This window comes from Lysinibacillus fusiformis (genome assembly GCF_002845985.1).
In the GTDB taxonomy this organism is placed as follows: Bacteria; Bacillota; Bacilli; order Bacillales_A; family Planococcaceae; genus Lysinibacillus; species Lysinibacillus fusiformis_D.
Genome location: NZ_PDFK01000007.1, coordinates 57672 through 170036, shown reverse-complemented (window position 1 = coordinate 170036; position 112365 = coordinate 57672). Strand labels below are relative to the sequence as shown.

General features: G+C 37.6%; 106 protein-coding genes, 16 tRNA genes, 3 rRNA genes, 1 pseudogene and 1 riboswitch (1 of these 127 cut by a window edge). Of the genes and pseudogenes, 28 read left to right on the top strand and 98 right to left on the bottom strand.

Annotated features, from left to right (window positions below; all coding sequences use genetic code 11):
* Positions 1–37 precede the first annotated feature (37 nt).
* Positions 38–868, bottom strand: a complete 831-nt coding sequence (locus tag CRI88_RS18970) for an aldo/keto reductase (protein ID WP_036119032.1) — start codon at positions 866–868, stop codon at positions 38–40.
* Between the two features lie 79 nt (positions 869–947).
* Positions 948–1121 (bottom strand): hypothetical protein, encoded by a 174-nt coding sequence (locus tag CRI88_RS22575; RefSeq protein WP_170829926.1) that lies wholly within the window; start codon positions 1119–1121, stop codon positions 948–950.
* Positions 1122–1512: 391 nt separating this feature from the next.
* On the opposite strand from CRI88_RS22575, the gene CRI88_RS18965 reads away from it, so the two are divergent.
* Positions 1513–2358: a VOC family protein gene (locus tag CRI88_RS18965; RefSeq protein ID WP_089934987.1), complete on the top strand. Its 846-nt coding sequence runs from the start codon at positions 1513–1515 to the stop codon at positions 2356–2358.
* Positions 2359–2397: 39 nt separating this feature from the next.
* Here CRI88_RS18965 and trmL read toward each other — a convergent pair whose 3' ends face one another.
* Together trmL and queG are read right to left on the bottom strand one after the other, a co-directional pair.
* Positions 2398–2871: a tRNA (uridine(34)/cytosine(34)/5-carboxymethylaminomethyluridine(34)-2'-O)-methyltransferase TrmL gene (trmL, locus tag CRI88_RS18960; RefSeq protein ID WP_058844476.1), complete on the bottom strand. Its 474-nt coding sequence runs from the start codon at positions 2869–2871 to the stop codon at positions 2398–2400.
* Positions 2872–3201: 330 nt separating this feature from the next.
* Positions 3202–4332 (bottom strand): tRNA epoxyqueuosine(34) reductase QueG, encoded by a 1131-nt coding sequence (gene queG, locus CRI88_RS18955; protein WP_058844477.1) that lies wholly within the window; start codon positions 4330–4332, stop codon positions 3202–3204.
* 59 nt (positions 4333–4391) lie between these two features.
* Between queG and CRI88_RS18950 the strand changes: the two genes are divergently transcribed.
* The 3 genes from CRI88_RS18950 to CRI88_RS18940 all read left to right on the top strand — a co-directional run bounded on the left by CRI88_RS18950 (position 4392) and on the right by CRI88_RS18940 (position 7546).
* Positions 4392–5081, top strand: coding sequence for a B3/B4 domain-containing protein (locus tag CRI88_RS18950; RefSeq protein WP_101966939.1), 690 nt, complete (start codon positions 4392–4394; stop codon positions 5079–5081).
* Positions 5082–5096: 15 nt separating this feature from the next.
* Positions 5097–5606: a hypothetical protein gene (locus CRI88_RS18945; protein WP_036119262.1), complete on the top strand. Its 510-nt coding sequence runs from the start codon at positions 5097–5099 to the stop codon at positions 5604–5606.
* Positions 5607–5959: 353 nt separating this feature from the next.
* The gene (locus CRI88_RS18940; protein ID WP_089934983.1) at positions 5960–7546 is read left to right on the top strand and encodes a catalase; all 1587 of its coding nucleotides are present in this window, start codon (positions 5960–5962) and stop codon (positions 7544–7546) included.
* Between the two features lie 157 nt (positions 7547–7703).
* Here the strand turns inward: CRI88_RS18940 and CRI88_RS18935 are convergent.
* From CRI88_RS18935 to nagB, 3 genes and pseudogenes are all read right to left on the bottom strand, one after another.
* Positions 7704–8097, bottom strand: a pseudogene (locus CRI88_RS18935) (cytidine deaminase).
* 6 nt (positions 8098–8103) lie between these two features.
* On the bottom strand, positions 8104–9009 hold the full coding sequence (locus tag CRI88_RS18930) for a S66 peptidase family protein (RefSeq protein ID WP_036119268.1): 906 nt from the start codon (positions 9007–9009) through the stop codon (positions 8104–8106).
* Positions 9010–9358: 349 nt separating this feature from the next.
* Positions 9359–10072 carry a glucosamine-6-phosphate deaminase gene (gene nagB / locus CRI88_RS18925; RefSeq protein WP_089934981.1) on the bottom strand — a complete coding sequence of 238 codons (714 nt, stop codon included), beginning with the start codon at positions 10070–10072 and terminating at the stop codon, positions 9359–9361.
* 186 nt (positions 10073–10258) lie between these two features.
* On the opposite strand from nagB, the gene CRI88_RS18920 reads away from it, so the two are divergent.
* Positions 10259–11005 (top strand): arylamine N-acetyltransferase family protein, encoded by a 747-nt coding sequence (locus CRI88_RS18920; RefSeq protein ID WP_089934979.1) that lies wholly within the window; start codon positions 10259–10261, stop codon positions 11003–11005.
* Between the two features lie 41 nt (positions 11006–11046).
* Here CRI88_RS18920 and CRI88_RS18915 read toward each other — a convergent pair whose 3' ends face one another.
* The 5 genes from CRI88_RS18915 to CRI88_RS18895 all read right to left on the bottom strand — a co-directional run bounded on the left by CRI88_RS18915 (position 11047) and on the right by CRI88_RS18895 (position 15465).
* Positions 11047–12132 (bottom strand): S-layer homology domain-containing protein, encoded by a 1086-nt coding sequence (locus CRI88_RS18915; RefSeq protein ID WP_036119278.1) that lies wholly within the window; start codon positions 12130–12132, stop codon positions 11047–11049.
* A 99-nt stretch (positions 12133–12231) separates the two neighbouring features.
* Entirely contained in the window at positions 12232–12921 is a 690-nt protein-coding gene (locus CRI88_RS18910; RefSeq protein ID WP_089934977.1) for an ABC transporter ATP-binding protein, read from the bottom strand.
* A gap of 2 nt (positions 12922–12923) precedes the next feature.
* Complete coding sequence (locus tag CRI88_RS18905) at positions 12924–13955, bottom strand: ABC transporter permease (RefSeq protein WP_089934975.1); 1032 nt, start codon at positions 13953–13955, stop codon at positions 12924–12926.
* Positions 13956–14104: 149 nt separating this feature from the next.
* Positions 14105–14905 (bottom strand): phosphotransferase family protein, encoded by an 801-nt coding sequence (locus CRI88_RS18900; RefSeq protein ID WP_244508210.1) that lies wholly within the window; start codon positions 14903–14905, stop codon positions 14105–14107.
* 17 nt (positions 14906–14922) lie between these two features.
* Positions 14923–15465 (bottom strand): GNAT family N-acetyltransferase, encoded by a 543-nt coding sequence (locus CRI88_RS18895; RefSeq protein WP_101966938.1) that lies wholly within the window; start codon positions 15463–15465, stop codon positions 14923–14925.
* Positions 15466–16572: 1107 nt separating this feature from the next.
* Between CRI88_RS18895 and CRI88_RS18890 the strand changes: the two genes are divergently transcribed.
* Positions 16573–17424, top strand: coding sequence for a hypothetical protein (locus CRI88_RS18890; RefSeq protein ID WP_180957823.1), 852 nt, complete (start codon positions 16573–16575; stop codon positions 17422–17424).
* Between the two features lie 1448 nt (positions 17425–18872).
* Here CRI88_RS18890 and CRI88_RS18885 read toward each other — a convergent pair.
* From CRI88_RS18885 to CRI88_RS22570, 9 genes are all read right to left on the bottom strand, one after another.
* A complete protein-coding gene (locus CRI88_RS18885) occupies positions 18873–19664 on the bottom strand; it encodes a toll/interleukin-1 receptor domain-containing protein (RefSeq protein WP_101966936.1) in 792 nt (263 codons plus the stop codon).
* Complete coding sequence (locus CRI88_RS18880) at positions 19636–20331, bottom strand: hypothetical protein (RefSeq protein WP_101966935.1); 696 nt, start codon at positions 20329–20331, stop codon at positions 19636–19638. The genes CRI88_RS18885 and CRI88_RS18880 overlap by 29 nt, the downstream gene beginning before the upstream one ends.
* 1 nt (position 20332) lies before the next feature.
* Positions 20333–21538: a hypothetical protein gene (locus CRI88_RS18875; RefSeq protein WP_101966934.1), complete on the bottom strand. Its 1206-nt coding sequence runs from the start codon at positions 21536–21538 to the stop codon at positions 20333–20335.
* A 410-nt stretch (positions 21539–21948) separates the two neighbouring features.
* Positions 21949–22653: a hypothetical protein gene (locus CRI88_RS18870; protein WP_101966933.1), complete on the bottom strand. Its 705-nt coding sequence runs from the start codon at positions 22651–22653 to the stop codon at positions 21949–21951.
* Positions 22654–22806: 153 nt separating this feature from the next.
* Positions 22807–23631 (bottom strand): toll/interleukin-1 receptor domain-containing protein, encoded by an 825-nt coding sequence (locus CRI88_RS18865; RefSeq protein WP_101966932.1) that lies wholly within the window; start codon positions 23629–23631, stop codon positions 22807–22809.
* An 84-nt stretch (positions 23632–23715) separates the two neighbouring features.
* Positions 23716–25764 (bottom strand): TIR domain-containing protein, encoded by a 2049-nt coding sequence (locus CRI88_RS18860; RefSeq protein WP_101966931.1) that lies wholly within the window; start codon positions 25762–25764, stop codon positions 23716–23718.
* Positions 25765–25837: 73 nt separating this feature from the next.
* A complete protein-coding gene (locus CRI88_RS18855; RefSeq protein ID WP_211663875.1) occupies positions 25838–26194 on the bottom strand; it encodes a TIR domain-containing protein in 357 nt (118 codons plus the stop codon).
* A complete protein-coding gene (locus CRI88_RS22630; RefSeq protein WP_211663874.1) occupies positions 26163–26321 on the bottom strand; it encodes a hypothetical protein in 159 nt (52 codons plus the stop codon). The genes CRI88_RS18855 and CRI88_RS22630 overlap by 32 nt, the downstream gene beginning before the upstream one ends.
* Positions 26322–26621: 300 nt before the next feature.
* Positions 26622–26798, bottom strand: a complete 177-nt coding sequence (locus CRI88_RS22570) for a hypothetical protein (protein ID WP_170829924.1) — start codon at positions 26796–26798, stop codon at positions 26622–26624.
* A gap of 642 nt (positions 26799–27440) precedes the next feature.
* Here CRI88_RS22570 and CRI88_RS22565 point away from each other — a divergent pair.
* Entirely contained in the window at positions 27441–27587 is a 147-nt protein-coding gene (locus tag CRI88_RS22565) for a hypothetical protein (RefSeq protein ID WP_170829923.1), read from the top strand.
* A gap of 26 nt (positions 27588–27613) precedes the next feature.
* Here the strand turns inward: CRI88_RS22565 and CRI88_RS18850 are convergent, their stop codons facing one another.
* The 3 genes from CRI88_RS18850 to CRI88_RS18845 all read right to left on the bottom strand — a co-directional run bounded on the left by CRI88_RS18850 (position 27614) and on the right by CRI88_RS18845 (position 28828).
* Positions 27614–28228 (bottom strand): IS3 family transposase, encoded by a 615-nt coding sequence (locus CRI88_RS18850; RefSeq protein ID WP_139149546.1) that lies wholly within the window; start codon positions 28226–28228, stop codon positions 27614–27616.
* On the bottom strand, positions 28228–28392 hold the full coding sequence (locus CRI88_RS22370; protein WP_139149545.1) for an IS3 family transposase: 165 nt from the start codon (positions 28390–28392) through the stop codon (positions 28228–28230). Before CRI88_RS22370 ends, CRI88_RS18850 begins: the two co-directional genes overlap by 1 nt.
* Before the next feature lie 115 nt (positions 28393–28507).
* A complete protein-coding gene (locus CRI88_RS18845) occupies positions 28508–28828 on the bottom strand; it encodes a helix-turn-helix domain-containing protein (protein ID WP_089934969.1) in 321 nt (106 codons plus the stop codon).
* 246 nt (positions 28829–29074) lie between these two features.
* On the opposite strand from CRI88_RS18845, the gene CRI88_RS18840 reads away from it, so the two are divergent.
* Positions 29075–30298 carry an IS110 family RNA-guided transposase gene (locus CRI88_RS18840; RefSeq protein WP_180957822.1) on the top strand — a complete coding sequence of 408 codons (1224 nt, stop codon included), beginning with the start codon at positions 29075–29077 and terminating at the stop codon, positions 30296–30298.
* A gap of 360 nt (positions 30299–30658) precedes the next feature.
* Here the strand turns inward: CRI88_RS18840 and CRI88_RS18835 are convergent, their stop codons facing one another.
* The 23 genes from CRI88_RS18835 to CRI88_RS18725 form a co-directional block, all read right to left on the bottom strand.
* On the bottom strand, positions 30659–31135 hold the full coding sequence (locus CRI88_RS18835; RefSeq protein ID WP_139149548.1) for a hypothetical protein: 477 nt from the start codon (positions 31133–31135) through the stop codon (positions 30659–30661).
* Positions 31136–31258: 123 nt separating this feature from the next.
* Entirely contained in the window at positions 31259–32797 is a 1539-nt protein-coding gene (locus CRI88_RS18830) for a M56 family metallopeptidase (RefSeq protein WP_089935054.1), read from the bottom strand.
* Position 32798: 1 nt separating this feature from the next.
* Positions 32799–33167: a BlaI/MecI/CopY family transcriptional regulator gene (locus CRI88_RS18825; protein ID WP_058845277.1), complete on the bottom strand. Its 369-nt coding sequence runs from the start codon at positions 33165–33167 to the stop codon at positions 32799–32801.
* A 525-nt stretch (positions 33168–33692) separates the two neighbouring features.
* A tRNA-Leu gene (locus CRI88_RS18820) sits at positions 33693–33773 on the bottom strand.
* 46 nt (positions 33774–33819) lie between these two features.
* A tRNA-Cys gene (locus CRI88_RS18815) sits at positions 33820–33893 on the bottom strand.
* An 8-nt stretch (positions 33894–33901) separates the two neighbouring features.
* Positions 33902–33976: transfer RNA gene (locus CRI88_RS18810), tRNA-Gly, on the bottom strand.
* A 4-nt stretch (positions 33977–33980) separates the two neighbouring features.
* Positions 33981–34055 (bottom strand) — tRNA-Gln (locus CRI88_RS18805).
* A gap of 17 nt (positions 34056–34072) precedes the next feature.
* Positions 34073–34148, bottom strand: a tRNA-His gene (locus CRI88_RS18800).
* A gap of 40 nt (positions 34149–34188) precedes the next feature.
* A tRNA-His gene (locus CRI88_RS18795) sits at positions 34189–34264 on the bottom strand.
* Between the two features lie 12 nt (positions 34265–34276).
* Positions 34277–34350: transfer RNA gene (locus CRI88_RS18790), tRNA-Trp, on the bottom strand.
* A 13-nt stretch (positions 34351–34363) separates the two neighbouring features.
* A tRNA-Tyr gene (locus tag CRI88_RS18785) sits at positions 34364–34447 on the bottom strand.
* A 9-nt stretch (positions 34448–34456) separates the two neighbouring features.
* Positions 34457–34532, bottom strand: a tRNA-Thr gene (locus CRI88_RS18780).
* 12 nt (positions 34533–34544) lie between these two features.
* A tRNA-Phe gene (locus CRI88_RS18775) sits at positions 34545–34617 on the bottom strand.
* Positions 34618–34633: 16 nt separating this feature from the next.
* Positions 34634–34709: transfer RNA gene (locus CRI88_RS18770), tRNA-Asp, on the bottom strand.
* A 3-nt stretch (positions 34710–34712) separates the two neighbouring features.
* Positions 34713–34787 (bottom strand) — tRNA-Met (locus tag CRI88_RS18765).
* Between the two features lie 26 nt (positions 34788–34813).
* Positions 34814–34889 (bottom strand) — tRNA-Val (locus tag CRI88_RS18760).
* Between the two features lie 15 nt (positions 34890–34904).
* Positions 34905–34979 (bottom strand) — tRNA-Glu (locus CRI88_RS18755).
* Between the two features lie 24 nt (positions 34980–35003).
* Positions 35004–35095 (bottom strand) — tRNA-Ser (locus CRI88_RS18750).
* A gap of 5 nt (positions 35096–35100) precedes the next feature.
* Positions 35101–35177 (bottom strand) — tRNA-Asn (locus CRI88_RS18745).
* A gap of 16 nt (positions 35178–35193) precedes the next feature.
* A 5S ribosomal RNA gene (rrf, locus tag CRI88_RS18740) occupies positions 35194–35309 on the bottom strand.
* A 112-nt stretch (positions 35310–35421) separates the two neighbouring features.
* Positions 35422–38349, bottom strand: a 23S ribosomal RNA gene (locus tag CRI88_RS18735).
* A gap of 368 nt (positions 38350–38717) precedes the next feature.
* Positions 38718–40269: ribosomal RNA gene (locus CRI88_RS18730) — 16S ribosomal RNA — on the bottom strand.
* Together the 16S, 23S and 5S rRNA genes with 16 tRNA genes alongside form the textbook arrangement of a ribosomal RNA operon.
* A gap of 347 nt (positions 40270–40616) precedes the next feature.
* Positions 40617–41504: a nucleotidyltransferase-like protein gene (locus CRI88_RS18725; protein WP_036122165.1), complete on the bottom strand. Its 888-nt coding sequence runs from the start codon at positions 41502–41504 to the stop codon at positions 40617–40619.
* 149 nt (positions 41505–41653) lie between these two features.
* Between CRI88_RS18725 and CRI88_RS18720 the strand changes: the two genes are divergently transcribed.
* On the top strand, positions 41654–42007 hold the full coding sequence (locus CRI88_RS18720; RefSeq protein ID WP_004230509.1) for a YgzB family protein: 354 nt from the start codon (positions 41654–41656) through the stop codon (positions 42005–42007).
* Between the two features lie 21 nt (positions 42008–42028).
* Here the strand turns inward: CRI88_RS18720 and perR are convergent, their stop codons facing one another.
* The 3 genes from perR to bcp all read right to left on the bottom strand — a co-directional run bounded on the left by perR (position 42029) and on the right by bcp (position 44010).
* A complete protein-coding gene (gene perR, locus CRI88_RS18715) occupies positions 42029–42472 on the bottom strand; it encodes a peroxide-responsive transcriptional repressor PerR (RefSeq protein WP_004230508.1) in 444 nt (147 codons plus the stop codon).
* A gap of 120 nt (positions 42473–42592) precedes the next feature.
* Positions 42593–43537 (bottom strand): D-2-hydroxyacid dehydrogenase, encoded by a 945-nt coding sequence (locus CRI88_RS18710; RefSeq protein WP_036122172.1) that lies wholly within the window; start codon positions 43535–43537, stop codon positions 42593–42595.
* Positions 43534–44010 carry a thioredoxin-dependent thiol peroxidase gene (gene bcp / locus CRI88_RS18705; protein WP_058844615.1) on the bottom strand — a complete coding sequence of 159 codons (477 nt, stop codon included), beginning with the start codon at positions 44008–44010 and terminating at the stop codon, positions 43534–43536. The genes CRI88_RS18710 and bcp overlap by 4 nt, the downstream gene beginning before the upstream one ends.
* A gap of 130 nt (positions 44011–44140) precedes the next feature.
* Here bcp and CRI88_RS18700 point away from each other — a divergent pair, with 130 nt between their 5' ends.
* Both CRI88_RS18700 and CRI88_RS18695 read left to right on the top strand, forming a co-directional pair.
* Complete coding sequence (locus tag CRI88_RS18700; RefSeq protein ID WP_036122177.1) at positions 44141–45427, top strand: glutamate-1-semialdehyde 2,1-aminomutase; 1287 nt, start codon at positions 44141–44143, stop codon at positions 45425–45427.
* A 137-nt stretch (positions 45428–45564) separates the two neighbouring features.
* Entirely contained in the window at positions 45565–46653 is a 1089-nt protein-coding gene (locus CRI88_RS18695; RefSeq protein ID WP_036122179.1) for an FUSC family protein, read from the top strand.
* Positions 46654–46780: 127 nt separating this feature from the next.
* On the opposite strand, the gene CRI88_RS18690 is transcribed toward CRI88_RS18695, so the two are convergent.
* The 19 genes from CRI88_RS18690 to mutY all read right to left on the bottom strand — a co-directional run bounded on the left by CRI88_RS18690 (position 46781) and on the right by mutY (position 67129).
* Positions 46781–47815 carry a toxic anion resistance protein gene (locus tag CRI88_RS18690; RefSeq protein ID WP_058844616.1) on the bottom strand — a complete coding sequence of 345 codons (1035 nt, stop codon included), beginning with the start codon at positions 47813–47815 and terminating at the stop codon, positions 46781–46783.
* Between the two features lie 22 nt (positions 47816–47837).
* Positions 47838–49469: a YceG family protein gene (locus CRI88_RS18685; protein ID WP_058844617.1), complete on the bottom strand. Its 1632-nt coding sequence runs from the start codon at positions 49467–49469 to the stop codon at positions 47838–47840.
* A gap of 92 nt (positions 49470–49561) precedes the next feature.
* Positions 49562–50377, bottom strand: coding sequence for a hypothetical protein (locus tag CRI88_RS18680; RefSeq protein ID WP_249649173.1), 816 nt, complete (start codon positions 50375–50377; stop codon positions 49562–49564).
* Positions 50378–50385: 8 nt separating this feature from the next.
* On the bottom strand, positions 50386–51486 hold the full coding sequence (locus CRI88_RS18675) for a cysteine protease StiP family protein (RefSeq protein ID WP_058844619.1): 1101 nt from the start codon (positions 51484–51486) through the stop codon (positions 50386–50388).
* Positions 51483–52844 (bottom strand): phosphoribosyltransferase family protein, encoded by a 1362-nt coding sequence (locus CRI88_RS18670; RefSeq protein WP_058844620.1) that lies wholly within the window; start codon positions 52842–52844, stop codon positions 51483–51485. The genes CRI88_RS18675 and CRI88_RS18670 overlap by 4 nt, the downstream gene beginning before the upstream one ends.
* Entirely contained in the window at positions 52825–54018 is a 1194-nt protein-coding gene (locus CRI88_RS18665; protein ID WP_058844621.1) for an HpcH/HpaI aldolase/citrate lyase family protein, read from the bottom strand. The genes CRI88_RS18670 and CRI88_RS18665 overlap by 20 nt, the downstream gene beginning before the upstream one ends.
* 83 nt (positions 54019–54101) lie before the next feature.
* Positions 54102–54848 (bottom strand): TerC family protein, encoded by a 747-nt coding sequence (locus CRI88_RS18660; RefSeq protein WP_058844622.1) that lies wholly within the window; start codon positions 54846–54848, stop codon positions 54102–54104.
* A 35-nt stretch (positions 54849–54883) separates the two neighbouring features.
* Positions 54884–55459, bottom strand: a complete 576-nt coding sequence (locus tag CRI88_RS18655; RefSeq protein WP_058844623.1) for a TerD family protein — start codon at positions 55457–55459, stop codon at positions 54884–54886.
* 33 nt (positions 55460–55492) lie between these two features.
* Positions 55493–56074 (bottom strand): TerD family protein, encoded by a 582-nt coding sequence (locus CRI88_RS18650; RefSeq protein WP_036122212.1) that lies wholly within the window; start codon positions 56072–56074, stop codon positions 55493–55495.
* A 30-nt stretch (positions 56075–56104) separates the two neighbouring features.
* A complete protein-coding gene (locus CRI88_RS18645) occupies positions 56105–56722 on the bottom strand; it encodes a TerD family protein (RefSeq protein ID WP_036122214.1) in 618 nt (205 codons plus the stop codon).
* Positions 56723–57006: 284 nt separating this feature from the next.
* A complete protein-coding gene (gene nikC / locus CRI88_RS18640; protein ID WP_036122217.1) occupies positions 57007–57903 on the bottom strand; it encodes a nickel transporter permease in 897 nt (298 codons plus the stop codon).
* A gap of 12 nt (positions 57904–57915) precedes the next feature.
* A complete protein-coding gene (locus CRI88_RS18635) occupies positions 57916–58920 on the bottom strand; it encodes an ABC transporter permease (RefSeq protein ID WP_036122220.1) in 1005 nt (334 codons plus the stop codon).
* Between the two features lie 227 nt (positions 58921–59147).
* Positions 59148–60764 (bottom strand): ABC transporter substrate-binding protein, encoded by a 1617-nt coding sequence (locus tag CRI88_RS18630; protein WP_036122223.1) that lies wholly within the window; start codon positions 60762–60764, stop codon positions 59148–59150.
* A 21-nt stretch (positions 60765–60785) separates the two neighbouring features.
* Positions 60786–61775, bottom strand: a complete 990-nt coding sequence (locus CRI88_RS18625; protein WP_058844624.1) for an ABC transporter ATP-binding protein — start codon at positions 61773–61775, stop codon at positions 60786–60788.
* Positions 61750–62763: an ABC transporter ATP-binding protein gene (locus CRI88_RS18620; protein ID WP_058844625.1), complete on the bottom strand. Its 1014-nt coding sequence runs from the start codon at positions 62761–62763 to the stop codon at positions 61750–61752. Before CRI88_RS18620 ends, CRI88_RS18625 begins: the two co-directional genes overlap by 26 nt.
* Before the next feature lie 278 nt (positions 62764–63041).
* Positions 63042–64766 (bottom strand): ABC transporter ATP-binding protein, encoded by a 1725-nt coding sequence (locus CRI88_RS18615; RefSeq protein WP_170829920.1) that lies wholly within the window; start codon positions 64764–64766, stop codon positions 63042–63044.
* Between the two features lie 200 nt (positions 64767–64966).
* On the bottom strand, positions 64967–65515 hold the full coding sequence (ntdP, locus tag CRI88_RS18610) for a nucleoside tri-diphosphate phosphatase (RefSeq protein WP_036122234.1): 549 nt from the start codon (positions 65513–65515) through the stop codon (positions 64967–64969).
* 307 nt (positions 65516–65822) lie between these two features.
* Entirely contained in the window at positions 65823–65999 is a 177-nt protein-coding gene (locus tag CRI88_RS18605; RefSeq protein ID WP_008173504.1) for a gamma-type small acid-soluble spore protein, read from the bottom strand.
* A 95-nt stretch (positions 66000–66094) separates the two neighbouring features.
* The gene (gene mutY, locus CRI88_RS18600; protein WP_058844627.1) at positions 66095–67129 is read right to left on the bottom strand and encodes an A/G-specific adenine glycosylase; all 1035 of its coding nucleotides are present in this window, start codon (positions 67127–67129) and stop codon (positions 66095–66097) included.
* A 196-nt stretch (positions 67130–67325) separates the two neighbouring features.
* Between mutY and CRI88_RS18595 the strand changes: the two genes are divergently transcribed.
* Entirely contained in the window at positions 67326–68312 is a 987-nt protein-coding gene (locus tag CRI88_RS18595; RefSeq protein ID WP_036122239.1) for a metal-dependent hydrolase, read from the top strand.
* A 35-nt stretch (positions 68313–68347) separates the two neighbouring features.
* Here the strand turns inward: CRI88_RS18595 and CRI88_RS18590 are convergent, their stop codons facing one another.
* Genes CRI88_RS18590 through recX form a run of 3 tightly spaced genes read right to left on the bottom strand, consistent with a single transcriptional unit; the run spans position 68348 to position 69747 of the window.
* Complete coding sequence (locus CRI88_RS18590; protein ID WP_036122243.1) at positions 68348–68617, bottom strand: YfhJ family protein; 270 nt, start codon at positions 68615–68617, stop codon at positions 68348–68350.
* Positions 68618–68947, bottom strand: coding sequence for a YfhH family protein (locus tag CRI88_RS18585; protein ID WP_036122247.1), 330 nt, complete (start codon positions 68945–68947; stop codon positions 68618–68620). It abuts the gene before it with no gap.
* Positions 68944–69747 carry a recombination regulator RecX gene (gene recX / locus CRI88_RS18580; protein ID WP_036122249.1) on the bottom strand — a complete coding sequence of 268 codons (804 nt, stop codon included), beginning with the start codon at positions 69745–69747 and terminating at the stop codon, positions 68944–68946. Before recX ends, CRI88_RS18585 begins: the two co-directional genes overlap by 4 nt.
* A gap of 482 nt (positions 69748–70229) precedes the next feature.
* Here recX and CRI88_RS18570 point away from each other — a divergent pair, with 482 nt between their 5' ends.
* The 3 genes from CRI88_RS18570 (at position 70230) to rlmD (ending at position 73457) form a co-directional block, all read left to right on the top strand.
* On the top strand, positions 70230–71138 hold the full coding sequence (locus CRI88_RS18570; RefSeq protein WP_058843696.1) for a TIGR01777 family oxidoreductase: 909 nt from the start codon (positions 70230–70232) through the stop codon (positions 71136–71138).
* A gap of 68 nt (positions 71139–71206) precedes the next feature.
* Positions 71207–72031 carry a polysaccharide deacetylase family protein gene (locus CRI88_RS18565; RefSeq protein ID WP_058843697.1) on the top strand — a complete coding sequence of 275 codons (825 nt, stop codon included), beginning with the start codon at positions 71207–71209 and terminating at the stop codon, positions 72029–72031.
* Positions 72032–72068: 37 nt separating this feature from the next.
* The gene (gene rlmD, locus CRI88_RS18560) at positions 72069–73457 is read left to right on the top strand and encodes a 23S rRNA (uracil(1939)-C(5))-methyltransferase RlmD (protein WP_036122258.1); all 1389 of its coding nucleotides are present in this window, start codon (positions 72069–72071) and stop codon (positions 73455–73457) included.
* Positions 73458–73923: 466 nt separating this feature from the next.
* Here the strand turns inward: rlmD and CRI88_RS18555 are convergent, their stop codons facing one another.
* Both CRI88_RS18555 and CRI88_RS18550 read right to left on the bottom strand, forming a co-directional pair.
* Positions 73924–74559, bottom strand: coding sequence for a hypothetical protein (locus CRI88_RS18555; protein ID WP_058843698.1), 636 nt, complete (start codon positions 74557–74559; stop codon positions 73924–73926).
* A gap of 237 nt (positions 74560–74796) precedes the next feature.
* Positions 74797–75981 carry an MFS transporter gene (locus CRI88_RS18550; RefSeq protein ID WP_036123066.1) on the bottom strand — a complete coding sequence of 395 codons (1185 nt, stop codon included), beginning with the start codon at positions 75979–75981 and terminating at the stop codon, positions 74797–74799.
* Between the two features lie 370 nt (positions 75982–76351).
* On the opposite strand from CRI88_RS18550, the gene CRI88_RS18545 reads away from it, so the two are divergent.
* Entirely contained in the window at positions 76352–76537 is a 186-nt protein-coding gene (locus CRI88_RS18545; RefSeq protein WP_036123069.1) for an SE1561 family protein, read from the top strand.
* Between the two features lie 43 nt (positions 76538–76580).
* On the opposite strand, the gene CRI88_RS18540 is transcribed toward CRI88_RS18545, so the two are convergent.
* Positions 76581–77381, bottom strand: a complete 801-nt coding sequence (locus CRI88_RS18540; RefSeq protein ID WP_058843699.1) for a YwqG family protein — start codon at positions 77379–77381, stop codon at positions 76581–76583.
* A 189-nt stretch (positions 77382–77570) separates the two neighbouring features.
* Here CRI88_RS18540 and CRI88_RS18535 point away from each other — a divergent pair, with 189 nt between their 5' ends.
* The gene (locus CRI88_RS18535) at positions 77571–79109 is read left to right on the top strand and encodes a fumarate hydratase (protein ID WP_036123075.1); all 1539 of its coding nucleotides are present in this window, start codon (positions 77571–77573) and stop codon (positions 79107–79109) included.
* Positions 79110–79394: 285 nt separating this feature from the next.
* A complete protein-coding gene (locus CRI88_RS18530) occupies positions 79395–81299 on the top strand; it encodes a heavy metal translocating P-type ATPase (RefSeq protein WP_058843700.1) in 1905 nt (634 codons plus the stop codon).
* A gap of 62 nt (positions 81300–81361) precedes the next feature.
* On the opposite strand, the gene CRI88_RS18525 is transcribed toward CRI88_RS18530, so the two are convergent.
* Together CRI88_RS18525 and CRI88_RS18520 are read right to left on the bottom strand one after the other, a co-directional pair.
* Positions 81362–82279: a YihY/virulence factor BrkB family protein gene (locus tag CRI88_RS18525; protein WP_036123312.1), complete on the bottom strand. Its 918-nt coding sequence runs from the start codon at positions 82277–82279 to the stop codon at positions 81362–81364.
* A 22-nt stretch (positions 82280–82301) separates the two neighbouring features.
* Positions 82302–82628 (bottom strand): hypothetical protein, encoded by a 327-nt coding sequence (locus tag CRI88_RS18520; protein ID WP_058843701.1) that lies wholly within the window; start codon positions 82626–82628, stop codon positions 82302–82304.
* Positions 82629–82806: 178 nt separating this feature from the next.
* On the opposite strand from CRI88_RS18520, the gene CRI88_RS18515 reads away from it, so the two are divergent.
* Entirely contained in the window at positions 82807–83028 is a 222-nt protein-coding gene (locus CRI88_RS18515; protein ID WP_036123318.1) for a DUF1128 domain-containing protein, read from the top strand.
* A gap of 54 nt (positions 83029–83082) precedes the next feature.
* Here the strand turns inward: CRI88_RS18515 and motB are convergent, their stop codons facing one another.
* The gene (motB, locus tag CRI88_RS18510) at positions 83083–83847 is read right to left on the bottom strand and encodes a flagellar motor protein MotB (protein WP_036123321.1); all 765 of its coding nucleotides are present in this window, start codon (positions 83845–83847) and stop codon (positions 83083–83085) included.
* Positions 83831–84634: a flagellar motor stator protein MotA gene (gene motA, locus CRI88_RS18505; RefSeq protein ID WP_101966928.1), complete on the bottom strand. Its 804-nt coding sequence runs from the start codon at positions 84632–84634 to the stop codon at positions 83831–83833. Before motA ends, motB begins: the two co-directional genes overlap by 17 nt.
* Before the next feature lie 191 nt (positions 84635–84825).
* Between motA and CRI88_RS18500 the strand changes: the two genes are divergently transcribed.
* The 3 genes from CRI88_RS18500 to CRI88_RS18495 all read left to right on the top strand — a co-directional run bounded on the left by CRI88_RS18500 (position 84826) and on the right by CRI88_RS18495 (position 87082).
* On the top strand, positions 84826–86067 hold the full coding sequence (locus tag CRI88_RS18500) for an aminopeptidase (RefSeq protein WP_058843702.1): 1242 nt from the start codon (positions 84826–84828) through the stop codon (positions 86065–86067).
* A gap of 140 nt (positions 86068–86207) precedes the next feature.
* Positions 86208–86342: a hypothetical protein gene (locus CRI88_RS23045; protein ID WP_255358791.1), complete on the top strand. Its 135-nt coding sequence runs from the start codon at positions 86208–86210 to the stop codon at positions 86340–86342.
* Positions 86343–86521: 179 nt separating this feature from the next.
* Positions 86522–87082, top strand: coding sequence for a beta-class carbonic anhydrase (locus CRI88_RS18495; RefSeq protein ID WP_036123327.1), 561 nt, complete (start codon positions 86522–86524; stop codon positions 87080–87082).
* A gap of 53 nt (positions 87083–87135) precedes the next feature.
* Here CRI88_RS18495 and CRI88_RS18490 read toward each other — a convergent pair whose 3' ends face one another.
* On the bottom strand, positions 87136–87723 hold the full coding sequence (locus CRI88_RS18490; protein ID WP_051891670.1) for a GNAT family N-acetyltransferase: 588 nt from the start codon (positions 87721–87723) through the stop codon (positions 87136–87138).
* Positions 87724–87889: 166 nt separating this feature from the next.
* Entirely contained in the window at positions 87890–88714 is an 825-nt protein-coding gene (locus CRI88_RS18485) for a polyphosphate kinase 2 family protein (RefSeq protein WP_058843703.1), read from the bottom strand.
* Positions 88715–88912: 198 nt separating this feature from the next.
* Between CRI88_RS18485 and CRI88_RS18480 the strand changes: the two genes are divergently transcribed.
* The gene (locus CRI88_RS18480) at positions 88913–89626 is read left to right on the top strand and encodes a hypothetical protein (RefSeq protein WP_036123333.1); all 714 of its coding nucleotides are present in this window, start codon (positions 88913–88915) and stop codon (positions 89624–89626) included.
* Between the two features lie 33 nt (positions 89627–89659).
* Here CRI88_RS18480 and map read toward each other — a convergent pair whose 3' ends face one another.
* Both map and thiT read right to left on the bottom strand, forming a co-directional pair.
* On the bottom strand, positions 89660–90415 hold the full coding sequence (gene map / locus CRI88_RS18475; RefSeq protein WP_036123336.1) for a type I methionyl aminopeptidase: 756 nt from the start codon (positions 90413–90415) through the stop codon (positions 89660–89662).
* Positions 90416–90576: 161 nt separating this feature from the next.
* Positions 90577–91137, bottom strand: a complete 561-nt coding sequence (gene thiT / locus CRI88_RS18470) for an energy-coupled thiamine transporter ThiT (RefSeq protein ID WP_058843704.1) — start codon at positions 91135–91137, stop codon at positions 90577–90579.
* Between the two features lie 136 nt (positions 91138–91273).
* A riboswitch (TPP riboswitch) is annotated at positions 91274–91381 on the bottom strand.
* 127 nt (positions 91382–91508) lie between these two features.
* Between thiT and CRI88_RS18465 the strand changes: the two genes are divergently transcribed.
* Together CRI88_RS18465 and CRI88_RS23040 are read left to right on the top strand one after the other, a co-directional pair.
* Positions 91509–91832 (top strand): magnetosome magnetite crystal formation protein family, encoded by a 324-nt coding sequence (locus CRI88_RS18465; RefSeq protein ID WP_036123342.1) that lies wholly within the window; start codon positions 91509–91511, stop codon positions 91830–91832.
* 55 nt (positions 91833–91887) lie between these two features.
* Positions 91888–92010, top strand: a complete 123-nt coding sequence (locus tag CRI88_RS23040) for a hypothetical protein (protein ID WP_255358792.1) — start codon at positions 91888–91890, stop codon at positions 92008–92010.
* Positions 92011–92051: 41 nt separating this feature from the next.
* Here CRI88_RS23040 and CRI88_RS18460 read toward each other — a convergent pair whose 3' ends face one another.
* The 9 genes from CRI88_RS18460 to CRI88_RS18420 all read right to left on the bottom strand — a co-directional run bounded on the left by CRI88_RS18460 (position 92052) and on the right by CRI88_RS18420 (position 104667).
* Positions 92052–95132, bottom strand: a complete 3081-nt coding sequence (locus CRI88_RS18460) for an AAA family ATPase (RefSeq protein ID WP_058843705.1) — start codon at positions 95130–95132, stop codon at positions 92052–92054.
* Positions 95129–96286, bottom strand: a complete 1158-nt coding sequence (locus CRI88_RS18455) for an exonuclease SbcCD subunit D (RefSeq protein ID WP_036123348.1) — start codon at positions 96284–96286, stop codon at positions 95129–95131. The genes CRI88_RS18460 and CRI88_RS18455 overlap by 4 nt, the downstream gene beginning before the upstream one ends.
* Before the next feature lie 142 nt (positions 96287–96428).
* Positions 96429–97331 (bottom strand): SGNH/GDSL hydrolase family protein, encoded by a 903-nt coding sequence (locus CRI88_RS18450; RefSeq protein WP_101966926.1) that lies wholly within the window; start codon positions 97329–97331, stop codon positions 96429–96431.
* Between the two features lie 31 nt (positions 97332–97362).
* Complete coding sequence (locus CRI88_RS18445) at positions 97363–98592, bottom strand: aminopeptidase (protein WP_036123355.1); 1230 nt, start codon at positions 98590–98592, stop codon at positions 97363–97365.
* Between the two features lies 1 nt (position 98593).
* The gene (locus CRI88_RS18440) at positions 98594–99742 is read right to left on the bottom strand and encodes a DEAD/DEAH box helicase (RefSeq protein WP_036123358.1); all 1149 of its coding nucleotides are present in this window, start codon (positions 99740–99742) and stop codon (positions 98594–98596) included.
* 224 nt (positions 99743–99966) lie between these two features.
* A complete protein-coding gene (locus CRI88_RS18435; RefSeq protein ID WP_036123362.1) occupies positions 99967–100668 on the bottom strand; it encodes a cysteate racemase in 702 nt (233 codons plus the stop codon).
* Entirely contained in the window at positions 100665–101897 is a 1233-nt protein-coding gene (locus CRI88_RS18430) for a carboxylate--amine ligase (protein WP_058843706.1), read from the bottom strand. Before CRI88_RS18430 ends, CRI88_RS18435 begins: the two co-directional genes overlap by 4 nt.
* Positions 101898–101956: 59 nt before the next feature.
* Positions 101957–102898 (bottom strand): C39 family peptidase, encoded by a 942-nt coding sequence (locus tag CRI88_RS18425; RefSeq protein WP_170829903.1) that lies wholly within the window; start codon positions 102896–102898, stop codon positions 101957–101959.
* Positions 102899–103170: 272 nt separating this feature from the next.
* Entirely contained in the window at positions 103171–104667 is a 1497-nt protein-coding gene (locus CRI88_RS18420) for a class I adenylate-forming enzyme family protein (protein WP_089934608.1), read from the bottom strand.
* Between the two features lie 238 nt (positions 104668–104905).
* Here CRI88_RS18420 and CRI88_RS18415 point away from each other — a divergent pair, with 238 nt between their 5' ends.
* The gene (locus tag CRI88_RS18415; RefSeq protein ID WP_058843707.1) at positions 104906–105511 is read left to right on the top strand and encodes a metallophosphoesterase family protein; all 606 of its coding nucleotides are present in this window, start codon (positions 104906–104908) and stop codon (positions 105509–105511) included.
* A gap of 43 nt (positions 105512–105554) precedes the next feature.
* Here CRI88_RS18415 and CRI88_RS18410 read toward each other — a convergent pair whose 3' ends face one another.
* From CRI88_RS18410 to CRI88_RS22560, 6 genes are all read right to left on the bottom strand, one after another.
* A complete protein-coding gene (locus CRI88_RS18410) occupies positions 105555–107306 on the bottom strand; it encodes a methyl-accepting chemotaxis protein (RefSeq protein WP_089934610.1) in 1752 nt (583 codons plus the stop codon).
* A gap of 265 nt (positions 107307–107571) precedes the next feature.
* Complete coding sequence (locus tag CRI88_RS18405; protein WP_036123376.1) at positions 107572–108156, bottom strand: DUF305 domain-containing protein; 585 nt, start codon at positions 108154–108156, stop codon at positions 107572–107574.
* A gap of 99 nt (positions 108157–108255) precedes the next feature.
* Positions 108256–108444: a cysteine-rich CWC family protein gene (locus CRI88_RS18400; RefSeq protein ID WP_101966925.1), complete on the bottom strand. Its 189-nt coding sequence runs from the start codon at positions 108442–108444 to the stop codon at positions 108256–108258.
* A gap of 76 nt (positions 108445–108520) precedes the next feature.
* Complete coding sequence (locus tag CRI88_RS18395; protein WP_058843710.1) at positions 108521–108718, bottom strand: hypothetical protein; 198 nt, start codon at positions 108716–108718, stop codon at positions 108521–108523.
* A gap of 14 nt (positions 108719–108732) precedes the next feature.
* Positions 108733–108942: a hypothetical protein gene (locus CRI88_RS18390; RefSeq protein ID WP_058843711.1), complete on the bottom strand. Its 210-nt coding sequence runs from the start codon at positions 108940–108942 to the stop codon at positions 108733–108735.
* A gap of 45 nt (positions 108943–108987) precedes the next feature.
* Entirely contained in the window at positions 108988–109128 is a 141-nt protein-coding gene (locus CRI88_RS22560) for a hypothetical protein (protein ID WP_180957821.1), read from the bottom strand.
* Positions 109129–110101: 973 nt separating this feature from the next.
* On the opposite strand from CRI88_RS22560, the gene CRI88_RS18385 reads away from it, so the two are divergent.
* A complete protein-coding gene (locus CRI88_RS18385; protein ID WP_101966924.1) occupies positions 110102–110596 on the top strand; it encodes a L,D-transpeptidase family protein in 495 nt (164 codons plus the stop codon).
* A 287-nt stretch (positions 110597–110883) separates the two neighbouring features.
* On the top strand, positions 110884–112365 hold the 5' portion of the coding sequence (locus tag CRI88_RS18380) for a ribonuclease J (protein WP_101966923.1). Its footprint extends 192 nt past the window's final position; the window shows 1482 of its 1674 coding nt (coding positions 1–1482); its start codon is at positions 110884–110886; its stop codon lies off the right edge, out of view.

Here is a 112365-nt window from a genome sequence, read left to right as displayed (position 1 = left end):
TCCCGCCCTCTATTTGAGAGCGGGATTTACTTATTTCCTAAAAATCAAATTTGAAATGATCAGGATCTTGCCCAAATCGTTGATTTCGATTTAATGTAGCCATTTTCTCCATCTGGGCTTGTGTTAATTCAAAGTCAAAAATCTGTGCGTTTTCCTCGATTCGACTTGGTGTCACTGATTTAGGAATAACCAATGTATTGTTTTGTAAATGCCAACGTAACACTACTTGAGCAGCCGTCTTTCCGATTTCTTGCCCTATTTCCACTATTGTAGGGTCAGTAAGTACGCCTCCGCGCCCTAGCGGTGACCATGCAGTAACAGCAATTTGGTGTTCACTGCAAAATGCGCGTAATGGGAGCTGCTGTAAATAAGGATGTAACTCCACTTGATTGACCATCGGAGCCGTATTTGCCTTTGCCAGTATTTTTTCTAAATGATGCTCATGGTGATTCGATACACCTGTCGCACGAATTAATTTTTCATCGTATAGACGTTCAATTGCTCGATAGGTTTCTTCAAAAGTTTCTGGGACAGCCCAATGGGTTAAATATAAATCTAGGTAATCTATATTTAATTTCTTTAATGAAACCTCAAAAGCGCGTAATGTGGCATCATATCCTTGGTCATTATTCCACACTTTTGTCGTAACAAATATATCTTCACGTTGAATGCCTGAATGACGAATCGCTTCTCCTACCTCTACCTCATTGCCATATAACGATGCTGTATCAATAGCTCGATAACCAAATTTAAGTGCTTTATCAATAGCCTGTAATGTTTCTTCACGTTCGGTCATTTTATAAACACCTAAACCAAAGCAAGGCATTTCTACACCATTTGATAATGTTTTCGTTGATTGTAAATGCAAGAAGCACAACTCCTTTCTTTTCCTAGTACCATTATACAAAAAATTGGATTTAAGAAAAATAAAGCAGCTGTTTTAAACCTTACTTTTTCTCGATTTCCGTATCCTCCTCCAATTGTATGGGGTCAGCAATACGTTCATCCTCTGCCAGTTCAAGACCATCTCGTAAATGCTCCATCTGTTTCCCCAAATCTTTTAATTCTTTCATATCTCTAGCCATTGAACCATTTTCAATGTTTGGCACTTTTTTTTCCATAATGATCACCTCATTTATAGTTTTCCCGATATCGAGATGTTTGAACCATTTCTGACATATTTTATTCCGCTATGTCGTTTCATTTTTATAATAGATAGGCTATACTAAAAAGAGATGTCTTTAGAACATGAGGAGGGTACTTCCATGAAATTATTATTAATCATTGGTGTAACAGTTGCTTTCTTAACAGCTATTTTTACCGCTGGATACGAAGGCGACTACAAAGCAGACAAATAATAGCTCAAGAAAATCACTAAGCATTTTGCAAGGCTTAGTGATTTTCTTTTTTTTGTAGAACAACAGAAATACTTGACTTTCCTTTGTTTTTAAAATAAACTAACTTACATAAAGTAACTTAATAAAAAAAGATAACTATTTGGAGGTATCCTATATGCATTTCCATGAAAAACCTAACACCTATGTAACGAATGTTGAAATAAAAGTAAGCGATCTCCAACGCTCTTTAACCTTTTATCAAGAAATAATAGGCTTTAAAATTTTACAGCAAGAATCACATAAAGCTACGTTGACTACCGATGGAGAAACTGCTCTTTTAACCATTGTTCAGCCTGAAGCAGTGGAAGAAAAGCGAAGCATGACGACAGGGCTTTATCACTTCGCCTTATTATTGCCAACTCGCCGTGACCTAGCCAATGTCATTACTCATTTTCACGACAAAGGTGTACACCTTGGGGCTTCTGATCACGCTGTCAGTGAAGCACTCTATTTAAATGATCCTGACCATAACGGTATTGAGGTGTATGTGGATCGTGATGAAAGCGAATGGACATGGCATAATGATTACGTGCATATGGTGACAGAACCACTCAATATCCGTTCTATTTTAGAAGAAGGAGATGGAAACTGGAATGGACTTCCTGCTGGTACAGTGATGGGTCATATTCATTTATCTGTCTCCAACTTAGCAGAAGCTGAGCATTTTTATACTAAAGGCTTAGGTTTTGAGATTGTCACACGCTATGGTTCCCAAGCACTATTCATTTCAACAGGTCGTTATCATCATCATATCGGTTTAAACACGTGGCACTCAGAAAATGCTCCAAAGCTTGGCCAAAATCAAGTGGGTTTGAAAACATTCTCCTTGCGACTAGATAACGAAGAACAAGCAGCCACTATGAAAGGAAACCTTCGTGTAATGGGTGCACCAGTCATAGAAATTGCTGGTGGATTCCAAACAGAAGACCCTGCTGGTAATGTTGTGTTATTGAAGTTTTAGTATTAAAAAGGCAGTTCTCACATGCGGAGAACTGCCTTTTTAATGTAAACCTGGATAGCCTTGTTGTCGTAATGCCTCATAAATGACAATGGCAGCCGTATTAGACAAATTGAGTGAACGTATATGATCACTTTGCGGAATACGCAAGCACATATCTCGTCGATCATATGCAAAGTCCTTTGGCAACCCTGTCGTTTCTTTTCCAAACATAAAATAAATATCTCGATCTTGATCACTAAAATCATGCGTCGTAAACGGCTCATCACTATACGTTTCGATTAAATAAACATCTCCATTTTTAGAATGCTCTATAAAATCATCCAGTGAATCATGATAGACAATATTCACACTATGCCAATAATCTAAGCCTGCTCGTTTCAACATTTTATCGTCCGTCGAAAAACCTAGTGGACGAATTAAATGTAACGATGTATTCGTACCAGCACAAGTACGAGCAATATTCCCTGTATTAGCTGGAATTTCTGGTTGATATAAAACGATATGCAATGGCATAACGACACACTTCCTTATTCAAAATTTCTTTCAGCAGGCTCTTGAACAGAGCCAGATTTTTTTAGAATGAGTAGCCCCTCGGATAAAATGAGACTCAGTTCTTTTGAGTCGGTTTTCCCTCTCGGTAAGCGGGCCATAGTTCTTTGGGAGCGACTTTTCCACATATTATGAGCAGGCACGGCTCTTTTAGAGCGAACCGACTTCCTTTATGAACGAAACCCCAACCTTTTGGAGCACCCTCCGCTCAAACTAGAGCCGCTTCTCCGACAATTCCAGTGACTGATTTCACCCTCTAATAGAAAGCAAGTAAACCAATTGCCCTGACTCAACTTATTGGAAAAACTGCAACCCTTTATGAATTTCACTGAGTACTTCTTCATCCTGTTCTGTAACTTCCGCTTCATGTAAAGCAGATTGGGCTATTTCTCCACCTATCTTGCCTAAAGCCCATGCAGCTGTGCCACGAATGACAGGACGTTCATCTTTTTGAAGAACATCAATTAAATCTGGTATGGCGGCTTCTTCTTTAAAATGAGCGAGTGCTAAAATGGCATTACGCTGGATAGGCTTTTTCCCACGCCAAGAGCCTGAGACATGACCAAACTTGGCCTTAAATTCTCGATTAGAAATCGTTAAAAGAGGAGTCAATAATGGCTTGGCAAGCTCTGGATCTGGCATAAATTCTTCATGCATCCAATTAATTTTCCCTTTATTTTTAGGACATACTGTCTGGCATGTATCACAGCCATAAAGACGATTGCCGATATGATTTCGGAACTCATCAGGCAGTAATCCCTTTGTTTGGGTCAGAAAGGCAATACAGCGCTGTGCATTCAGTTGTCCCCCTTGGATTAAGGCGCCAGTCGGACAAACATCCAAGCACAATCGACAATCTCCACATTCATCCTCCATTGGCTTATCTGGCGCAAAAGGGATATTTGTGATGAGCTCTCCCAAATACACATAAGAGCCAAATTCAGGCGTTATAATGGAACAATTTTTCCCACTCCAGCCAATGCCTGCACGTTCTGCTACGGCTCGATCTACAAGTGCTCCCGTATCTACCATCGATTCAATTCGCACACCCTCGACGTGTTCCTCAAGCCAAGCAGATAATAACTTCAAACGTTCACGTATTGCTGTATGATAATCGACACCCCATGAAGCTCGACAAAAAATTCCACGCCTTGCACCTTTTTTACCAACTGGTGCATTTTGCATACGCGAAGGATAGGCAACAGCTATCGCTACAATGCTCTCTGCTTCATTTAATAATTGAAGGGGTTCGGTACGTTTTTCAATATTACTTTCTTCAAAACCAGACTGGTAGCCTAGCTCCTGCTGGCGACGCAATCTGTTCTTTAGTTCTGTAAAGGGAGCTGCTGTTGTAAAACCTATTTTATCAACGCCAATGGACATCGCATATGCCACAAAGTCACGTTGTAGGTCATGTATGTTCATTTTATTTCCAACTCCTTACATGGTACAATAATAGAAATAGATAAAGTAGGTGATGTTCATTGGAAATTTCCATTAACCAATCTCTATTAGCACGACATCCCGAGCTAAAAATCGGCATTATTCATTATACCAAAATTGTCGTAGCAGAATCCCCTCAAATGATTAAAGGACGTATGCAATTGTATCAGGAAAATCTCTTTCTAGAAATGCAAGAACAACCCGTGACACAGCGTGAGGGTATCGCAGAATGGAGACAGCTATGGAAAAAGCTTGGTGCTGATCCAAACCGTTACCGTCATTCAGCAGAAAGCCTAATGCGTCGAATTAGTAAGCAAAACTATTTAACACCACTTCATTCAGGTGTTGATTTAAATAATTTCTTTTCTCTCCAATACGAAATGCCAATTGGGCTGTATGATGTCGCTCCAATCAAAGGGTCTGTGGAAATTGCTCTTGGTCATGATGAAATTAGTTACGAAGGTTTAAATGGGCGATTGAATACATTAACAAATATTCTATATAGTCGTGATGAAGTAGGAGCATTTGGCTCACCTTTTGTCGATTCTAAACGCACAGCTGTTACAGAGGAAACGACTGAGGCATTACATATATTTTATCTCCGACCATCGTTAACAACTGAAGCAGCAAACGAACTTCTTGCGTCAGCAGGAAAAATGTTTAATCAAATCCATGGCGGTCATTATCAAACCGCACTTTTGTCAAATAATGCGCCATCTACTACACTATAAAAAGGACGTGTTTTCATGATTAATCTTGCAGAAGCAGTTAAACTAAAAAGTATTTTAGGGAAGAAAACTCAAGAGCTTGTTAGTGAACTACATCGTAGTGCTGTTGTGACAGTAGAAAAAGGACAAGCTCCTAAAACAAGTAATCGCGCTCTCCCCCTTATTGAGGCTGACCTAGCACAAATTCGTCTCGATGCACGTACGCTAGACCGTTTAGTATATGAAGCGAACATTCAAAACACAGTCGATTTTAAAGGTGAAAAGTTAGCACTAGTAGAAGCCATCGAATTGGCGACACAGCTCCGTGCCGAGGCTGAATTGTGTAAAGAATTTAGTATGCGTGAAAAAGAAAGTGTCCGATTCGGCTATGGTGAAAATGCAATGTTATACGAAATCACTTTGTATGAGCCTGATGCATATCGAGAACGAGCAATTCAACTCGAAAAAGATGCGCATAAACTATCCAATCTTATTAATTCAAAAAATTATAGTATACAAATTAACTTTGACGATTCTCGTTATTTCTAATCTCGGGGCGGTGAGACTCCAAACCGAGTTGGATGTGCTGTTTTCAAATTCAGCTTTTGAGCTAACTTGCCTCAAACCAATAACAAGTTACCTGTTACTGTATGACCGATGACTAATGACCAACTATAGGCAAAAGCCATACTCAACCAACTTGATTCCGTTTGAAAACGCCATCCATGGCTCTCCTACATTTATGTATGGAGAGCCTTTTTATGTAGATTCAGCATTTTTTTAAGGACATAAACGGTAAATCATGGCATATTGATACCAAGTTTAAATGTCGATGAATTCGAATGTCTAGTTTGCCCCATTCAAGGACAAAATGGAAGTATCTATAGGAAAGGGGTCATACTATGACACAGCAAAATGATTCAACACATGAGCAAGATACAACCTTAACAAATCGACAGGGCCATCCGATTACCAACAATCAAAATTTACGAACAATCAGTAAGCGTGGTCCTGCAACACTTGAAAATTATGATTTTCTAGAAAAGATGAGTCACTTTGACCGAGAGAGAGTTCCTGAACGAGTGGTCCATGCTCGTGGTGCTGGTGCACATGGTTATTTTGAAACTTATGGTGTTGTGGGTAATGATCCAATTTCAAAGTATACACGTGCAAAAGTCTTTCAGGATAAAGGGAAGAAAACGCCTGTCTTGGTGCGTTTTTCAACTGTGATACACGGCGGTCACTCCCCTGAAACTTTACGTGATCCACGAGGCTTTGCAGTCAAATTTTATACAGAGGATGGCAACTGGGATTTAGTGGGCAATAATTTAAAAATCTTCTTTATTCGTGATGCCATGAAATTCCCAGACATGATCCATGCTTTTAAGCCAGATCCTATTACTAATATTCAGAGCGTCGAACGTTTCTTTGACTTTTGTGCTAGCTCTCCAGAAACCTTCCATATGGTCACTTTTGTCTACTCACCTTGGGGGATTCCAGCTAATTATCGTATGATGCAAGGCTCTGGGGTCAATACGTATAAATGGGTTAATGATGAAGGGAATGCGGTTCTTGTCAAATATCACTGGGAACCACTACAAGGCATTAAAAATTTAACACAAAAAGAAGCAGAAGAAATCCAACAGAAAAATTTCAATCATGCCACTCAAGATTTATATGATGCCATCGATCGTGGTGAATATCCTGAATGGGAGCTACATGTTCAAATAATGGAGGATGGTCCACATCCTGAGCTTGATTTTGATCCATTGGATGATACAAAGCTTTGGCCAAACGATCAATTCCCATGGTATGCAGTTGGCAAAATGGTCTTAAACAAAAATCCTGAGGATTATTTTGCTGAGGTGGAACAGGCCGCATTCGGCACAGGGGTACTGGTTGATGGCTTAGACTTTTCTGATGATAAAATGCTGCAAGGTCGTACTTTCTCTTACTCTGATACACAGCGTCATCGTGTAGGAGCTAACTATCTACAGCTACCGATTAATGCGCCTAAAAAGCGTGTTGCTACCAATCAACATGGTGGGCAAATGATGTATAAACGTGATTTAGCACCCGGTCAAAATCCACATATAAATTATGAGCCATCTATGCTCAATGGTTTAAAGGAAGCGACACAAGCTGGGAAAGAACATACACCCTATGTAGAGGGAAATCTTGTTCGTGAATCAATCGATCGTCAAAGCAATACTAAGCAAGCTGGCGAAACTTACCGTAGCTTTGAGCAGTGGGAGCGAAATGAACTTCTTGAAAACTTAATACGCGATTTATCAGTCTGTCACGAGGATATTCAAAATGCAATGATTGCGCTAGCAGAGGAAGCGGATGAAGAATATGGTCGTTTACTCAAAGAAGGTTTGCATAAGGCACGAAAAAACGCCTCCGCTTCTAAACCACTTGGCAATATCGATGGCGATCAAGCACCTCAAGATGCTATCAATAAAGGTCATGATGCCGAGCCATATTAACTAAGTTAAAAATAGGCTGGGACAAACCAATGAAAAACCCGATCTATTTTACGAAACACTCCTTTAGTGTTTTGTAGTAGCTCGGGTTTGCTTTTTGTCTTAAAATTATCTGGCTTTCATAATAGCTAAATTAATTATGTATAAGCCTCTTTTTGCATTATTGCTCATAAGCCTTATACCAATGATAGGGTTGAATTTCTTTTAATAACTTAAATACTAATTCACCATTTGCATTCGTAATCGCAGCTTTCACATTCTCTCCTCAATAGAAAAGTCTTTCCTGACAGACCCCGCATGGTGTAAGTTCTGATTTTTCACTTTCTCGAGCAACACAAATTGAATGTGTAACCTTTGTATTGAATTGATGGGCCTCTAGAATGGCTCCCGTTCCCATACATAATTCAGTAGCTGGCATTCATGACCTCTGGTGCGATACTTGTTAAAATCCGCCCATCTTCAGTATACAAAGTTGCAGTTCTTCCCCAGCCAGAGGGATATCTTTTTTCTGCTAATGCTACTGCCGATTCATATAGTGTTTTTTCAATATCCATCCTACATCATTTATGCACGCCAGGTAATATTTTCAATACCTTTTCCTCGGCGTCTAAAATAGCATCCACTCCTAGTGGAATGGCAATATTCGTCGTTTCATGCCCAATTTTAAAGCCAGCCACAACCGGAATGCCCAATTCAGCAAAATACTCCTTCATCAACAGATGCAATGCCGCTTCATCAGCTCCTGTCTGTGTAAATGAGCCAATGATTACACCTGCTAACTGTTCTAACTTCCTAGCCTGTTTTAATTGCTGAAGCATCGAATCAATTCCTGGAATCGTTTCACCTAGTTCTTCTATCAATAAAATTCGACCTTCAGTACGCACTTCAAATTTGGTTCCTAATGTGCTGACAAGACGATAGAGATTGCCTCCGATAATTTCACCTCTTGCAACACCCCCAGCAATTGTTGTTAAAGGAGAAATCGCCTCTGTATACTGAATTTCCATCGGGGAAAATAATTGTAAAAACATTTTCTTTGATAAGTCATCCATCTTACTAGCTGCCATAAGCAGAGGGCCATGAAATGTCACTAGGTTGGCATATTCATTGATGGCACAATGTAAATATGTCAGATCTGAAAAGCCCCAAAAAATTTTAGGGTTTTCCTCTAATAAAGTATAATCAACTTTTTCAGCAATTCGTGCAGAGCCATAGCCTCCCTTGGCACAAAAGATCGCTTTCACTTCAGGGTTTTTCACCATTTCATGCAGATCACCTAACCTGGTCTCGTCATCTCCAGCTAAATAATCATGTTTAGCATGAATCGTATCACCTACAATATAGCGAAGCCCTAATTCGTCCAAAAAGGCTAATGCATCTCCTAGCTTTTCAGGCTCTACAAGACTTGAAAGGGCAATAACACCAACTAAATCACCTTTTTGTAGATATGGTACTGTACTTTTCAACGCAATCACTCCTCTTTTCCTTATTTTAGCATAGCCATACTATGGGAGCATTGATTATTGGATGCTTCATGCCTAAAATAAACCATAATATTAGAAGTTATCGCTTCATGATAATTTCGCCATAGAGTTACCTTCCAGACACACTATCTAGCACAAACTTTATTCATTGGAAATAGGCAGCAACGATTGCTGGTATTTTTGCTTCTATCGTTGCTTTTTTGCTGGAATAACAGTGTCATACTGTTTGGTGCGAACAAGGTGAATATTTATTTTTTTTCGATGAAAATTATCCTACCGGAAAAACAAATAAGCAAAGACTTCCACTATAAGAAGTCCTTGCTTATTCTTGTTAGTTTGTTCCACCATAAATAATCGTAACATTAGGATGGTTTAATAATTGACTTGCTGGGAAATCTTCCGTCACATAACCACTCTTCAATTTTTCCATTGCATCCAACTTCTTCTCTCCAAAGGCAATAAGGACGATTTCCTTTGCCTTCATAATGGATTGAATGCCCATCGTAATCGCATGTGTGGGCACTTCAGAAGGGTCATCAAAGTAAATAGCGTTTTCTGTTCTTGTGGACTCTGTTAACTCAACTATATTAGTCATAGAATCAAACGAAGTGCCGGGTTCGTTAAAGCCTATGTGACCATTCACACCGATTCCAAGCAGCTGTAAATCAATGCCTCCTGCTTCCTCAATACGTCTATCATATGCAAGACATTCGGTAGCTAAGTCAGTTGCCTTGCCATTTGGCAAATGTATATTTTCTTCTTGTATATCTACAAAATTAAATAAATTCTTATGCATGAAAGTCCAATAGCTTGCTGGGCTTGTTTGCTCAAGACCTACATACTCATCCAAGTTAAAAGTTTGAACATCCTTAAAAGATAGATGACCTGCCTGATGTCTCGCCACTAATTTCTTATACATACCAACAGGTGATCCACCCGTTGCTAACCCTAAAATACTATTAGGTTTCTCTTGTATTTGCTTGGAGAAAATATGAGCTGCAACTTCGCTCATTTCCTCATATGTATTTACCTCTATCCACTTCATAGTAATTACGATACCTACCTTACCCTCAATATTATTAACTAATATGTAAAATATTTCACTTTATAGTAGCTAATATATTAATCTTACTAGTTATTTAGCTATTTTTCTATCATTTCCTCCTTCAGTTTATGCGTGTAATCTTAGACTATTTCGGTTATGTTATTAATAAGGAAGTGAGGCGATTTTATGAATTCTCAGATTCATCACTATTTACAGCATATTCAATTTCAAGGATCTTTAGAGCCAACTATACAACTACTTGGACAACTACAAACGAAACATCTATTGACCATTCCCTATGAAAATTTAGATGTTGCCTTGAACCGTGGTATCTCCTTCGCTATCCCTGATTTATATCAAAAAATAATGGTTGAACGACGTGGTGGCAATTGCTTTGAACTCAATATCTTATTTAGCTGGCTCTTGCGGGAACTTGGATTCTCTGTTACGAATCGATATGCGCAGTTTTGGCGTAACGTGGCAGAAGATACACCTACAGAGGAGATTCCTATGCACCAGCTTTTATTAATAAATGAGGGTGGACAGACCTATATCTCAGATGTAGGAGTAGGTGCTTTAGCACCCTGTAAGCCAGTACCATTGATTGCAGGACATCAACATCGTGAAGGCCAAGAGTTATATAAAATAGAACGAGATGAAGCAAATGGTTGGATGCTGTTTGAACAAACAAAACAAAATTGGCGTTTGCTTTATAGTTTTCATGATGATGCAAATGAGGCAAAATTTGCACCTCGACTCTCGCAGCAAAAAAATAAAATTGCTATGATTCGCACTACTCGTGGACGTCATACCATGATGAACAACGAATTTAGAATCTATGAAGGTTCATCCTTAACAATTTATACTACACACAATGACAAAGAATGGCTGCAAGCTCTTCAGCGTTTTTTTCATATTACATTACAAAACTAACAACAAAGCAAGCCCACTTCAAAAAGAGGCTTGCTTTCAATTTATTTCATTGTACGATTTAATAACTCTAACACAACAATGTCATTGTGTAGCTCTTTCACTAAACCAATTCCATCTACAAAATAATAAGTTTTCACCACATCACTATAGATGGATCTTTCTTCAAGTATCACGACACCTGTATATTGAACCTCACCAGCTCGCACAGTACCGTTAGTCGTTTTAACTGTCACTCGTACACCAGACGTCACTCCCTCGTCATCCTCATGTAAAATGACACCTATTCTAAGTGGTAGTTCCAAATACAAATCATAATGTGTGGTAGCATCACTAGCAATAGCTTGACCATATATACGGTCATGTCCATATAACAGTTCATTAGGAAATGTTTGTGCTGTACTTACATTTTGGACTGTCCATACATCATTTTTACCGTCATGATGGTCATATTGATAGTTTAACGTATAGCGTTGATTATCACTTAAAGAATAATGAGCATACGTATAAACAAAAGCAGGATCTTTTAGCAAATCAGGCTTAGTCAGAGTCATCGCTCGTGCCAAAAATGCTGAAAAGTGAGCACGTGTAACAGGCTCATTTGGTTTAAATGCTCCATCCTCATAACCTCTTATTAAATGATTATGAGCCAATGTTAAAATCTCTTTATAGCCTGGTGTCTGCTCCGTTACATCCGAAAAATAATAAGGATCTGAGCCCTTTAATTGAAAGGCTCTGTGCAGTACAATAGCCATTTGTCCTCTTGTAATCATTGCATCTGGATGGAATTTATCGACTGCATTAAAAATGCCCGCATTTTGTACCGCAGCAATTTCTTTATAATACTTATGCGCAGTCGTTACATCCTGAAAATTAGGATTTTTTATATTGATTGTATTTAATCCTAGAGCACGAGTTAACATCACAGCAACCTGTGCTTTCGTAACTTTTTCGTTCGGCTTGAACAGAGTATTTGAATACCCCCTCACAATATCCTGCTCTACTAAATAATCAATTTCTGTTGATAATGTCTCATCAGTTAAATCTTTAAAGCTTGCTGCCCGTACTTCCTTAGGTAATAGACAAACAGTTATCAGGATTGAACATATAATTTTCAATAGGTTCTTCACATTATCCCTCCTCCTTCAATTCTTTACCCATCTAAGTCAATTTTTACTCTTCATATGAAAATACCACAACCATAAAAGATATGATTGTGGTATTTCCAATTAGTACATAGCATTTGGTAACACAAGCCCATCGCTCATTTTAATAATACGATCAGCATAGGCGAGCATTTCTTCATCATGTGTCACCATTAATGTTGTAATCTTTAATGTTTTCGTTAATTCTCTTAGCAACAGCATAATTTCTTTAGAACGCGGGGAGTCTAAACTAGCTGTTGGTTCATCAGCAAACAATACTTTTGGTTGATGAATGATGGCACGTGCGATTGCTACACGCTGCTTTTCTCCACCTGATAAGGAGGAAGGATAAGCCGTTTTACGATGAGCCATTCCAATTAATTGTAGTAGATGATTCACTTCATGCTGCTGTTCGTACTTCTTTAACCGAGACTCAGCAACATCTAGCATTAACAGCAGCTGCTCCTCCACTGTCAGAAATGGTACGAGATGCGCAAACTGAAAGACAAAGCCAAATTTACTTGCACGTAATTTCCGTACCTGCTCAGTGCTCATCGTTGTAAGATTTTGTTCTTCGAAAAACACTTGCCCATCTGTTGCTGGCTGTAGTCCCGCAGCTATCGTTAACAGTGTACTTTTCCCTGAACCAGACGCACCTACCAATGCAGTAATCTCCCCCTCTTTTAACGAAAGATTGATACCTTTTAAAATTTCCTCCTCCACTTCACCATTTTTAAACGTTTTTCGCACTTCATCAATTGTAAACAATGTCATGATTATGCCTCCCCTTGTTGTATGGCTTGTAACGGTTCAATTTTTTTAATTTGTAGACCCGACAATGTAGCTCCGATAAAGCCAATGATAAGAAACACAATAGATAACTGTGTTGTAGTGCCAATTGCTAAGGTGAAGGGCATTCCCTTAGGTGCAACAACATTAAATAACTGGCTAAGGCTAATGGATATGACAAGTGAGATCATTGTAATAATAGCCATCTGTGTCCAGATCATTTTAAACAACTTACTTGTTTTTAAACCAATTGCTTTTAAGATGCCATACAAACCAATTTTTTGCACATTCATCATATAGAAGAAAATGGCGAATAACATGCCACTAATGACAACTAAGAACCATATAATCATATTTAAAGATAGCTGTTCCGCACTATAGCTGGGAATTGTATTGAGAAATTCTTTATTGTTGTATGCTTGTAGCCCTTTAAACTCTTTTGGCTCGCTATTTGGTACATAAATTAACTGTTTGTCCTTTACACGATACATCTCGTGATAGGCCTCTTCACTAATGTAAGCGACAGGTGCGTGGCTATATTTCTTTTGCTCCACAAAGCCTTTAACGATGAACTCACCATTGTATTGATTATTCTTTAATGTATCTCCGACTTTGATTCCTTTATCCTGTAACGAGCTATCTAACAGTACCTCCCCTTGATGCACATTTTGAAACAATCTGGACTCGGTAGATGTAACAAAGGCAACACTCTGCTGTTTATCGTCTTGATCATTTAAAAAGCCCATTTGAATCGAAAAAGCTACTGCTTCTTTCTCTTTCCCCATGACTTCCTGTTGAAGGTCGCTTTCAATTCTCGAAAGATTAAACGCCCCCTCTGCATCTTCAGCCATGTAAATTTGTCCTTTCGGTAAATCTTTAATTAAAGCTGCATTATCCTGCGATAGACCATTTGCCAAACCCGAAATAATAAACGTTAAAAAACTAACTAGGAAGATAATGGAGCCTAAGATTAAAAACCGTACTTTATTCTTCTTTATCTCTTTCCACGCAAGATTCATTACTAACCCCTCCATTTCTTTGATTACTCATAGCTTAAAATGTTTACATGAACAGAGCATGAACTAATCATTAAAAATGAACGGGAAAATAAAAAACCGATCTATAAAGGAAGTTTTTATCCTATAGAACGGTTTAAAATATTTTTAATTTAAAAAAATTCATATAATCCACTTTTAAAGTAATTGTATTCATTTTGGTCTATTAACTTAACGCCGTACCCTTCATAGAATATCTGTTCGTCTTGTTCTGTTTCAAATACATGTGGTTTAGGGCGTACCGCCAGAGCAACATCATATCGTGGATCACCTAATGCTCCAGCACTCCAATCGATAACTCCTGAAATTTTTCTATTCTGTACAAGAACATTGTCAATTGTGAAATCACCGTGTATAAATGTTTGCTGAATGATTTTTGGTTTTTTCCTTTTCAATTTATCTAATAATTTTGGAGTGCCATCTACTTTAAAATTTTTCAAATTACACTCAGCTTGTCCCAACATATCGTCTATCCATGGTGTGTTTTTTACTAACTCTTGTGGACATCGGGTTGAATGAATGGCAGAAAGGATCTTTCCAAAATTAAATATTATTTCATGTCTGTTTTCCTCTTTAATCTCATTTTCTAGTGCACTTCTAACGGTGTCGCCTTCTAAATATGCCATTAAAGCCCATGACTGATTTTCTAATGGTTGTTCAATAAAATAATGCAACGTTGGAACTGGTAATGTAGATTTTGATAAATGTTTAAGGACAGTTGCTTCTTTCGTTAACCAGGAACAAAATTGTGTTCCTTTTGTTCTTTTTAAAACGAATATTCCTCTTTTAGAATTAAGAATTCCTACATCCGATGTATGTCCTTGTCTTGGAAAATAAATATGGATAACTCCTCCAACATACTCAACTATGTCTTTAGGTATTTCATTTCGTTGTATGGGATGCAAAATTTTCACCACCAATGCTACTTATTTTAATCAGCCTTTCCTATTCCTTTAGTTTGATAAAGAACAGGATCTATATTACTCCACACATAAATTAATAAGTCTAAGTCTTTATTTCCTATATTAATCTTTTCCGTTTTTTCTAATCTAGCACCCAATCTCTCATAAAAACGCTTCGACTGATTATCCTCTAAAACCTCAACAAATATTTTTTCATAGCCTAATGCTTTCAACTTAGTAAACAATTTATTGACTAGTTTACTGCCTATTCCTTGACCCTGAAATTGATCTAAAATGTAGATGGATGTTAAATCCCCAGACCCTTCAATTTCATTTTCAGCTCTCTTACCACCATCAGTAAATCCAATAATTTCCCCATTATTGTTTTCTGCAACAAAGACATAATGATCAACTTTAGAGATGTTCCTTACCCATAATTCTGTTCTTTGCTCATAAGACAATTTTTCTAAATACTCGGTAGGAAGAATATTTTTATAAGTATTCTTCCAACTATCTACATGAACTTTTGCTATGCCTTTAGCATCCGACAATTTTGCTTCCCTTATAATCATGTTCCACACCTACCTTCGTATTTACTGTTTATTCAATATGTATGTATTTATATCCTCTTTTGGCATAAGAAATTTTAATCATTCACGCGAGGTTTAGAATGAAATAACGCAACTTCCCCATTTTCTCCTTCATATTCATCTTCAATCTCATTAAATCTTCCCTTCCTATAAACATACTTTCCAGTATATTTTTCATTGGACAAAATGCTTTTATTGTTCCTGCTTCAAATTTAAGATTAGGACCAACTACATTTATAGTTGATATTTCCTCTGTGATTTTTGTAATAATTTTCCCATCAAGCTATTAAATATGAAATGAATAATTTGTGATTAATCCTTATTAATCACATACTTTCGTTAGTAATCTAATTTATATATCCCAAATGCACTTTCCTACCAAAATGAACCCCCGATATAGATTTGGATAGCATAGATTGTTATACAGTCTGATGAACTTGATCTCTTCAGTATCCATCTATAGTTTCAAATAGGTTTATACCAAAAAAATTTGGTTGAAGAATGATATCTAAAATGCTTTGATAGTATTAAGATTTATTTTTCAGATCTTTCATAATAGATTAATTTGGAAGGGGTTAAACAATAGTGAGTATAAGAAAGTTCATTTTATACTTTTGTATTTTTGGTGATTCACTTATTAAGAATGTACTCCCAGATAGGAGTAACCCTAAAGATCAAATATTTTGTATTCTAATACAAGCATTTTTCGTTCCCTTATTTTGTGTTCCACTGACGATAATTATATTGCCACTTTTTTTACTACTATCTTCACATTCCGATATACTATTGTTTGAGGTCTCCAAATACATATATTTATTATTAGTGCTAACTTTTATGGTCCATATACTTTTAAACCAATCTAACAAGGAATATAGTTTTCCTAAAATAATAATTGAAGTCTATTTCACTTTTAAATATCTTCTAGAAGGAATAAAAATAAAATCCATTAACACAATAATAACTTTTACATTATTATTCACTATGATCTACTTTATAATAATAATTGGAAGTAAATTACTGACTTATTACCCACAATTGGAAGATATTCACATAGTATTTTTAGGTGTTGTATTTAGTCTAATTTTAATAATGCTTTTTCTAGAAGGAACTAAGGATGAGTTAAAGCGTGCTTTAAGACAATTTAGTTTTTGGCTAATTATTTTCTTGTTACTTTTAAGTTTTTCATTAACCCAAATTAATATATATATTTTACCTAAAATAAGCATTGAAAGTCTTATAAGTGCTACTTTAATATTAATTGGAATTCTATTTAACTTTGCTCAAGTATTAAGCACTGGGAGAACTGCATATAGTTTAGCGTTAAAAGAAGTTAATAAAGAGGGAATAATTGAACGTGCTTACAACGAAGCCTTTACATATTCAAAATTTTTAAGAATTGTAGGCGAATATAAAAATACACAAAAACAAATAATTAATGAAATAAAGAATGAAATAGCCAGAACAGGACTTAAAAAATTTCTTATTAATATGCTTCCTGTGTTGGGTTTAATTATATTTTTCTTATTTACTTTTACTATACTTAATTTATATTCTAGTAACATCTCTAGTCTATTTGAAAGTATGTTAGATTTTATAATTGATATTTGGATATTGTTATGGGGGGGAGATAAAGATTTTGCTATGTCTCTTTTCTTCTTAATATTATTATTCTATTTCTTCTTTAAACAGCTTAGTGTCCTTTTGTTATTATTCAAAGAAAAACATTTAATCCCAATTCTTAAAAAAATAGAAGTGATGCTTATAATATCTATATTCATTGTCATTTTCATAGATAACATCTTTATAAATATAACACTTATTGACGTTGCAGTTGTTCCATTAAGCATAATTACAATTTTATTGGGTGCATCACTTACTTTAATTGGAAAACTAAAAAGCAACAGTCTAAATTCAAATGACAAACATAAAAATAACGAATAAAAGATTTGTCAATCGTTTCTACTGTAGTCAATCCTTATTCAAAGCTAGTAATATTTACATTGTGAAATATACGACATTATATTGAATAAATAAACCTCATAAACAGTGAGTTCTTTAAAACTGCAATTTCTGTAGTTTTAGAGCAGTGTAGCTCAAATTAAATGTTGCTACTTTTTGCAATTCCTATTTATTTATACTTTATAGGTATGATTTTTCTGAAAAATGGACGATTATGAACCATATTAATTATTTTTTGAAATTTATGGATTTTAATATTATAATGAATATTAACGATTTAATATAATTTAATATCCTCGTTTAATAAAAATGCAGTCAATTTAGTAGCTGACTGCATTTTTTAAATTAGTATTTCAAAAGTTCCATTGATTCTTTTTGTGAAAATGATTGTACCCTTACTCAACGACAGATAAATTACTAAGAATAAGTACTTTAGCTGGAAACCTATTTACCTTTACTCTCCCAATAGTCTGCAGCAATTGACTTTCAACTGGGTATAATTAGAACTTCCTATAACTAACAAGTCATTACTATATGTAGTAAAATAAATACACGCTTATCCATAGTATTGAATAGCGCATGTAGCGTTTAACTATAAATGTTTCAACATTTTTTAGTATTAATGGAAACATTGTCATCTCGTTTACAGTGAAGTATTTATTTTGAGTAGCTAATAAAAAAACACTCTAACTGTACTTAGTTTCTATTGATTGTTGTAGTCCATATGTCATTATTGGTAGATACGTAATGAAAGTCTCTAAGTGATCGCACTTTACATTGTAAATACACAACGAGTGTTCGTGTTGCTCTAAGTAACGACGAAAATCGTTTAATTCTTTATGAGAAGTAAACTAACAAATATCCGCGTTATCCTCTACATTCAACTTCTTTCAAAAACGTCTTTAATGCCTCTTCATATGTTGTTACTTGCTTTGATACCATACCGAACAGCTTACCGCATCACGTTCCCTTCTATCAATTAATTCATTTGCACGCCTAGACATAGAAAAAGACCGTTTTTCTAACGGTTATTAGAAAAACGGTCCATGGCTCTAGTGCAAACGACTAGTATTACACATATTGAACATAAAAATAGCGCTCTACATATAGAACACTATTTTTCAACTGCTTATTGATACCAGTGGTCGGGACAGAGAGTGTAGTAAAAATCCTTATATATCAAGGTTTTCTACCTGGAGTGTGTAAAATTTGTGTAAAATCATTTAATTGGTAATGAAGATGAAAATTTTTAACCTGCATTTTTTTTCAGCACTCAACATGTGTCAAGTACATTTCACACACACAATCAAAGTCAACTATAAATACCACTTAAAACAAATACGCGGAAATACCACTTATTAATGATATTATTTTCAGTCATTCCCTAACTAAAAAGTGTGAAATAGTCTTTAGAGATCAAAACCCTACCCTTAATTTTTCCACACTTTTTTTCCTGTTTCTAAAGGAAGAGCCCTAATAATCTCTCTAAATGCTTCAAGTTGTGAACTAGGTTCTTTATATACATATTTTCTTAATAAGCCAGGAATTTCTCCGGTTTTGCCATCTGGATTTTTTAATGCCAATGTGATAATAGCGAACTTGTCACCTTTTTCTTTTTGTTCATCTATAGCATAATCTACTTCGTCCTCTAGATAATCTTCATCTTTAAAGAATGGAGTAACAAAAAATATAGCTGCACATGACTCTTTAAAGCCTTGATATATTCCTCTATTCAACTTTGTTCCAGCAGCCATTGCGTCTTCATCTAGCCATGGATCAAACCCTAATTCTTTTAGTAGTTGGAAATATTCTCTAACTAGTGATTTATCCGCACCTTTATGACTTAAAAAGATTTTCTTTGGTGCATTAACTTCAATTTCTTTCTTTGTTGCTGAGAAACTCACTATGAATTTTGAGCCATCCAAAGCCGGTTCATAGTTAGGCTTAAGTGTAATATAGCTCTTCATCCATTTACATTCTGAAAACACATTAAAGTTTCTCTTAATTTTCTCAAGATCAAATACAAAAGCATCGTTTTCTGTGTTTATCCATTCGAATTCCTTGGATAGACTAGTAACTTTTAATAAATATTCCTTCTCCGGTATATGCTTGAAGTCTAATATGAAATCTATAGACAATCCATCATATTCATGCCAAGGTTGGTGACCCATTTCTTCAAGTTTATACCCATCACTAGTAGTTGCTATTGTTATTTTCCTCATATCTTTCTCCTTTATTAAAATATAATAATTTTCTATTTGTTTTATAAATACAAGTTGAAAAGCTTTTAATTAAGTTCTGATACATCTTGAAATCAATATAATTACTGAACTGAATTACATTAGGAAACCTAAGTGTGAGAACAGCATTCAATTTAAGAGGTTGGAATTTAAGGTATCTAATGTGAATATCGCTAAAATTAATGATGTTTCTATATTCAAAAGTTTTATTTATAAAACTTCCCGTAAAGGTTTCTGCCTCAAATTCAGAAATGTCCTCACCTTCAATATTTATTTCTAGGAGGTTATTACTAAAATTACTATTAAAGATTGAGTCAACAAAATATTTATTTGTTACATGTATCTTAGACATATACTTACTTAGCTTTGACTCGAATTTTTTAAGTAAAGGTGTATATTCAAATACATCTTCAACAAACATCCACATCAGATTATTTATGATGTAAATCTGAATATGATTATTATTTTGATCAACCCGAAAAGAATACATATTATTATGTATTTTTTTATCTAAGATATTTACAGTAAAATAAATCCCTTCACTTATCTCAATTTCATCTATAAGTCGTCTAAGCATTATCCAAAAGTTTTCCTGATCCTTAAATCCATATAACATAGCATCATAAAAAACATTATCATTTGTTTCCATTTTAACTAAGTCCCAACAGCTTTTTTATGTTATCCTCATTTCTTAATTGTGACTGACCATAGTTAGATATGAATACGCTAGTAAGCTCACTATATGCATTCTTAATAACACTCCGAATATTGTAATCGCTATTGTTAATAAAAATTCTTAGGGAACTTTTTCTATCATTAATCATTCCTACCGTAACAAGTTGTTTACTAATATTCCCCTCATTATCCACATGATTATACTCAATAATAAATTCTATATCATAGATAATTCTATTACTAAGTATTAAGTCCTTTACAACTTTATTTTTGAGTAAATCTCCTCCACCATAATTTTGAGAAACAATTTTGGATTTTGCGTCTTTTCGGTTGATAGTATCTTCGTGATCAAGAGTAATATTTACACATTCAAAACCACTAAAAGAAGAACTTGGTGCGTCTAATTCTAATAAAATATCGAGTAGTTTAATGGTATTTGGATGAACAGAGTTCTCTTTTGTAGCTACCGTAAAGTCATCATTAAAAGTAAGACTTAGATTTTTGCTCATCTTTGGAGGTGTTATATAGAGCTTTTCAATATCCAATAGCTCTTGCAAAAATACTTTAATAATTGTTTTTATTGCACTATAAATTACAGTATTTGTTGTTTGAACATAAACAATACTTTTGTCAAAGTGCACCTCAACTTTAGCTCTTTTTTCATCGTTATATTTTATACTAAACATACTTTCTTGATCAAAAATAAACTTATCAGTATGTTTTGTTACTAAAAATTTAGCACTCTGATTATTCAATTCTAGAAACTCAATCGTTTTATCATCCTTAACCTCATTCCAGTCTTTCAAAAATGTCTCTAGACCTTCTTTGGTAATAGTTGGAACGTCAGCTTCAAAAGAGAAAAAGAAGCCATCAGTACTATCAATATCGGGATTAAAAGCCTGACTTCTTAACTCATTAAATAGCCTTTCATTAAACATTCCTTTTTTAAAACCGTAAATGAGATATTGTATTAACTCCATTTTCTTTTTTATAGTGTCACGATCAATAGAAATATTAAAACTTCCTATAATATTTAAAATTTCAACTTGATTTAATGTATTTAATGAATGGATAATAGTAGTCATTTGTTCATCCGTAGGATTAAAAATTTTACTATTATCACATTCTCTAACATCTTCTTCTAAATTTACATTTGCTATACTATTGACATCTCTAGCCAAGATTATCCCTCCCAATTCCCAATAGTATAAATATACCATATAATTACTGACCAATCTGACTAAATATCTAAATGAAAATTCAGAAATTAGTATCGTTGCTTTTTATCGTCTGCCAATAATCAACATTTATTTTCTCATGAAAGGGTATGTATGTTACTAGGAGAATACATCACTAGTTGACACTCACCTGACTCACTACCGAATGAATTGATTATGTTCTTTTTGGCAACACAAGAATGCTGGTGGGTTTATGCAAATGCTTGTCAACTTAGAACCAAGCATTTTATATTTATTTTCTAAATAATACCTTCCAACTCATCCCTCCGCTTCTAAAAGAATTTGAGCGGTTACGCAGAAACACAAGGTTGGATCCACTCTATTTTTGAAATTTACACAAATTTGAAATTATTTTATTTTGACTTTTCTTCAGAATAATCAAGGTCTTCTACCGTGTCCATTATTTTAGTAATGATTTTAGTAGGTAAATTTGGTGGCTCTTCAACAGAAAATTTTTTCAATTCTTCTGCATATAATATTAAGTTTCTATTCACGTCCTCTATTGATTTCATTAATTCATGATAATTTTTATATTTCTTTTGAATTTCTTGAGGGGATAAATCTTTATAATCTGGATTTTGTAATGCCGATTCATACCACTTTCTATATTTCCCATGCCATTCAGTTAAATGTGGTCGTAAACCTTGATTTAATACATTAAGGGATAAACTCACAATCTGTTGAGCATTATCATTCCCTTCAAGATCTTCAGATGATAATTCAAGCAAGTATCCTCTAGTAGATTTAAATAATTCATACCACGAATCATATATTTCAGTAATAATGTCGTTTTCCGAATCAATTGGAATGGCTGCTTTTCTAGTACTTAATTCCACATACAATTTCCATGAAATATCTAATTCTTTTTGGGAGAGCTCTGCTTTACTAAATTCATATGTTCCCAATCCAAATGGAGCATTTATAGTAATATTCCCAGGTGAATAAGATTTATAAAAATGAAATAATAAACAAATAAAAAATAACAACAAAAATACAAAACTAAGTATTAAATAAATAGTTTTATTCCTCCTTTTTTTCTTCTTAATTTCCCACGACATTATCAATTCCTCATTTTCAAGTTTAGTTTTATATTACTTTTCATTTAAATATAGAAATAAGCTTTGCATATCACAATATTCTTAATTCTACCAAATTAGGATACGCAAAGTTTTTTCCTGTAGCTCGCATCAAATCATCTCCTATAACGAGAATCACCTTTTGAAATTTTCATTATAAAATTTCTTAATTCTAGGTACTATATTTTTAGCAATTATATTTAATTCTTCATTTGTATTTTTTATATATTTCAAATCAGAAATACTGTTCAATTCTTCGATGTCTATATCATCTGAAATTACTGGAATAATAAGAATATCTTTATCATTATACCGATTTAAAAAATCTTTTAATTCTTTCTTACACCAATCCGATTCTATAAAGTCTTTTGTTATCCAAAAGACCACAGCTCCTGAATTTTTTATCCCTTTTTCGACTTCATCAACTATAGATTCTCCATAGTCTATATTATATTTATCAAACCAAATTGGGAGTCCCTCCCCATTAAGATATGGGATTAATTCCTCAATTACTTCTTTATTTTTAGATTGGTGACTTAAAAAAACAGGCATATCTCTACCTAGGGGACCCGAAAACTTACATCCTTTTTCTCTTAACTCTTTCTTCTCAACAAAGTCAAAAAGGTATAAAAATCTTATCTCTAAATCTCTACCATTCACGAAAGTAGAAGAAATAAATCTTCTATTTCCAAATTCACTAAATAGTTCATTGTATGTTATATCCGGTCTATAAATTAAATCAGCATTTTGTAACATTGCAATCATTTCTGCAATATGCTGTTCTTCAGGTCTGTCATAGCTTAAAACTAAATAAAACTCTAATGTATATGGATTATTATTAATAAAAGTATTTACCATCTGAAGAGAATTGGCATTTTGTTTTTCCAAAATTTCTTTTAATATTGGTATTAAGTGGGATCTATTTCCGTAATCCCCTTCCCAAATAAAATCTCTATTCAATGTATTTAATTCCTCCCTAAAGTATAAGGTTTTAGTGTACTGAACTCTATTTTCATTTATCGTTTTAATAAATATTTATTAGTATTAATTTTGATGATTAATAGCCATCAATCCTTTTAATACTAAACTTATCATTTCTGTGGTATTAGTAGATTTAAATAGCTTTTTGTTTTCCTCGATACTTAAACCATTGTTTAATCCTTCAATTCCTACATCATTAAAGAAGGAAATCAATTTTTCGTAATTTATTAATTCTAATCTATTTTGCTCTGCTAGTTCATTATATTTTGTATATAAATCTTTATATTTACCATTCCTAAATTGATAATCCTCAGTGAGTTCTTCCGGTTTTTCTCCACTTATAGCATCTATAATAACTTTAGATGCACCTCCCATAGAACCAACTAAATAGACAGGCTTTTTATGTAAAAATGCGAGATACGCTTCCTCAACTACTCCTGGCATTGTTCCTTTATAACCAGTTAACTTTCCTCCTATTATAATCCTAGCATTAATATCATCATTCATTCTTTGGCGCATTAAAGTAAGACTTCTGGACCAAACATATAAATCTTCTATAGTTTCTCCCTTATAAATTTTATCATGATTGCCTACTAAATCTTCTGGGGGATCAACATTAATAAATCTAGCAACATCACTTAACTTAGCTAATAAATTAGTAGAAATTTGTGTATAAATCGGGTAAGAAACATAGTTTGTTATTTGATCAGAAGGCCTTTTATGTTCTTGTTGATAATTGGTCACTAAATCAAATAAAATATTAGCAAAATTAAATTCTGTGTCATATTTAACATCACCACCATAAGAAATTGAGGCACCACTAGCTAGCAGATATCTGGTGAATTCTACAAGTGCATCTTGCAAATGAATATGTTCAAAACCTAACTCTTTAATGTTTTGACTTTCTGAAATAGAAATTCCCACATTAAGACCATCTAAAAATGACAATTCATGAATTTCATACTCACCCTTTTCCTTTAATAAAGGTATATAGGTTGGTGTATAAAATTGCATATCATCTGCAACCCCTGTAATTATATCTATTTCTTCTTCGCTAAGTGGAGGATCAGGATAAATTGTTAATTTATTTACACTGCTATTCAATTTTATTAATGATAATAGTTCAGGAGGCTGGGAGATAATTTCAACTTGGTTAATATAGAATTTTTTTGTTAAATAAATTACAAACATTTGATGATATTTATATCTTAATGTTTCTTTCAATGTAATCAGAATAATTTTTTCATACATTATCTTTTCTTCTAAATCTTTATTGAATCTTATTGTTTTTAGATTTCCTAAGTACGGAAAAATACGTTCTTCCCCTTCTTCATATAAATTAACAACAATTATTGGTCGATTATTTTTTTTGGCTAATAATATCTCTCTCCTACACCATTCTCTTGTAGAATATTTATCAGTGTGAATTACTAGTAAGACAGACGTTTGGATATTTCCTTCTATTTCTTCTGGAAAATCATAGCCAATAGCAATATCATTCGCATCAAAAAAAGTTTTAACAGGAGATTGACTCTGCACATAATCACTTAGTTTTTTCGCAACACCCACACCATCTTCTTTTGCATGACTGATAAAAAGCTTTAATGGTGGAGGACTTTTTTGTTCATCAGTACTTTCATGATTTACTCTATCAATATTGTAAAGTAATCTACATAATTCATGAGTAGTTCTACTTAATAAAAAATCCTCTTCATTAGAATCAACATCATATAATCTAATAAAGTTTTTTGTAGGAAGCTTATTAGGAAGTTTAAAAGCATTATCAGAAATAGCTATAGGCAATATTATGCTTTTAGCGTTAGATTTTTCTACTTGCATTAAAATTTCTTCTATGTATTTCTCCCATTGTTTATCAATGACCATATTATCATCCACTAATAATATAACTGCATTATATTCAGCATTAGTTAAGTCAATATTTAATGGTGCTTGACCTGTTCTAAAGTAGACGGGTATTCCAATTCCGCGAGATAGTGGATTATTAATGTTATGATTATAATAAGAAAAAATCGAATTGGCTAAATCTCTCCCATTCTCAAAGGATGAATGCCAAGCAATAAAAATATTTAAAGGATTTATTATATCCACCATTTATCCCCCCAATTTTACCTGTTTTTCCAAAAACATAAGACCATTTCTTAAATTAGAATGGTCTTATACTTTACTAGCTATTTCGTTTTCTTCTTTCCCGAGAATTTCGAACCAATTCCCCTTTAGAACGATTATTAAATGCTTCTTCAATTTTAGAATCTAACTTAGTTGATAAATCTCTCCAGTTCATTGTTACTGCATACCTACTGTCAATATTATCTTGTAAACGTGCTGGTGTCTCACCTGCTGTTGGTAAATAAATTCTTAACAGACCATTACGACTTCGACTGCCATAAGGTCTAAGGGAAGAATATATCTCCCTATCAACCCATTTCCTTTTAGAAGTTTCCCTTCCAATTAAAACTATGGTCACTGTTGAATCATTTAAATGATTAGTTCTAATTAGTGAAAGAAATATAATCATTATCATCACTATCAACTTCTGCAGGAAGTGATCTATCAATAAGTGTATTATCCTTACCATATGCAGTTCTCAAGTAATCTGCTTTTGCCTGGTCATTCGCATGATGATAACTTACAAAAACTTTATGTGCCATGTATTTCCCTCCAAGTATTAAAATTAAAAAGTAAATCTAGAATGTTACCATTATTATACCACTAATAAATTACAAATATATGTATATTTTATATATTGTACGTTCCTTAAAGTTAGGATAATTTACTCAAAATTGTAGTCCTTTAAACTATTTCCCTAAGCTATAATGTACTTGTAAATAGTTAGTTCTGAGACTTTTCTTAGCTTTAGTAGCTATTGTATCCAAGTAGCATAACAATAATTTTTTTATTTACTTTTTCTTGAATTTATACTTCGGGGTGTTTACATTTGATATTTGCTTTCATGCATAAGCGCCAAATTTACGAATGTTGTAAAATCCAGCTGAAATATTCTCGCCTGCTTCTCCCGTCAGACTAACCGTCCCATTGCTTTCGTCAATAGAGGAAATTTGTCCTCCATGTTCAATTAGCAGAATATCTGTTGCTGAACCTTCATCAAAATATGTTATTTTACGCATTTAACATACTCCTTCGATTATGTAAAGAAAATACATAGTATTTAAATCTCAGAGAAAAATACCCTTCTTCAAAGTATTCTTTTCAACTTCAAATATTATCTTTATATTAAATTGTTTTAATAGAACGCTTAATAATTAATAACGGAATTTAACATAAATGGTCATTTCACTATATAATTTATAGTATACATCACAATGTCCTCAAAATAGATAATAAGTAATTGTTTATATCTATAATCCGAAAATAATTAAAGCGAATGAATATTATAATAAACTTCATTGAATAATTTTACTTGTAGTCGGACGGCGAAGTGAATTTTCCCACTTCATCTTTTAAATTTCTCTAAAAATAATTTTGTTGAAAGTATTAAAATTAGCAAAGATATTATGAATCCTGAATTAACCAGTAATTCAAATTTAATAACATAATCACTATAAGCGAAGACCGCAGATTACATGATGTTATCCCTAGAGATAACCATGTTCTGTGGTCTTCATTTTTTTGAGGAACTTCAATGGAACAAAAAAAACTAGATACAAACTGGAAGAATAGATTACTAGATACATGCGAAGAAGTCGGCGTTTCAAAAAAGGTTATTGAGCGCTTCTTTGATTTCTATGCAAACGAAAGGAGGATTCAAGATGCAAAACTTACTACATCTTCTAAAAGAACTCAACGTACCACAAATTGAATCACGAGTTATCATCATGCCCATTGATAAAACAGTAGATAAACCATTAATTCAATATCAGCAGCAATTAGATTTAGATAATAAACAAAAAGACTAGTATAAAATCCTGTGGACTTACCCCTGTCAAGTAGACAGCGCTAAAAAAAACGACTCAACCATCTGGTGTCGATATTCTATCGGCGCTAGATGGTTGAGTCGTTTTTGAAAACGTTTATAGTTGTAAAAGTAGATATATTGCTCAACTGCTTGGATAATCTCTACTTCAGAATTATCCTGTAGTAGATACAAACACTCGCTTTTAAAATGGGAGAAGAATGATTCAATACAGGCATTATCGTGACAGTTCCCTTTTCGAGAATGGCTGCCAATCATACCGAGTTGTTCCACTGTTTGATGATAGTTAATCGATGTGTATTGAAAGCCTTGATCTGAATGGAGAATACTTCGATACACATTTCTTTTTGCTGTCAATTCTTCAAGCGTATCCATGACCAGTTTTAGATCGTTTCGTTTGCTTATCTTCCAAGCGACAATTTCGTTATTATATAAATCTCGAACCGCAGAAAGATAGAGAAAACCAGTTTTGGTTGGTAAGTATGTAATATCTGTGACGAATACTTCATTTTCTGTACGCTCTTTAAATTGGCGTTCTACGATGTTATCGAATACACGAGATACTTGGTTTTTCCACACACGACGCTTCTTACGGATAATGAATTGAATTCCTAGCTCACTCATTAATCATAGACTTTCTTGTGATTTACTTTGAATCCTTTGTCTCTTAAGGCGATTTGCATACGTGGGTAGCCATACACTTTATTTGTTTGATGAATCGATAAAATGTGCTCCTTTAAAAGGATATCATCCTGTTTATGTAACGATACATTTCCATTTTTCCCCACCTATAATAGCCTGAACGTTGCACTTTAGCCATTTCAGTTAGCCACGTAATTGGGTAACGATTCTTCATCTCATCAATAATTCGATATCGCTCTGGATAAGTTGGCATGCCTCCATTTACAGATTTGGATACTGCTTTTTTAGGTATTCCACCTGTGCCTTATAGTAATCCCGTTCTTCTTCCACATCTTTAAAGTGAACTCGTTTACCTTTCAGAGGATTCTTCACACCTTTCGCTCCAGAACCAACGGATGGAAGGCGGTTAAACGCTTTAATCGAACCCATTTCTTTAAACTTTTTGACCCAAGCTACCACCTGCGAACGATTTTGAATGCCATATTTTTCTGCAATTTTTTGCGGGCGTTCATTGCCTTTTAAATAAGCTTGTACTACTTCTAATTTCAATTCATTTGAATAAACCTTGTTTTTTCGAGCCATAGAAACATACTAACATTAGTAGTACAAACCAGGGCCATGGTTTGTGCTACTATTTTTTTATAGTAGAAGTGAAGAAAAGCCGACCAGCCTCTGGGACCATTTGTGAGTCCGTATATTAAACCGGCTAACTTCATGCCCTTATATGAATCAGTTTAGTATGTTGGGTCCAAGAGATCGTGTATAAGAAAGTGGAATCGATAAGGTACTGTGAAGGCTTCTATGATTGATCAAAAGGAGAAGAATGAGATGAAACATGTCATTGCGTTAGATGTCAGTAAAGGAAAAAGTACCGTTGCGATTTATGATGGTCATCGCCAATGTGAGTTTGAAGGTATGCTACATCATACACGGTGTGATTTCGAGCGATTACACGAACGAATGGAAGAGATAACAAAGCAAGATGGACAAGCGCCAGCTATCGTATTTGAAGCAACAGGCATCTATTCAAAACCTGTCGAAGCATTTTTCAAAGATTACGGCTATGCATACTGCCGCATGAATCCACTTGAAGCGAATTTACAGATGGCAACGATGCGTCGCAATAAAACTGATATCAGTGATGCCCATGAACTCGCGAAGACACATTTCAAAATGGAACGCGAAACAACGTACATACAAGACGATTATTATGAACAGATGCGTGCACTGACTCGTTATTACGATGAAATTGACGAAGAAATCATTTTACTCAAAAGTAGAATGCATGCCATTTTACAGCTAAGTTTTCCAGAATTAGAAAAGCTGATTACACCAAGTTCCGCACTATTTTTAAATATTGTACAACTCTATCCGCACCCCGCACTTTTACAGGCCCATTCAAAAACGATGATTAAAAATCGTTTAAAGGTCAATACGCGAAAAAACCTCTCGCTAATGCGTGCGGAGGCTAAAGCTATTACATTATTAGAAGCAGCTGAAAATAGTTACCCAGCGATTAAACCCACAGATATTCGTTGTGATCAAGCACGAGATTACGCAGCTCGCATTGCGGATTTATTAGAGAAGAAAGATGCGCTTGTGAAACAGATGGTGGAATTGTCGGAAGGACGAAAAGAATATCTAGTATTTCGTTCGATTCCTGGGATTGGCGATTCAACGGCGTGCCGATTAATTGGAGAGATTGGTGACATCCGCCGCTTTCAAAATGCGAAACAACTGAACGCTTACACAGGCATTGATATTATGCGGTACCAGTCTGGAAATACGCAATATCGAGACAGGATTAATAAACGAGGAAACAAACATTTACGGAAGATTTTATATTTTATGGTGTGCGCCATGCTTATGGCTAAAGGAAAACCGAATCATTTTGTGGACTATTACTACAAATTAAAAAAGCAACCTCAGAGGAAGCCTCATAAGGTTGCGATCATCGCCTGCATCAATAAGTTTCTGAAAGTGACATTTCAGTTACTGACGCGTGGCATTCTTTACGATTATGAGTCCGCACTACCAGCTCAGAAATCGTAATCACCTATAAAGAACTATATCATAATGACCTTTCGAAAAAAATAAAAATCGTCAGGTCTTTTTGGCGTATCTAAAAATGAGTGTGAAGTGGTGAGGGATATCCCTCACCACTTCACACCCATAAAAATATAAATTACTCTTTAAATAAGGTTGACTAATCGTAAGAAGAGGCTGGGACAAAAGAAAAAATGTTAGACCATTTACAAGTTTGGTCTAACATTTTTTTGCGTTATTAGAACACATAAACTTTAATAAATCACAAAAGTAACATTCGTTTTTTGCTTTTTCTCAATAAAATGAGTTATGTCCCAGCCTCAATATCATTTTAGTAAAAGAGGTTGTTTTTTTAAATTTAACTTATCAGTTATAAACACCATTGGCATATACATACATCGAGATTGTTCCCCCACTGTTTGTTCCTGTTGAACCAGTATAGGATACTTTGGCATTAACGATTAACATAGCAGTATTATTCTTATCAACAGAAGTACCTGTTGCTTTCAAGTTAGAAGAAGATGGTTTATTGATAATCTTGGCTGAATGATTTGTAGCCCCTACAATTTTCCCATCAGATATACATGTTGCATTTATGACTACCGAACCAAGGTTAGCGTTATTATAAAGATCAGTCATTACAACTGTCTTTGTTGCATTTATCCCCGCTCTTGTAAATGTAGGAAGTACTCTAAATTCAATCCCATCGATTTCGTAAACTTGCTCAGAATTGTCCGAAGCATTAATTTCGAGATGAAAACCTCCTTCTGTAGGTTCTGCAGTTTCTTCTTCTTGTGCAAAAGCAGCTACTGGTGTTACGATACATAGAATCATTGTCAACATACTCATCATCCATTTTTTCATTGTTAAATCCCTCTCTTTTTTTCATTTTTCTTGATGAATTACTTAGATTCGAAGGTGGCATCACATCACTTAAAGAAATCTTTCTATATGTGATAGTGATTTCTATGGTGTAGACTTCATATATCGTGGTGTAGTACCTATAGAACTCTGGCTTGGGAAAGGCAGATGATCATTGTTTGTTACCCAGCCACCAAAGCGAAATGTGAATTCTACACGTGTGTCAGTATTCTGTGTATCAATATCTCGCATATAGTCTTTCAATTTATTTTCTAAGTAATTCGGTGTGATAAAATCTGCATAAGGTAAAGACTTTATCTCATTAAATGGCAACAAATAGCCTTCGATAAGGGTATTGAGCTCATCATATTCAACAGGTGCTAGTAGCTCATAGTCATAGTCAATATGAATTACCGTAGTATATTTTTGTCCATTCTGTTTATGCACAATTTCAATCGGATATTGGTATCTTGCTTCCGTTCCAATAACCCCCTCTGAAAACACATCACGATAGAGCTCTTTGTTTATAGTAGGCTCAGGTGGCACCGTTTTTCTATCGCTCATATTCTTTGAGTAAATAATAAATTTGTCTGTTGCAAAATAGCCTCTTGATGCACCATTTAAAATGGATTCCTTCATAAATGTTTCGTCTAAATAGTTCAATGGCTTACTGGAAATAGCAAATGCTGAACTGACAGCCATTCCACCTGTTGTAAATAAAATTAATAGTGCCATCACAACGATTCCTGATTTCTTCTTGCTCATATCCATAATGGATAATATTCTCTTTTTTAGTATTTGTGTACTTCCTAGAAAATTTGTAGAAAACACACCTTCACCCCTTTTTAATTTCTCGGCATATAGTATCGTTTGGCTATATGTTTTTCTAAGTTGGATGTCAGTATTTTTTACTACTTCCTCATCACAAGCGTGTTCACAAAGATTGTCTAGTTCTTTAGAGAATAGATTGAACAATGGGTTGAACCAATGCATACTACTAATTAGCAATACGAAAGCTTTATACCATAAATCCTTTCGTTTTAAATGAACTAACTCATGCTTCAATATCAAGGTTAGTTCTTCTTCTCGATAAGTATTATTAGGTAGCCAGATAGTATTTTTAGTAAATCCCACTAACATGGGGGAATCGATAAAGCTACATTCTTTCAATGCGATTTCCTTCGTGATATTCATGTCGCTTTTAACTTTTTCTAGCAAATGAAGGGCTTTTGGTTCAGTGATCGTTTGCCCCCATCTTTTCACCATGTACATAAATCGATAATGTTTTACAAGATGAACTGCCAAAAATACAACGATTCCTAAAATCCAAATGATCATCACCATCTGCCAAACAGAAAGTGCTGTCACTGTATCTACGGATGAGGACACAAGCGTTATCTGACTACTGTTAGTTGGAATAGATTCCCTAGATGGTACTTGCACCGATTCTGATAGATTGATAACTGGAGTCGATATATTGATTGTAAATGGTAAAATAAAACCTGCAAGGATAACAATCCAACCATAATAAAGCCATCTAGCACTGTATCGTTTTAAAAGGAAAGGCGTTACAGCCATAAAGAGTAGTCCAATAAAGGACATAACTATGGATTTAAAGAATAAACCTACCATGATACTGTACATATTAATCCCTCTTTTCTTCCACCCATTTAATTAATGAAGCTAAATCTTCATTAGAAATAGTATCGGATTTATAGAGTGTACCTACTAAATTCATAAAGGAGTTTTTATGATAGAGCCTCATAAATTGTTCTGTTTCAAAACTTAGATAGGCATCTTTTTCTACTGTAGGGTAATAAAATCTTTCCTTAGCTTTTTTCTCACTGCGAAGAAATCCACGTTCAGTTAATCTTTTCATAAGAGATACTACTGTTTGAATCTTCCAACCTTTCTCATCTCCTATTTCGCTCATTATGATACCTGTAGTAATTGGAGGTTTACTTTTCCAAACTATCTTCATAATTTCAAATTCTGCTTCAGGCAATTTTTTCATATGTACTCACCCCTTTTCATTTAAGTCAATTGTCTTATTTGTATAATAAATCCTTTTTGAAATGATGTCAAATTTTGTTATAGAAGATATATATTATTCAAGTATATAAGGTTATCCCAACAGCCGTTCTCTGTTCCAAGTTGCTGAATTACTCTATGATAATGGAAGTTATTAGAAATATATTCGAAATACAAAGAAACACGGAATAGAATAAATCAATTAAATTGAATAAGATAGATTTGCTGAAGTTCTAAGAGAGGTTTAAATAGTATTAGGTTTGAAAAATAAACCTTATGCATAGAGAGGGGAATTTACACATATATCTATAAGTTATAATTAGGGCGATCAATGTGATTACATTTGAATAACTTTAGATTGCTAATACAGCACTAAATATAGCTGCTGTGTTAGCAACAATAAGATCCATTCAGTCTACCTCTTTTTTTCTCTGCTTATATACTTTCTATAATTTTCTACAACAAAAAAAGAATCCCTGATATATCAAGGATTCTTCATTGTAATTGATACCGGTGGTCGGGGTCGAACCGACACTCCAAAGGAACACGATTTTGAGTCGTGCGCGTCTGCCAATTCCGCCACACCGGCATAATGGAGATAAAAAAAATCGGATACACCGATTAGAGTTAAAATATGGAGGCGGCAACCGGATTTGAACCGGTGATAAAGGTGTTGCAGACCTGTGCCTTACCACTTGGCTATGCCGCCATCGAAGTTGGAGCGGAAGACGAGGTTCGAACTCGCGACCCCCACCTTGGCAAGGTGGTGTTCTACCACTGAACTACTTCCGCAAAATGGCTGGGGTACCTGGATTCGAACCAGGGCATGACGGAATCAAAATCCGTTGCCTTACCGCTTGGCTATACCCCAAAAGATAATTATATAAATGGGGCGACTGATGGGAATCGAACCCACGAGTGCCGGAACCACAATCCGGTGCGTTAACCACTTCGCCACAATCGCCATTATATTATGATTTGATTTTTATTAATTTTACTTTAAATGGGGCGACTGATGGGAATCGAACCCACGAATGCCGGAACCACAATCCGGTGCGTTAACCACTTCGCCACAATCGCCATAAAATTAATTGGCAGGGGCAGTAGGAATCGAACCCACACCAAAGGTTTTGGAGACCTCTATTCTACCGTTGAACTATGCCCCTATAATAATAAAACTGGTGGAGGGGGACGGATTCGAACCGCCGAACCCTAAGGAGCGGATTTACAGTCCGCCGCGTTTAGCCACTTCGCTACCCCTCCGGGAATACATGGTGCCGGCGATAGGAGTCGAACCCACGACCTACTGATTACAAGTCAGTTGCTCTACCAACTGAGCTACACCGGCAAAAAAACATGATGGGTCAGGACGGAATCGAACCGCCGACACTTAGAGCTTCAATCTAATGCTCTACCAACTGAGCTACTGACCCTTGTTATTAAAAAAAATGGCGGTCCCGACCGGGATCGAACCGGCGATCTCCTGCGTGACAGGCAGGCATGTTAACCGCTACACCACGGGACCATTTGGTTGCGGGGGCCGGATTTGAACCAACGACCTTCGGGTTATGAGCCCGACGAGCTACCACTGCTCCACCCCGCGATAATCATATACTATTGTAAAAATAATGGTGGAGGATGACGGGCTCGAACCGCCGACCCTCTGCTTGTAAGGCAGATGCTCTCCCAGCTGAGCTAATCCTCCATCTGGGTATTTAAATGGTGACCCCTACGGGATTCGAACCCGTGTTACCGCCGTGAAAGGGCGGTGTCTTAACCACTTGACCAAGGGGCCAACTTTTGGAATAAATCAAAGTGCTGGCGGAGAGTAAGGGATTTGAACCCTTGAGACAGTGTTAACCGCCTACACGATTTCCAATCGTGCTCCTTCGGCCACTCGGACAACTCTCCAAGAATGGCTCCGAAGGCAGGACTCGAACCTGCGACAACCTGATTAACAGTCAGGTGCTACTACCAACTGAGCTACTTCGGAATAATTTTAGTATATAGCCTAGCGACGTCCTACTCTCACAGGGGGAAGCCCCCAACTACCATCGGCGCTAAAGAGCTTAACTTCCGTGTTCGGTATGGGAACGGGTGTGACCTCTTTGCCATCATCACTAGACTATTTGAAAGACAATACTTATTATAACATATTTTATCAAAATTACAAGTATATTATAATATTTTTTATTCTTTCAAAACTGGATAAACGTACATTGAATGGTTCAAACATTTTGGTTAAGTCCTCGATCGATTAGTATTCGTCAGCTCCATGTGTCACCACACTTCCACCTCGAACCTATCTACCTCATCGTCTTTGAGGGATCTTACTTACTTGCGTAATGGGAAATCTCATCTTGAGGGGGGCTTCATGCTTAGATGCTTTCAGCACTTATCCCGTCCACACATAGCTACCCAGCGATGCCTTTGGCAAGACAACTGGTACACCAGCGGTGTGTCCATCCCGGTCCTCTCGTACTAAGGACAGCTCCTCTCAAATTTCCTACGCCCACGACGGATAGGGACCGAACTGTCTCACGACGTTCTGAACCCAGCTCGCGTACCGCTTTAATGGGCGAACAGCCCAACCCTTGGGACCGACTACAGCCCCAGGATGCGATGAGCCGACATCGAGGTGCCAAACCTCCCCGTCGATGTGGACTCTTGGGGGAGATAAGCCTGTTATCCCCGGGGTAGCTTTTATCCGTTGAGCGATGGCCCTTCCATGCGGAACCACCGGATCACTAAGCCCGTCTTTCGACCCTGCTCGACTTGTAGGTCTCGCAGTCAAGCTCCCTTGTGCCTTTACACTCTACGAATGATTTCCAACCATTCTGAGGGAACCTTTGGGCGCCTCCGTTACCTTTTAGGAGGCGACCGCCCCAGTCAAACTGTCCGCCTGACACTGTCTCCTGCCCCGCTAAGGGGCATGGGTTAGAATTTCAATACAACCAGGGTAGTATCCCACCGACGCCTCCTTCGAAGCTGGCGCTCCGAGATCTCTGGCTCCTACCTATCCTGTACAAGTTGTACCAAAATTCAATATCAGGCTACAGTAAAGCTCCACGGGGTCTTTCCGTCCTGTCGCGGGTAACCTGCATCTTCACAGGTACTATAATTTCACCGAGTCTCTCGTTGAGACAGTGCCCAGATCGTTACGCCTTTCGTGCGGGTCGGAACTTACCCGACAAGGAATTTCGCTACCTTAGGACCGTTATAGTTACGGCCGCCGTTTACTGGGGCTTCAATTCGCAGCTTCGCTTGCGCTAACCACTCCTCTTAACCTTCCAGCACCGGGCAGGCGTCAGCCCCTATACGTCACCTTACGGTTTTGCAGAGACCTGTGTTTTTGCTAAACAGTCGCCTGGGCCTATTCACTGCGGCTCTCATGCGCTTGCACGCTCAAGAGCACCCCTTCTCCCGAAGTTACGGGGTCATTTTGCCGAGTTCCTTAACGAGAGTTCTCTCGCACACCTTAGGATTCTCTCCTCGACTACCTGTGTCGGTTTGCGGTACGGGCACCTCTCACCTCGATAGAGGCTTTTCTTGGCAGTGTGAAATCAGGAACTTCGTCCATACGGACTCGCCATCACAGCTCAACGTTACAGTGTGCGGATTTGCCTACACACACGCCTTACTGCTTGGACGCGCATAACCAACAGCGCGCTTACCCTATCCTACTGCGTCCCCCCATTTCTCAAACGGTGAGGAGGTGGTACAGGAATATCAACCTGTTGTCCATCGCCTACGCCTATCGGCCTCGGCTTAGGTCCCGACTAACCCTGAGCGGACGAGCCTTCCTCAGGAAACCTTAGTCATACGGTGGACGGGATTCTCACCCGTCTTTCGCTACTCATACCGGCATTCTCACTTCTAAGCGCTCCACCAGTCCTTCCGGTCTGACTTCAACGCACTTAGAACGCTCTCCTACCACTGACATCGTAGATGTCAATCCACAGCTTCGGTGAATCGTTTAGCCCCGATACATTTTCGGCGCAGCGTCACTCGACCAGTGAGCTATTACGCACTCTTTAAATGATGGCTGCTTCTAAGCCAACATCCTGGTTGTCTGTGCAACGCCACATCCTTTTCCACTTAACGATTACTTTGGGACCTTAGCTGGTGGTCTGGGCTGTTTCCCTTTTGACTACGGATCTTATCACTCGCAGTCTGACTCCCGTGTATAAATATCTGGCATTCGGAGTTTGTCTGAATTCGGTAAACCGGGATGGCCCCCTAGTCCAAACAGTGCTCTACCTCCAGTATTCTCATCACGAGGCTAGCCCTAAAGCTATTTCGGAGAGAACCAGCTATCTCCAAGTTCGATTGGAATTTCTCCGCTACCCACACCTCATCCCCGCACTTTTCAACGTGCGTGGGTTCGGGCCTCCAGTAAGTGTTACCTTACCTTCACCCTGGACATGGGTAGATCACCTGGTTTCGGGTCTACGACCACGTACTATTTCGCCCTATTCAGACTCGCTTTCGCTGCGGCTCCGCCTTCTAAAGCTTAACCTCGCACGTAATCGTAACTCGCCGGTTCATTCTACAAAAGGCACGCTATCACCCATTAACGGGCTCTAACTACTTGTAGGCACACGGTTTCAGGATCTCTTTCACTCCCCTTCCGGGGTGCTTTTCACCTTTCCCTCACGGTACTGGTTCACTATCGGTCACTAGGTAGTATTTAGCCTTGGGAGATGGTCCTCCCGGATTCCGACGGAATTTCACGTGTTCCGCCGTACTCAGGATCCACTCAGGAGAGAACGAACTTTCGACTACAGGGCTTTTACCTGCTCTGGCGGACCTTTCCAAGTCGCTTCATCTAACTCGCTCTTTTGTAACTCCGTATTGAGTGTCCTACAACCCCAAGAGGCAAGCCTCTTGGTTTGGGCTCTTCCCGTTTCGCTCGCCGCTACTCAGGGAATCGATTTTTCTTTCTCTTCCTCCAGGTACTTAGATGTTTCAGTTCCCTGGGTCTGCCTTCAAGACGCTATGTATTCACGTCAAGATACTACGCGATTAAACGTAGTGGGTTCCCCCATTCGGAAATCTCCGGATCAAAGCTCACTTACAGCTCCCCGAAGCATATCGGTGTTAGTGCCGTCCTTCTTCGGCTCCTAGTGCCAAGGCATTCGCCGTGCGCCCTTAATAACTTAACCTAACGGCTTTCAATACACATCACATTTCGTTGTCAGCTTCACTCGTTCAATCAGTCACGTACTCAAGTACGCTCCTTCATTCACTCGATTGCTTCCTAGAACTGCTCGTGTCTTGAAACCTTCTAATGTTATTAAGCCTATAAAAAAACTTAAAAAATAAATGTGTTTGTTACAATTTCAATGTCGTTTTATCCAGTTTTCAAAGAACAAAGCTACTGCCTGCTTCTACATCTCGCAGCTTTGCGACGAAAGCGTAGCGACAGGAGCACATAATTAGAAGTAATTCATTCAAGAAGAATGAACCTTCAAAACTGAACGCAAAACGTAATCTTACAAACCCTAGGTTTGTATTCCGAAATAATCCTTAGAAAGGAGGTGATCCAGCCGCACCTTCCGATACGGCTACCTTGTTACGACTTCACCCCAATCATCTATCCCACCTTCGGCGGCTGGCTCCAAAAGGTTACCTCACCGACTTCGGGTGTTACAAACTCTCGTGGTGTGACGGGCGGTGTGTACAAGGCCCGGGAACGTATTCACCGCGGCATGCTGATCCGCGATTACTAGCGATTCCGGCTTCATGTAGGCGAGTTGCAGCCTACAATCCGAACTGAGAACGACTTTATCGGATTAGCTCCCTCTCGCGAGTTGGCAACCGTTTGTATCGTCCATTGTAGCACGTGTGTAGCCCAGGTCATAAGGGGCATGATGATTTGACGTCATCCCCACCTTCCTCCGGTTTGTCACCGGCAGTCACCTTAGAGTGCCCAACTAAATGATGGCAACTAAGATCAAGGGTTGCGCTCGTTGCGGGACTTAACCCAACATCTCACGACACGAGCTGACGACAACCATGCACCACCTGTCACCGTTGCCCCCGAAGGGGAAACTATATCTCTACAGTGGTCAACGGGATGTCAAGACCTGGTAAGGTTCTTCGCGTTGCTTCGAATTAAACCACATGCTCCACCGCTTGTGCGGGCCCCCGTCAATTCCTTTGAGTTTCAGTCTTGCGACCGTACTCCCCAGGCGGAGTGCTTAATGCGTTAGCTGCAGCACTAAGGGGCGGAAACCCCCTAACACTTAGCACTCATCGTTTACGGCGTGGACTACCAGGGTATCTAATCCTGTTTGCTCCCCACGCTTTCGCGCCTCAGTGTCAGTTACAGACCAGATAGTCGCCTTCGCCACTGGTGTTCCTCCAAATCTCTACGCATTTCACCGCTACACTTGGAATTCCACTATCCTCTTCTGCACTCAAGTCTCCCAGTTTCCAATGACCCTCCACGGTTGAGCCGTGGGCTTTCACATCAGACTTAAGAAACCACCTGCGCGCGCTTTACGCCCAATAATTCCGGACAACGCTTGCCACCTACGTATTACCGCGGCTGCTGGCACGTAGTTAGCCGTGGCTTTCTAATAAGGTACCGTCAAGGTACAGCCAGTTACTACTGTACTTGTTCTTCCCTTACAACAGAGTTTTACGAACCGAAATCCTTCTTCACTCACGCGGCGTTGCTCCATCAGGCTTTCGCCCATTGTGGAAGATTCCCTACTGCTGCCTCCCGTAGGAGTCTGGGCCGTGTCTCAGTCCCAGTGTGGCCGATCACCCTCTCAGGTCGGCTACGCATCGTCGCCTTGGTGAGCCGTTACCTCACCAACTAGCTAATGCGCCGCGGGCCCATCCTATAGCGACAGCCGAAACCGTCTTTCAGTGTTTCACCATGAGGTGAAACAGATTATTCGGTATTAGCCCCGGTTTCCCGGAGTTATCCCAAACTATAAGGTAGGTTGCCCACGTGTTACTCACCCGTCCGCCGCTAACGTCAAAGGAGCAAGCTCCTTCTCTGTTCGCTCGACTTGCATGTATTAGGCACGCCGCCAGCGTTCGTCCTGAGCCAGGATCAAACTCTCCATAAAAGAAATTTGAATAGCTCAAATTGTTTTGCTGGCATCATTTTGATGTCCAAAATTTTGTTTCGTTCATTAACCGAAGTTAGTTACTAAAAACTTTATTGATTACGTTTTGCTTGTTCAGTTTTCAAGGTTCATTATTCAAGTCGTTTTTCAGCGACTTCTTAATATTAACATCTCGCTCAAATCATGTCAACTACTTTTTTGAAAAAGTTTTTTGTGTTTTTCATCGAGCATTTCGTTATGTCTTAGCGACAATTAATATAATACAATACCAAGATATCATTCGTCAACTACTTTTCTAAAAAAATATCGAGGTATTTTTAAATACCTCGATTACAAGCATACTACAGTCATTGCCCCATTTCTAGTGCCTCTTTATTGACCTTGTAATGACGGTGAAATATCATCTCATTTTTTGCAGCAATTGGTTCTATTTGAATATAGCCTTTATCCACTAAATATTCGACAAACACTTCTAAATCAACTGAGTAATTCATGAGCTCATGATGGTCATGCAATTCCTGAATCGTCCACATGTCTTTCGTTTGCATAACTTCTAATATATGCTGTGCACCATCACGTGTACGAGAATGAATTAAAAACTCACTTGCTAAAAACAATAATTCTAAGCGCTTTTCTATTGGCTCATTACTCGTCACTAGCTCTTCATACAGCTTGTAGATAGCAGGCTCTATTTTTTTCACTTGTGCCCAAACAGTAACTTCAGGGTATAGTCCGCTATCTATAATAGAAAGACGACCCAAATGATGTAATGAATCGACTACGTGATTATAAGCATCCAAGTAACTTCCTTTATCGAAGTATTCTTTCCCCTCCAGATATCTGCGAATTAACTTTGAGAATTGGATGCCTGTTTTAATTTTACGACCGCTATACGGGAATTCTTGCAATTCTATTTTTAATTTATGCAAAAATTCATTACGATCAAATAACACCCTTCCAAAGAAAATCCAATCGACTACCTTCTTATTAGAACCGATGAGCAACCATTTTCGTATTAACTTCTCTGTAACTGTATGTAGAGCTACTTTATTTCCTTCATATAAGTAATGTTTCGAAAAGACTGGCTGCTCTGCTTCTTTTACGATAATTAATAAAACTGTATCAAATGTATCTGTAACGTTACTATGTTCCTCACGCTTCTCCACTAAAATTACGCCTAATGTATTCGACTGACTCGCACGTTCTTGGTAGATTGGACGCAATACCTGCTCCATGTTCAGCCCCCCTTTATTCATATAGGTTCTCTTGTTCCGTTAAAAATTCGACATACTCTAAAAGTATTCCTTCTTTCATTCATCTCAAAGCTAAAATACTTCGCCCTTATATGTTATAGTAGATTTTAGATTGGGAGGCAAGATGAAATATGAAACCTTACAAAAGTAAAATTAATAAAATTCGTTCATTCGCATTAGCACTAATCTTCTTCGGTTTTATTGTCATGTACGGAGGAATTTTCTTTAAAAATAGCCCGATATTAGTTTTAATTTTCATGTCATTAGGTGTTTTATGTATTATCGGTAGCACAGTCGTATATGCTTGGATCGGGTTGCTTTCAACAAGAGCTATTCAAGTGGAATGTCCTAATTGTCATAAACATACAAAGGTTTTAGGGCGTGTTGATATGTGCATGTACTGTAATGAACCACTAACGCTTGATCCAACTTTAGAAGGTAAAGAGTTCGATCAATCCTATAATAATAAAACAAAAAAATCCTAGCCCTTGTAAGAGCTAGGATTTTTATTGTACTTTAGCAGTAGCAACTTTACATGATGGACAAGTGCCGTATATCTCTAAACGATGCGAGTGCACATCAAAACCAGTTACCTGTGATGCAAAATGCTCTATTTCGTCGAGTCCTGGATAATGGAAATCGACGATCTTACCACAGCATTCACAAATCATATGGTAATGGTCATTTGTCACGAAATCAAAGCGACTTGAAGCATCTCCATAAGTCAGTTCTTTCACAAGACCCACTTCACGAAATACGCGCAGGTTGTTATAGACAGTCGCTACACTCATATTAGGGAACTTTCCCTCAAGTGCTTTATAAATTTCATCGGCAGTAGGATGTGCCATTGATTGAATAAGATATTCCAAAATAGCATGACGCTGAGGAGTAATACGAACACCAGTTGTTTTTAACGTGTCCAGTGCATCCTGTAAATGCGTTGCAGACATCGTCATGCACCTCTTCCATAAGTATTATTAATTTATAATTGTTATAAATAGTGTATCCAATTCGCACTACTTCGTCAACAATCACACATTGCTTATTCTCAATAAATCAATGGCTGGCCCTTAATATCCTCTAGATAAATCCATCGTATTTTCTAAATCCGTGTCACCCTTCAGCCATTTTGTTAGGCTTGGCTTGAAAATTTCTAAGCTTCGTTCAACATAACGAGAAGAATGGCTAGATACATGTGGTGATACAATGACATTCGGTAACGTCCATAATGGATTGTCCGTTGACAGAGGCTCTTCTTCAAAGACATCTAAAACGGCGTAACCAATTTGCTCTTTTTTGATTGCTTGAATGAGTACCTTTTCTCCCACTAAATTGCCTCGACCAAAATTCATGAAGATGGCGCTATTTTTCATAGCAGCAAAATGCTCTTCTTTTAATAAATGGGTCGTTTCTTTTGTTTTTGGTAACACCGAAATAACGATATCCGCATTAGGTAAGGCCTCTTTTAATTGAGCAAAGCTAATCATCGTATCCATATACGCCGCTTCTTTTCCAGAGCGGTTGCAACCAATCGTCGTCACACCAAAAGCCTGCAATAAACGCCCAACTTCTGAACCAATCGCTCCTGGGCCTAAAATAAGCGCCGTACTATCTCGTAATTCCGTTTGCTGCGCTTTTTTCGACCATTCACTTTTCTTTTGCTGCTCATACATCCAAGGTAACGCACGTTTAATCGCTAAAATATGGGCAAGCATCGATTCAGCCATTGGTGTTTTATGAATACCACGGACATTCGAAACTAAAATCCCACGTTCAATAATCGCTTGAGCTGGCATTTTTTCTATACCTGCTGAGGCAACGAAAATCCATTTTAGCTTTGTCGCATATTGGATACTTTCTTCTGTTAAATCTTCACCATATGTAACTAAAACATCCGCTTGTTGAAGAACTTCATTCGATAAGCCACTTTTGAAGATAAAATCAACCTGTGGAAATTCTGCTAATAACGGCTCTCGTAAATCTGGTCTAGGTTCAAATGTAAAATAGATTTTCACTTTGCTGCCTCCTGATCTGCTAAATAGGTATACACTTCTTCAATATGATTTTTTACACGTACTTTACGCCAAGCTTTTACAAGCTTACCCTCAGTATCAATTAAAAACGTTGAACGCTCTATGCCCATATATTCACGTCCATACATTTTCTTTAAAACCCACACACCATATGCTTCAGCAACGGTATGATCGTCATCAACTAATAATGAAAACGGTAAACCATGCTTATCAATAAATTTTGTATGTTTGTTTGCGTTATCTGGACTAACACCTAGAACAACAGCATTTAAATGACTGAAGTCCTCGAACTTATCACGAAAATCACAAGCCTCCGTCGTGCAGCCTGGTGTCATATCTTTGGGATAGAAGTATAAAATAACATTCTGTCCTTTCAAATTAGCTAACTGCACCATTTCTCCCTTTTCATTCATTAGAAAAAAATCTGGCGCCTTTTGTCCTTCTAGTAAAGTCATAACAATCTCCTCCTCTGTAGGTTCTATTTTACTCTAAGTAACAAATCAAGTCATATTCCTTAATTTCTTTGGATTTCTTACAACGATAGGTCTACAATAGATTACGTATAAAAAGTTAGGAGGCAATTCTATGAATCACGCAAAATCTGAAGCAATACATGCAGAGGCTATACAGCATATCGTGGGTGGTGTAAACAGCCCTTCTCGTTCATATAAAGCAGTAGGTGGCGGTTCTCCTGTGGCAATGGCTCGAGGAAAAGGCGCTTATTTTTGGGATGTAGATGGCAATCGTTATATCGACTATCTAGCAGCATATGGACCAATCGTTACTGGTCATGGCCATCCTCATATTGCAAAGGCCATTACACATGCAGCTGAAAATGGTACATTGTTTGGAACGCCAACTGAATATGAGGTTACTTTCGCAAAAATGCTAAAAGAAGCCATCCCATCTATGGACAAAGTGCGTTTTAACAACTCTGGTACTGAGGCTGTTATGACAACTATTCGTGTTGCACGCGCCTATACAGGCCGAACAAAAATCATGAAATTTGCTGGTTGCTACCACGGTCACTTCGATTTAGTATTAGTAGCTGCCGGTTCTGGCCCAGCTACATTAGGAACGCCTGATTCAGCAGGTGTAACAACTTCGACTGCTGAAGAAGTTATTACGGTACCTTTCAATAGCCCTGAAGCCTTTACAGAAGCTATGAATAAATGGGGCGAGGAAATTGCAGCGATCTTAATTGAACCAATCGTAGGCAACTTCGGTATTGTGGAACCAAACCCAGGTTTCCTTGAATTAGTACATGCGACAGCAAAAGAAAAAGGTGCTTTAACGATTTACGATGAAGTCATCACAGCCTTCCGCTTCCACTATGGTGGTGCTCAAAATTTACTCGGTCTAACACCTGATCTAACAGCACTGGGTAAAGTTATTGGCGGTGGCTTACCAATCGGAGCATACGGTGGTCGTAAAGAAATTATGGATACAGTTGCCCCCCTCGGCCCTGCATATCAAGCAGGTACGATGGCTGGAAACCCTGCCTCTATGCAAGCAGGGATTGCCTGCCTAGAAGTGCTACAAACACCAGGTATTTACGATGAAATGGATCGATTAGGTGGAATTCTAGAAGAGGGTATTTTAGCTGCTGCCAAGAAGCATGGCGTAACCATCACATTAAATCGCCTCAAAGGGGCACTAACGATTTACTTTACAGATGTGAAAGTAGAAAACTACGACCAAGCTGAAAACTCTGACGGTGAAATCTTTGGTCGTTTCTTTAAATTGATGCTTGAGCAAGGTATCAATCTAGCTCCTTCTAAATATGAAGCGTGGTTCTTAACAACTGAGCATACGGAAGCAGATATTCTTGAAACTATTAAAGCCGTAGATACTGCGTTTTCTCAATTGTAAGCATGTGACAATACAAAGGCGACTTGTTAGTAAAAGTCGCCTTTTTCATATTCAAGCATACAAATCTATGTATTTTATGTGCACTTCCTTCTATAATGTAAAGAAACTAAAAAATATTAGACAGAAAGGACATCTTTATGAAATTAGGTGCCCGTGTATTTAAAACTGGTGTCGCTATTGTCTTAGCACTGTTTATCGCAGAATTATTAAAGCTCCCTTCACCTGTTTTTGCTGGAATTGCAGCCATTTTTGCGATTCAGCCTTCTATTTATCGTTCATATCAAACTATTGTAGAGCAAGTGCAGGCAAATATTATAGGTGCGACTATCGCCGTTATGTTTGGCTTACTCTTTGGCCATCATGTTGTTGCCATTGGCATAGCCGTCATAATAGCTATTGGTTTAATGTTGAAGTTTAAACTTGAAAAATCGCTTTCGTTGGCGTTGGTGTCAGTTGTGGCTATTATGGAATTTCAAGGCGATGACTTCTTAACGTTTGGATTGATACGCTTTGTTACTATATTAGTTGGAGTGTTAGCAGCATTTGTTGTTAACCTTGTTTTCCTACCACCGAAATACGAGGTAAAGCTATTCCGTAAAATCTATATTTTACAGGACGATATTATTCGTTGGACACGACTTGCTGTACGTCAGGCTTCTGAGCATACATCCACAAAGGGAGCATTAAGTAAATTTAAAAGCCGTATGTTGCGCGTGGATACGCTGTATGATTTATTCAAGGAAGAACGTAATTACTTCAAAAATAAAAAGTATGTGAAAGCACGTAAACTTGTAGTCTATCGTCAAATGATTTTAACTTCCAAAAAAAGCTTAGAATTACTACAGCGTTTGCATAAGCATGAAAACGAATTGGCGCAGCTACCTACACAATTTCACTTGATGATACAGGAGCGACTTGATTCCTTATTAACATACCATGAACAATTGCTCTTGAAATATACAGGGAAATTAAAGCCTGAGCATTCACAGTGGAGTAAAAGCATCGACTATGTCCAACGCAATGAACTGATGGAAATTTTCATCAAGCAAGTCAACTTTGCTCGTGAAGAAGGCGATATGGAATTTTCTAGCTATCACCTACTTTATATACTATCGCGTATTTTAGATTATGAGGAAAATCTAGAGCATCTAGATACACTCATCGTATCCTATCAAAGTCATCATGGACATGAAATCAATGTAGAATTTGAAGAAGAATTTATTTAACTAGCGTTTTAAGCGACAGATGATCTTAAATCAAGGGAGTTTGAACACCCGCTAAATCAAGATTAATCTGTCGCTTTTACTATACAAAAAAATCCTCCAAGTAGTGACCTACTTTAGAGGAAGGGTGTTAGTTTCGCAATGTTAGCAGCTGTTGCTCTGCTTGCTGACGTTTTACCGTTTGCTCATCACGTAAATGCTGATAATTTTCAATACCTGAAACAATAATGTCCCACATTTCTTCAAGGCTCTGTGTTGGGCCTGATTGCTGAGCCATAGCAGTGCTTAATTGCACCGCTTCATCGCTAGCTCCTCCGAATTGCTTCAGACGATTTTCAAAGGCTGATGCAGATTGATTTTGTAATTGTTGTCGCCTATCATTCACTGCATTCATTAATCCCATTTTAAAAACAGGGATGGTCTTAACAAAAGCGCCATTAATTTGTTCCATCAGTTCACTATTGCCATGACGTAGCATTTCGATTTGCGGAGCTGTTAAAATGGCGACCATACGTGATTTTTCTAATTCATCTATTTTTTGTCGGAGCATTTCAGCAATTGCTTGCAAACTATTCAGCTCCATTTTCGCCACCTGATTACCAGCCTCGCTCTGCTTTTCATACATCGGAATCAATGTTGTTTGTACTTCATGTAATTTTATATCAGTAGCTACGATATATTTTTCTAGTTCAAGATAGTACATCAAGTCCTCGTTATATAATCGTGCAAGTATTCGATTATCCTTCGCTAATTCCTCTTCCATCAACACAAAATGATAATGAATTTTCTCAATATCTCTACCCAGTACATTGTATTTGGCAAATAAATCTTCATCATTTTTAGTTTTACGTGCAAATAGCTTTTTAAAAAAGCCCTTTTGCTCAGTAAAATCTTTTTTATCGAATGTCTGCATTAAGGCTTCAAGCTGCTTAAATAATTCATTTGATTCGAAGGAAGTTGAGCGGGTAATAATAGCTAAAATCTGATCTGCAAATGTAGCTAATTTTGTCGCTGGCTCTTTCCCCAGCGCCAATAGTTCTAACTGATTTTTTATATTGATTCGATTGGCCATTTGCTGTACCTCTGCATGGTCTCGCAACTGTTCTTTGACGGTGTCAGCGGTTTCTAAGGTCAGCTGCTCCAACGTCTTCGAGATATTTGACATTCGTGCCGCCTCCTTCCTGCCATTAGAAAAAACGATTAAAGAGTTTTTTAATGATTTTATCGGGTGCAGTTTTTTGCTGTTTTGGTTCTTCATAGGGCAAGTCAAATAGCATATGTTCTAAACGATGTACATCGAATGTATCCTCTTGCAAATGCTTTTCTAAGTCAAGTTGGCCTGTCGGATTATAAAATATAATATCCATACCAAAACGATTTAAAAATGCCAATAATGCCATGTCCTCACGTGATAAAGCTGGTTGCTGAGGTGCTTGATATAATACCAGTTTGGGTACATCTTGTGAATAATCAAAGCTTTGCATTAATCGCAGGATATCCTGAGGAATCATCGTCATTTGTTTGAATAAAAATAACTGTAAATCATATAAAGTCTCATTTGGCTGTTGTTTCAACATGGGCTGCTCGCAGGAAGTTTTTATCGTGTGGGCGATTGCACGCTGTAGCTCCAATGTTAACTCACCATATTGCCACCAATCACTTTGCATAATACGCTCTACTGACAGCTCCCCATTCACTAAACAATGCTTATAATGAAAATGAAAATTGGCTCTGCTTGTTGCTGCATAAGGAAATTCCTGTACAAAAACGGTTTGCGAACTTGCCAGTAATTGATGCATTTGTTGCCAGTATTCTTCTCTTTGGCTTGAAACACCACTAATTTTTGCAAATATGACTGGGATGACTACCTCATCTCCAATCACTTCAAACTGCGGTCGAACCAAAGCCTTCTCTTTTGCATAAATAAAAATATCATCATATGTCATCCGTAATGTTAATGAACGTGGCATAAAATCTTTGAACTGCCAAGGCTTATAGACACCTGATTGTTGATCATGCATTAATTGTTCAAAATGCTGACTAGAGCGATAACCTACCGTTGCCTGCCGATCACGAAGCTTATCAGGAAATGGCTGTAAAGTTGTTTGATTAGCATATGCGTACGTGATAGAGAATGTATCGGTAGGGTCAATCTCTGCCAATTCATCTATTTTAGCTGGATGGAAAATTAAGACGTCACAGCCAAGCTCCATTAATAGTAATAAGAAATAACGCTGACTTATAGTGGCTTCCCCATACCAAACAACTTTAGGAAAATCATCAGTCGGTTTCATGGATTTTGTCCATATAATCCAATGGTTTTTTAGCCACTTCACCATATCAATTAAAAATCGGCGAAAATCATTTGCTAGCAGACCTAACGATTGTTGTTGTTGAAATAGTTCTACTACTTTAATGGTCGCTAATTGTAAATGGCGATTCATAACACCATCATCATGCTTTGGTATTAACTGATGACCATACATCATCGCCACTAGACGATTAATAGATAGCCCTTTTGGCGTTTGTTGATGCTGCGATAAAATTGTTTGTATGGCTTGAAAATCCTTTTGTTCAATATGCTTATTTAATTCTTCACTTAAAATATGGATATTAGCGTTTTGTGACAATGTAAATAACGAATTGAAATAATCATCTTCTTCGATTGGTACACCTAATACACGAACAGCAATCCTACTAAAACTAACTTGTTGTGCTGTTTCCTCATAAAATGCACGATCCTTTGGTGAATCTTGAAACGCCTGTAGCCAATCATCAGGATGACGCTCCAACACTGATTTAATTGTGATTGTTTGCATACAAACGCACCTCCTAAAATCATCCTCAGCATATGCTGAAGCATTCATTTGTCATAGGACGACTCTACCTTATGACAAAAATAATTGAAAGCTTATACTATTGTCTGTTGTGAAGTCATCTGTAAAACCGTATCTAGCAAATCTTTGGTAAATGCTTCACCATTATAAGCCGAGTAAGTTGTATTTTGTAAAACTTTTGGCTGTTTATCCTTTAAATCTCCATGATTCGGTGTAAAAGCTAAATCAGCCATTGCCAGCATTCCATAATCCATAATAGAATCCCCTGCCGCTATATGCACATCGTATGTACAGAACTCTTTCATATATTCGATAGCCGCTTCCTTCGTCAGTACCTTGGGCATAAAATACAATTTTTTACCTTGTAAAAGAACATACCAGCCATACGTATCAAACTCTTGAATCATAGCTTGTAATTCCACGTGTGGTAAAGTTTCAAGATCCACATGGTGTACATAAAACAGATCATCTATATACAAAGAACGTTGTAGCCATGTATCGGATTTAATTGATTGAAAATGCTTTAACAGATCCTCTCGTGGGATTGAAGAATCTTCAATACGTCTACATAGTGTTTTCGTCCATTTTTCAGAGGGCTGGCCCTTTTCTAATATTGTACCCCCATTGCTTGTAATTGCAAAAGCAGGACACATATCACTAATAAAATGAATTCTTTTATATTGATGTAATGCCCTAGTCGTAACAGGTACAAATATTGTTTGTTGGTGTATCTGTTGCAATAGAGATGCTGTTGCCTGCGTCATCATGCTCATTGCTTTCTCCGCCTTGTGTTCAACGACCACTGTCTCTGTAACTGGTGGAAAACTCTCCATCATACGTTGAGAATAAATAAGCGTTCTATCTAAATCCGATGTAAATAGTATCATCATAATCTCCTCTATAATGCTTTGATTAAGCCACAACATGCATAGGACATATTCGAATATTCTTCTACCTGTACATTTTTTTCTTTGGCTAATAATAAAATATGTTCCAATTCATGCAAGTACTGTGGATTAATTAAAATTTTCCATGGTAACCGTCGAAGCAACACTCTAGTCGTCTCACCTACACCTGGTTTGATAAAATGAATATTCTCAATGCCAAAATCGCGTTGAATCTTTTGCACAGACTTCATGCCCTCCCAAGTAATAGGAGCGATAACCTGCTCTTGAAATTGTTGCAATATCGTACTCTGTACATGTTCAAAACATGTGACGATACGTTCTATGTACAGGTTAGAGACATCCATATCTTCTAACTCTTTGTAGTATTTAGCACCATGAAAGTCATTTGCATCCATGAACTGTAAATTTAACACCGTTCTACTCACCAATCCAGATACAGTCGAATTTAAACAAGCAGACGGGATTAAAAAGTCTTGACGAGTTCCATAGATGGTAGCACAATGCCCAGGATCAGCCAATACAGCTAAATTGGCATTTAATTGTCCGGGCTGTTGCGCATTAAATTTTTGACAGGATTGGATTAATTCATTGGTAATTGCCCCTTTTCCTGTCCAACCATCAATAAATTGAAGATTTCCTAGGGGATGCTGTGTCAAAATGTAACGGATCGCTACCTCATCAAACCCTCGACCACGTAGTATAGAAATAGAGTAATGTGGAATATTCACCCTATATCGCATGGCTATATACCGTTTGATTAAAATGCCAATGGGTGTACCTGCCCTTGCTAAACTAACAAGCACTAAGTTTTCTAACCCTCTATTTTCAATGATTTGCTCTGCCACCACTCCAACAGCGATGGCTATTCTCTCTGCATGCGCATCTAACGTTTTATAAAAAAGATTCATATAGGTGTTAGATGGTTGCCTTTCCATTGGTAGCATTTCAGAATAATGTGTGCCTGATTGAATAAGCTGTTCACGTTTTTCATTATCCAGTTCAAGATAAACTTGCCCAATATCACGCAATAAAAATAGAACATCCTCTGGTGCATAGCTCCCCATTTTGTCTGGCTGCAAAGTTGAAATCATTGTTCTACCTCCCATTCATGCATACAAATCACGTAGACCTTGGCGTTACTTAATATTTGTAACTCATTTACCACACGAGCAACAACCTCTTTACTTGCTATACGTTCCACCATAAAGAAAAGTTCCGTGTAGGACTGGCTTTGTATATTATATAAATAATTATCAACGCCATTATTCTCTGGACTTTCAAAGGCTATTTTTTCAGTAATCGTGTATCCTAAATCATCCGTACAATAGATTGGACTACGAGTAGTTGATTGAAAATAAACGTCGTTTCCTAAATAAGAGGCAATTTGCATAGGGACATACATAAACTCACCTGTTCCAATAACTAATGCCGGACCATGTGTACGAAGCTTTTGTAATTGCTTGGCGATGGTCTGTAACATTTTCTTTTGTTGAAAATGCTGTTTTGACGTGAGCATAAATCTCCCTGTTGCTACTAGATAGGGTTGACTATTTACGAATTTATTCTCAGCAATAGATCGATAAAACTTACGATCAATAGATTCTTGAATTGGCCATAGTGTTAGATTATTTGTAGGTTGTGTTAGTATATTAGGCTGTGTGCTCGTTAAGCTTGGTATACCCGAACAGTTAAAGTGTCCACACATGATTGAGATGAACACAATGGAAATACCCCATTGCTCTTCTAATTGCTGAAAAATCTTTTGTTGCTGTTCAGAACGCCAATCTAAAATAGAGAGCACAGCATACTGCTTAACTAACGGAAATTTCCGTCTTAATGTTTGAATGATATTAATAACCGTATTACCAGTAGTAATCTCATCATCAATTAACACAATGCGTTTAGCTTGTAGTAACACTTCTGGCTCCTCAGTATAAATTCTATGGCTTGTCGCATGGGAGTGTTCTTCCTCAAATGTAACAAATGGTTCAAAATCGGGAAGCACTTCACGTGTTGTGTGAATATACATTGCATTCGAATCGTATGCGTTAAATACCGCATGTCCTAGTGCAGTAGCTGTCTCGGCAAATCCAACGAACAATGTTTCTTGTGCTAACTCGAGGCTACCCTCTGTAGAATTTTGTACTTCTGACAAACCCGCACCCTCTTTTAAAGCTTTAACGACTGCTGATGAAGCTGCTACTTTTTGTCCAGTAAGATGCTTATGATACATCATGGCTAGCAGAGTCCCTGTCAGTAAGGGCACTTGCGGGCGCACAGCTAAATGTTTACCAAGTACGGTGCTTACAAACAAAAATTGCCTTTTCTTATTAATACGAGCTGCCATTTTAAACAAGTCGGTTAGCGCAAAATTATGCGGATTGTGGGTAATTTCAATATCGATTGAATAATCCGGTAAAATGCTTAATTTACTCATTTGTTGTTGCATAAACACTACCACCTATTTCTGAATTTAATAAGAGTGAGGCAAAATCGACAGATTCATGATAGACACCATAGACTTGTGCCTGTTTTAATATTCGCTGTGCCCATCTCATATGTGGTTTGATTTCATTCATCTTGTTCGCATAGTGACTTTTCATCACACCTTTGCGACCATCATTATTCTCTACAATACTTAGCGCATCTAAATATTCTTCATAGGAAATGGCATAGAGGGCATGAACAACACGGATATGACTAGGATGAATAATTGTTTTTCCCACAATACCATTTTGTTTATCCATTAACACTTCTTTCATTAATCCATCTAAACAATCGTCTAATAATGCTTTCCTCGTATCAAGAGCTCCCTTTTCACTAAATGGTGTTTCTCTTAATGCAGGCTTTAATACACGCTGATTACTAAAATACTCCCACACAGGCCCCGAGATAACAAACCCATCTTCCTCACGACCAAGGACGTTGACAATATCTGCAATACAATCACGGATCACACTGATATCATAAATGGTCGAGTCCATACGACGACGAATTCCATAAATGCCACAGAAATCAGTGGCACCAATACGTACATTTAATACACGAGCTCTGTATTGATGTAGCACTGCCTTAATGTCTAATAATGCTTCCATGCGAGATTCCTTATATAGCACCTCACGGCTCTCTAAAATCGGCATACCATATAGAATTAAGTCATTTTCTAAAATTGTTTGTTCAAGAAGCTCAAAATAACGGGCGCCCTGTGCTGCTGTAAACTTTGGAAATACATAGCCCGCTAGTATTTCTTGCTTTTTCCCTAAAATAGTTGTTAACCTTTGAAATTGCTCAACATGACGTACACGAATAAAAAGTAATGGTAGATCCTGAAGTAATAATTTTTTTTGTTGATAGAGTGCATATAGCTCACTAATATCCTCCATCAGCTTCGCTTCACAATCTCGTAATTCTATATCGCCTACTGCATCCTCCAGATCAATGACGAGTGATGTGAGTTCTTGATATTTTTGTGATTGAATCAAACTCACAATCGCAGGCATAGAAGCTGGCATATACAGAGTCGCACCTAGAGCATATGATAAAATATCTGGCGTTTCCCACTTAGTAAAAGGCTGTGGCTTCTTAAAAAAAATCGTCTCTGCTTCTGTTGCAAAGTGTTGCATCTAATCCTCTCCCCGATAACTATGCCTTTTGTGAAAAAAGCACTGTATCAGCCTGTTCTATACAGACCAATACAGTGCCTTGTTTACACTGCTGTTTTCTTATTCATCTTGTGAACAATAAACGTCAATAAGAATGCAGCAATTAAAATAATAAAGAATACTTCATGTGAAAGATGGAATCCAAAAATACTAGCAAACATTTTCAATGCAATAATGGCAATTAAAATATAGGCAGTCGTTTCAAGTTCTGGTACTCGTTCAATCAATGAAAGAAATACACCAGCGATGGTACGCATCATAATAATGCCTAAAACTCCACCTAATAAAAGAACCCATACTTGATCGGATATGGCAAATGCCGCTAATATAGAGTCTACTGAAAAGGCGATATCCATTAATTCAACTGAGATAACAGTCGCCCAGAAAGTACCAAAGACTCGAACCATCCAACCTGTCTTCTTAAACTCGTGTGCGTCTCCTTCATCAGTGCTTTTATTTTTAAAATGTAATATGACTAACCACATTAAATAAGTTGCACCGATCACTTTAACAATAGAGAATTTTACGAGGTAAACGCCAATACCGATGAAGAGAAATCGGAAAAAATAAGCCCCAAACATCCCATACATTAGCGCTTTTTTCCGCTGATGCTGTGGAAGATGTTTAACAAGTACTGCTAAAACAAGCGCATTGTCTGCAGACAATAGCCCCTCCATAATAATCAATGAAAAAATAAGGCCCCATGATACTGGATCTGTTAAAACTTGTCCCCACATCTGCCAGTTAAAAAACTGTGCATATGTATTTAATATCTCGTTTATTACATCCACCGAAGATCCCCCGTCATGTACCTATACCCTACTCGTTACTGTAGGCCATATGCGTTGATTAATGCTGCTAGTCCACCCTGATAGCCTGAGCCTACTGCGGCAAATTTCCACTCGCTATTATGACGGTAAAGCTCACAAAATACAACGGCAGTTTCAATACTGAAATCTTCGCCTAAATCATAGCGTAATACCTCTGATCCCGAATCTTCATTTGTCAATCGCACATAAGCATTTAGTACTTGTCCGAAGTTTTGATGACGACCCTCAGCATCATAGATGGTAACCGTTACCACAATCTTTTCAATTTGAGGTGATACTTGCTTTAAGTTGACAAGAATCTTTTCATCATCCCCATCACCTTCACCCGTACGATTATCACCTGTATGAACAACAGATTGGTCTAGACTCGCTAAATTATTATAGAAGATAAAATCTTGTTCATTACGACATTTACCTGATGCATCTAGTAAAAATACAGATGCATCGAGGTCAAAGTCTTGCCCACCATCAAATTGCTTAACATCCCAGCCTAAGCCAATGCCAATGCTATTTAATCCTGGGTCTTGCTTGGTTAAATCAATACGTTGCCCTTTACTTAATTGAATAGCCATTCAAAATCTCCCTTTCTGTCCAAAGATGAAATTTTAGTTTACACTTAAGCCGTAATCATTACATAAAGCAGCTAAGCCACCTTGGTAGCCAGCACCAATTGCATTAAATTTCCATTCTCCATTATGGCGGTATAATTCCCCTACTACGATAGCTGTTTCAATACTGAAATCCTCGCCTAAATCATAACGGATAATTTCCTCGTTGGAAGCAGCATTAACAATACGAATATACGCATTAGACACCATTCCGAAATTCTGACTACGAGACTCTGCATCATGGATTGTTACAGTGAAGGCTAATCGTTGAACATGAGCAGGCACTTGCGTTAATGCAACTTTTACCACTTCATCGTCACCTTCACCAACACCCGTTAAATTATCGCCCGAATGTTCAACTGAACCATTGCCACCTGTTGTATTGTTGTAGAAAATAAAGTCATTTTGATCAGCTACTTTGCCTGTATCAGCCAGTAAAAATACAGATGAATCTAAATCAAAATCATTACCACCGTCATATTTATTTGTATCCCAGCCTAAACCTACAACAACATTTGTTAATCCTGGATTTGTTTTTGTTAAATCTACCTTTTGACCTTTTTGTAGTGAAATTCCCATACTCTTTATTCCTCCTATATAGTCATTTATTTATTGATATCTTCGAACAACATCGCCAAGTTTTATATCATTCGTTCCCGTACCAACTGCAGCAAATTTCCAGTCACTATTATGACGGTAAATTTCTCCACAGACTAACGTCGTTAAATTCGAATAATTATCAGTTAAATTATAGCGAATTAGTTCGCTTCCTGTCCTGTCATCATACACACGAATATATGCATTTTGAATCATACCGAAATGTTGATTACGACCTGCTGCATCATAAATGTTTACAACAAACACAAGTTTGTTATATTGCGTTGGTACAGACGATAGCTCAATTGTAATTACTTCATCATCGCCATCGCCGTCTCCTGTTAAATTATCACCAGAATGGCGAACAGAGCCGCAATTACTTGTTAATTTTCCAAAGTAAACAACATCGTCTCCAGCTATCACCTTATCATCTTGCAGCATTAAGACTGAAGCATCACAGTCTATGCTTCTGCCACTACCACTATTTCTACTAGAAAATAAACCTCCTAAAAAGCCGCCACTTTTCTCTTGCGCTACAGGGTCCCACCCTAAACCTACTTTAATTTTATTTAAACCTGCGTTACCTTTTGTTAAATCAACTCGTTGCCCTTTTTGTAAATTAATCCCCAATTTTAACACCCTCCTCAAATATGTATTTCAACTGAAAGATTATATGGTAAGTAATAATCTACTAAAATAAAATTTTTCTACTTTTTAAGTCTAAAATAACGTGACAAAAAATTCAATTAATGGCTCCTAAAAGATATTTTCGCTTATTTTTAGAAAATCCCTCCTGTTACCTACTACTCTTTAAAACGATTTTGCTGTAAAAGAGTTCCTTTTATTCCCTTTCGTATAGATGGGCAAAATAGCTAAAAAAAACCTTCTAACTAGTAGAAGGCTACAGTATTTAACTAACTTTTCATCTTTGGATCGAGTGCATCTCTTAAGCCATCTCCCATCAGGTTAAAGCCAAGAACCGTTAGCATAATTGCTAATCCTGGGAAAATCATAGTCCAAGGAGCATTTAATAAAAACTTTCGAGCATCTGCTAACATTTTTCCCCACTCAGGTGCTGGTGCTTGAGCGCCCAGTCCGAGGAAGCCTAATGCTGCTGCTTCGATGATGGCAGTCGCAATTGCAAGCGTTCCTTGTACAATAATAGGCGTCATAGAATTCGGCAAAATATGTGAAAATAAAATTCGTGAATCACGCATGCCTATTGCTTTTGCCGAGACAATATACTCTTCTTCTTTGACGCTCAACACTTTGGAACGAATTAAACGTCCAAAATTCGGTATGTTAATAATGGCAATGGCAATTAATGCATTTTGTAAGGATGGTCCTAGTACCGACACAACAGCAATCGCTAATAGCATACTAGGGAAAGCGAGCATAATATCAAAAATACGTGAAATAATTGTATCAATCCATTTACCATAATAACCGGCGATAATACCAAGCAAACTACCCACAATTACCGATAAAACAACTGAAAAAAAGCCTACCCATAGCGAAATCCGTGCACCATGAATGATTCTAGAAAAAATATCTCGCCCAAAATCATCCGTTCCAAACCAATGATCACCTGATGGCGCTAGTAAACGCTTCGATAAATCTTGTTCATTTATCCCTTGTGGTGCAACGAGCGGTCCTACTACAGCAAGTAATATAAAAAATATAACAATCCCTGCACCTATTAAAGAGATTTTGCTCTTTTTAAAGCTTCGCCAGCCCTCTAACCATGGACCGACCGCCCGTTCTTGAACTGGTGCTGCTTCTTTTTTTATGTCAATTGCTCCAGTCATCATTGCAGCTCCCTTCTATTTGTATTTAATACGTGGATCAATCACTGTATACAGTAAGTCCACGATTAAGTTAATCATGATGAAAATAAATGCAACGATTAGAATACCTGATTGAATGACAGGATAATCCCTGAAGCCAATCGCATCATAAATATAACGACCAATTCCTGGCCAACTAAAAATCGTCTCTGTTAGAATGGCACCACCTAGCAGTAACCCCGTCTGTAACCCGATTACCGTTATTACAGGAATAATGGCGTTCTTTAGAGCATGCTTATACACAACAATAAACATTTTTTGGCCTTTTGCTCTTGCAGTACGTACATAATCTGAGCGCATAACTTCTAACATAGAAGATCTTGTGATTCTTGCAATAATAGCCATAGGAATAGTTGCCAGTGCAACCCCTGGTAATATTAATCTCTTTACAACTTCAATAAATTGATCAAAGCGCCCTTGAATGAGCGTATCCAATAAATAAAAATGGGTTATAGAGGTTATTGGATTTCGAACATCCTCTCGACCAGAAGTAGGTAACCAGCCAAGCTGACTACTAAATGTCCACTGTTCCATCAAGCCTAACCAGAATACAGGTACAGATACACCAACTAATGCCACCACCATCGCTGTATAATCGAACCAAGAATTTTGGAACCATGCAGAAATAATACCCGCATTCACCCCAATAACAATGGCAATAATCATTGCGAAAAATGCAAGTTCAGCTGTTGCTGCTAAGTATGGAAAAATTTCTTCTGATACAGGTAATTTTGTACGTAAGGAAACACCTAAATCTCCCTGAAAAATGCCTGCTAAATAACTAAAATATTGTGTATACCAAGGCTTATCTAATCCTAAACTTGCGTTTAACGCCTCGACCGCCTCTTTTGTCGCCTGTTGTCCTAAAATAACTTGTGCTGGATTACCAGGTATTGCGCGTATCAACATAAAGACGATAAAAGTCATTCCAAGCAAAACTGGGATTAGCTGGAGTAAACGTCTCCCCATATAGTGAAGCATCTTCATCACCTCTCTATGATTTTCATAATCTACTTTGAAGTCTTTATATACTGTTGAAAGGTTGAACCTTCACCAAACGATTTTGAATGTTTAGATGAGTGATCTTTCACACAGGAGAAAATGATTATCTATTACTAGAAAAGAATCTGCGAGATTTCCACGGCTTACCCGCAGAAAAGCAAGCAGATTCTTTTAAACTCCTCTATTCAATTAGAAAATGAAGTTTACTATTGAATATCTACTGCATCTAAACGGTCAGAACCTGTAGGATGCGCAATATAATTCGTCACTTTCGCATTAGCAGCTAAAATTGGAATAGAGTGAGCAAGTGGAACCCATGGAGCATCCTCAGAAATCATGACTTGAGCTTGCTTATAAAGTTCATTACGCTTGTCCTCATCAATTTCAGTTTGAGCAGCTGTCAATATTTTGTGTAATTCTGGATTGTCATAGAATGTATAGTTGTTAGAACCGATATTATCGCCGTCTAATAACGTGTATAGGAAGTTATCCGCATCTCCATTATCACCTGTCCAGCCAAGTAAGAATGCATCCGCTTCACCATTTTGTGCTTTTTCTAAATAAGTAGCCCATTCAAATGATACAATTTTAGATTTAATGCCTACATCTTCTAAGTTCTTTTGAATCGCTTCTGCTACTTTTTGTCCGTCTGGCATGTATGGACGTGGTACTGGCATTGCCCATAACTCAATTTCTTTACCATCATAGCCTGCTTCAGCAAGTAATGCCTTCGCCTTTTCAGGATCATACGTATAGCCTGTAACATCATCGTTATAACCTGAAATTACTGGTGGCATTGGGTTTTTCGCTGGTTCAGCTAGTCCTTCATAAAATGCATCCACCAATGCTTGCTTATCAATTGCATAGTTGACTGCTTGACGCACTTTGACATTATCGAATGGTGGTCGAGTCACTGTTAAACCTAGATAACCAACGTTCATAGATGGACGTTCGATTAATTGTAATTTAGCATCGCCTTCGATTGTTGCTTTATCAGATGGACTTAAACCATCAGCCACATCAATATTGCCTGCTAACAAATCATTTAAACGCGCAGAGTTATCTGGAATAGAACGATAAATAACTTTATCTAATTTTGGATAGCCATCAATATAGTAGTCTGGGTTTTTCTCAATCGTTACAGAATCATTACGTACCCAGCTAACAAATTTGAATGGACCTGTTCCTACTGGATTTGCAGATAAGCCTTCTTCATCTGCCTCAAATGCTGTAGGCGAAGCAATCGCAAATGGGGACATGGCTAAATTCTTTAGGAATGGTGCTTGTGGTTGACTTAACTTAAATACAACCTTATAGTCACCTTCAGCAGTAACTGATTCGATTACTTGTTTGTCTCCAACGACAAATTGGGAGCTAAAATAAGGATATTTATCAGTACTTGACTTCCAACGTTCAATATTTTTTACAACTGCCTCGGCATTAAAATCTGTACCATCATGGAACTTCACACCTTCTTGTAGCTCAAAAGTATAAGTTAATCCATCTTCTGAAGCCTCCCATGATTTTGCTAACCCAGGTTGAATCGTTACATCTTGTTCACCGAAGTTTACTAATGTTTCATAAATATTAGCTGTTACCGTAAAAGATTCACCGTCTGTAACAACAGCAGGGTCTAGTGCTACTGAATCTCCACCACGACCATACACTAATATTTTTGGTTCACCACTGCCAGCTGTATCGCCACCAGTTGATGTATCTTTACTACCCGTATCCTTAGTATCTGAGCCGCCACAAGCTGCTAAGATTGTCGAGAGAATAAGGAGTAGCATTACACCTAAAGTCCAAAGCTTCTTTTTCTTCATTAAATTTCCCCCTATGAGTTTTTATATCATTGAATGTTGAAGCGCCTCATAAAGATGGCAAGCAACATAATGACCCGGTTTTACTTCTTGCATTTTAGGTACTACTTGTGAGCATTGCTCCTTTTTAAAAGGACATCTCGTATGGAAAGTACAACCGCTTGGCGGGTTTGATGCACTCGGAATATCTCCAGAAATAATGATCTGTTCCCGTTCAAACATCGGATCAGGAACAGGGACCGAAGATAAGAGTGCCTGTGTATATGGATGAAGCGGTTCAGCATATAAGTCCTCACTCGCTGTCAACTCTACTAATTTACCTAGGTACATTACGCCAACACGATTGCTGATGTGGCGCACTACCCCTAAATCATGGGAAATAAAAATATAAGTCAGCTTTAAATCCTTTTGCAGCTTTTGCAATAAATTTAATACTTGTGCCTGAATGGACACATCTAGCGCAGATACTGGCTCGTCCGCAATAATTAAGCGCGGGTTGGTCATCAAGGCTCTAGCAATTCCGATACGCTGCCTTTGCCCTCCGCTAAACTGGTGCGGATAACGCTTGATATGATATTCATTCAATCCAACAATCTCAAGTAGCTCCAACACCTTTTGTTTCCGCTCTTTGGCATTCCCTATGCCATGAACAATAAGGGGCTCCTCTAAAATTTTGCCGATGTTATGGCGCGGATTTAATGAGGCATAGGGATCCTGAAAAATCATTTGAATATCTCTACGTGCCTTCCTCATTTCATTATTGGATAATTCTGAAATTATTTTACCTGCGAATTCTATTTTACCTTCCGTTGGCTCCAATAAACGCATTAATAAGCGGCCTGTTGTGGATTTACCACAGCCTGACTCTCCAACAATGCCTAATGTTTCTCCCTCAAATACCTCAAATGAAACATCATCCACCGCCTTCACATCCCCAGCATGTGAATTCAGGACACCCTTTCGAATAGGAAAATATTTTTTTAAACCATCAACCTTTAATAACGCTTTCGACACGCTGTTCCACCCCCTGCTTCTCTAGTAAAAAACATCTCGATTTATGGTTCTCTGCTGCCTCAAATAAAGGTGGTGTTTCTTGTAAACAACGTTCCATCGCATGTTCACAGCGTGCCGCAAATCGACAGCCGACCTGGATGCTCCCAGGTTTTGGTACACTACCAGGAATAGAATACAGATTGTCTTTTTTATAACGCATATCAGGTACTGATTGAATAAGTCCTTGTGTATAAGGATGTTTCGGATTAGTAAAAACTTCTTGAATCGGTGCCTCTTCCACGATTTGTCCAGCATACATTACAATCACTCGCTCACAAGTCTCCGCTACAACGCCCAAATCATGTGTAATTAACAACACAGCTGTATTCAACCGTTTATTTAAGTCTTTCATGAGCTGTAATATTTGAGCCTGAATCGTCACATCTAATGCGGTTGTAGGCTCGTCTGCAATTAATACTTGAGGATCACAAACAAGTGCCATGGCAATCATAACCCTTTGACGCATTCCTCCAGATAGCTGGTGGGGGTAATCCTTTAACAATTCCTCAGCCCGTGGTAAACCGACAAGTTTCATAATTTCAACCGCTCTTGCAAACGCATCCTTTTTCGACCATTTAGGATTATGAATTTGAATCGCTTCTTTAAGCTGGTCACCAATCGTAAACAATGGATTTAGAGAAGTCATTGGTTCCTGGAAAATCATTGCAATGTCTTTTCCACGTATTTTTTGCATTTGTTTATCTGTACATAGCGCTAGATTTTTGCCATCTAGCAAAATTTCGCCACCTGTTATTTTCCCTGGTGGTGATGGGATCAATCCCATGATGGACAGTGACGTAACGCTTTTTCCGCTTCCCGACTCTCCTACAATTCCTAAAATTTCTCCTTCATGGACAGAAAAATCGATATCATCTACAGCAGGAATTTGTCCATTATCTGTGAAAAAGGTTGTTTTTAAACCTTTTATTTCTAGTAGCTTCTTCCTCATGCGCAACGTCCCACCCTACCTATATTTTACTTAGTTGTATAATGTTATTAATAGCATACTATAACTTTTGTTAAATTCCCTATTTTCAGATAATTCTACCTAAAAATCTTTGCTCTTTCAATCACTAATATTCTCCAAATTACATAGTATTTCTACATTAATCTCATTTCATAATAACTAAATCTTATAAAGAGATAGTTTTTTCGCCTTTATAACAAAAAAATAGCCTTCATCAAATGAAAGGCTATTTTAAAAAAATTCCATATATCATATAATTTTTAATCTAAATGCTGTACTTGGAATAAATTATAATAGGTTCCTTGTCTGTCCATTAATTGTTCATGTGTACCATTTTCTATTAATTGCCCATGATCTATGACGAAAATCTTATCCGCATGGGTAATAGTAGACAGACGATGTGCGATGATAATGGTCGTCCGTTCATGAGCAAGTTTATCGAGTGATTCTTGAATCAATGCTTCACTTTCTAAATCTAACGCAGAAGTAGCTTCATCAAGGATTAAAATCGGTGGATTTTTTAAAAATACTCGCGCAATAGCAACCCGTTGTTTTTGCCCGCCAGATAGCTTTACACCTCGTTCTCCAACCTTTGTATCATAGCCATTAGGCAAACCCATAATAAAGTCATGTGCATTTGCAGCTTTAGCTGCCTCAATGACTTGTTCATCTGTTGCATCTGGTCGTCCCATTAAAATATTTTCTTTAACAGAATCACTAAAAAGTATATTATCTTGCAGAACAATACCAATCTGTGAGCGTAACGAATGTATAGTGATATCTCGTACATCGTGTCCATCAATCGTCACCTTACCACTTGTTGTATCGTAAAAACGAGGAATCAAACTGATAATCGTGGATTTACCACCACCACTCATCCCAACAAATGCAACAGTTTCTCCAGGATTAATCGTAAAATCGATAGCATTTAAAATAGATGCGCCAACTTTTTCATATTGGAAGGACACGTTGTGAAAGCAAACTTCCCCATTTGCACGTAGTAGTTCACGAGCATTGTCCTTGTTTTTCACTTCATAAGGCTCATCTATTAATTCAAACATCCGATCCATTGAGGCGATCGACTGCGTCAAAGTAGTCGAGGCACTTACAAGGCGGCGAAGTGGACCATACAATCGTTCAATATAAGCAATAAAAGCAACCATTGTTCCAACTGAAAGTGATCCATTTATGACTTGGTAGCCCGCATAGGCTATGACCAACAATGGCGCTACATCCGTGATTGTATTAACTACTGCAAATGACTTAGCATTCCACTTTGTTTGGTCGAGTGCCTTTTCTAAAAATTCCCCATTTGCTGTATCAAATAATTTTTGTTCATGCTTTTCTAGTGTGAAACTCTTAATAATGCTCATACCAGCTACACGTTCATGTAAATAACTTTGTACACCCGCAAGTGCTTGAGAACGTTTACGTGTTAAAGCTCGCAGTTTGCCAAAAAAGTATTTCACACTTAATGCATAAAATGGGAAAGCGACTAATGCGACTAATGTCAGCTTTACATCCATTGTTAGCATAATGACAATCGCAATAATAATCGTCGCTAGGTCCAGCCAAACATTCATTAACCCCGTCATAACAAAGTTCTTCGTTTGCTCAACATCATTAATGACCCTTGATATAACATCTCCAGCACGTGTATTGGCATAATATTTTAAACTTAATCGCTGTAAATGTGCGTAGATTTCCTTACGAATATCAAACAACACCTTATTACTAACGTGTTGTGCAAAATATTGACGATAATACTCGATTGGTGGACGGATAATAAAGAACACAATAATGGTTCCGCCTAACCAATATAACAGCTCTTTTGTTTTATCTACATCTGTTAGGTCTTCTGCTGCAATAATATCATCTAACACAATTTTAATGAGTAGTGGAATAAACAGGGGAATAGCAAATTTCACTATACCAATGATAATCGTTAAAATAATTTCCCATGTATATGGTTTTACAAAGCGCATATACCGCTTTATGCTTCCCAACTTTTCATCACATCCTTACAAAAAGAAACAGACATTCGATTATGAATGCCCTACGTATTATAGCAATATTTTGATTAAAATACAGTTATATTGACTTTACAGCGAACTATTTTACTTCTCTCTTTACAGTTGGCTGTATCCAACAAAAAAACACCTATTAGGTAAACTAATAGGTGTCACTAACAATCATCTGACTGCATATCAAGCTGGAACTTGTAACGATTTGTCCAGACATCGATGAAGTCGGGTGCAAATGGTCCTCTTTTTTGTTGAATCCAGCTTATTAATTTATCGACATTGCGCTTTAAAATTTTATCAATGACTTCAGGATAAGACATTTCCTTACGATGAAGCTCATATTCATCCTCATCTAAGAGGGTATAAGACATGTCAGGATAAACTTTAATGTCTAAATCATAGTCGATATATTTAATGGCATTATTATCGAAAACAAATGGTGAGCTTAGATTACAATAATAATACACACCGTCTTCACGTAGCATACAGATGATGTTAAACCAGTGTTCCGCATGAAAGTAACAAATAGAAGGCTCTCTCGTTAGCCATGTCCGACCATCGGATTCTGTCACAAGGGTCCGTTCATTCGCACCGATAACGATATTCTTTGTTCCTTTTAAAACCATCGTTTCTTGCCAAACACGGTGGATACGGCCATTGTGCTTATAACTATGTATTTGTATCGTTTCTCCTTCTACCGGTAATGCCATTTTGAAGCCCACCTTTTCGTCTATGCTACCTAAATCTAGCAGTCTCTAGTATATTATAGCAATGTGTACGCGAAAGGTGTAGTTAGAAAACCACAAATTTCACTACGCCATTTTGAATTAGTATAAAATTTAGTCAATTAAAGCGATTTTTATAAGCTTGTCAGCCTCAGTGGGATTATTTAATTAATTGCAACACTATACCACTTTTAGAGGATTTTCTTAGCAATTAGAAAGGGGCTGTCTTTTTCATCTTTTCGGATTTTAGACAGCCCCTTAGAGGTAAATGCAGTTATGCAGTTACAAAGTGTTACTCACCTAAATCTTGGTTAGTTTTAGAGAAACGGCCTGAAGCTGGAGCTTTCTTTTGCTCTGCTTTTGCATTTTGCTTTTGCACTTCATTTACGTCCGTTTCATAACCAAACTCTTCACTTTGACGTTGCATGTTTTTATTCGGTTGGAAATTTTGGTTGTTTTGTTTTTTCATCCTTCATTCACCTCCACGCTAGTTATTGTGTACTGAGGTGATGACTTTTATGCTCATGAATTGATTATTTTAAGATGGATTTAATTTCCTGCGATTTACTTTTTGACTTCTTCCCAAATTTTTAGCATCGGGACAGGCATCGGCAAACGTTCTATTTGCTCTCGGCTTAGCCAGTCGCCCTGCGCAAAAGACTCACATTTCATATAATAGCTATTTATATGCCAAGTTAAATGTGAAAAAACATGTTTAAATGTAAGCAACTCATGTTCGGCATGAACATTTACTGTAAATTCTTTTTTAAAGTTTTCTACTGTAGATTGGCTTGTGTCAATCATCGGAAATTGCCATAGATTAGCAAGTAGACCTTTCTCAGGACGCTGCTGCATTAAAAATCGTCCGTTTTCATCTTCACATACAAGGACATCATATGTAAGGTGCTTCATTTTTATTTTTTTTGATTTGACAGGTAATTTGTCTGGTTCCCCTTCATTAAACGCCGTACAATATTCTCGTACTGGGCATAATAAACATTTGGGCGAGGTAGGTGTACAAATAAGCGCGCCGAGTTCCATTAAACCTTGGTTAAAAGAGGAAGCATGCTCAGGATCAATGAGTTTCTCCACCGCTACTTCGAAAACTTTCTTCTTTTTTGGCATAGCGATGTCATCATGTATATCAAGTACCCTACTTAAGACTCGCATAACATTACCGTCTACTGCATGTTCAGGCTTGTTGTAGGCAATACTTAAAATAGCACCTGCAGTATAGGGACCAACACCTTTTAATTTTGATATTTCGTGGCGATTGTCTGGTACTACGCCTCCGTAATTTTCTAAAACCTCACGAGCACCTGCTTGTAAGTTGCGAGCTCGAGAATAATACCCAAGACCTTCCCAATGCTTCAGTAAGTATTCTTGTGGTGCTTCTGCGAGCAAATCTAATGTTGGAAAACTTTCCATAAAACGATTGTAATAAGGAATAACTGTGTCGACACGTGTCTGCTGTAGCATCACTTCTGATACCCAAATTTTATAAGGGTCAGTTGTATGTCTCCACGGTAAGTCGCGTTTCTCAGCGTTAAACCAGTCGACTAAAGATTGTCGAAATTCTGTTACATATGGGTAATTCACAGTGACCTCCGTTGTTTTTACGATTTAATTTATGATGAAAAGGGTATACAATTAAGAAAAGAACATTCGGGTTTAGTCGACAAAAATCGTCTCCTTTGCTTGAATGTCATAAAATTTAATAGATCTTTTATTATTATTGAAATAAAGATGTATGCACATTGTACTCGATTTTACCGCATACTAGGAGTGGATATTTTTGGATTCAGGTACACATTTCGTTATGGGTATTGCCCTTGGCGGTCTTGCATTAGCCGACCCTGTAGTAGCCAATCATTCAATGACTTTTACAGCAGTAATGGCAGGGACAATTATTGGCTCACAAGCTCCAGATGTCGACACTGTGTTAAAGCTACGTAATAACGCTATCTATATTCGACATCATCGAGGAATTACACATTCACTACCAGCTGTGGCTATTTGGCCTATTTTAATTACAGTTGTTTTATCGCTTATTTTGCAAGACGTAAATGTGTTTCATTTATGGCTTTGGACCTTTTTAGCTGTTGGCCTTCATGTCTTTGTTGATATTTTTAACGCCTATGGTACGCAAGCAATTCGGCCATTCTCTAAAAAATGGGTAGCATTAGGTGTCATCAATACATTCGATCCAATTATCTTTTCCTTACATTGCCTCGGTATAGTGTTATGGGCATTTGGCACAAATCCAGTTTGGACATTTAGTATCATGTATATCGTAATTGTGATTTATTATATTTTACGATTTGCTGTTCAAAGAGCTGTAAAAAAAGCTGTGCATCATACCATTCAGGACGAGGAATATGTTATTGTAGCACCTACAATGCGCTTCTTCCACTGGCGAATCGCAGCCAAGTCTAAGACTCATTATTATGTTGGGCGTGCTTATGGAAGGACTGTTAATATTTACGATAAATTCGAAATCAAGCCTTTACCTAAAACTCCAGTTATAGATGCGGCAATGAAAGATTCTAATCTAGCTGCATTTGTGTCCTTCTCTCCAATGTACAGATGGGAAATTTCAGAACTTGAAAATGGCTTAACAGAAGTAAGGTTAATCGATTTACGTTATCGTAGTGATAATCGCTATCCTTTCGTAGCTGTTGCACATTTAAACGATGATTATGAAATTGTTACGTCTTATACAGGGTGGATTTTTACAGAAGATAAACTACAGAAAAAGCTACAAATTGGCGCAAGTAATTAAGCAGTAAACCCTGACCAATAGTGGTCAGGGTTTTATTATTGTAACATATCATCACTGGCATCTAAGAAATGAGCATATTTCGGATTGCGTCCTGCAAAAACATGTAATTTATCACCATAGCTTGCAATTAATTGACGCACAAGATTTTCTGTGTACTCTGCCCCACGATAAGCATATCCTGCTTTCGCAGCTGTTGATTCAAAATCACTCCATAATAATTCCACCCAAACTCGTGCCCGTCCAACAGACATTTGTGGATTTTTTGCTAGTAACTCTGCTGTTAATTTTTCAAGTTTTTCTTCCATTTACTTACCCGCCTTTACAGGGGATAATATCGATACAGGTAATGCCTCTTGGTACTTGTCCCCGCCTAAACGATGTCCCCAAGCAAAGCGACCCTTTAAATAATCTACTTGGAAAAACTCATTATCTGAACCATCAATACGATACATTTCTCCAGGAACAATCGTATCCAGATCTACTAAATACGCTGCTGCCATTAAAGCTTTGCGCTCATAAACAGCAAACTCATTGAGAATTCCTAGCTGTTCTGCCTTTCGAGCTTTCTCTTTTAGAAAAGCAATTTCTTCTCGCAGTTCGTGCTCGGTCATCGCAGCATAATTTTTTTCGTTCATTCTTCATTCTCCTTCTCTTCTATAAAACGATCTATTATTTCTATAGGAAAACCCTTTTGATAGAGCGCCTGTTTAACTTTCATCTTTAGCTCATAACCAGTATACTTCGATACATACTTTTTCCAAACTTTTTCGCCTTGAGTATTTAATAACTGCTGCCAGTTATCATCATCCTGCACTATCTCAACTTGGCTAAGCACCTCTTCCACGATCGGAAATGCATAACCTTTTCTTAAAAGAAAGTCCTGGATCTTGGTCTTTATTTGTGTTGGCGTTTTCTTATTCTGTGAGCGAATAATTTTCTCCGCTAACTGCATTGCCAGTTTTAATTGTTCCTCAAAACTATATGTAGCAAGCACTTCATCCTGCAAATTTTTCTCAATGCCCTTTTTAATAAGATCTTGTCTAATGGCTCTCGGCCCTTTTTTCATCGTAGCCTTCTTGGTATCAAGCAATGCCTTTGAATAGTTTTCATCATTGATAAAGCCATAAGACTTTAACTTCTGAATTGCCTCCAATATTACGGCTTCTCCAAAATCTAATGCGAGCAGTTTTTTCTTCACCTCATGCTCGCTTCGCATTTGATAAGAAAGAAAGTTTAACCCCTTATTAAAGGCCTTACGTATTTCATCCTCATAGGCAATCTCTTGGATTTCAAATTCATCAAGCACCTTTCCCTTTGTTAAACCGAATTGAATAAGTATGGCTTCATCAACTGGAAAAGCATATTCCTCATTTATATAGATATTATATCGTTCAGGATTGTTTTTTTGACGTGCAATTTTCGTAATTATACGCATAGCAAACACCTCACTATTGCATATTATAGCATTTCTTTTTTAAGGGAGCAGTGATCTGACAAGAGGGTTTTGCTTTCATTCGCGAGTATTTCTCTTCACTCCGCGAGTATTCCTCTTCACTCCGCGAGTATTCTTCTTCACTCCGCGAGTATTTCTCTTCACTCCGCGAGTATTCCTCTTCACTCCGCAAGTATTCCTCTTCACTCCGCGAGTATTTCTCTTCACTCCGCGAGTATTTCTCTTCACTCCGCGAGTATTTCTCTTCACTCCGCGAGTATTTCTCTTCACTCCGCGAGTATTTCTCTTCACTCCGCGAGTATTTCTCTTCACTTCGCGAGTATTTCTCTTCACTCCGCAAGTATTCCTCTTCCTTCCGCGAGTATTTACGCTTATTCTGGAATGCACTGAAGATGTTCGCTTTTGAGTTAAGTGTTAAACTTACTAGTAAGTGTTTTTATTCGATCAGAGAAGAGGTGCTTGTTATGAAAATCGTTATTGCAGGTGGCACTGGCTTTGTCGGGAGTGCACTCATAAAGCTATTACAGGATAATGGACATGATGTTTTTGTCTTAACACGTCATCACTCAAGACTAGAAAATGGTATTCACTATGTACAATGGCTACAGCAGCACGAGCAGCCTTTGCCTTTTTTAGAGGGTGCTGATGCCTTTGTTAATTTAGCAGGTGTTTCATTAAATGATGGGCGCTGGACGAAAAAACAGAAGAAGGCTATTTATTGGAGCCGAATGAATGCAACGCTTGAATTAGTGAAGATAATGGACTTGCTAACGTCAAAGCCTAAAGTTCTTATCAATGCTAGTGCCGTGGGGATTTATCCTACTTCTACAGAAGCTGTCTATCATGAGGATTTTATGGACTATGCCCATGATTTTTTGGGTACAACCGTCCATGATTGGGAACGACATGCGAAACGAGCAGAATCATTAGGGATTCGCGTGGCTTTTGCACGCTTTGGTGTCATCTTAGGCCGAAATAGCGGTGCTCTACCACCTATGCTATTGCCCTATCAAATGTATATAGGTGGAACAATTGGTTCTGGTGAACAATGGCTCTCTTGGGTACATATTGATGATGTAGTACGCGCAATTTATTTCGCGATTATAAATGAAAATATTCGTGGTCCATTTAATGTAACAGCTCCAAATGCTATGCGAATGAAAGAGTTCGGACAAACAATCGCAGAAGTCATGGGCAGACGCCATTGGATACCTGTCCCAAGTTTTGCGATGCGTTTAGCTCTTGGTGAACAAAGTTCGCTTGTTTTAGAAGGACAACATGTGCTGCCCACTGTTTTACAACAACATCATTTTACATTTAAATATCCTGTTTTAAAGCAAGCACTTGAAGATTTGCTAAAAGCTCAGAATTAGCAAAAATTAAGTTGGATAATTTTTTTATAAACTACGCATTCTAATGAAAAAGAAAGGATGCGTTTTTTATGTGGAAACAACATATTGTAGGTGCGGTAATTGCTACTTTTATTATTGCCGCAGGAATTAGTATTAATCCTTATTTCGCTGCTGGTTCTGATGAGCACCATTGGGGCTTTAAGCGTGCTAAAAATGGTGAGCAGGCGGAAGCAGGAGCGCAGCTTGATCAGCTACTTGACCAATATGGTGCGATTTACAAAGGAAAGCCAGATAAAAAAATTGCCTATTTAACATTTGATAATGGCTATGAAAACGGCTTTACTGAAAGTATTTTGGATACATTGAAAAAAGAAAATGTACCAGCAACTTTCTTTTTAACAGGGCATTATTTAGACAGTGCCAGCGATTTAGTGAAACGCATGGTGGAAGACGGTCATATTATTGGGAATCATTCATACGGTCATCCCAATATGGCGCGACTTTCTCCAGATGGAATGCGTACGGAATGGCAGAAATTTGATGGGAAGTTACGTGAATTAACTGGAATCGATCGTACAACATATGCTCGGCCACCTGAAGGTTCTTTCAATGCAAAACTTTTAGAAGTCGGAAATGCTGAAGGCTATCGCCATATTTTCTGGTCTGTGGCTTTCAAGGATTGGATGAAGGATGAACGTCGTGGTGCGGATTATGCCTATAACGCACTTATGGAACAATTACATCCTGGTGCTGTTATTTTAATGCATACTGTAGCACAGGATAATGCCGAAGCTTTACCAATGTTTATTGCGGAAGCTAAAAAGCAGGGCTATACCTTCTTATCGCTTGACGATTTAGTATTGGAATATGAAGATTTTCCTGTCGCTTTGCAATCGCCTGCTCCTTCGTTATAATGGGGAGATGACATTATAGAGCAGGGACGTGGAATGTTTGACGCAGCAAACAACAATGACCGTGGGACAAAAATTCCCACTAACAATAAAAAGGCTTGGTATTAATGGTGAGGGTGTAGGGTTTTATAAACGTAATGTAGTTTTTGTAAAAGGAGCTATTCCCGGAGAAGAAATTACAGCTCAGGTGACGAAAACACAGCGTAATTTTGCTGAAGCAGAAGTTTTAGACATTCGTAAAGCTTCGAAGCATCGTCAGGAGGCACCTTGCCCAGTTTATAACGAATGTGGCGGCTGTCAACTTCAACATATGACATACAATAAACAGCTACTTGAAAAGCGAGACATTGTCATTCAAGCATTAGAACGTTATGCCAAACCTTTAACTGAAACGATCGAAGTACGTAAAACACTTGGTATGGATAATCCTTGGCACTATCGTAATAAAAGCCAATTCCAAGTACGTAAAGAGGGTAAGCGTGTATACGCAGGTTTATTTGCTGAAGGAAGCAATAAGCTCTTGAATATTAATGATTGTCTCGTACAGCACCCAGTCACTTCTAAAATTACCGTAGCCACAAGAAAGATTTTGCAAAAACTAAATATCACTATATACGACGGTCGTACGCTAGATGGTTTAGTGCGTACGATTGTTGTACGTACAGGGATTCGTACTGGTGAGACACAAGTAGTTCTTGTCACAACACGAAAAGAAATCCCTCATTTAACTGAACTTATCACACGTATAAAAAAAATCGATCCGAGTATCGTATCGATAGCACAAAATATTAATCGTGAAAAAACATCATTAATATTTGGTGATGAAACCATTGTACTGGATGGCAAGGAAACGATTCATGAAGAGCTTGGTGAACTAGCCTTTGATTTATCAGCTCGTGCCTTCTTCCAGCTAAATCCAACACAAACTGTTCATCTTTATGATGAAATAAAAAAAGCCGCTGCATTAACGGGGAAAGAAACAGTCGTTGACGCCTATTGCGGTGTTGGAACAATTGGGCTATGGCTAGCAGATCAGGCGAAAGAAGTACGTGGGATGGATGTCATTCCAGAAAGCATTCAAGATGCGCGTAAAAATGCGCGCAACCATGGCTTCAAGCATACAAAATACGCAGTCGGCACAGCCGAAAGTGTCCTTGCCAAATGGCGCAAGGAAGGTTTTACTCCAGATGTCATTACAGTAGACCCACCACGAACTGGACTAGCACCAGAATTTATTCGAACAGTGCTTAAGCTAAAACCTAAGCGTTTTGTTTATACGTCCTGTAATCCATCCACTTTGGCGAAGGATTTACAACAATTATCAAAGCTTTATCATGTTGAGTATATCCAGCCTGTCGATATGTTCGCACAGACGGCGCAGGTGGAATGCGTTTGCAGCATGGTTTTGAAACCTGAGTATCAGAAATAGTTTGGCGACTTTTTAGATGCAGTCTGTATATTACAGGCTGCATCTTTTTTACCTTGGTTTCCTTTTTATATGAATGAATGAATAAATAAAAAACACATCAAAATTAATTGATGTGTCAGACTGTAATTACAGTCTGAAAGGACATCTCAAAATAAATTGAGATGTCCTTTTTATGTCACGCACAGCACAGGCTGCCTGGTGGATGATGGACGGTCCAGAAAAGTCGATACCTTAACCAATACCCCAGGATTTAATAGATTTTTAAATGTTAAACTTTTAGCTTTTATCAAAAGAACTTTGACACGTAAGTTTTGATCTTTCACCTTTAACCTTTAAACCTTCATATCAGTTTAGTTGAAAGTTTCCTTTGAGTAAGACATGTTTTACGTTTTAACTCGCACACATGCCTTTAAGCGCGAGCGACTTTTCGTTTTCCATTTTCGCTAGACCATGCCTATTTATTTCGTTAAGCTTCCACTTCAATAAATGTCGTAGCATTTGATTCCGATAGGACAGCATCAACCTCTGATTCAAATTCTTCAATACGAGTGCTCAATGACTCAATTTGTTTTTTGACATTTAAAGGATCAATGATTTCATACTCATTTCTCTTCATAAATGTTTCAGTATGTAATTTGACTTCATCTGGAGACTGTTTATCTTTATTACCTAATATGTTAATTAAATAGGTTTCCAGTTTTGCAGGTAATGCATCATTTTCTTTGGCAACGGTATTAATGGTTGAACGATATTGATGCTGCATGATTTCTAGCAAATTCTTTTCATATTGAATAGATTGTTTCCGTTCGATTGCCTCTGCTACAGTCATTTCTTCCTTACCAACTATCACCTTTGTGCTAGCGTTAGACTGTACAACTAGAGCTTTTATTTTATTTCGATAGCTAATCAAGCCTACCACCTTATCATAGGACGCTTGCATTTGCTTTTCATATTCTTGAATGTCTACACCCTTCATTTTACGATTACTTTTTCGATTAGCTACTACTGCACTAACCTCATTCGTCGCTGTCTCAATTCGTAGGTTCAGCATCTTTAATTCTGTTAAGGCACGATGAATAGATAGTTTTTTCATTTCAGTCATGATAAAACCTCCTTCTTAAGCAAGTGTTCTTTCATTATAAAGAGAAAGATGTATAAAGTCCAAAATTACCCATTTTATTTTTTATTGCTTTCATAAGAACATGCCTGTATAATACATTTCTAGGTGCCAAACCTATGTAACTTGGACGGAACATCCTTGTTACGCAAAAAAACGCCATAACAGCACGGATTTGCTGGGCGTTTTTTGTTTTTGAGCGGGAGATGAGCCCCGCTCTTTTTATTTTGCCATTAATGTTTGTTTATGCTTTTGGCGTCCAAATACAAGTAGCACCATAGCAACAGCTAGCAACAACATTGCTACAAGTAAAAGGAAGCTATAATTTTTTACATATTCTATATAAACGCCACCTAAAAAAGGCCCTGTTAAACTACCAATACTTAAAGCAATTCCACAAAGTAAATTTCCTGTAGGCAGTAACTCTTTTGGTGTTAGATCAGCCATGTATGTAATCCCTAAAGAAAACATGGAGCCAACTAAAGTGCCTGTTAAGAAAAATGCTATAGCCACAGCTAATTGAGAGTGCTCTAAAAAGCTGGCGATTGCAAAAAGCATAGCGCCTCCAAACGAGCCTACCATCAAGATATTCCGTCTTCCTACTTTATCCCCTAATGCACCAAGTGGTACTTGTGTTAAAATCCCACCAAATGTAAAGACAGATAGAATAATAGGGATCATACCTACTTCGTAGCCTTTGCGTAAAGCATAAACTGGGAATAAAGCATTTAATGAAGACTCAAGGAATCCATAAACGAAAGGTCCTAAAAACGCCATCCATCCAAATAAAATAGCCATTTTGTAGCGTTGCCATCCTCTTGCATTTAAGTCGCCTGTTAGTCGCTCAGGTTTTTCATTTTGTAAGAAAAATACAAAAGACCATGCAAACAAGCACATGATGGATGATATGATAAACGGTAACGCTTCAGCAATCTCAATCAGCTTCACCATAAGTGGCCCTACGGCAAAGCCTATACTAAATGACAAGCCATAGATGGCCATTCCTTTTCCCAAACTTTTATGATCTGCTGTGCTTGTAATCCATGTTTGGGTCGCATAATGCAAGGCATGGTCCCCTACTCCAATGAGCAAACGAAGGACAAACCAGAAGGTCACACTTTTCCAGAAGGGAAATGCTAGCAAAGATGCAAAAACAAGTGCTCCTCCAACTAAAATAATTGGTTTGTAGCCCCATTTTCGTAAAGGCTGCTCGATAAATGGTGAGATTAATAGTGTTCCTATGTATAAGCCTGTTGCATTCAAGCCATTCAATGCAGAGGATACGCCATCCCGTTCAAATATGATCGAAATAAGCGGTAACAGCATCCCTTGTGAAAAGCCTGATATGGATACAATTAATACTAAAATGGTAAATCGTTTTTTGCTGTAATCTGAGAAGTATGTCATCTTTTCCTCCAATATCGTCATTCTCCCAAAGAACAGCATATCAAAAAGCCTTAGCGCTCACCACATGTGATTTTACGCTAAGGCCTAACTAATCCTTATATTCATTTAATTGTATAAACACGAAATTCGGCTTTTGATTATTACCGGATACTTGTTTAAACTCCCTCCTTTTCGAGTTAGCTTTGCAATGATACTTTTTCCAATCAGCTCCTTTACTTTATCTTAAAACAACTTTAACATACATCCTCAATATTGTAAATATTCTGCCTATTGATTTTTAAAATTAATCTCTTAGTCCTAGGTGTTTACCTAAACATTGAAATTTAAGCCCAAATCAGCTACGATAAAAGGGATGAAATGAGGTGTACGAATGTCAAAGCCAATCACTGATAAAAAACAGCAAGTAACCTACTTAAAAGAGCGTCTTGAAATTTTTTTAGAAGTATTAGATGCCCTTGATCCCGAAACTGCTGAATTAGAGGATATCGATCGCTTAATTCAAATGATGGATGATTTAGAAGATAAAATGGAGCAGTTTAATGCTCGTGAACAATAATGAGTCAAAAACAAGCGAGCACATTATGCGCTCGCTTGTTTTTTTAGTGGCAGTCCCAATTATAAAGTACCTTGCTAAAATCTTTATTGTTTAGCTCTTCTGCTGTAATGAAGAAGTTGCCGACACCACAATCGCCCCAAAGGATATCATCACCTACACTATCAATCTGTAATAACATGATTGTAGAGTCCGTATAATCACCGTATGCTCGTGGATCTTCCTGTGTAAAGTACGGATACCCACCTATTTTATGTCCATCACCAGTCAAAGCATCATAGAAAGCATCTTCTAATGTATCATCATCCTCTATTGATGTTAAGATACTGGCGTACATGTCATTACTTCTAAAATCATCAATGGACAATGGTTCAAAGCCTGCTTGAAAGGATAGTGCCATTTCACACTCTACAGGAAAATACATCTCCTCATCCACTAATTTGACAAATGAAAAATCTTGAACGAGCTTTGTTTCATCATGCACGATCGATTCATGGAAGATAACACGAAATCCTTCTTGATTTTGTCCATTATCAAAATCCATTCCTAATACATCGTCATAACCATCAATATAAAACTGTAATATACCCTCTTTTGGAAAATTCGCTAGATGCTTTGGTACTTCTGTAAAATTAATTTGAGCTAATAGCTTCAAAGGTTGTCCATTGTTATTTGTTGGATATTCCATCGACAGTGGAAAATAGGGATCCCCTGCAAACTTACTTTGAAATAAAGATGTTTTGCTTACCTTCGTATCAACCAATACAACAGGCTTCATTGTTTCTTCTATTAATGGTCTATATTTTTCAAATTCTTCCGGTAATTCAAGTAAAGTTTTAGCAGCCATTCAAATTCCTCCTAATTGTGGATTCACTTCTATTTTAGAACAAACGTTCTATTAAATCAACCCCTTCTCAAAATACTATGAAAACAAGCTTTAATTTAGGGCTCTCAGATAAGGACTCTTTTTTTCATTAGTTGAAAAGAGTATAATGTAACGTGGAAATAATCAATTTTTCTATGGGGGGCAATACCAATGAATCTACAAACTTTGGAGAAAAGTCTTTATGATTTAATTACTGAAACATCTACGAATTTACCTAAGGATGTACGTCGTGCTATTAAAAAAGCAAAAGAAGCTGAGAATGCTGGTACACGTGCTGCAATGAGCTTAGACACAATTGCAAATAATATTATTATGGCAGAAGATAATGTGTCACCAATTTGTCAGGATACAGGGCTACCAACTTTCAAAATCTATACACCTGTTGGCGTAAACCAATTAGAAATTAAAGCTGCAATCAAAAAAGCAATCAATGATACAACAGCAGATGCTAAATTACGTCCAAACGCGGTAGATTCTTTAACTGGTGCAAACAGTGGGAATAACCTTGGTGATGGTTTACCAGTTATGAAATTCGAACAATGGGAAAAAGATTACATTACAATTAAATTAATTCTAAAAGGCGGCGGCTGTGAAAATAAAAACATTCAGTACAGCTTACCATGCGAATTAGAAGGTCTTGGTCGTGCAGGTCGTGACTTAGACGGTATTCGTAAATGTATTTTACACTCTGTGTACCAAGCACAAGGTCAGGGCTGTTCAGCTGGTTTCATCGGTGTAGGCATTGGTGGAGATCGTTCTTCTGGCTACGATTTAGCAAAAGAACAATTATTCCGCCATGTTGAAGATACAAACCCAAATTCAGATCTTGCAAAATTAGAAGAGTATGTTGTCAAAACAGCTAATACATTTGGTATTGGTACAATGGGCTTCGGTGGTGAAGCAACATTACTAGGCTGTAAAATTGGAGTGATGCACCGTATCCCTGCTTCCTTCTATGTATCTGTAGCTTATAACTGCTGGGCTTACCGTCGTATGGCTGTGGACATCGATCCACAAACAGGTGAAATTATGAATTGGCACTACCAAGAAGGTGAAAAAATCACGTTCAAAGAAGATGAAGTAGCTGCTACAACAGAAGATACAACTACAAATCTAGTAGAGCTTACTGCACCAATTACGGAAGAACAAATTCGCTCACTAAAAGTGGGAGATGTCGTTTCTATTACTGGTCGTATGTATACTGGCCGTGACGCTATCCACCACCATTTAATGAGCCACGATGCACCAGTGGACTTAAATGGACAAGTTATTTATCACTGCGGACCTGTAATGGCAAAAGATGAGGAAGGCCACTGGACAGTAAAAGCAGCTGGACCAACTACTTCTATTCGTGAGGAGCCTTACCAAGGTGATATTATGAAAAAATTCGGTATCCGTGCTGTGATTGGTAAAGGTGGAATGGGACCAAAAACATTAAAAGCTCTAAATGAACATGGTGGCGTTTACTTAAATGCAATCGGTGGAGCAGCCCAATACTATGCAGACTGCATTAAAGGTGTTGACGGCGTTGATTTAATGGAATTTGGTATTCCTGAAGCTATGTGGCACTTAAATGTAGAAAACTTTACAGCAGTTGTAACAATGGACTCACATGGTAACTCTCTACATGCAGATGTCGATAAATCATCATTAGATAAACTTGCTTTGCATGCAGAAAGAGTTTTCTAATTAAATAAACGGTAGTAGTCATCCATTTGATTGCACCATTTTGTAAGGCACAGAATATTCCTAGTGAATAGACTGTGCTTTTTTTATTTAAAATCCCCTATCATCATCACCCTATGGTCAAAGTAAATATCCTTCAAACTTCCTACTTTATTTTTATAAATTCCTTTGTTATAATAATTCTAAATAAAAGAGATGGTAATTGAAATCCATTTTCAATTAAAAACTTTAATAAATATTAATTTATAAAGGTTTTGATATTGATTTTCATTATCAGGAGGGATATAGATGGAATACTCTAATCGAGAAAATATAAATTTAATTGAGAAAACAAAAGAACATGCTGAATTGATCGCTGCATTGATGGCGGGCATTTTCATCTTACTTGCATGGCGTTTAGATACGAGCGGACAAACAACTGCTTCAGTTCTACTATATTTAATTGCATTTTTTGTAGGTGGATTCGCAAAAGCAAAAGAGGGCATTGAAGAAACGATTGAAGATCGAAAATTAAATGTAGAGCTATTGATGGTATTAGCCGCCATTGGTTCTGCAGCAATCGGCTATTGGACAGAGGGAGCTATTCTTATTTTCATTTTCGCAGTAAGTGGTGCACTTGAAACATATGCAATGAATAAAAGTCATCGTGAAATATCAGCACTTATGAATTTACAGCCAGAAGAAGCTTGGTTAGTGCGTGGCGAATTTGAACCTATGAAAGTGTCCGTGTCCACGTTAAATATCGGCGATCATTTATTGATAAAACCAGGTGAACGCATTCCAGCAGACGGTATTATTTTCAAAGGACAGTCTTCTATTGATGAATCGGCTATTAGTGGAGAGCCGCTGCCTGTCTCAAAAATCGAAGGTGACGAAGTATTTGCAGGCACAGTAAATTTAAATGGTGCTATTACGATGGAAATGACCAAAGCAAATTCAGAAACACTTTTCAAAAAAATTATACAACTTGTCCAAAGTGCGCAAAGTGAAAAATCTCCCTCACAACAATTCATCGAAAAATTTGAGGGGTCTTATGTAAAATTTGTGTTATTAGGTGTTGCCTTAATGATGTTCCTTCCCCACTTTTTACTCGGCTGGGATTGGACAACGACATTTTACCGAGCAATGGTGTTATTGGTGGTTGCATCCCCTTGTGCACTCGTAGCATCAATTATGCCTGCAACACTAGCAGCCATCTCAAATGGTGCAAAAAATGGTGTGCTTTTTAAAGGTGGCTTACATTTAGAGCATCTCAGTGTTTTACGTGCTTTAGCTGTCGATAAAACAGGTACTTTAACACAGGGGAAACCAGTTGTTACAGACTTTATTGTCCGAGAAGGCGTAGATCGTAATCTAGCTTTAGCAAAGCTTGCAGGGATTGAATCGCAATCCAATCACCCACTAGCTCAAGCCATTACCACATACGCTAAAGCAGAAGGAATTAACACATTACCACAGGCAACAATCGAGGATATTCCTGGTTGGGGTATAAAAGGGACGATCCACAATGAGGAGTATCAAGTAGGGAAACCTGAGTTTGTTGGTACTCAGCTTGCCAATGACTTTGCAAATAGTGCAGCTACAAAACTTGCCGCAGAAGGGAAAACAGTTATTTTTATTCGGGATCAGCATGGTATTGTTGCCTTAACAGCTCTAAAAGATACTGTACGCAGCGAAGCTAAAAAGGCTGTAGCTCTATTAAAAGATCTCGGTATTCAAGTAGTAATGCTCACAGGTGACAATGAAAAAACAGCCAAAGTCATTGCAAAGGAAGCTGGCGTTACCGAATATGTAGCAGAATGTCTACCTGAAACAAAAGTTACTGAAATGAAACGCCTACTTACACAACATCAATTTGTTGGAATGGTCGGCGACGGTATTAACGATGCCCCTGCATTAGCTACGGCAACTACTGGCATTGCGATGGGTGAAGGAACAGACGTTGCATTAGAAACAGCGGATGTTGTGTTAATGAAAAATGATTTATCCAAAATTGCTTATGCTGTGCGCTTATCTCGTAAAATGCAGCGTATTGTAAAACAAAATATCTTCTTCTCTATCGGTGTTATTGTTTTATTAATCGCCTCTAACTTTTTACAAGTAGTCGACCTACCTTTAGGTGTAATCGGACATGAAGGTAGTACAATTCTAGTTATTTTAAACGGTTTACGCATGCTCAATAAAAATATCTAATGACAAAGCCTCGCCTTTCTCATAAAGAAAAGCGAGGCTCATTTTGTTTTATTGTTATTTCCTTACTCATGAAGTTCTTTTTGTAGTGCCCTTTTTTGCATGGTAGCATTTAATACCCCACCAAAGATGATAATAATCCCCGTAAAGTATAACCAGAGCATTAAAATAATGACACCACCGATACTACCATATGTAGCAGAATAATTTGCAAAATTATTAATATAGAAAGAGAAACCATATGTGACTGCTAACCAGGCAAGTGTCGCAAACATCGCCCCTGGCCATACACCCATTATTTTTAAACGCGGGCTTGTATTTGGAACGACCCAGTAGATTCCCATTAAAACGATAAAAATAAGTAAAGGTGGTATTGACCATCTTAATTTGTGCCAAATAGATTCAAATTGCTCCTCAATTCCAACGATTGAAAATAGGAAATGCCCTATTTGCTGACCAAAAACTGGTAGTAAGAGAGCGACAGCCATCACAATTACAAGAGCGATTGTAAAAACCAGTGACAACCCTCTATCCAATATGCCAGCTCTCCCCTCTGTATCATAGGCTTTATTTAAAGCTCGAATAAGCGCATTAATACCTTTCGATGCAGACCAAATTGTACCGAGAACCCCGATGGACAATAAACTACTATTTCGATTTGTTAAAATCTCATTCAGCGTATTTTCAATCAGCTTATACACTTCATCTGGTAAGATATTCACTAAAAATGAATAGACCTGTGTCGTTTCTAAATTTAGATACGGTAATAGCGTCACTAAGAAAATAAGTAAGGGGAAGAACGATAGTAAAAAGAAATAAGCCAATTGTGCAGCAAGCGCAGATATTTCAACTCGCTTTAGCCGACTTATTAAATCTTGAACAAAGCCTTTGGATGTCATCACGTCAATCGATTCCTCCTCAGGAGAGACAAACGACTTTACGAACCCAAAAGCATTTTGCATTGTTGCTTTTTTTCCTTCCATATAATTCCTCCTAAAGCTTCCTTTACTCTTTTTCAGGTAAAGTAAAGGCTGATTTCGTGTCCTCAATCATCCCTTGTATTGTGGAAGGTAATTCTTTAAATTCATCAACCTTCTCAGCAATCGTGTTAACATTATCAGACACGCTTTCACAAAGCACTTTTGCTGCCAGCACTTTTTCCTCCACTAGCACCTGTAGTTCTTCACGATTTGATGCATAATATGTGATGGCTTCCTTCATTTTTTTAGTTGTAGCAATTGTTGTTTCACGCGTTGTACGATCGAGCATACTTAATGCAGCACCAACTGCTGCTCCTGCTACGATTGAAGCTAATAATTTACTCTGACCCATATTTATAACCCCCTGCTTGTGTATTTGCATATTCCCTATTATTTCATAAATAAACAGCTTCCTGCACTTATTCTACCCAATAACAGTCTATTTTTAAAGCAATGCTCAAATACGGAGTTGACATTTTTTTTATTCAATGAAATGATATGTGCGAGGATTATGAAAGGTAGGGTAAAAAATGGATTTATCAGTTCCGTCTAAGGAAAACGTAGTGTATATGGTGGATCAAATGAAGGACAAGCTACGCATGGTGAATGTTGATGCAATGAAATCAGAACATTTCGATGAAGCTAATTATGAAGATTTAGTGTATTTATATGAGATGGTGATGAAAAGAGAAACATTTAGCCCAAGTGAAATGCAAGCGATTGTTGCTGAATTGGGGTCTTTACGTAAGTAAAGTAAATAAAAGCTATTAGCATGTGACGATTGGTCAGCCGCTAATAGCTTTTTATTATTGTGTATTTTTTGCTTCTGAACCATCTTCGGTAACCAATGGCTGAATAAGCACTTCTACACGTCGGTTCTGTGCACGACCTTCTGCTGTATCGTTTGGAGCAATCGCTCGGTTTTCACCATAGCCTTTCGCACTAAAGTTCTCAGACTTTAATTGTGAATTACTATCTAATAATACCATGTAAAAATTAGACGCACGCATTAATGATAACTCCAAGTTTGATGAGAAGTTAGGGCCAGCTGGCACATTATCTGTATGACCTGTAATAACAATATTACGAGGTGGATTAGACACTAATACATCCGCAAGCTCTTTTGCAATTGGAATATATTCTGGTTTAATCGTTGCTTTACCAGGATCAAATAAAATACTATCACGGATAGTTACAAGCAATCCCTCATCTGTCATTTCAGTTGCAAATTGACCTTCCATCTCATTAACTGCAATAAAGTTGTCCACACTATCTTTAATAGCTGCTAGCTCTTGTTGATCCTTTAAATAGGCCGAATTTTGCTGTGGCGTTTGGTCGCTATCTGCATTCGGGCTTGGTACTGGTGCAGGCTGCTCTAGAAAGCTTGTTCCACCGTCAAATACTTGACTAAATACCGCCGACATTCTCTCTAACTTTTCTTGATCAACTGAACTTGAGGCAAATAAAATAATAAACACAGCTAAGAGCAAAGTTAAAATATCTGCGTATGGAACTAACCAAGATTCATCAATATGTTCATCATGCTTTTTTTTCTTAGCTTTCTTTGCCAAGGCCACCCGCCCCGCTTTCACCAGAAATTTGACGACGTTCTTCCATCGTTAAGTATGATGATAGTTTCTGTTCAATTACACGTGGAGCCTCCCCTTCTAATACTGAAAGGATACCCTCAATCATCATTCTCTTTTGTTTTACTTCTAAAGCAGACTTACGCTTTAACTTGTTCGCAAATGGGTGCCATAAAACATAACCTGTAAAGATACCGAGTAATGTAGCCATGAAAGCAGCCGAAATAGCATGTCCAAGCTTTTCGATATCGTTCATATCAGCCAATGCGGCGATTAACCCTACTACTGCACCAAGAACCCCTAAAGTTGGTGCATATGTACCTGCTTGCGTAAAAATAGCAGACCCACTAGCATGACGCTCTTCCATTGCTTCCACTTCTTCCGTTAGTACATCACGGATGTAGTCAGCATTTTGACCATCAATTGCTAATGTAAGACCATTTTTTAAAAATGGATCTTCAATTTCAGAAGCCTTGCTTTCAAGTGCTAATAGTCCTTCACGACGAGCTAAGTCAGCCCATTGTGAAAACATTTTAATAATTTCTATATCATTCGCTAATTTCGTTTCTTTAAAAAGAATTTTAAATAGCTTCGGTACGCGCTTTAACTCTTGCATTGGAAAGGCAATTGTTACTGCTGAAATAGTACCAAAAATGATAATTAGAATGGCTGCAGGGTTATAAAATGCACTTAAGCTTACACCCTTCATCACCATCCCCGTTAATAGTGCTACTAAGGCAAATATTAACCCTATAATCGACGATTTATCCATCCTAGAACCTCCAAATCTACTATTACTGTTATTTTCGTCTGTTTTTCCATATTTTAAATATATATATTCCTAGTATAAATGTATTTCACTTATTTTTCGATGTAATTAATGCTTTTTATTCACATTTCGACCATTTTTGATTATATTGAATTAAGAATATTACACTAAACTGTCTTATATCGAAAGGGGATATGAATTTGTTATTATCATTTAACACAAAATTACTAAAATATGCCGAATTAGCTGTGAAAGTAGGAGTAAATATCCAAAAAGGTCAGTATCTTTATATAAGCTGTTCGACTGATAACCTAAAATTGGCGCAAATAATTACCAAAATAGCTTATAAAAATGGTGCAAAACAGGTATTTGTCGATTTATCGGATGACGAGCTTGTACGTGCTCGTTATGAGGGAGCACCAAAAGACTCATTTGATTTCTTCCCGCCATGGAAAGTGCAAGAGCGTGAATGGTTGGTTGAACACGGAGCCGCTTTCTTAAGCATTAGCTCACAAAATCCAGATTTACTAAAAGGTATAGAGCGTGACAGAATCATGGCCTTCCAAAAAGCATCTGGTAAAGCATTAGCAAACTATTATCAATCGCTACAGTCTGATAAATTTAGTTGGTCAGTTATCGCTGCTCCATCTAAAGCCTGGGCAGCAAAAGTATTCCCTCACTTACAAGAGGAACAACAAATGGATGCATTATGGGAAGCCATCTTTGCAGCGACACGTATTGACGTTGAACATTCTATAGAAGCTTGGCATGCTCACGATCAGGAATTACATAGCAAAGCTGATTATTTAAATGGGAAGCAATATAAGTCGCTCCACTATACTGCTCCAGGCACTGACCTAACTATTGAGTTACCTACACATCATGTGTGGACAGGTGGCAGTAGTATTAATACACAGGGCCAAGCATTTATGGCCAATATGCCTACAGAAGAAATTTTTACAGCCCCTTTAAAAACAGGTGTTAATGGGTATGTTTCCAGTACTAAGCCATTAAGCTACGGAGGCAATATTATCGATCATTTCACTTTAACATTTAAGGATGGTCGTATCATTGACGTGAAGGCAGAGCAAGGACAAGAAATTTTAGCTTCCCTTATTGAAACAGATGAGGGTGCTCATTATCTTGGTGAAATAGCATTAGTTCCACATCAATCACCTATTTCACAATCTAATTTATTATTTTACAATACATTATTCGATGAAAATGCCTCGAATCATTTAGCCATTGGCAGTGCCTACGCATTTTGCATTGAGGGTGGTAAAGAAATGACTTCTGAGGAATTAAGTGCACATGGTCTTAACCAAAGCTTGACACATGTAGACTTTATGATTGGATCGGATAAGATGAATATAGCTGGAATTACTCATGATGATCAAATAGACCCAATATTCCGCGATGGAAATTGGGCAATCTAAATAATCCATTCCTACTAATAGTATTCTAGGCTAAGTATGTTAAGGTTGTCATAAATTATCCTTAGATTTTCCTAGTAACCTATTGTATAATTGTTTTAGGGAAGTTTAGTAGATCATTTAAGTAGAGAGGAGCTCTAATAATGTTCATTACAACTGTTCTTGGCTTTTCAGCAGTTTTATTAATTTCAACGGGATTCTTCATCCACTACCTACAAGTTGGTTTAGATAGCAAGTCTTCAGTAACTGTAGATCCAAAGCCAAACGAAGAATATTAATGTATAAAAAAACAGCTACTGCAATGGTAGCTGTTTTTTTATCACTTACAAGTTATTTTCATCTATTAAAGCGTAGGAAACTGCTTCTTTATTGTAAAAATTATCTGAAAAAAGTCTTTATTGTTTGCATATTGAACGTTTTGCTCTAAAATATTTTTGTAAGGAAGGGAGCAATATTCATGACAATGTTACAAGATATTTTAGAGTTTAATAAAGAGTTTGTACAAGAAAAGAAATATGAACCATTCATCACTACAAAATATCCTGATAAACGTATTGTTGTTTTATCTTGTATGGATACTCGTCTTGTAGAGCTTTTACCAAAAGCTATGAATTTGCGGAATGGCGATGTAAAAATAGTGAAAAGTGCTGGCGCATTAGTAAGCCATCCTTTCGGTGCAGTTATGCGTAGTTTATTAGTGGCTGTCTATGGCCTACAAGCTGATGAAGTGTATGTCGTTGGACATTATGACTGCGGAATGAGTGCAGTTGACCCTGATGCTATGCTTAGTGAAATGGTGACAAGGGGTATTGATCCAGAAACAATCAAAATGTTGGAATATTCTGGTTTTGATTTAAAAGAATTTTTACGTGGTTTCGGTGACGTAGCAACAAGTGTTAAGAAAAGTGTCGATACGATTCGTAATCACCCATTAATGGTGAAAGACGTTCCTGTTCATGGTTTAATCATTGATCCGAATACAGGTCATCTTGATTTAATTGAAGACGGTAGCAAATAATAGCTAATAAAAAACAAGTGCCCATCTCTCGTGAAGGATAGGCACTTGTTTTTCTATTCATCCTCTAAACGCGCATACATATAGTGATCTACCCATCGGCCATTAATATACAGTAGCCTCCTTAGCAGACCCTCTTGTTGAAATCCAGCCTTCTCTAATACGCGCATAGAGGGGTTATTTTGTGTAGAGACATATGCCTCTACACGGTGTAAACCAATTTGATCGAATGCGAATCTCACCACCATATTTACAGCCTCTGTGACGATTCCCTTGCCTACATAGATTTCATCCATCGCATAGCCAACAAATGCACTTGAGTACGGTAAGCGTTTTACAGCATAAAGTGCAATATGCCCTATTAGATTATTTGTTCCATGCTCAAAAATACCAAAAGTAAATTCTCGTTTTGACTCCATTAAATAGAGACTCTCTTGAATTTTTTTATATTGAGCATCAACTGTATAATATTCAGGTTTTTGTAGTGGCTCGTATACAGACCAAAAGTATTTATTGCGGCTTACGAGACCCGATAAACTTCGTGCATCTTTTTCTTGGAATGTGCGGATGTAGCATTTTTCCCCCTTTATCGTTACCACATTCCCACCCTTTTTTCTTAATAAATTCCAAATTTTAAGCACCATTTCTCCACACTAGCCTTCCAATAAATATCAGTACATTTCTCATTCTCTGTTCACATTGGCTACAATCTAATGATTGTAAACCCTAGTTTTATTTCATTGTATGTAAAAAAAGATGCTGCTACAACTAAAACAGCTCATGTCTTATTGTTACAGCAGCACCATTTTATTATTTTGTTTTTTGTTCTTGCTTTTTCTCATTTATTATTTCTAAACTGGATGAATCAGCATCCTCTAGCTGTCCATTAGCTAATACATTTGTTAGATGAAAACCACGTTTTTGAGCCTCACGTTCAATATGTGCAATTGTTTCTTGAAGCACCTGAACACGCGCATGTTTTTTATCGTCTCCAGCAACTAAAATCCATGGAGCATCCTTTTTATCTGTCTTGTCAAACATTGCATTCGCCGCTTCAATATATTGTGGTGATTTTTCTCGATTCCGCCAATCCTCGTCTGTTAGCTTCCAAGATTTATAAGGGTTTTCTTCACGTTCTTTAAAGCGTTTTAATTGCTCTTCATCTGAAACATGTAGCCAGAACTTAATAATTATGTAATCTCCCGCAGTTAAAATTTTCTCGAAATTATTAATTTCTTCATACGCACGAGACCATTCATCCTTTGTTGCAAAGCCTTCGATACGCTCTACTAGTACACGTCCATACCATGAGCGGTCGAAAATAGCGATTTGTCCATGCTGCGGTAATTTTCTCCAGAATCTTTGTAAATAGTTATAGCGTAATTCATGTGGCTGTGGAGCTGAGATAGGGTGTACCACATAACCGCGCGGATCTACACGTTCAATCAATCGTTTGATCGCGCCACCTTTACCAGCAGCATCCATTCCTTCAAATACTAAGATTAAACCTATTTTGTTTTTTAGTAAAAACTGCTGTGCATTTAACATTTCATATTGGAGTACTTTTAATTTCTTTTTATACATCTTTTTATCTAGTTCAATGGATAGGTCTAGGTTTTTCAAATTTTGTGCCATGAAACTTCACTCCTTTTGGTTGGATATTCTTATTGTACTAAAGAAATATATGGATGCCTATTGAGATGGTAAATTGTAGATATTACGAGCAAAACAACACGATACATTGTTGAAAGTTTCCGTTATAATAAAAATAGTGACAGCACTATACTTATTTGTCTTTTCCCTATAAAATCTAACACGAAGGGAGAGGAAAACATGCCTCGGTTTATCTTGATGACAATTTCTTATCTTGTCTCACTCATCCTAACCTTTTCATCCTTTTTCGTGAATATCAACGGTCAATCTATGCTAGAAATCGCTAATCGCTTTTCTGTAGTATTTGCACCAGTTAGTGTAAGTCATGTAATTTGGATTCTTATTTATTTTTTACTCGGTTATTGGTTAGTTATGAATATCAAAAAGACAACTATGAAACAGTCTGCGCTTTTTAGCTGCATAAATATATTGCAAGCATTGATGATATACGTATGGCATCATGAGTTATTTATTGTTTCACTTGGCATTACATTACTCTTAGTCTTGTATTTATTTATGTTGTATAATACGTACCCTCTTCATGACAAAGCAATGTCGGGTCGTATTCCTTTCTCCATTTATTTTGCATGGATGACATTTATTTTTATTACGAATATCAGTTTTACGTTAACGGCTTATGGTTGGAACGGCTTTGGTCTTAGTACGCCTCTTTGGGCAGTAATTTTGCTGACATTAGGTGGAGCACTTGCGCTACATATCCGTTTCCATCACTTTGATATTTTGTTTCCTAGTGTTTTTATTTGGGCTTATATAGGAATCGCCTTACATAATGGTTTTGATGAGCTACTTGTCACTACCGCCGCCTTCTTTTTATGTGGTGTTCTCTTTGTTGGTATTTTATTTATTAAAAAAAATCCTGCCTACCAAAAATAAATTGGTAAGCAGGATTTTTCATTTCATTGCATTCTATTCTTCGTCTAATGATGTTAGGATAATCGGTTTATCTTTTGTTACAATGACTGAATGTTCAATTTGAGCTACAAGTGATTTATCAGGTGTAATGAATGTCCAACCATCACCAGCTTCTACAATATGCTCTGCCTTCGCTGAGATAAACGGCTCAACCGCAAGCACCATACCTTCTTTCATAATTGTAGAATCCCATGCATCATAGTAATTTAAAATGTGATTCGGCTCATCATGTAAAGATTGACCTAAGCCATGACCAGTTAAATTCATAATAACAGTTAAGCCATTAGCATTCGCCTCACGTTCAACTGCCTTACCAATTTGATTTAATTTAGACCCAGCCTTTACCTTTGTCATTGCTCGATCAAAGGCGCTTTTGGCAACGCGACATAGCTTTTCTTTGTCCTCATAGCCATCACCAACCACAAATGAAATACCAGTGTCAGCAAAGTAGCCATTTAATGAACCAGAAACATCGATATTTACAATATCCCCCTCTTGAATAACACGTTTTCCGGGGATACCATGCGCCACTTCTTCATTGACACTAATACATGTATACCCTGGGAAATCATATTCTCCCTTTGGACCAGATATCGCGCCAGCCTCTGCAAACATACGGCCAGCAATTTCATCTAGCTCCAATGTTGTAACACCTGGTTTTGTGGCAGCTTTCATCGCTTCACGAATTTCAGCACAAATGCGTCCTATTTTTTTAAAAGCTTCAATCTCTTCTTGCGTTTTTACAATCATGTATAACGTCCCTTTCATCTAATATCTATACTTTAATATAACATAACTTGTTATGCGTATAACGATAAACGCTTTAAATATTGTATGCTTCCTTACTTTGCGAAGTGCGCAAAGAGTTATTTGCGACAAAAAAGCCCCTTCACAAATGTGAGGGGCATGTTTTATGCTTTTCTTTGCATTAATTGTGGAGCAGCTGTGAATAAAAGAACGCCTACAATTGCCGTTAAAATAGTTGCTGGTAGCATATATGTACCATTATAGATGATGGAATAGATCCATGCATTTTGATCGCCAGCATATTCTGCAAAAAATACAGCGCCAGCCATCGTGTGGGCTGCATATCGTAAGAAGCCCGCAAGCACCGTACCTAATATAATGTAAAGTGCCATTTTTGTTTTGTTGGCATTTTTGGCAGCCGCCAACACGGGTCCACGCACAACCGCCGCTAATCCTACAACTGTGAAAGCAACACCATAATCAAGGAATCCTTGTAGCCAGTGCACAATCGTAGCACCAAACATGGTTTGCATTACACCCACGAGTAATCCAGTTGTTAGCCCAGCTACTAAGCCCCAGCGAAATGCTATTAACATAATAGGTACCATGACTAGACTAACAGAACCACCTTGTGCCCATACTTTAAAGGAAACCTGATCAAGCACAAGAGCGATTGCTGCAAATATCGCAATCTCCACAAGCATTAATAGTCTTTTTTTGTCCATATATATTCTCTCCTTTGTTCCGATGTAGGATACAAGAGCAGGAATAGAAATGCGCTGATATGTCTCTTTCTGACACCTTTTTATTCCCTCAAGAATGAAAAAACGATGCCAGGACAGAGCCTCACATCGTACTAGTGTCGGTTTCTATCCACATCCCTACGCAAGCGTTAACTTACAGGTTCAAAGAGTCAAGGCATTACGTGCCCAGTCTCAGCTGACATCATCAGCTCCCCTTGTGGTCGTTACATCTGAATTTATTTGAACATTCTCATTGTACGCAAAGGATAGAAGGATTACAACCTCTTCCATATATTATTTTTTTGAAACTTTGCTGTTTTTCATGCGTAAATATTAAAAAAGGAGGTACAACTATGGAGAACCAAAAAATTTTATCTGCCTTTAGTTATTTAAGTATTTTCTTCGCCCCTTTTATCGTCCCATTAATTGTGTACATTATTACGAAAGATAGTGACGTAAAAAGACATTCAATTCGTGCACTTATCTCTCATTTAATTCCTTTTGTTTTCGGCATTCTGTTCTTTATTGTCTTTGTTTTTTCTACATTTAATTTGGATCCAACGTCAGGCAATAATACGATGTTGATTATTTGGTTCGTTTCGTTTGCCATTTATGCCATCGTCTCACTAGGAATTGTAATATGGAATATTATTCAAGCTGTTCGTGTTATTCGTTAATGTTTCATTTTTAAGCGAAACAGGTAGTAGTAATTGTAAAAGGAGCTGTTTTTGAATGAAAGTATCAAATGTTGTGAAAACCGCCGTAAAATTAGCACCTATTGTTATTCCTATCGTGAAAAAAGTAATGGCTGCAAAAAAAGGGACAACACCTACAGCCACCCCTCGAAAAAAATAAACAGCAGGCGTATTCCCTTGTTTTGGAAATACGCCTTTTATTTATTTCACTTCAAAGTGGGTTTGACTATGTCCATTCAATGTTTTTTCTACATGTAAGACCGCTGGCATCGCCGATTTTAATTCAGGCACATGAGAAATCACGCCAATCATACGACCAGAATCCTGTAAAGCAATTAATGTATCAATTGCTTTATTCAAAGATTCCTCATCAAGCGAGCCAAAGCCCTCATCAATAAACATGGTTTCAATATGAATATTCCCTTGGAAGCTTTGAATGACATCTGCCATTCCTAAAGCAAGACTTAAGGAAGCATTAAATTTTTCGCCACCGGATAATGTTTTCACATCACGTAATTGATCCGTATAGGCATCATATACATCAAGCCCAAGCCCACTTTGCTTCGCATGCTTTTCTAGTCTATCAGAACGTCTAAGCTCAAATTGACCATTTGATAAGTGATAAAGACGAATATTAGCGGCATCGGTAATTTGGTCTAAGTAATTAATTTGAATGTATCGCTCAAAGGACAGCTTTTTCGAATTTTGTCCGTTTAATAATCCATAGAGTTCCTTTACTCGACCAGCTTCTTGTTCAAGTAACTGAAGCTCTCTCGCTGTTTCTTCCACTTTTTTTATAAAGCCCTGGCATGCTTGTGCAAAACCATTCATCTGTTGCAAACGTTTAAATGCTTCCTCATACGCTGTACGAAGTTGTTCTACTTTTGCTTCCATCATCACTAAATCTTGCTTCTCTTTCCCTTGAAGATACATAGCCCCTTCAGTTATTTGGATTTTCAGGGTATGTACCTGTAAAGCATAGTCACTGCATACTTTGCGAAGCGCCTCCAATTGGCTCGCACTCCGTTTGGCAGCTGCGTATTCCTCATAGCTGTCAAAGCCGATTTCCTGCATGCTTGCTGAAAATTGCTGCCGCTTTTCATTCATTTTGAGCTGTAATTCCTCAAAAGATTGTTTGGCGATTTCTACAGTTAGTTTTGCATTACTTGTCGCTTCTTTTACGACATGCAAATTTTCTTGACTCTCTTGCCATGTTTTTTGCAAATCCATTTTCTGTTTACTAACATCCGTAAGTTGTTGCTTTAATTGCTGTAATGTTGGTAAATTGGCTGGCATCTGCTTGAGCTGTTCTTCTACAACCGCTTGTAATCTTGTCCATTCTTTCATGTGCTCAGCTAAATATTGCTCTAATTCCATCTGTTTATTTCTAAGCTGCTCTATTCTATCACGTTGATGCTTTAGCTTTAATCGCATATCTGCTAGTTGATGATGGACAACTTTTAAGCTCGCAATCTCTTGCTCCGTCTTGTGTAAAGTAGCGATGAGCTGTGCTTGGTCTTCTTGTTTAATATGCTGTGCTTCTAGCTGCTGATATGTATCTTGAAGAAGCTGTTGCGTAGATGACAAAAGTGCTGCCTTCTCTAGATACATACGCTCGTCTGAAGAAGCCTTCACTCTTAACGTTTCCACTTGAGCAAGTTCAATAACTTCCAGTTGCTCTTTATGTGTTTTCTCGTGAGTCATACTGCCACAAACAGGGCAGGGCTCCCCTTCCTTTAGCTGTTCCGCTAAAATACTAGCCTGACTTGTCAGCCACCGTTGCTGCAATAATAGAAGGGCCTTTTTACTTTCTTGATAGTGAATGTCTGAGGAAGCTACGTCCTGCTGTGCTAACTCTACGGCACTTTTATATTTCTCAGCTTGTTTGACTAAAGCTACCTGTTCGCGTAGTTTCGGTAACTGTTCTAAGTAGCTTTCATATGGCTCAACCTGTTTTTCATAGCCTTCCATCGTTTGAGAAAATTGCTGCAATTGCTCTTGTTCTTTTTCCAATAACGTCAGGTTATCAGCCACCGCCATTTTTGCTGTTTCAACATATTGCTCAGCTATTTGCAGCTGCTGCACGTTGTTTTCATAGGCCTCGAATTTAGGTAATGACGCTAATAATTGCAATTCCTGCTGCAAAATTTGTTGACGCTCAGGCTCTTTCGCCTCTTCTACCCTATATTTTTCTTGGGCTCGCTGCAGTTGCTCTTCTGTTTGCTGATGCTTAACTTGTGCTTGCTGAAAAGCTTGTTCCTTTACATTAAGTTCAGCACGTAAATCAATGCATTGTTGTTCAAGTAGCATAAGTCGCTCTGCTTGTTCTGCTAAAACAATCTCCTGCTCCTTCGCTCTGTATACGTCTTGCTCTTGTAACAGCATTTGTAGTCGCTGCTGTCGATTCGCTTGCTCATCAAATTGCTCATTCAGTGTTTTAGCTAATCGATAATATTCTTGTTCTTTTTGATGAAGGCTATAAGCTTCTTCATATTGTAGCTGTTCATCCTCAATACATTTTGTATAGTAAATAATCTCCTCATCAAGTGCCTGCTTTAGTTGATGTAAATTTTCCGTTTTGTCAGCAATTAATGTGAATAACGCTGATGAACGTTGTGGTAAGACACCGTCAATTTGACCAAGTAAATGTTCTTTTAATTGTTTGGCACGTTGTAGATCACTCTCTGCCTCTTTTCGTTTAGCATCAAGCTTTTTCGTCATGACACCAAAGCGGTCTGTTTTAAAGATTTTCCGCAAAATAACTTCTTTGTTTGTAGAATCTGAGGTTAATAGCTTGCGAAATTCACCTTGAGGTAGCATCACAATTTGGCTAAATTGATCTTTTGTGAGACCTATTATTTCCTGCAATTTTTTATCGACTTCAAGCGTTTGCTGCTTCTCTACAATGCTATAATCAAGCTTTCCCTCTTTTACTTCAGCTAACTCTATTTTCTTCCCAGTAATCGTTTTATTTTTTTCTTTAATATGACCGGGCTGTCGTATTATTTGATAGACCCTTCCATGCATTTCAAACATGAGCTCTACAGCTGTATAAATATCATCATGAGCAAAGCCACTTCGCAGTAAAGCCGTATCCTGACGATCCTCACCACTGCCTGATCCGTAAAGGGCATAACAAATGGCATCAAAAATGGTTGTTTTTCCAGCACCGGTTTTACCAGAAATAGCAAACAATCGATGTTCCCCTAGTTCTTGAAAATCAATTACTTCAGTGTCTTTATAGGGACCAAATGCAGTAATCGTTAACTTTAATGGCTTCATTTTACTGTCTCTCGCTCCTCATCTAATAATTCCTGTAACATCTCTGTGAAAAGGCGTTCCGTATCTTCATCTGGCTGAATACCGATAATATCGGTAAAGAAAGAACGGAATAAATCAATATCCTCTAGTTTTTCCGTTTCTACAACTTGTAGCTCACGCGACACCTCTTGTCGTAATACCTTACGTTCCACATGCATAGCGTGCGGAAACACACTGCGAATGCGTTCCATCGGCGAAGACACCGAAGTTGTATCCGTCAATCTGACAAATACATAATCATCACTTGGTGTGAGCTTTAATAAATCCTCTAATTGACCTTCTACTACTCGTAAATCTCTTCTTGGCACAAGCTTTCTTTTAGTTACTGTGCTATTACCATGCTCATCTAAATCAATGATTAAAAAGCCTTTTTCATGTAAATGCTCAGATAACGAATATTTTAATGGAGAGCCTGCATAGCGAATGGTTTCATTTAAGACAAAATGTGCCTTATGTAGATGCCCAAGTGCTGTATAATGAAAGGGTTTAAATAAAGCTGCACTCACACAATCTGAGCCTCCTATGGAAAGCGGTCGCTCTGAATCACTTGTATTCGCTTCTTCCTCACCATACTTCGTTACAAAAGCATGTCCAACAAAAACATGACGTTTGCTTGAATCCATGTCTGGCGTGATATACTCAATTATTTTTTGCATGGCATCTTGATGAGAGCGGATTGCCTCTTCTTCAAAGATGCTGCGAATAGAAGCCGGCTCTGCATACGGTACAAGATGGAAATGCACTTCGCCATGCTCATCATTCAAAACAATAGGTGCATGATTTTTTGTAAATTGACCCTTGATATATAAACCGCTATCACTCATTAAACGACTACCGAAATTCAGTCGACCTGCACTATCATGATTTCCCGCCACCGCTAAAACAGGAATCTTCTTCTCTAATACAATTTTTGCTACTACATCATTTAGTAAATTGACTGCCTCTATAGGAGGCATCGAACGGTCATATAGATCACCTGCTATGACAATTACATCTGGTTTTTCCTCATCTATCGCTTGTATAAATTGTTCGAGAATATACTGTTGATCTTCTGTCATATAGACACCTTGAACAAGTTTTCCTAAGTGCCAATCTGCTGTATGAAATATTTTCATTGTTGTACCTCCTAGTCTTCTTTCTATTTTAGCATGACTATTGCCTCTCTAGTGCTCTCTAGCAGTTTAGTAGTTCTATCCAATATTGGCTTTCATAGAAAAAAAGCATCTTATTGGGTAAGATGCCTTTGCTAACGATTATTTAGATGTTTTTGATAAAAGCTTGATAACCTGGGAATCCCTGAATAACGTAAGCAACACGAGCAGGCTGTTGTTGTGTCACTTTCTCTTTCCGGGGCTTCGCTGATGATTGTTGCTTGACAATTTCCTCAAATGACAAAGGATTTGCCTTAGGTAATTCTGATGAAGAAATCTGTAAAGCATCACTACCACTATAAGCCTGTAAAAATGAGTTAGCCATTTGACGATAGCCTTCAGCATTCGGGTGGACGTCAGCACTATTTGGTAAATAGCTTGTTCCATTCAATCCAAAGGCATCATAGACATCTACATAAACTGCTCCTGCATGCTCTGCCTGTTGCTGTAAAATCGCATTTAATTTAACTAGCTGTGCATTGGTTCCTTCTTTTTGCGACGGATGGACAGTTGGATAGGCAAAATAATAGCCCATGACATATACCTTTGCTTTTGGTGCACGTTCTACTAACTCATCTAAAATCGTTGTCATATTTTTTCTCGCCAAGTTTAAAGCGTAATCTGTCTGCAACTGTGAAAAAGCTAAAGTTCCAGCACTTGGGTTCACCTGAACAAGACGCAATAAATCATTGGCACCTGCTGACACCGTAATCAGTGTGGCGTTTGCTAATAAATGTTGCGCTTCCTCCGATTGAATTCGGTCTAACACATTCGCTGTTGTAAAGCCTGGAAAAGCGAGCTCTTTTGTATAAAACGATAATTGTCCAATCGAACTTAATTTCATGGCAATTAAATCACTATACCCTACATCAATTTCTTGATAAGGTGTTTGACCTGCAGCTAATGAATCTCCAATCGCCACGTAGCTTTCCGTTTGAGCAAAAGCAGATGAAGTCCAATATGTCATGGATAATATCGTCACACCGATTAAGCTCCATAATCGTCTCATCTGCTCTCCTCCTTTTCTTTTTGACTAAAGATTAAAAAGCCCAGCTACCCTTACGGAAAATAGGCTCTACCGTACCATCTGGTAAAATACCATCAATGTCCATTTCTCCGCTGCCAATCATAAAATCTTCGTGTGTCACAGAAATATTAGCTCCTAATGCTTCAAGCTGACCATTTTCTAAGTCTCTACCACCTTCTAAGCAAGTCGGATATGCTTCACCAATAGCTAAATGGTTTGAAGCATTTTCATCGAATAATGTATTGAAATATAAAATCTCTGACGCTGAAATAGGTGATTCGTGAGGGACAAGTGCTACTTCACCTAAATAGCTTGAGCCTTCATCCACTTGAATTAGTTCTTGTAATAAATCATGACCAACTTCAGCCTCTGCCTTAATAATTTTGCCCTCTTCAAATGTTAATTTAAAGCCATCAATCATATTGCCTTGATAAACTAATGGCTTTGAATTACTGACATAACCGTTTACACCTTGCTTCATTGGAAGAGTATACACTTCTTCAGTTGGCATATTGGCAACAAAGACATTATCCTCTGGCGTTTTACTGCCACCCGTAACCCATTTATGTTGTGGTGCTAAAGCAATTGTTAAATCTGTACCCGGTGCTGTATAGTGAAGCTTTGCATACTTTTTATTATTTAGAAGCTGTGCACGCGATTCTAAATTGGCTATATGCTGACGCCAATTGTCCACTGCATTGCCTTCCCCAATATGCACTGTTTTAAAGATTGCCTCCCATAAGGCAGGTACTTGCTGCTCTTCTGTTAAATGGGGGAATACCTTTGCTGCCCATTTAGGTGAAGGGACCGCAACAATGGACCAAGCAATTAAATCCTTCATGACGGCATTACGATAATTTTTCAATGCTGCACCAGATACTTTTTGGTGGGTTGCTAATCTGTCTGCCGGAATGCCTGTCAAATTATCAGGATCTGCTGCATCAATCCATAATAGAGCCCCTTTACGTTCAATAAGCTCATCACGCATTTTTACGACCCATTCAGGGAAGCGACTAAACTCCTCGTCAGAAGCATGTTCAAAATAGGCACGATCCATTTCGTCATCTGAAAAATTCACATGTACACGTCCTGCGCCAGCCTTATAAGCCTCTTTAACAACTAAACGAACAAAATCCAAAGCATCTACCGATGTATTGACTAATAGGTACTGACCTGGTTGGATGTTGACACCCACTTTTACCGCAAGCTCTGCATATGCCTGTAATTTTTCTTCAAACGTCATATTAATTCCCTCGCTTTTGTCCAATTGTTTTAGAATTACCTTCCATCAGCTTGCCATCATGCCATATTTTTTGCACAGGCTTGCCTGGTACTTCCCTTGTCCACTTTTTATACGTTTTTTCATCATGATACGATAATAACGTTAATACTTCACCATCTGCGCCCGCACGACCTGTACGACCTGAACGATGTAAATACTGCTCAATTGTTCGTGGTACATCAACATGAATAACATGTGTTAAACCAGCAATATCTAAACCACGAGCCGCAATATCTGTGGCAATTAAAATACGGGCATCTCCTTTACGGAATGCATCTAACGCTTTTTTTCGTTCTTCTTTTTTCATGTCGGAATGAAGAGTGACAATTGGTGCTGAGCGGTACTGCAGTTTTGTTTCCTTCATTAATAATTGATCGATATTATTGACAAAAGCTAGTGCTCTTAAGCCTTCTGTATGTGAGAGTCGACGTAGGAAATCTGTTTTATCACGTTCTTCTACTTTCACAAACGAATGTACTACTTTACCGACCTTTAACATATCCTCAGGTTTAATTTTAAAACGTAAAGGTTCAAACATCATACGACTTGCTACTAATTCAATTTCCTCCGTTATCGTAGCCGAAACAACAACGACTTGTCGGCCAAAAGCCGAGCCTTCGATAAAGGATTTGACGACAACACGGTATTCACGACTCAGTAATTGATCGCACTCATCTAAAATAACCGTTTCAATTTCTTTTAGTTTTAATTTCCCTGCCCGTGCTAATTCATTTAAACGACCAGGTGTGCCAACGACAATCGTTGGTTTTTTCTTTAGCTTTTCAATTTGACGAGCAGAATTGGCACCACCAATCAGTTGTTGAACTGTAATATCTGTGCCTGCCGTCCATTCACGGATAACTTCTACAATCTGCATCGCAAGCTCTTGTGAAGGAGCTACAATCAGTCCTTGTGTTTGCTTTTTTGCCCCATTCACTTTATTCAATAATGGTAAAACATACGCTAATGTTTTACCTGATCCTGTTGGCGATTCCGCTACAATATCTTTGCCTTCAAGCATAGCTGGTATCATTTCATCTTGAATTTTCATGGGTGTTTCAAAATTCCATTTTGCTTGTATTTCTTCTTTTAATAAATTAATGACTGACATGTTATTTCCCACCTTCTATCTACTTGACACTAGTTTAACACACTCCGCCGTTTCCTACTTTATATGTACGAAGCTATTGTCCAATCGTTTCAGGAAACCATTGATTCCTTCCATAAAAAATCTGCCTAACCCAACACGGAAAAAAGTAAGCTTGACCACAACTCTTTAAAGACTTGTAGCTTACCCGTGAAAAGCAAGCAGATCCTTTTCAATTTATTTAACGACTAATCGACTAGCTCATAGCCACAAGCCAAAATGGCACATTCAGCTAAAACGATTAATGAATCAATATAAATTTCATTTAATTTCAAATCCCTATTAACAATAGATAGCTCTGTACAGCCTAAGACAATGCGGTCACAATTTAATGCTAGCATCGCCTCTTCTATTGGTTGCCAATCCTCCAACGTAACATCCTTGCCAGCCTTGACATAATCATAAATGATGGTCATCACATAGGCTCTCATCTCATTATCTGGAACAACTGGTGTAATGCCATATTCCTCTAAGGCTTCCTGGTACATACGTGATGTTAATGTTCCTGTTGTTGCCAAAATTCCAACACGCTCTGCTCCTAAATCAGCAGCACGCTTCGCCGTTTCACGAATCATATTCAATACAGGAATGGGAGAGCCCTCATCAATTTCATGATAGAACGTATGGGCTGTATTGCATGGGATTGCAATCATATTTGCCCCTACAGAAGCTAACTTTTTAGCATCCTCAATGATGACTGGAACTGGATTATCCTTTTTATTATCTAAAATAAAAGCCGTACGGTCAGGAATATTTGTATCATTATCAATGATCGTATGCAAATGCTCCTGATCCTTTTGTGCCTTCGTACGTCTTACAATCATTTCTCCAATAAACATTGTTGCAAGTGGCCCTACGCCACCGATAATACCTAAAGTTTGTTTTTTCATATATTTGACAGACCTTTGTTATTAAAATATTTCTTATATTTGCGATAAAAGCTTAAATTATCAAGCGTAACGTTCAACCAACGTTTCGCATTCATATCCTTATAACTAAAAATAGAATCTGTAGCCATCCCTTGGCGAATCAAACTTTTCGCTTCAATGACTAACTGTTCATTTTGTACATATTTGAAAAGTACACCATTTGGTACAATGGTCCAAAGATGCTTGTTTTGCACGTATGTTAGCGACTGTTTACTACCTCGAACATAATCATCCGCCACATACTGCATGAAGTTATAGCCACTGGCTGTCACATAATAATTGGAAAGTTCATTATGTAATTCAATACTCAACAATTTATATTGACCATCACGATCATCATATTTCATATCAAATGTAGCATAGCCTTGGAATTGTATGGCTTCAAGGAACGTCTTTACATTGTCCATTAATTCCTGATGATAGGTTGTCATGATGGCTACATAACGACCAATCCCTTCTGGAGAATGCTCTTCTAAAATGGGATTACCCACCGCAAGAAGTTTTGCCTTGCCATCCTGCCCTATATAGGCATTAACAACAAGCATATTCGCATCTTCCCCTGGAATATATTGTTGAATCATAAGATCATCTCGATAGGCCGATTCCTTATAAATAGCATGGAATATACTGTCCTTTTCATCCTTATCATACGCAATATATACTTTTTTCTTACCAGGAAAAATACATGTAGCATATTTTGTCATATTCATGGGCTTTATGACAATTGGATACTCAAATGGCATGTCGTAGTCCTCGTAATCATTCACCGTGCAGACATGCATGGCAGGAAATTGAAAACCATATTGTGCACAAAGCTCATACATCTTTTCACGAGTTAATAACTGCTGAGCAAGTGTGGCATCTACATAAGGAATAATGAAATCCTCTGCTAATTCCGCTTTATGTTCTATTATTTTTTTGACATAAAATTCATCACAGGCTAGTAGCAGTAATTTTTTATCAACGAATTCCTGCGCAATAGCCTGAAGTGCCGTAACAAATCGTTCGTCTATATGAAGTCTCGGTACCTCACGAAAAGTCAGTAAATCACTTTGATGAATTTTTTCCATATTCGTATGGTTTAATGCAAGTGGCTTCACACCATAGGCTTCGTAAAATGCTCTGGCCATGCCATAAGCATTCATCTCATCCCCAAGTAAAACCGGTAAAAAAGCGTGCTCAATGGCCATTCTACTCAACTCACTTCTGCTTTTTTATTAGTGTAACATACTAAAGATTTATGGCTAATTTATTTATGAATAGCTACGGCTTGCTGATCTAATTCCCGATAACTTTTGAAAAATTGATCGACATTGTATGTAACATAACCTTTTAATGGATCCATTACTACTACTTTATCCCCTAAATGCCCTGTCAAGACAACTGCATGTAAGTTCATATAGGCTTCATGTGATGTTGTCTCACCTTCAAAAATCCAGCCTCTATTTGCATTTCGTTTAGGTGACGATAAATCAAGCGTCACCCATGTTACAACAGGAACCCCCTCGCGAACAAGCTGTAAAATCTCGTCCTGTGAGGCCTTACTCATATTTGACACGCGTAAATCAGCTTGTTTATCTGCAATGACTGCCTCTGCCGCCTTAACAATGGGTTCAGCAAAAACATACATACCATGAGCTTTATCACGCGGATTCCCTGCAAAAGCCTCATGTGGATTTGGCCCAAAACGTTGGTTGTTTACAGTACGTATATTTTGCTTTGGTAAATAGTTATCAGCCATTTCAAGCTTTGAAACATTCATTCCAAAATAATTTAAGACAGCTGTGAGTGATGTTATTTCACAGCCATGTGGAAGCTCTGGCTTTTGCATGACAACAGGTACATCTAATTCTTGCTCGTCTCTAGAGAAGTGTGTTTGCAATCGATAGTATGGCTTCGTTGTATCATACGTAAAATTCTCGATTGTTGTATATCCATCGTTTGTTGTACTATTTTCCAGTGTTGTTGCAGCAATGGTATATTCTCGCCCTGCCTTGAGCTTCGCGAATACGGCTTCTCCCTCTTCTGAACCAATCGCTTCCTCTACTACATCACCTGTTTGTACATCTGTTACTGTGACATAGAGATTGGGGATAGGTGCCCCGCTATTAAATTCTACCGTTAAAACAGTTAATGGATTTTTTTGTTCTGCTTCTTGCTGTGAAAATGGCTGACAGCTCGAAAGTAACATAATAATCAAAATGCCTATAAGTAAAAGGCGTTTATACCCCGTCCACAAGACAAATTCCGCTCCTATTCTAATTGGAAGAGTAATCCCTTCGCCATTCTATTTATTCAATTTGTCGTAGACTCTATTATACGATACTTTTATAATCGTTCCTATTTTATCTTATTTCAGGACATAATTTTTTGTATGGAAAGCGAAGCGGCAGGTACACAGAAACTTGCGAGTAAGCTTGAAAAAACTGGCTAACAATTATGCCTATGCATCGTGGATAGTACTTAAATCGTCGTCACTTTAGGTCGTAATGTATGCTTTAACACCTTACCTGAAGCATTGCGCGGCAGTTCTACTAAAAATGCAATTTCATACGGTACTTTATATTTGGCAAGTCTTGTTTGGCAGTAAGATAATATTGCCTTTTCATCGAGTGACTGCCCTTCCTTTAATACAATAAATGCTTTTGGCACCTCTCCATATACTTCATGTGGTAATCCTATCACTGCTGCCTCTAAAATTTCTGGCATTTGATATAGCACTTCTTCCACTTCAATCGGGTAAATATTTTCCCCTCCACGGATGATCATATCTTTTTTCCGATCTACAATATATAAATAACCTTCCTCATCAAAGCGTCCTAAATCTCCTGAATAGAGCCAGCCATCTCTTATCGTTCTAGCTGTTTCCTCTGGATTGCGCAAATAACCTTTCATTACTTGTGGCCCTTTAACACAAATTTCGCCAACCTCGCCAGCTGGTACTGACTTTCCTTCACTATCAACCACGCATACCTCCGTCTGAGCTAATGGCTTCCCAACAGAGCCAATTTTCGTTAATGCATCCCTATCTAATAAAGAGGTAGCTGCAGGTGAATTTTCGGTTTGACCATAGAGATTTTGAACCTTTACATTTGAAAATGCCTCTTTCACTTGCTTTACGAGCTCATAAGGCATTGGAGCAGCCCCGTAACATAATAAACGTAAATGATGAAAGCTATGTTCCTTAAATCCAGGCGTATTTAAAATGATGGTATACATGGATGGAACACCAAAGAAAATAGTCGCTTCAGTTGCGGCAATTTGCGCTAACGTTTTTGTTGGTGAAAATGCTTCTTCGATAACAACTGTTCCTCCTTGATAGAACATTGGCATAGCAAAGACGTGCAGGCCAGCACAATGGAATAAAGGTGTACAAATAAACATCTTGTCCTTGCTAGACATTTTCATTGAAGAAGACCAAATATCGGCAGTAGCCAAGATATTTTGATGTGTTAGCATGACGCCCTTTGGTTTACCTGTTGTCCCAGAAGTATACATGACCACTGCTGTATCATGGGCCTCTAATTGTACAAGCTTTCTTTCACATCCCTCATTTTCAAAAATGTTTCTCATTTCTTTAAATCCAATCGTATGTTGGAATGTATAGGCAACATCCTCCAATGCTTCTGCTAGCCTTTCATCATAAATGAGACCCTTTGCTTGTGAATGATTAAAAATAAAATCAACCTCAGGTGCTGCTAATTTAGTGTTAATAGGCATCACAATAAAACCTGCTAGTTGGACACCTAAATAAGCGATTAAAAACAAATCTGAATTGAGCGTATATAATGCAATCACATCATCTTTTTCAAAATCCTGTTCTTGTAGGTATGCTGCAAATCTTTCTACACGTTGATAAAAATCGCGATAGCTCAACTTTTTTCCATCATACAAGGTTGCAATTGCATTCGGTTGTTGCACAGCATAGTTTTCAAGAATATCTGTCATGTACATCGTCATTATAAACCCTCCAAAAATTCATTTTTTAATGCTGGATAGTGTCTGAAACTATGAAACTACTAAAAATTCAGAAAATTATGATTATATTTTAACAAGCAATGCGTTTCATGGCAATTTTTCTACACATTCAAAATATGAAGTAGAAGTAACGAAATATTCTTAGACGTTTTACTTTTCTATCAATTTCTATTGGGTGTATGATATTTGTACGATTATTTTTAGGAAAGGCCGGATTGACATGCTTTATGCACTTTTAGGAGATTTACATTCTAATATAGAAGATACTAAAGCTGTTCTAGCTCATATTCAACAAACAGCAGAGGAAGCAAAAATCATTGGTTTAGGTGATTTATATGAATGCACCGTCAGTAAGAAAAAAGCGCAAACCTTATCTGGCTTACCTTTACAAAAGGCAGCCATAGTAGAAAGCGAATTTGAAGAATTACTAACCTTCCCCTCTATAAGAGGTAATCAAGAGGAACGCATTACGCAGGTCACTGGCATCGAACGTTTTCAGGCTTTACCTGAGACGATAGAGATAGATGGTGCGACACTAATACACGGACATCAATTTAAATGGAGTGTAAGCTGGCAGCCAACATTCCTTCCTTTTCATAAGCCACTGTTTTTCTTTGGTCATAGTCATGAATCAGGCCTTTATCATCAGCAAAAGAAACTACCCATTCGTATTCGCTATGGCCAACCAATTGCCTTACAAAATAAACAGTATGGTGTCAATGTTGGTTCTGTTGTCGACCACCGTGAATGGTGTCTTTATGATAGCACACAGCGCACCGTAACATTTATGTGTGTCCCATCTATTGATTCGTCAATAGAAATATAAAAAAAGAGCAAGCTAATCCCAGCATTAGCTTGCTCTCAAATTTTTAGTGAATATATTGTTTTTTCCCGTTCAATAAAATTTCCTTTAAGGCCTTTAGTTTTTCAATTACAATATATGATTCTTCTGTAATTTCCTTCAGATATTTTTCAGCCTCCCCTTTATTGCCTATATTATATTCTCGTACCGCCTTTTTAGCTATATCATGGACATGAATAAATGGTTGTTCTAACTCTACATAGACACGCTCTTCGCCTAGTAGCTTTTTCCCTGTACCATAATACCATTCACCAAGGCGCGACTCCTGTGGTGAGCCAACATCCTGCTCTGTCATTGTTTCAAAGCCAAGCAGTAGATTATAGATTTTCCAGCGCCATAATAAATGGTCTGTAATAGCTAATTCAATAATATCCTCCTGACTAATAATAAAATTTTTAGAAATTGTTGTTGATCGGTATCCGTCAATCATTTTACTTAACTTGTAGATAGCCGAGCCCATATCAAAAACGATGATCTTACTTTTTTGCATACTCTCCGTGATAGTATGGTTACGTTCAGAAATAGTTGTAGCAGATTGTGCTTGTACCTTTGTCGTTGTGGCAATTTCCTCAAAGCGAGCTCCTTGCTGCTGTAGACTTTTATTTATCTCTGCAAGCGTCTGTGAAATATGTAAGGTATCCGTGACGCCTTGATGTAAATCCTGTGAAAATTGAGTTGTTAGTGAACTAATATTATGCGTAATATGTAGTAGCTCCTGTATATCTGTATGTATAGATTTGACAGATGTACTTGTATCATCAGCAAGCTTTCGAACTTCCTCCGCAACAACTGCAAAGCCTTTACCCGCTTCTCCAGCACGAGCCGCCTCAATAGAAGCATTTAAAGCCAATAAATTTGTTTGATCTGCAATTCGCTTAATTAATTCCATCAGCTTCGCTACACTATTGACACGTTCCACTAAACGCTTTATATCCTCCTGCATGGATTTATGACCTTCATCGGTTGTTTGTAAAATGGATGATACTTGTTGTAACGATTCTAAATCCTGATTTAATTTTTTAAAGGCATGCTTTGTTTGGGCTGAAATATCACCAACAGATGCAGCGATTTCTTCAATACTCTCATCTAGCTCGTGCATCAATTGATCTGCTGCAACAATCTCCTGTTGCTGAATATCTTGAAATTCAATCAATTCCTTAATCGTATCTAACTGGGTATTATAAGTAATAATTTCACCTAAACCATTTACAACAGAGCCAGCCTGAATTTCAATATAGGTTTCTAAAATGATCTGTTGGTCGATCGTTACTAGACTATCATAAGACAATAGGACATCCAGCATTTTTTCTTGATCGCTTGATAGCTCTTTGACAATCAGCGGTATGATTAATTGGTTAATGAGTGTATAGGCAGAAATCATCCAGTTCGGCAGTACACCGATTCGGGCATGTACATAAGCGATTTTACGTCGTTTAAATACATAATCTAAATCTAATTCATCATCAAATAGGCTTATAAAATGTGAATCAAAAAGCCCTTTTAAACGCTCTACTGATGAATGCGTATTGATAACTTGGTTAAATTCCGGAATTTCCAATAAACGATCATAAAAATTGTCGAGTATTTGTTGGCGATTATTTTCATAGATTTTGCGTAAAAATCCAACAGATTCTCTTCTAATTCTAGATAAAGCAAGAAAATCTAGCTTTTCTTTAAAGCGTTCATTAGCCTCAATATCTGAATTTTTCGCAGCTGAGAAATAATCATAATTTTGATTTATTTTCTTCCTTTTGAACATTGTTACCACTCCTTTTGTAATAAAGTAAATAAAAATTACCAATATTTTAAAACGAATTATAGATCTTTCTTCATTGCCTTCAACTAATAAAACATATATATTTTACCAACAACACTAATACAAAAATAGATTTTCAAAAAATTCTTTACACCGTCTTATTCTTTTGTCCACTTTATTGACAATTTCTCATTTTCCCTGTTAAACACTATTTTTACACAGAAAAAACGCTAAAATCATGTCTGACTTTAGCGTTTCACATAAAGTGTTAGCATTCGCAATCACAATTTTGTAAGCTATCCAGTAACTTTTCCATAACTTCTAGTTGCTCACAAAGTGTTTGAATCATACAACGTAAAATAGGGATTAATTCTTGGCAAATACAGAATCTCAGCACATTTTGTGCCAGACGGATACCACCCTGATGATGGACAATCATTTCTCGTAGATAATTGATATTAATGCTATTCGATACTGGTGGTGCACACATTGCATTGAACATAGCTTCTGTAATTTCTTTATAAGCACACATATACTCGTATAATTCATACTCTGAATTTTGCACGACACAACATCGATTTTGTATCGCTTCAAGACTCTCAACCATTTCTGTGTGAGTTCGAATAATTTCTAATGCAAGATTTTGTACAGGGATATTCGTTGTATAGCGTAAAACGTTTTCGGACATTTGAATTGCTGCAACTTGATGAGGGATAATTTGCTTAATAAAATTTTCAGAAATACTACAAGTAATCGTTACATAGGTCATGCCCTGCATCATTTTTTTGAGGATTCGCTGATATTCCTCTAAATATGCCTTTGTTACATTACTGAGTTCAATTGGTTTAGCCATAAGACACACTCCTTTCAGAGTAATGTATGCCCGCTAGGTTGTTGTGCGATAGACAATTGTACCAATGACTCCATATTTACGCCTCATTCATCGTAATCATTATCCTTGTTCTTTCTTATATGTATCTAAGCATGTTGGACAAATACATGTCCTTTGCTCCGTTTGCACTGCATTTAATAGCTTTTCTGGAAAGTGCACCGTCATACACCAGCACTCTTTTTCACCTTTTTCTACTCCACAATGATTTTCTCCCCCACATAATGGACAGCTCTCTTCTCCAGTTGACATGTTCCTGCACCTCCTTTACCTACCATTGTAAAATAAAAAAAGGAAGAGCATTCAATACTTACTCCTCCTACTACGCTTATTGTTGGTGCTTGTGTATATCTTGCTTTACTTCTTCTATATCTGTGTCACTATAAATGGCCGTCCCCTGCCCTCCACTTTTAGCTAACAATGCCTTTACCTCATTATAGGATAATCCTGCATCTGCATTTTTTTGCTTTACTTCATTAATATTCGTGCCCACAGATGTAAAATGGGCTTCTTTTTCATGATTCATTGCGTTTTTACCTCCTACAATTCATCTGGCTGCATTTCAATTAATTCATCGCCTTCTCTTTTTACTCGTTTATTGAGCTCCTCTACTGGAATGGCGTCGACAGTTTGCATATCTTCATGCAAATCGAAAAGACTAATTGTATCTGATTCAACCATGTCAGGTTTGTCTTTGCTATTTAAATTCATAAACATTTTCTTTTCATGTGGTACTTTACTCATGTCCATTTCTGTCACACTCCTTTCTCTATAATGTGTGTAAAGCTGGACAGATTATGTGTCACTCCCTTTTGCACCTTTATCCATTCGATGATATTCAGCTATTTGAATCACTCGTACATGCTTTGTGTGCAATTCATGGTAGATGCCCCTACTATCCGTAAAGGAGATATATTGATCGCGTTCACTTTTCACTCATTTCTCTGCTTCTTGTTGTGATTCAATATCAATTACGCCCCAGCATAATTGCCTTAGTGTTGAAAAACAAAAAAGTCAATTGAAAGGGAGAAATGGATTTCCGTTGCAGGCTACTTGCTTTCCTGTGGGCGAGCGCCGAGCCGCTTCCTCCGCTACCGCTCCGTTTAGAGGCTCGCCTGTCTCGCTATCCCACGGGAGTCAAGTAGCCTTCCACTCCAACCCATAAAAGTGTTACCTTTTTAGCAAAGGTTTTCAAATAAAGTGAAGGTGTTCGCTACTTTTTATGAAGAGGTGTTGTCACGCATCACTTCTCCATATTGAAAATAAGAGTTTATCCCCTCTAAGAATACAGATAATGGACTATTTGATCGCTATACTACTATGAAAAAAAGTAAAGACACTTTGCAGAATGGTTGATTGGAGTGGAGCCAGCGTTACAGATGAGACCCTGGAGCGAGCGTAAGTGAGTGAAGCGGCTCATCGAACGCCCCTGGAAAGGGCGCTGGCGGAACGGAAATCAACCTCTCACCTTGCAAATTTACTTTTTCTGCCGTTGACATCATCTTTTTCAACAACATATCAATTACGCCTCAGCATAATTGCGCCCAGATTTTTTCAAGTTTGCTCGAAAAGTTCCTCTTCAAAATCTGTGACATCTGCTAGGGCTTTTATTTTGATTCAGTCGATGTTTGGACACCCACTAAATCAAAGAGAACAATTTATGCATTCATCTCACCACCTATAGAGGTGGGCGTTTTTTGCTGAATCAACATAAATGAATCTTCGAACATAGTGCAATCCATCAAAAAAATAGGTAATTTTAAATTCCTTCATTTTATATGCTCCTTGATCCTGCAATGCTATCGCTTATTTTATCCAGAAAGCTGAAATATCTTGCGTCCTTAAAATTACATAAATCATTTGAAGCATATAGTAAAATCATAAACCTTTGCAGAGGAGGGAATAATGATTGATTCATACAGTTAAAGCTGGAGAAACACTGACTCAAATTGCTCAGGACTATCGTACTCCGTTGGCATCCATTGTTGCTGCTAACCCAGGAATCCAGCCTGATCATCTTTTTATTGGTCAACAAATTGTCATCCCGGGCTTGCCAAATCCCGATACAATTCCTTACCGTATCGAAATATCTACCAATAATCGCTGGCTACGTTTATATAGAAATAATATCCTTCAAAAACAATACCCTATCGCAGTCGGACGTATGCTTCATGAAACACCAGTAGGCAGTTTTATTATCATCAATAAAGCTCCAAACCCTGGTGGTCCTTTTGGAACGATGTGGATGAGTCTCTCTAAAGAACATTATGGAATTCATGGCACAAATGATCCTAGCTCTATTGGGCATGCTGTTTCACATGGTTGTATACGAATGCAAAATCAAGATGTTGAAGAGCTTGCCAGCATCGTCCCTATTGGTACAGAAGTAGTGATTCATCCCTAACGAAAGAGGCTATCTATAGTTGTAAATCAAAATAGATAGCCTCTTGTTATGTTTAATCCTGTTCGCTTGTCTGGGCAAATTGAATATCACCCTTTTATGAGGGATAAAGTGCATCATGAATAAATTGAGCATGATTTCTAGCCAATCCCTATGTATATGCCACAAAATTAGACAATGATTTACCTCATTTTGTGAAATACAATTAGTAGCATTGTTGTTTTCGTATAGGATGAAATGCTAAAAGCTATACTACCTATAGTTAAAGGAGAGCTATAGGAGGGAATACGGTGTCCACAAGTAAACAGTTATTATCCATATTTGCCTTAGGTGGCATTAATGAAATTGGAAAAAATATGTATGTAGTACAATATGCAGATGACATCATCATTATTGATTGCGGAGCAAAATTTCCAGATGAAACCTTACTTGGTATTGATTTAATTATTCCTGATATTACTTATTTACTGGAAAATAAAGAAAAAGTGAAGGCTCTAATTGTTACGCATGGTCATGAAGATCACATCGGTGGTATCCCCTATTTATTAAAAAAATTGAATGTGCCTGTGTATGCTACTCGTTTTACTCTAGGGCTTATCGAATTAAAGCTCAAAGAACATAAGCTGTTAAGAGAAACCGATTTAATTGAAATTCACGCTGACTCCGCTCTACATTTAGGACAAATGGATATTAGTTTCTTTAGAACTAATCATAGTATACCTGATTGTTTAGGAATCGTAATGGGCACTCCTGAAGGGAACGTAGTCCATACTGGCGATTTTAAATTTGATTTAACACCCGTTAATAATCAATTTGCCGATATTCATAAAATGGCTGAAATTGGTTCAAAAGGAGTGCTCGTTCTTATCTCGGAAAGTACGAATGCAGAGAGGCCAGGTTTAACACCTTCTGAACAGCTCGTTGGTCACCATATTGAGGATGCTTTTTTACATGCTGAACGGAAAGTAATCATTTCGACCTTTGCTTCAAACGTTAATCGTATCCAACAAATCGTACATGCAGCTATTGCTACCAATAGGAAGTTAGCTTTATTGGGACGCAGCATGGTCAATGTTGTTGATGTAGCGATAGAACGGGGCTATTTATTTGTTCCAGAAGATATGTTAATTGATGCACGAGAAGTGAAATACCTTCCACCCGAGGAGGTCGTGGTACTTTGCACAGGCAGCCAGGGCGAGCCTCTAGCTGCGCTTGCCCGTTTAGCAAATGGCAACCATCGTGAAGTGAAAATTCTACCAGATGATACGGTTATTTTAGCGGCCTCCCCAATTCCAGGCAATGAGAAGGGTGTATCGCGTATTGTGGATAATTTGTTTCAGCTTGGTGCAAAAGTTATTTATGGATCTTCTAGCCATACAGGCATGCATGTTTCAGGACATGGTCATCAAGAAGATCTGAAGCTTATGCTAACATTTATGAAGCCACAATTTTTCATCCCTATTCATGGTGAATTCCGCATGCTACACCAGCATCGCTTATTAGCAGAAGCGGTTGGTGTCCAAAAAGGGAATACCTTTATTATGAAAAACGGCGATGTCGTTGATATTGAAAACTCGAAGGCACGACAAACTCGTAAAATTCCAGCAGGTGATACGTATGTTGATGGAATCGGCATAGGTGAAGTTGAAGGCATTGTCCTTCGTGATCGCAAGCAGCTTTCAGAAGACGGAATGCTTGTCATCGTCTTAACACTCAATAAAGTAGATGGTGCTTTTATTTCAGAACCTGATACCATATCCCGTGGTTTTGTT

Coding starts and splice junctions, on each gene's coding strand:
- CRI88_RS18700 (WP_036122177.1), top strand. CDS start 44,141: ATGAATCACGCAAAATCTGAAGCAATACATGCAGAGGCTATACAGCAT.
- nagB (WP_089934981.1), bottom strand. CDS start 10,072: ATGAAGTGGATAGAGGTAAATACATATGAGGAAATGAGCGAAGTTGCA.
- CRI88_RS18515 (WP_036123318.1), top strand. CDS start 82,807: ATGGATTTATCAGTTCCGTCTAAGGAAAACGTAGTGTATATGGTGGAT.
- CRI88_RS22575 (WP_170829926.1), bottom strand. CDS start 1,121: ATGGAAAAAAAAGTGCCAAACATTGAAAATGGTTCAATGGCTAGAGAT.
- CRI88_RS18615 (WP_170829920.1), bottom strand. CDS start 64,766: ATGCGCTTTGTAAAACCATATACATGGGAAATTATTTTAACGATTATC.
- CRI88_RS18835 (WP_139149548.1), bottom strand. CDS start 31,135: ATGTTGACAATGATTCTATGTATCGTAACACCAGTAGCTGCTTTTGCA.
- thiT (WP_058843704.1), bottom strand. CDS start 91,137: ATGGACAAAAAAAGACTATTAATGCTTGTGGAGATTGCGATATTTGCA.
- CRI88_RS18725 (WP_036122165.1), bottom strand. CDS start 41,504: ATGGAGCAGGTATTGCGTCCAATCTACCAAGAACGTGCGAGTCAGTCG.
- CRI88_RS18395 (WP_058843710.1), bottom strand. CDS start 108,718: ATGAATCATGAAAAAGAAGCCCATTTTACATCTGTGGGCACGAATATT.
- map (WP_036123336.1), bottom strand. CDS start 90,415: ATGATTGTAAAAACGCAAGAAGAGATTGAAGCTTTTAAAAAAATAGGA.
- trmL (WP_058844476.1), bottom strand. CDS start 2,871: ATGCCATTGCATATCGTTTTATATCAACCAGAAATTCCAGCTAATACA.
- CRI88_RS18895 (WP_101966938.1), bottom strand. CDS start 15,465: ATGATTATAAGGGAAGCAAAATTGTCGGATGCTAAAGGCATAGCAAAA.
- CRI88_RS18545 (WP_036123069.1), top strand. CDS start 76,352: ATGTCAAAGCCAATCACTGATAAAAAACAGCAAGTAACCTACTTAAAA.
- CRI88_RS18885 (WP_101966936.1), bottom strand. CDS start 19,664: ATGAGGAAAATAACAATAGCAACTACTAGTGATGGGTATAAACTTGAA.
- CRI88_RS18860 (WP_101966931.1), bottom strand. CDS start 25,764: ATGGTGGATATAATAAATCCTTTAAATATTTTTATTGCTTGGCATTCA.
- CRI88_RS18845 (WP_089934969.1), bottom strand. CDS start 28,828: ATGGCTCGAAAAAACAAGGTTTATTCAAATGAATTGAAATTAGAAGTA.
- CRI88_RS18550 (WP_036123066.1), bottom strand. CDS start 75,981: ATGACATACTTCTCAGATTACAGCAAAAAACGATTTACCATTTTAGTA.
- CRI88_RS18965 (WP_089934987.1), top strand. CDS start 1,513: ATGCATTTCCATGAAAAACCTAACACCTATGTAACGAATGTTGAAATA.
- CRI88_RS18400 (WP_101966925.1), bottom strand. CDS start 108,444: ATGTCAACTGGAGAAGAGAGCTGTCCATTATGTGGGGGAGAAAATCAT.
- CRI88_RS18540 (WP_058843699.1), bottom strand. CDS start 77,381: ATGGCTGCTAAAACTTTACTTGAATTACCGGAAGAATTTGAAAAATAT.
- CRI88_RS18450 (WP_101966926.1), bottom strand. CDS start 97,331: ATGAGACGATTATGGAGCTTAATCGGTGTGACGATATTATCCATGACA.
- CRI88_RS18825 (WP_058845277.1), bottom strand. CDS start 33,167: ATGAAAAAATTGCCTGAAGCAGAATTTGAAATTATGAAGATAGTTTGG.
- CRI88_RS18535 (WP_036123075.1), top strand. CDS start 77,571: ATGAATCTACAAACTTTGGAGAAAAGTCTTTATGATTTAATTACTGAA.
- CRI88_RS18905 (WP_089934975.1), bottom strand. CDS start 13,955: ATGAATCTTGCGTGGAAAGAGATAAAGAAGAATAAAGTACGGTTTTTA.
- CRI88_RS18910 (WP_089934977.1), bottom strand. CDS start 12,921: ATGACATTGTTTACAATTGATGAAGTGCGAAAAACGTTTAAAAATGGT.
- CRI88_RS22565 (WP_170829923.1), top strand. CDS start 27,441: ATGCAAAACTTACTACATCTTCTAAAAGAACTCAACGTACCACAAATT.
- CRI88_RS18620 (WP_058844625.1), bottom strand. CDS start 62,763: ATGAGGAAGAAGCTACTAGAAATAAAAGGTTTAAAAACAACCTTTTTC.
- CRI88_RS18945 (WP_036119262.1), top strand. CDS start 5,097: ATGATTAATCTTGCAGAAGCAGTTAAACTAAAAAGTATTTTAGGGAAG.
- CRI88_RS18525 (WP_036123312.1), bottom strand. CDS start 82,279: ATGGAAGGAAAAAAAGCAACAATGCAAAATGCTTTTGGGTTCGTAAAG.
- CRI88_RS18635 (WP_036122220.1), bottom strand. CDS start 58,920: ATGCTTCACTATATGGGGAGACGTTTACTCCAGCTAATCCCAGTTTTG.
- CRI88_RS18530 (WP_058843700.1), top strand. CDS start 79,395: ATGGAATACTCTAATCGAGAAAATATAAATTTAATTGAGAAAACAAAA.
- queG (WP_058844477.1), bottom strand. CDS start 4,332: ATGAACATACATGACCTACAACGTGACTTTGTGGCATATGCGATGTCC.
- CRI88_RS18410 (WP_089934610.1), bottom strand. CDS start 107,306: ATGTTCAAAAGGAAGAAAATAAATCAAAATTATGATTATTTCTCAGCT.
- CRI88_RS18520 (WP_058843701.1), bottom strand. CDS start 82,628: ATGGGTCAGAGTAAATTATTAGCTTCAATCGTAGCAGGAGCAGCAGTT.
- CRI88_RS18690 (WP_058844616.1), bottom strand. CDS start 47,815: ATGTCAAATATCTCGAAGACGTTGGAGCAGCTGACCTTAGAAACCGCT.
- CRI88_RS18605 (WP_008173504.1), bottom strand. CDS start 65,999: ATGAAAAAACAAAACAACCAAAATTTCCAACCGAATAAAAACATGCAA.
- CRI88_RS18830 (WP_089935054.1), bottom strand. CDS start 32,797: ATGTACAGTATCATGGTAGGTTTATTCTTTAAATCCATAGTTATGTCC.
- bcp (WP_058844615.1), bottom strand. CDS start 44,010: ATGACTTTACTAGAAGGACAAAAGGCGCCAGATTTTTTTCTAATGAAT.
- motA (WP_101966928.1), bottom strand. CDS start 84,634: ATGGATAAATCGTCGATTATAGGGTTAATATTTGCCTTAGTAGCACTA.
- CRI88_RS18685 (WP_058844617.1), bottom strand. CDS start 49,469: ATGCAAACAATCACAATTAAATCAGTGTTGGAGCGTCATCCTGATGAT.
- CRI88_RS18840 (WP_180957822.1), top strand. CDS start 29,075: ATGAAACATGTCATTGCGTTAGATGTCAGTAAAGGAAAAAGTACCGTT.
- CRI88_RS18490 (WP_051891670.1), bottom strand. CDS start 87,723: ATGGTGCTTAAAATTTGGAATTTATTAAGAAAAAAGGGTGGGAATGTG.
- CRI88_RS18650 (WP_036122212.1), bottom strand. CDS start 56,074: ATGGGAATTTCACTACAAAAAGGTCAAAAGGTAGATTTAACAAAAACA.
- CRI88_RS18390 (WP_058843711.1), bottom strand. CDS start 108,942: ATGGACATGAGTAAAGTACCACATGAAAAGAAAATGTTTATGAATTTA.
- CRI88_RS18415 (WP_058843707.1), top strand. CDS start 104,906: ATGCTTTATGCACTTTTAGGAGATTTACATTCTAATATAGAAGATACT.
- CRI88_RS18455 (WP_036123348.1), bottom strand. CDS start 96,286: ATGAAAATATTTCATACAGCAGATTGGCACTTAGGAAAACTTGTTCAA.
- CRI88_RS18465 (WP_036123342.1), top strand. CDS start 91,509: ATGGAGAACCAAAAAATTTTATCTGCCTTTAGTTATTTAAGTATTTTC.
- CRI88_RS22570 (WP_170829924.1), bottom strand. CDS start 26,798: ATGCGTAAAATAACATATTTTGATGAAGGTTCAGCAACAGATATTCTG.
- CRI88_RS18570 (WP_058843696.1), top strand. CDS start 70,230: ATGAAAATCGTTATTGCAGGTGGCACTGGCTTTGTCGGGAGTGCACTC.
- ntdP (WP_036122234.1), bottom strand. CDS start 65,515: ATGGCATTACCGGTAGAAGGAGAAACGATACAAATACATAGTTATAAG.
- recX (WP_036122249.1), bottom strand. CDS start 69,747: ATGCGTATAATTACGAAAATTGCACGTCAAAAAAACAATCCTGAACGA.
- CRI88_RS18500 (WP_058843702.1), top strand. CDS start 84,826: ATGAATTTGTTATTATCATTTAACACAAAATTACTAAAATATGCCGAA.
- CRI88_RS18495 (WP_036123327.1), top strand. CDS start 86,522: ATGACAATGTTACAAGATATTTTAGAGTTTAATAAAGAGTTTGTACAA.
- CRI88_RS18590 (WP_036122243.1), bottom strand. CDS start 68,617: ATGGAAGAAAAACTTGAAAAATTAACAGCAGAGTTACTAGCAAAAAAT.
- CRI88_RS18665 (WP_058844621.1), bottom strand. CDS start 54,018: ATGCAACACTTTGCAACAGAAGCAGAGACGATTTTTTTTAAGAAGCCA.
- CRI88_RS18880 (WP_101966935.1), bottom strand. CDS start 20,331: ATGGAAACAAATGATAATGTTTTTTATGATGCTATGTTATATGGATTT.
- CRI88_RS18890 (WP_180957823.1), top strand. CDS start 16,573: ATGCTTTTTCTAGAAGGAACTAAGGATGAGTTAAAGCGTGCTTTAAGA.
- CRI88_RS18695 (WP_036122179.1), top strand. CDS start 45,565: ATGAAATTAGGTGCCCGTGTATTTAAAACTGGTGTCGCTATTGTCTTA.
- CRI88_RS18435 (WP_036123362.1), bottom strand. CDS start 100,668: ATGAAAAAACAAACTTTAGGTATTATCGGTGGCGTAGGGCCACTTGCA.
- CRI88_RS18870 (WP_101966933.1), bottom strand. CDS start 22,653: ATGTCGTGGGAAATTAAGAAGAAAAAAAGGAGGAATAAAACTATTTAT.
- CRI88_RS18445 (WP_036123355.1), bottom strand. CDS start 98,592: ATGACGTTTGAAGAAAAATTACAGGCATATGCAGAGCTTGCGGTAAAA.
- CRI88_RS18425 (WP_170829903.1), bottom strand. CDS start 102,898: ATGTTACTTTCGAGCTGTCAGCCATTTTCACAGCAAGAAGCAGAACAA.
- CRI88_RS23040 (WP_255358792.1), top strand. CDS start 91,888: ATGAAAGTATCAAATGTTGTGAAAACCGCCGTAAAATTAGCACCTATT.
- CRI88_RS18420 (WP_089934608.1), bottom strand. CDS start 104,667: ATGACGATGTACATGACAGATATTCTTGAAAACTATGCTGTGCAACAA.
- perR (WP_004230508.1), bottom strand. CDS start 42,472: ATGTCTGCAACGCATTTACAGGATGCACTGGACACGTTAAAAACAACT.
- CRI88_RS18675 (WP_058844619.1), bottom strand. CDS start 51,486: ATGATTTCAACTTTGCAGCCAGACAAAATGGGGAGCTATGCACCAGAG.
- CRI88_RS18720 (WP_004230509.1), top strand. CDS start 41,654: ATGAAACCTTACAAAAGTAAAATTAATAAAATTCGTTCATTCGCATTA.
- CRI88_RS18430 (WP_058843706.1), bottom strand. CDS start 101,897: ATGGCCATTGAGCACGCTTTTTTACCGGTTTTACTTGGGGATGAGATG.
- CRI88_RS23045 (WP_255358791.1), top strand. CDS start 86,208: ATGTTCATTACAACTGTTCTTGGCTTTTCAGCAGTTTTATTAATTTCA.
- CRI88_RS18920 (WP_089934979.1), top strand. CDS start 10,259: ATGAATTCTCAGATTCATCACTATTTACAGCATATTCAATTTCAAGGA.
- CRI88_RS18655 (WP_058844623.1), bottom strand. CDS start 55,459: ATGGCTATTCAATTAAGTAAAGGGCAACGTATTGATTTAACCAAGCAA.
- CRI88_RS18670 (WP_058844620.1), bottom strand. CDS start 52,844: ATGCAACAACAAATGAGTAAATTAAGCATTTTACCGGATTATTCAATC.
- CRI88_RS18585 (WP_036122247.1), bottom strand. CDS start 68,947: ATGAACGAAAAAAATTATGCTGCGATGACCGAGCACGAACTGCGAGAA.
- CRI88_RS18485 (WP_058843703.1), bottom strand. CDS start 88,714: ATGGCACAAAATTTGAAAAACCTAGACCTATCCATTGAACTAGATAAA.
- CRI88_RS18405 (WP_036123376.1), bottom strand. CDS start 108,156: ATGGCTAAACCAATTGAACTCAGTAATGTAACAAAGGCATATTTAGAG.
- CRI88_RS18680 (WP_249649173.1), bottom strand. CDS start 50,377: ATGATGATACTATTTACATCGGATTTAGATAGAACGCTTATTTATTCT.
- CRI88_RS18855 (WP_211663875.1), bottom strand. CDS start 26,194: ATGATAATGATTATATTTCTTTCACTAATTAGAACTAATCATTTAAAT.
- CRI88_RS18630 (WP_036122223.1), bottom strand. CDS start 60,764: ATGAAGAAAAAGAAGCTTTGGACTTTAGGTGTAATGCTACTCCTTATT.
- CRI88_RS18460 (WP_058843705.1), bottom strand. CDS start 95,132: ATGAAGCCATTAAAGTTAACGATTACTGCATTTGGTCCCTATAAAGAC.
- nikC (WP_036122217.1), bottom strand. CDS start 57,903: ATGATGACTGGAGCAATTGACATAAAAAAAGAAGCAGCACCAGTTCAA.
- CRI88_RS18480 (WP_036123333.1), top strand. CDS start 88,913: ATGCCTCGGTTTATCTTGATGACAATTTCTTATCTTGTCTCACTCATC.
- CRI88_RS18565 (WP_058843697.1), top strand. CDS start 71,207: ATGTGGAAACAACATATTGTAGGTGCGGTAATTGCTACTTTTATTATT.
- CRI88_RS22630 (WP_211663874.1), bottom strand. CDS start 26,321: ATGGCACATAAAGTTTTTGTAAGTTATCATCATGCGAATGACCAGGCA.
- CRI88_RS18940 (WP_089934983.1), top strand. CDS start 5,960: ATGACACAGCAAAATGATTCAACACATGAGCAAGATACAACCTTAACA.
- CRI88_RS18555 (WP_058843698.1), bottom strand. CDS start 74,559: ATGACTGAAATGAAAAAACTATCTATTCATCGTGCCTTAACAGAATTA.
- CRI88_RS18850 (WP_139149546.1), bottom strand. CDS start 28,228: ATGAGTGAGCTAGGAATTCAATTCATTATCCGTAAGAAGCGTCGTGTG.
- CRI88_RS18440 (WP_036123358.1), bottom strand. CDS start 99,742: ATGTCAGTCATTAATTTATTAAAAGAAGAAATACAAGCAAAATGGAAT.